The organism is Streptomyces sp. NPDC005820 (assembly GCF_040630255.1).
Classification (GTDB): domain Bacteria; phylum Actinomycetota; class Actinomycetes; order Streptomycetales; family Streptomycetaceae; genus Streptomyces.
Genome location: NZ_JBEXXE010000007.1, coordinates 56642 through 164942, shown reverse-complemented (window position 1 = coordinate 164942; position 108301 = coordinate 56642). Strand labels below are relative to the sequence as shown.

Sequence of the window (108301 nt, the reverse complement as noted above, 5' to 3'; positions counted from 1 at the left end):
TGACGACCCCGGAAAGCCAAACCACCGAGCCGTCTGCCGGGCCACTTCCCCCGGAACGGACCCTCAAAGCCACCCTGCGCCGCCTCGCCGCCGTCTTCGTCCCGCTGATTCCCGCCCTGATCGGCTGCGGCATCCTCGCGGGTCTCAACGGTCTGCTCGTCAACGCGGGCCTGCTGCCGGGCCTGACCCCGGCCCTGGCCGCCGTCGCCTCCGCCTTCATGGCGCTGATCCCCGTGTTCGTCGGCCACAACACGGCGAAGGAGTTCGGCGGCACCCCCGTCCTGGGCGGCGCGGTCGCGGCGATCGTCGTCCTTCCCGGCGTGGCGAAGGTGACGGCGTTCGGGGTGCACCTCTCCCCCGGTCAGGGCGGGGTGCTCGGCGCGCTGGCCGCGGCCCTGCTGGCGACCCGTGTCGAACGGTGGTGCCGGGGCAGGGTCCCGGACGCCCTGGACGTCCTCCTCACCCCCACCCTGACCGTCCTCGTCGCGGGCCTGGGCACGCTGTACGGGATCATGTACGCGGCCGGCGCGGTCTCCTCCGCGATCGGTACGGCGGCGAACTGGCTGCTGGCCACCACCGGCGCCGTCGCCGGCCTGGTCCTGGGCGGCCTGTTCCTCCCCCTGGTGATGCTCGGCCTCCACCAGGCCCTGATCCCGATCCACACCACCCTCATCGACCAGCAGGGCTACACGGTCCTGCTCCCGGTCCTGGCGATGGCAGGCGCGGGCCAGGTCGGCGCGGCCCTCGCGGTATACGCCCGACTACGCCACGCCCCCTCACCCGCCCCCTCAGCCGACGCCTCAGCCGACGCCTCGCCCGGCACCTCGCCCGCCCCCTCAGCCGACGCCTCGCCCGGCACCTCGCCCGGTGCCTCCCTCGGCGACTCGCCCGGCACCTCTCCCGGTGCCTCCCTCGGCGACTCGCCCGGCACCTCCCTCGGCGATTCGCCCGGTGCCTCCCTCGGCGATTCGCCCGGCACCTCCCTCGGCGATTCGCCCGGTGCCTCCCTCGGCGATTCGCCCGGCGCCTCCCTCAGCACCTCCCTCCGTACGACGATCAGATCCGCGCTCCCGGCAGGCCTGCTCGGCGTCGGGGAACCCCTCATCTACGGCGTCTCCCTCCCCCTCGGCCGCCCCTTCCTGACCGCCTGCGCGGGCGGCGCGGCGGGCGGTGCCTTCATCGGTTTCTTCGCGATGCTCGGCGACCGGGTCGGCGCGACCGCCATCGGCCCCTCGGGCTGGGCCCTGTTCCCCCTGCTCGCGGGGAACAGGGGGCTGGGCGTCACGGCGGCGATCTACGCGGGCGGTCTGCTCACGGGCTACGCGGTCGGCTTCGCGGCGACCTACGCCTTCGGCGGCGTACGGGCAGCGGCGGCGAACGCCACTACCTGTGGCGTGCCCCGTGCCCCGACACCTTCCCGATCCAGGTGATGAAGTCGCCCGGGTCCAGGTCGGCGCCATGACCGGCGTCCCAGTAGTACGACGTGTTCACGTCGTCGCCGAGGTCGGTCAGCCGGGTGGCGAGATTGGCGGCCACGGAGAGCGAGGTGTCGCTGTCCTTGGTGCCGACGCGTATCCACCAGTGCTTCGCGCGATGGGGGTTGGCCCGGCCGGCCAGGTGGTGCATCGGGTTCATCAGCCGCAGCTTGGCGGGGAGGTCGGCGTCGAGTCGGGCGCTGTCGCCGGCCTCGTGACGGAGGCCGTAGAGCGTGAAGTGGCGGGCCCTGGTGGTGCCGGTGCCGTAGAGGTTGCACTCGGGCGTGGAGAGGTCGAACGCGTCGAACGACGGGGCGTTCTTCTTGCGCGCGCCGACATGGGTGAGGAAGTCGGCCCAGGTGAAGGTGGCCTTCCCGGCGGACCAGGTGAGGAAGGGGTTCGCGGCGAGGTGGGCGGCGCGGGCCGGGTCCGAGAGGGCCGCCAGGTACCTCGTGGCGGACGGCTGGAGGAACGTCTCCAGGATGTAGGTGTCCAGGTTGCGGGTGGTGAGGGTGCCGTAGCCCCGGGCGCGCAGGTGGAGGGAGGCGATGTAGTCCGTGTACTGGGCTTTCAGGTCGGCGGAGATCGTGGCGTCCACGGTGGCGCCGGAGGCGAGGGGGTTGGCGCCCCAGTTCCACTCGTAGGCGGCGTCGGCGTGCTCCAGGTCGGTGATCGGGCACCAGTCGCCGCTGGCGAAGATGGCGTCGCCGGCGTCGGCCGCGCCGATCTCCTCCAGATAGGGCGTGCAGAGGGGGCTGTCGCCGGAGGCGCCGAGGAGGGCGGAGAGCGCGCCGCCCGCGCTGACGCCGGAGGAGACGATCCGGTCCACGTTCCCGGGGACCCGGCCCCGGTTGTACTTCAGATACCGCACCGCCGCCTTGAGGTCGACGATCGCGGCGGGCGCGGTGCCGTAGTACACGCCGTCCGCGTCGACGAGGGTACGGCCGCGCGCCCCGGGCTCGACGACGACATACCCGGCGGCCAGCGCGAGGGCCTGCCGGCTGGTGCCGCCGCCCATGCCGGACGCGCTGATCCCGGTGGCGTTCGCCACCGACGAGGGCATGTATCCGCCGATGGCGTTGGCGAGCAGCACGGGCGCGTCGGAGGCGTCCACGGCCACCCCGTCGATCGCGACCGGGACGCTGACGTTGAGGGACTGGTAGGTGGCGTTGACCGGCCGGGCCACATAGCTGGCGACCTTGAAGAACCGGTAGGTCACGCTGTGGGCGGTGCCGGTGGTGTCGGTGACGGCGATGGTCTGCTCGATGTAGGCGGACGGGTCGAAGACCAGGGAGGAGTCCCCGGCCGTCGTCGTCGCGGTGCCGCTCGCCGCCCGGGCGCCGGTGGCGAATCCCACGGTCGGCGCCGCGGCGGCGCCGGTCAGCCCCAGGACCACAGTTCTGCGTTTCACTCGCTTCACATCCGTCTCATCTGTAGGCAGCACTTACCGACGGCCTTGCTATCACCACCCGCCGCCAATCGTCATCAAAATTGTCAACAATCATAGGATGCATCGCCCAGGTTGGCCGAGAGCCGCCACCCGCCGTGCCCGCCCTACCCTGGGTGCCATGAACCACGCCCAGTCCACCGCCCTGGGCCGTGCCCTCCGACTGCTCGGGGAACACGGCGAGGCCCTGTCCGCCGACACCCCCGACGCCCGGCTGCACGAGGTCAAGGCCGATCTGCGGCGCGCCCTGGAGCTGCTCGACGAGAGCGTGACCAGCGCCGTGCCCACCACCCGGTGCGCCGAGCATCCGCACGGCCCCGTCGACGAGGCCGCCCCCGATCTGTGCCTGCTCTGCGAGACCCGGCGGCGGGCGGCCCGCCGGGCCGAGTTCAACGGACCCGCCCCGCAGGGCGCGCCCGCCTCGCACGCCGCCTCCCGCTACGGCAGCCGCGGCGACCGCCCCCAGCCCCAGCAGCGCTGGCTGCCCGAGCTGTGGAACGGGCAGGAGTGGCAGCTGTGCGGCACGCCCCGGCGCGACCGGCACGAGGCCGAGCTGTACCTCGCCGCCCTGCGCCGCGGCTCCCGGCCCGCCATGGCCTACCGCCTGGTCCACGAGTTCACCGACTACGAGGTCCTGCGCATCTGGGGCACCCCGGTGAAGGTCGACATCGAGCCCCTCGGCAACCTCTAGGCGCCCGCCCCTGGCTGCCGGGCTCTAGCCGCCCAGCAACGGCAGCGGCTGGAACTCCTGCCCCTCCCACAGGCGCCGGGCCGTCTCCTCCGGGTACCGGACGACCTTCGGCTCGACGTCCAGCACCTGCACCAACCGCTGCTCCGGGTCGTACGCCGGCCAGCCCGGGTCGCCCGAGCGGGCGAAGGAGGTCCAGGACGTCTGGAACCGTGCGGTCAGCGCGCGTGCCTCCTCGCTCACCTCCACCCCGGCGAACAGCAGATTCCCCAGGTCCGCCTGGTACGTGCCGAACAGCAGCGGGATGTCCAGGCCGTGACAGGCGCCCAGGGCGCCGCCCATGCCGGGGGCCGGCCAGGTCAGTTCGTAGACATGGGCCCGCCCGCCGCCCGCCACCTGCGCCTCGGCCAGGTGGAGGGAAGGTATGTGGAACAGCCAGTCGGACTGCACCCGCTCGAACAGCTCACCGGCGTCCGCGTCCGGATAGGCCTCCCGGTAGGCCCGCGCGCCCGCCTCGCCGCCCGGCGCGAACAGCCGCAGCACACCGGCGGCCTGCTCCTCCGTCACCTTGCCCACCAGCCCCGCCAGGGCCACGAACAGCCGGTACTCCTGGGCGTTGTGCCCCACGATCAGCTCGATGTCACGGCCCGCGCCCGCCGCCAGCGCCGCCCAGGGGGTCACCGGCAGCACCTCCCCGTCCACCACCGGGGAGAACGGGGTGACTGTGGGCGCCACCTGCCCCCAGCGGTCCACCCGCTCCCCCATCTTGGCGCTCAGCGCCGCCCCGGCCTCGGGCAGCCTGCGCGGGTCGACCGTCGCCAGGTCGGCGGCCGTCGGGCGCAGGCCCGCCTCGGCGGCGATGGCGGAGGCGAGGTCACGGGCGAGGGCGTCGGAGAAGAACGTGCCGGGCACGCTCTGCGCGATCGCCCGCCCGAACAGCCCCCGCGCGGACGGCATGGCCAGCAGCGACGCCACCGAACCGGCCCCCGCCGACTCGCCGAACACGGTCACCCGGCCCGGATCCCCGCCGAACGCCGCGATGTTGTCCCGCACCCACTCCAGCGCGGCCACCTGGTCCAGCAGCCCCCGGTTCGCGGGCGCCCCCTCGATCCGCGCGAACCCCTCTATGCCGACGCGGTAGTTGAGGGTGACGACGACCAGGTCACCCGCGCGAGCGAGCTGCTGGGCGTCGTAGCCGGGGCTGCCGGAGTGGCCGAGTTTGTACGCGCCGCCGTATATCCAGACCATGACGGGCCGGCCGCCCTGGCCGTCGGCCTCGGGCGTCCACACGTTCACCGTCAGCCAGTCGTCGCCCGTCGGCCCCTCCAGCACGCCCTCCCGTCCCTGGATGCCGGCCTCCTGCGGGGGCGGCGGGCCGAAGGCGTACGCGTCGCGCACGTCGTCCCACGGCCGGGGCGGGCGCGGGGCCCGGAAGCGGGCCTCCCCCACGGGCGGGGCGGCGAACGGGATACCGCGGAAGACCGTCAAACCGTCCTCGCGGCGGCCGCGTACAACTCCGGCGGTGGTCCGCACGACGAGGGCTGCCTCGGCTGTCGTCATCGATCGCTCCTGTATTCGCTGGCTGTTCGGAAAACGGGCGGTGCCCGGCGAAAGTGCCGAAGACGGCCGACACCCCTCGTGTGGGTGACAGCCGCCTCCGGAAGGGCCGTTGGGGACTCAGGCCTTGACCGGCGTGGCCTCCTCGGCCTCCTCCACCACCGAGAGCTGCGCGGGGGCCTTGCGCTTCGGGATGAAGCTCGCCAGGAAGAAGGCGAGGAGCGCGGCGCCCGCGCCGATCGCCATGATGATCTTGAAGCCGTTCTCCGACGGAAGGGCGTGCCCGCCGAAGTCCGTCGTCATCTGAGCGAGGATCACACCGGCGATGGCGCTGGCGAAGGACGTTCCGAGCGAGCGCATCAGGGTGTTGAGGCTGTTGGCCGCACCGGTCTGCGACGGGTCGACCGCGCCCATGATCAGGGCGGGCATCGCGCCGTAGGTGAAGCCGACGCCGGCGCCGATGATGCAGGACACCAGGACCAGGTGCCAGACCTCGCTCATCAGGACGATGTTCAGGGAGTAGCCGGCGGCCACGATCAGCGCGCCGATCATCAGCGTCACCTTGGGGCCCTTGGCCTTGGTGATCCCGGCGGAGACTGCCGACATGATCATCATCACGAAGCCCTGCGGGGCGAGCACCAGACCGACCGTCAGCATCGACTTGCCGAGGCCGTAGCCGGTCTGCTCGGGCAGCTGCAGCAGCTGGGGCAGGACCAGGGACATGGCGAACATCGAGAAGCCGAGGGCGACCGAGGCGAGGTTGGTGAACAGGACCTGGGTCTTCGCGGTGGTGCGCAGGTCGACCAGCGGCTGCTTGGCCTTCAGCTCCCACCAGCCCCAGGCGCCCAGGATCACGACGGCGGCGGCGCCGAGGCCCAGCGTGGTCCCGGAGGTCCAGCCCCAGTCGGCGCCCTTGGACACGGACAGCAGCAGCGCGACCAGACCGGCCGACAGTCCTAGCGAGCCGACGAGGTCGAAGCGTCCGCCGGAGCGGTTCTGCGACTCGGGCACGAAGACCAGCACGAGCAGGAGGGAGACGACGCCGAGGGCGGCGGAGGTCCAGAACAGGACGTGCCAGTTCCAGTTGTCGGCGATGAACGCGGCGGCGGGCAGTCCGAGCGCGCCGCCGACACCGAGCGAGGCGCTCATCACGGCGGTGGAACCGGCGAGCTTGTCGGCGGGCACGGTGTCCCGCAGGATGCTGATGCCGAGCGGCACCACGGCGGCGGCCAGGCCCTGGAGCGCACGGCCGACGATCATCGGCACGAGGGAGTCGGCGAAGGCGCAGACCAGCGAGCCGGAGATCAGCATCAGGATGCTGACCACCAGCATCCGCCGCTTGCCGATCATGTCGCCGAGCCGTCCGACGACCGGGGTGGCGACGGACGCCGCGAGCAGGGTGGCGGTGACGGCCCAGGCGGTGTCGGACGCGGGCGCGTCCAGCAGCTTCGGCAGTTCGGGAACGATCGGGATGACCAGGGTCTGCATCAGCGAGACGACGATCCCGGCGAGGGCCAGCACCGCCACCACGGCGTTCGACCTCGGCGGGGCGGATGTCCCCGCCGCGGCGGGTCGGGCAAGGGCGTCGGACATGACAGGGCCTCCGTCGGATGCGCAGGGAAAGGAGAAAGGGAAAGAAGAAGAGGAGTGCAAGCACCGAAGAACTGCTTGACTCAAGCAAGCTTATACAGATTGATTGAGTTAAGCAAGCGAAATCTGTCGACGGTGCGCCCCGCTCCACCACGCCACGGCTCAGCCGTGCCGCGCGATGATCTCCCGGGTCCGCTCCTCGTCCAGCTCATAGACCAGCTCATGAGCCCGCGGATCCCGCGCGTGAAACGTGTGGAACACCGGCCCCTCCGCCCCGCCCAGCTCCACCAGCGAAGCCGACGCACCGAGCACCGCCCGCTCCGTCCCGGGCGCGGTGGTCAGATCGATCCGGTTGACGATCCCGGGCGTCACCCACACCGGCACCGACGCCAGGAACCCGCAGAGCTGGAGGTGGTAGTGCCCGGTCAGCAGGACCCGTACGTCCCTCCCCCGGATCACCGCCGCCAGCTCGCCGGGATCACGCAGCCCGAAGACCGGCTGGGTCGCCGAGAGCGCGAGGCTGATCGGCGGATGATGAAAGGCGAGAACGGTTCCGTGCTCGGCCGGGACGGCCAGCACCTCCCTCAGCCACTCCAGCTGGGCCGCGCCGATACGGCCGTACACCTGGCCCGGGACCAGCGAGTCGAGCGTGACGAACCGCCACCCGCCGACCTCGCTGACCGCGGCCCGCTCCTCCCCCGGGAACTCGACGGCGCCCTCCGGGTGCCCGCTGCCCAGCACCTTCGCGAAGGCCGACCGCTCGTCGTGGTTGCCGGTCGTGTGGAAGACGGGCGCACCGAGGGGGCGCGCGAAATCGCCGACGAGCGTGCGGACGGTGGCATACGCCTCCGTCGCGCCCTCGTCGGCGAGGTCACCGGTGACGACGACGGCGTCCACGTCCCGCAACTGCCGGAGCTCGCCCAGCATCAGCCGCAGGGAGCCGACCGCGCCGTCCCTCCCGATGTGCGGGTCCGAGAGATGAAGGATCCTCACCCCCCGGACCTACCCACCGGTTGCCGTATGAACCGGCGCTCAGCTCAGGGTGCGCAGGGCGGCGGCGTCGTACGCCTTCAGCTCGTCCGTCCGCCCCGCGAGGACCTTGGCCGCCCACTCCGGGTCCTGGAGCAGCGCACGGCCCACGGCCACCATGTCGAACTCGTCGCGCTCCAGGCCGTCGAGGAGGTCGTCGAAGCCCTTGAGCGGGGCGCCCTCGCCCGCGAAGCCCCGCAGGAAGTCGCCGTCGAGACCGACCGAGCCGACCGTGATGGTGGTCTTGCCGGTGAGCTTCTTCGTCCAGCCCGCGAGGTTGAGGTCGGAGTCCTCGAACTCCGGGATCCAGTAGCGGCGGGTGGAGGCGTGGAAGGCGTCGACACCGGCGGCGGCCAGCGGCGTGAGGATGGCCTCCAGCTCCTCCGGCGTCTCGGCCAGCCGGGCCCGGTAGGCCTCCTGCTTCCACTGCGAGTAGCGGAAGATGATCGGGAACTCGGCCGAGACGGTCTCGCGGACGGCCGCGACGACCTCGGCGGCGAACTTCGTACGGGCCACGGCGTCACCGCCGTAGGCGTCGGTACGGCGGTTGGTGCCGGCCCACAGGAACTGGTCGACGAGGTAGCCGTGGGCGCCGTGGATCTCGACGCCGTCGAAGCCGATGCGCTCGGCGGCGGCCGCGGCCTCGGCGAACGCGCCGATCACGTCGTCCAGGTCGCGCTGGGTCATCGCCCTGCCGGTGCCCTCGGTGCCGTCGACCCGCAGCCCGGAGGGGCCCACGGCCGGGGCGTCCGCGTACGGCGGCTCACCCGCGTTGCGCACCATCCCGATGTGCCACAGCTGCGGCACGATCGTCCCGCCCGCCGCGTGCACGCCCTCGGCGACCTTCGCCCACCCCGCGAGCTGCTCCTCACCGTGGAACCGGGGCACCCGGTCGCTCTGCCCGGCCGACTCGTGCCCGACGTACGTCCCCTCGGTGACGATCAGACCGACCCCGGCGGCGGCGCGACGCGCGTAGTACGACGCCACGTCCTCGCCCGGGATGCCGTCCGGGGAGAACATCCGGGTCATCGGCGCCATGGCGATCCGGTTCGGGACGGTCAGACCGTTGATGCTCACCGGCCGGGAGAGGATCTCGGCGGCGCGGGTGGGGGTGGGCTCGGTGACGCTCACGCAGGGGGCTCCTCGTGAAGTATGCGGCCTTGAAGACCGGTCAGTATGTGCACATGCATCGAGTGACTCTGCAACGAGAACCCCCGCGCCGCCCGTCCCATTCCAGCCGCACGCCGGAACGCCTTGTGATCCCGGCCACGCGGGGGCGTTGTCAGTGGTGCCGGTTAGCGTTTTGGCATGGGAGACGCGATGTGGGTGGGGACGTGGGCGACGGGCGGTTCTCGGGGGGATCCGCGCCTGTTGCGGACGCTGACGGGGCACGAGGGCTGGGTGACGGCGGTGGCCACGACGGTCGTGGACGGCCGCCCGGTGGCGGTCACGGGCGGCAGGGACCACACGGTACGGACCTGGGACCTGACGACCGGCGGCCCCCTCCACACCCCGCTCGTCTGCCGAGCGGACGCGTGGACCTCGACGACCGCCGAGGTGGAACACATCGCCACGGCGACGGTGGACGGCCGCCCGCTCGCCCTCCTGCTGGAGCGACTCGGCCGCGAGAAGCGGGTGCTGCTGCTCGATCCGGCGACGGGACGGCCGGCCGGGGAGTGCGTGCGGGTGGTGGAGACGGCGGACGTGGACGGCCTCGGCCGGGTGCTGCTGACGGTCGAGGAGGAGCGGACGCCACGGCTGTGGAGCGTGGCCACGGGCGAGGAGATCGGCTCGGCGGTGTCGGCCCGGATAGTCGTCGGGGCCCACGACGAACCGGTCGCGGTGCGGGCCGAGGACGCGGACGGGGTGGTGCGGACCTGGGATCTGGCGGGGCGGGTGAGGGCGCAGGCCACACAGGGCGACACCCGGGGCGCGGCGGCCGTCGTGCTCGACGGGCGGCTGGTCGCCGTCGCGTTCGACGCGGTCGGCATCGACGGTTTCTTCGACGGGGAGACGGCGGTGGCCGTGGTGGGCGAGCTGGCCGCCGTGTGTGGCCGACGGTCGGGTGAGGTGGTGCCCCTCTCACAGGTCGTGGAGGTGGAGGGGCGTCCGGTGAGCGTGGTGCGGGGGCCGAGTCGCGGCGGGCTGCGGCTGTGGGAGCGGGGAGGGGCGTCCTGCCGGGCCGACGGGGACGGGTGGGTGGTGACGACCGCCGCCCTGCGCGGGCAGCCGGTCCGACGGCCCCGGCGCGTGGACGCCCAGCAGGAATGGACCTGGCAACTGGTCCACCCCGCGGCCTCCTGGGACGGGGTCGGCGCCGTCGGGACGGAGAGCGTGGCGGACCGGGCGATACGGCTCACCACGGACGCGGACCACACGGTACGGCTCTGGGACGCGGCCACGGGCGCGGCGCTGGGCGAACCCCTCGCCGGGCACACGGACCGGGTCAGGGCGGGCGCGGTGACGGAGGTCGCCGGGCGGACGGTCGCCGTGACCAGCGGGCTCGACCGGACCGTACGGCTGTGGGACGTGACCACCGGCCGACAACCGGGCGAGCCGCTGGACGGGCACACCGCGCAGGTGTGGGACGTGGCGACCGCGACCGTGGAGGGACGCCCGGTCGCCGTGACGGCAGGGGCGGACCACACCCTGCGGGTCTGGGACCTCGGCGTGAGCGACGACTCCCCGCTCTCCGCTCTCTCCGCCGGTCACGAGGGCGAGATAGCGGCGGCGGCCACGACCGTCCTCCGGGGCAGGCCCGCCGTCGTCACCGCCGGTGCCGACCGGACCGTCCGCACCTGGGACGCGGCCACCGGGGAGCCGGTCGGCGAGCCCGTCGCCGCCGAGGTCACCCTGCTGGCGACGGCGGACGCGGACGGCTCGCCGGTCGCGGTGGCGGCCGGCCCGGACGCGACACTCCACCGCTGGGACCTGGCCTCGGGCAAGGCGACGGGCGAGCCGATCGCCCTGCCCAGCGGCAGGATCCTGGCCCTGGCGACCGGCCGGGTGGCGGGGCGGCCGGTCGCGGTGACCGGCGGCTCGGACGGCGCCGTCCGCGTCTGGGACCTCACCACCGGCACCGCCGTCGGTCAGCCCCTCACCGGCCACACCAGCCGCGTCACGTGCCTCGCGACGGCCGAGGTGGACGGCAGGGCGCTGGCGGTGACGGGCAGCTGGGACAAGACCGTGCGCCTCTGGGACCTCGCGACCGGCACGGCCGTGGGCGAACCCCTCACCGGTCACACCGACTGGGTGACGTCGGTGATCACGACGGTGCTGGACGGCGAACCGGTGGCGCTGACCGCCGCGCGGGACGCCACGGTCCGAGCCTGGAGTCTGCGGGAGCGGAAGGAGTGGCGCGAGCCGCTGTCCACCGGCGCGATACGCGGCATGACGGTGGCGGGCACCCACCTGATCACGACGGACGGCACCGGGACGGTGTCGCTCCACGACCTGGAAACCGGCAGCGGTCCGGCGGGCGAACCCCTCACCTTCCCCTCCCCCGTCCACGCCCTCGCGACGACGGCGGACGGCCACCTGGTGGTGGGCCACGGCCGGGAGGTCGCCGTACTGGTCCGGGTGAGCGCATGACGGGGCCCGAACTGGTGGACACCTCCGAGCTGGAGCGGTCCTCCGTGGTCGCCAACAACACGATGAACCGCGAACGCGGCCTGGCGGGAGTGAACAGCTACACCCGCGAGCTGGGCGTGGACCTCCTGACGCATCTGGCGAGGCCCGCCCCCTCCTGGCTGGACCTGTGCAGCGGTGAGGGACGCGCCCTGCGGGAAGCGGCCTCCGCCCTCCCCGCCGACGCGGTCCTCACCGCCGTGGACCTGGTGGGACCGCTGGTCCCGCTCCCCACCCCGCCCACCATGGAAGAGATCACCGCCTCGGTCTCGACCTGGACGCCGACCCGGCCGTACGACCTGATCACCTGTGTCCACGGACTGCACTACGTGGGCGACCAGCTCGGCCTGCTCGGCCGGGCCGCCTCCTGGCTGACCGGGGACGGCCTTCTCCTCGCCCACTTCGACCCGGAGTCGATCCGGTGGGCCGACGGCGGCGGGGAGGCGGGGAGGGCGGTGGTTGCCGAGCTTCGGGCGGCGGGATTCGCGTACGACGCCCGCCGCCACCTGCTCACCCTTCGGGGCGCCCGAAGACCCGCCCTCGCCTTCACCTACATGGGCGCCGACCCGACGGCCGGCCCCAACTACACGGGCCAGCCGGCCGTCGGCTCCCACTACACCCCGACGGTCACAGATACGGCCGGGTGATCAGCTCGATGGCATGACCGGCGGGGTCCTTGAAGTAGACGCCCCGGCCGCCGTGTCCGTGGTTGATCTCACCGGGCCGCTGCATCTGCGGATCCGCCCAGTGCACGACACCGCGCTCGCACAGCCGCCGGTACGCCCGGTCGAAGAGCTCGTCGTCGATGAGAAAGGCGTAGTGCTGCATCTGGATGTCCACCGGCGGCTCGGCGAACTGGAGCAGTACGCCGTCGTCGAGCTGGATGTTGGTGAAGGGGCCCCACGAGGGTGCTTCCGCCAGTTCCAGCAGGTCCCGGAAGAACTGGGCCGACTCGTTGCGGTCCTTGGCGGCGATGATGGTGTGGTTGAAGGTGACTGCCATACGACTGACCTCGCTTTGCGCTCGACACGAAGAAGGGGTTCTCGGTGCACGAGCGCCGGGGAGGTCCGCGGGCGGTCAGCTCTCCACCGGATCGCCCATCCGTGAGTGGCGCGAGGCCGGTCCGGTGTTCATGTCAGGAACCCTACCGGTAGCGAGGCCCGCCCGGTTGAGCAAACGCACCCGCTCCCGCAGATCGTCGACGGCGGACGCGTCACCGGTTTCCTCCGGCCCCGGGCGTCCCGCCAGGGCATCGGCGAGCCGCGAGGCCACGACGAAGTTGCAACGCCCCAGGTCGATCAGGGCGAACCGCTCGTCCTGCGCGGCCGACACCGGGTCGAGCCGAACGGAGGGCAACCGAACCCCCGCGTCCCGCAGGGCGGTGTGCAGCCGCGCCAGAGCCTCGGGGGCGGTCCGGGCAGGTGTCGTGTCCATGGGCGCCACTTCCTCCACGCTGAGTATTCGGGTTCACGACACAGCGTGGCCATCACGTCCCTAACCTGACCAGAGACGGCGTCCCAACAACCCCGCCTGTGCGACAAGGGAGTTGCCATGCCCGGCCCGAAGGACCTCGACCCGTCATCGTCTCCGCGCGCGCTGCTCGGCGCGGAGTTGCGCCACGCCCGCGAGCGGGCCGGCCTCAGCCAGGCCGAACTGGGCGAACCCCTCTTCGTGAGCGGTTCGTTCATCGGCCAGTTGGAGGCCGGGACGCGGCGCCTGCACCTCGAATACGCCGTCCAGATAGACGAGATCCTGGGCACGAACGGCTTCTTCGCACGCAACTGCCGGGCGCTGGCCAAGTCGAAGTACCCGAACCACTTCGCGGAGGCGGCGGAGGCGGAGGCGGTGGCTACGGCGATCAGGCAGTACGCCCAGATCCTGATTCCGGGACTACTACAGACCAGGGCGTATGCGGAGGCCGTGTTCCGCGCCTACAAACCCACAGCTCAGGACGCCGAAATCGATGACTTGGTGGCCACTCGGCTGGAACGCGCGCATCTCCTCGACGATCCAACAACGCCGTTGTTGTGGGCGATCCTCGATGAGGCGGCGCTGCGTCGAGTGGTCGGCGGCAGGCCGGTGATGGCCGAGGCCGTCCGCCACGTACTGAGCCTTGCCCGGCAGCGGCGGATCATCGTGCAAGTGCTGCCATTCGGGGCCGGTGCACACGCCGCGATGGACGGCCCGCTGAAACTCATGGAGTTCGAGGACGCGCCACCGCTCTCCTTCGTGGAAGCGCCGGACATGGGAAAGCTGCTGGACGATCCCGCCACCGTCGCCCGCCACATCCTGATGTTCAACCTTCTCCAGGCCGCGGCGCTTTCGCCGCAGGATTCGCTGGCCCTCCTGGAGTCGGTGGCGCAGGATTACGAGCATGGAGAACAGCACCCTTGAGGTCCTGACCTGGCACAAGTCCAGCTACAGCGGCGGCCAGGGCGGCGACTGCCTCGAAGCCGCCCTCACCCGCCCCACCCTCATCCGTGACTCCAAGGCGCCGCACGGCCCGAGGCTCGCGTTCCGGCCGGAGGCCTGGGTGGCGTTCGTCCAGCACATCAGCCGGTCAACGACCCGGGACTAAAGTCCCGGGCTTGCACAGCGGGCGCCACTGGGTGTGGTGCTGCGCTTGCGTCCTGTCCCGCCCCCGGGTGTCGGGGGTGGGTCTGGGGCGGTTGACTGCGCCCCGCGTCGCCACAACTCTTCCGCACGCCGGCGGATGTTGCGGGAGCTGTTGCGGTCCGCGTGATCAACGAATCCGCAGGACCGGCACGCGAACCAGGCCTGGGAGACCCGGTTCGCTCTGTCGATGTGGCCGCACTCGGCGCAGGTGCGGGAGGTGTACGCCGGATCGACATACACCACCGGCACCCCGGCCTTCTTCGCCTTGTACGCGATGAACGCCCCCAGCTGGGCAAAGGTCCAGCTGGAGTGGGTGGCCCGTTGGGGCTTGCGAAGCCGTACCCGTTCACGGATGCCCGTCAGTTCTTCCAGGGCGATTCCGCGTCCGGTGCGTTCTGCCTCGGCCACCACATGCTTCGCGATCTTGTGGTTGATGTCCTTCGCCCGCCGCGCTTCCTTGCGCCTGCGCTTCTTCAAACGGCGCTTGGCGGACGGGGTGTTCTTCTTCTGCAGCTTGGTGCGCAGGGTGCGTTCACGCAGCCGTCCCCGGTTCAGGGCGCGCCCGGCCATGATCTGACCGTCGCTCGTGGTGGCGATGTTCACGATCCCCAGGTCGATACCGAGAAAGGCCACCGGGTCGGTGTTCAGGGGTGCTTCGGGGATCTCGCAGGTGGCCTGCAGAAACCACATGCCGTCCCGCGCGACGAGGTCGGATTCGCCCTTGCGGTACAGGGCCAGGCGGGCCAGCTGCTCCGGGGAGGCGGTGAACGCCACCCCCTTCACCCGCCCCGACAGCGTCCAGATGGAGACCGTCCGCTCGGTGATCTGCCAGGACAGCATCCGGTCGTCATAAGGCTGCGCGCCCTCCGGCCGGAAGACGACCGGCTTCTCCACCGCCCGCCGGTACCGCTTCGACCACGGCCTGCCCAGATTCCCGGCCTTCAGATTCGCCGCCAGCGTGACGTAGGCGTCGCAGGTCTTCTTGATGACGTGCTGGGCCGCCTGCGCCCCCAGCCCCCACCGCTGCCTGACCTCGGAATAGGTGTGCTCGCGCAGCGCGAAGTTGCGCTTCACATCCTCGGCGAACGCGACCCCGGAGACCCAGGACGCCGCCTCGTTGCAGGCGTGCAGGGTCGCCTCAAGTGCCGCCGCCTGTACGGGCGTCGGCAACAGCTTGACCTGCACCACCAGCTTCACGACACCCGAACCTACACACCCGCCCGGACATACAGACGGCTTCCGCACACCTGTCCCACCATCCAGCGACCCATCGACCGTACGTTCGACACCACCCCGGCTCCGCCGGACAGCCCCACGGGCGCTCCGCGCCCGAAATCCCGGACACTGCGACGCTCCGCGTCGCCACCACACGATGCGATTCCCCCCAGGCGTAAACGCCTGGGGTTCCTCGCAAGAATGTCGCTGAAACCGCTCCCGAAGCTCAAGCGCCCAGCTCCGAGCGCTCTTTGCATGGCACCGTCGCGCGTCGCGGGCACTTCAAAGGACACGGCGAATGGTCCGACGCGTCCGGCATCCTGATGGCCGTCGAGATCACGACGCGCTGTCGCGACACCAACCAGCGCTGCCGCATCGACAAACCTCTCGGCTACGCAGCCGTGGGAATCCCCGTCTATCTGCTCATCGACCGCGACAGCCTCACGCTGACCGTCTTCAGCGAACCGGAAGAGGGCCGTTACCAGCGGTCCCCCTCCTACTCCTGGGGATCGACCGTCGAACTCCCGTCGCCGCTGAACATGCCCCTCGATACCGACCTGCTCAGGCAGTACGCCGGATGAGCATCTGCCCTGACCATCGAAGGCCCAGCCGTATGCACACAACACACACCAGCAACTCTGTACAGTTTTCCCATGGAGACGTATCCGCTGGTGGAAGCCCGTAATCAGCTTGGTCAACTGGTCGGCCGGGTTCGTCACGGCCACGAGCACATCCTGATCACCGAATACGGCAAGCCCGCCGCCGCGCTCATCCCGATAAGCGAACTGGAAGAGTTGCAGCGGCTGCGCGACGAGGCGGACATCGCTGAGGCACGAGCCCGTGAGGCGACTCCGTCCGGCGCGTCCATGACACACGACGAATTCATGGCCCAGTTGGAGGAAGAAGACCGCCGCGAGGCCGCTTCGTGACCTACACGGTGGTGTGGGAAACCCATGCCATGAACGAGTTCCGACGGCTCCGCACGAGCGACCCCGTGGGTGCGAAGGCGACCGCAGCGGCGGTGCGTGCCCTCGCCGACGATCCTCGTCCGGAGGAATCCCGCGCCTTGGGCGCCTCCGGTTACTTCCGGCTGCGCGTCGGGACGTGGAGGGTGCTGTATCGGCCGGACGGCGCAGCCGTCACTGTGTATGTCCTGAAAGTCGGCCGCAGCAGCTGAAACGCCCGAGGGCGGCACCCCCAGCCGTAGCCAGGGATACCGCCCTCGGTCCGAAGGACAGGCGATCAACCGTCAGGTCGATCAGAAGTCCATGTCACCGCCCGGCATACCGCCACCGGCGGGCGCGGCGGCCTTCTCCGGCTTGTCGGCGATGACGGCCTCGGTGGTGAGGAAGAGCGCGGCGATGGAGGCGGCGTTCTGCAGGGCAGAGCGGGTCACCTTCGCCGGGTCGATGATGCCGGAGGCGATCATGTCGACGTACTCACCGGTCGCGGCGTTCAGGCCGTGGCCGACCTGGAGGTTGCGGACCTTCTCCACGACGACGCCACCCTCGAGACCACCGTTGACGGCGATCTGCTTGAGCGGGGCCTCGAGCGCGAGCTTCACGGCGTTGGCGCCGGTCGCCTCGTCACCCTCCAGGTCCAGCTTCTCGAAGACCGAGGCGGCCTGGATGAGGGCCACGCCACCACCGGCGACGATGCCCTCCTCGACGGCCGCCTTCGCGTTGCGGACGGCGTCCTCGATGCGGTGCTTGCGCTCCTTGAGCTCAACCTCGGTGGCGGCACCGGCCTTGATGACGGCCACGCCGCCGGCCAGCTTCGCCAGACGCTCCTGGAGCTTCTCGCGGTCGTAGTCCGAGTCGCTGTTCTCGATCTCGGCGCGGATCTGGTTCACACGGCCCGCGACCTGGTCCGAGGAGCCGGCACCGTCGACGATGGTGGTCTCGTCCTTGGTGATGACGACCTTGCGGGCCTTGCCCAGCAGGTCGAGGGTCGTGTTCTCGAGCTTGAGACCGACCTCCTCGGAGATGACCTCGCCGCCGGTGAGGATGGCGATGTCGTTCAGCATCGCCTTGCGGCGGTCGCCGAAGCCCGGGGCCTTGACCGCGACGGACTTGAAGGTGCCGCGGATCTTGTTGACGACCAGGGTCGACAGGGCCTCGCCCTCGACGTCCTCGGCGATGATCAGCAGCGGCTTGCCCGACTGCATGACCTTCTCCAGGAGCGGGAGCAGGTCCTTGACCGAGCCGATCTTGGAGTTGGCGATCAGGATGTACGGGTCGTCGAGAGACGCCTCCATACGCTCCATGTCGGTGGCGAAGTACGCCGAGATGTAGCCCTTGTCGAAGCGCATACCCTCGGTGAGCTCCAGCTCCAGACCGAAGGTCTGGGACTCCTCGACGGTGATGACGCCTTCCTTGCCGACCTTGTCCATGGCCTCGGCGATGAGCTCGCCGATCTGGGTGTCGGCGGCGGAGATGGAGGCCGTGGAAGCGATCTGCTCCTTGGTCTCGACATCCTTCGCCTGCTCGAGCAGCGCACCGGAGACGGCCTCGACGGCCTTCTCGATGCCGCGCTTCAGAGCCATCGGGTTGGCGCCGGCGGCCACGTTGCGCAGACCCTCGCGCACCAGGGCCTGGGCCAGGACGGTCGCGGTCGTCGTGCCGTCACCGGCTACGTCGTCCGTCTTCTTCGCGACTTCCTTGACCAGCTCGGCGCCGATCTTCTCGTACGGGTCCTCGAGCTCGATCTCCTTGGCGATGGACACACCATCGTTGGTGATCGTGGGGGCGCCCCACTTCTTCTCGAGGACGACGTTGCGACCCTTGGGGCCGAGCGTCACCTTGACGGCGTCCGCGAGCTGGTTCATGCCGCGCTCGAGGCCGCGCCGCGCCTCCTCGTCGAACGCGATGATCTTGGCCATGTGAAGTGGTCCCTCCAGGACTGGGGGTGATTCCTTCGGACCGCGCCCGCGCCCGCGACGGACGGCTCGCATGCCGCGTGGTTCCTTGCCCCACCTGGCCTGCGGGCCTCACCGACCCGGTCCTTCTTTGTCACTCTCACCTTCAGAGTGCTAACGCCAATGATTAGCACTCGGCATGGTCGAGTGCAAGCGCCTCCCGCGGACTGGGGTCCGCCGAGGCGTCTGCCGGGGCGTCTGCCGGGCCGTCTGCGCGGGGCATGCCGAAGGGCCCGTACCCCAGGAGGTACGAGCCCTTCGAAGATGAAACAGAAGAACGACGCTTCAGTCGGCGCGTGCTTCAGCCGGCCGCCAGCCGGACCATGTCCGCCTGCGGCCCCTTCTGACCCTGCGAGATCTCGAAATCGACCCGCTGGCCCTCTTCCAGGGTGCGGTACCCGTCCATCTGGATCGCGCTGTAGTGGACGAAAACATCCGCACCACCGTCGACCGCGATGAAGCCGTACCCCTTCTCCGCGTTGAACCACTTGACGGTGCCCTGAGCCATGCCTAACTCCCCTATTACTGGCCCTTGCACAGATCCACACTTCGCGGATCCGGGTCAGACCTCACCCCCCAGTTGGTTGGGGGCGTGCGCCGGAACGCGTCGACCGCGGCCGAATGTATCTGTCCAACTGCCCTCTGCAACAGGTCACTTGGACGAGAATTCTGGACGCACGCGATCCGGAATGTGGCGAGAATTCGCCAGAATTCAGGGCAAGTCGGGCCCCGCAAAAGCCACAAATGCCACGCAAGAGGTGCGCACTTTGGCTACTTCTTGTCGGGCGTCAGGCAGAAATCAAAGATTCCGGATCAGGTTTCGCGACCCGGTTCCCCAACTGTACCGCGCTCAACCACACTGAATTGCCCCCTCCGCTTCTCTCACGGAGGGGGCAATTCGATGAACAATCGGTAATCACTGTTACCGACGGTTACTACCGGTGGGTACTGACCGAAGGTCAGCCGCCGGCGACGGCCGGGATGATCGACACGCCCGCCCCGTCCGGGGTCGCCGTCTCCAGGCCCTGCTCGAACCGGACGTCGTCGTCGTTGACGTACACGTTCACGAACCGGCGCAGCTTGCCCTGGTCGTCCAGGACGCGCGCGGCGATCCCGGTGTGGTTCTTCTCCAGGTCGGCGATGACCTCGCCGAGGGTGGCGCCTTCGGCGGCGACCTCGGCGGCACCGCCGGTGTAGGTGCGCAGGATGGTGGGGATGCGGACGTTGACGCTCACGATGTGACCTCCGGTCAGGTGCATGCTTTCAAGGGCGCGGGGGAACTACGCGAGCCCAGCCTCGTGGAAGGACTCGAGGCTGGGGCGGATCGTCGCGGTGAGCCCGGTCCCGGCCACCGCGTCCAGCGTCTTCAGACCATCACCGGTGTTCAGCACGACGGTCGTCTTCGTGGGGTCCAGCAGACCGTTCTCGATCAGCTTCTTCGTGACGCCGACGGTCACCCCGCCGGCGGTCTCCGCGAAGATCCCCTCGGTCCGGGCGAGGATCCTGATCGCCTCGACGACCTGCTCGTCGGTCACGTCCTCCACCGCACCGCCCGTGCGGCGCGCGATGTCGAGGACGTACGGACCGTCCGCCGGGTTGCCGATCGCCAGCGACTTGGCGATGGTGTTCGGCTTCTGCGGGCGGACCACGTCGTGCCCGGCCTTGAAGGCCACCGACACCGGCGAGCAGCCCTCCGCCTGCGCGCCGAAGATCTTGTACGGCTTGTCCTCGACGAGCCCGAGCTTGATCAGCTCCTGCAGACCCTTGTCGATCTTCGTGAGCTGGGAGCCGGAGGCGATCGGCACGACCAGCTGGTCGGGAAGCTCCCAGCCGAGCTGCTCGGCGATCTCGTACGCCAGCGTCTTGGAGCCCTCGGCGTAGTACGGCCGCAGGTTGACGTTGACGAAGCCCCAGCCCTCGCCCGCCGGGTCGCCGATGAGCTCGGAGCAGAAGCGGTTGACGTCGTCGTAGTTGCCCTCGATGCCGACGAGCTCACCGCCGTAGATCGCGGCCATGACGACCTTGCCCTGCTCCAGGTCGTGCGGGATGAACACGCAGGAGCGGAAGCCGGCCCGGGCGGCGGCGGCGCCGACGGCACCGGCGAGGTTGCCGGTGGAGGAGCAGCTCAGGGTCGTGTAGCCGAAGGCCCGCGCGGCCTCGACGGCCTGGGCGACGACCCGGTCCTTGAAGGAGTGGGTCGGGTTGCCGGAGTCGTCCTTGACGAACAGCTTGCCGGCCTCGACGCCCAGCTCGCGCGCCAGGTTGTCGGCCTTGACGAGCTTGGTCCAGCCGGGGTTGATGTTGGGCTTGTCGGCCACGTCCGCGGGGACGGGCAGCAGCGGCGCGTAACGCCAGATGTTCGCGGGTCCCGCCTCGATGCGCTTGCGGAGCTCCTCCGGGGCATAGGAGGAGAAGTCGTATGCGATCTCGAGCGGGCCGAAACATTCCTCGCAGGCGAAGACCGGGCCGAGGGGTACGCGGTGCCCGCATTCGCGGCAGCTCAGTGCCGTGGCGGGACCCAGGTCTACGGTGGATTCGGTTGCAACAGTCTGCGCAGCCATGTGAGGCGAGGCCCTTTCTCCTCATCTTCCTCACGACGCATCTCGCCGTGAGACGGATTTGGCACCTTCCCTAGCCGGGAGCCTCGCGTGAACGAGACCGGCTGGAGGGTTGCCGGGGCTTCATCGGGCCGTATCCCTCTGCCCCTCTGGATGAGCGGTATGAAGTTGTGAACGGCGGGCCACCGAGGACATGCGATGGTCATCCGCGTTGTTCAAGACTGTAACCGACAACCTGGACAGTTGAGATAGTCGTCCGAACCGCGAGATGGATCACAGGTGAAGGAGCCGCCCACGTGCTGGAAGAAGTCGAGCGCTGGCTGACTACCCGCTCCTGGACCGCGAGCGATCGCCCGCTGCACCGGATCATGTCCGCCAAACGGTCCTCGGGACAGACGGTCAGTGTCGTCCTGCCCGCGCTCAACGAGGAGGAGACCGTCGGCGACATCGTCGCGGTCATCCGCCATGACCTCATGCAGCAGGTACCGCTCGTCGACGAGCTCGTGGTCGTCGACTCGGGCTCGACCGACCGCACGGCCGAGGTCGCCGCGGCGGCCGGCGCCCGCGTCGTCCACCGCGACGCGATCCTGCCCCGCCTCCCGGCCGTGCCCGGCAAGGGCGAGGTCCTGTGGCGCTCCCTGCTCGTCACGACCGGCGACATCGTCTGCTTCATCGACGCCGACCTGCGGGAGTTCTCCTCGGACTTCGTCTCCGGCATCGTCGGCCCCCTGCTCACCGACCCCGCGGTCGACCTCGTGAAGGGGATGTACGACCGTCCCCTGGGCGGCGCCGCCGGGCAGGGCGGCCGGGTCACCGAGCTGATGGCGCGCCCCCTGCTGAACATGCACTGGCCGCAGCTGGCCGGTTTCGTGCAGCCGCTCGGCGGCGAGTACGCGGCCCGCCGCTCGCTGCTCGAACAACTGCCGTTCCCGGTGGGGTACGGCGTCGAGCTGGGGATGCTGATCGACGCGCTGCACCTGGTGGGCCTCGACGCGCTCGCGCAGGTCGACCTGGGGGTGCGCAAGCACCGTCACCAGGACGGTCAGGCCCTCGGCCGGATGGCGGCGGCGATCTACCGCACCGCCCAGCTCCGCCTGGCCCGCGGTCACCTCGTCCGCCCCTCCCTCACCCAGTTCGAGCGGGGCGCCGACGGCTTCGAGCCGCGTACGTACTCGGTGGACACGGAGGAGCGGCCGCCGATGGCGGAGATCGCGGAGTACCAGTCCCGCAAGGTCGCCTAGCGGGGCCGTGTAACACCGTGGGCAGGTCGTATACAGGTGAATACGGCTGGATACGACCCGCCCACGGAGCGCGACCGTACGTTTGAGCGTTTCCCGACCGGGCTAGGTTGAGGCGTATGGCTTCCACGCACGACACTGCTGCTCGGGGTGCTCAGGTGCTGGTCGCGTCCAATCGCGGCCCGGTCTCCTACACGGTGGGCGAGGACGGCTCGCTGCACTCGAAACGCGGGGGTGGCGGGCTGGTCTCCGGCCTGTCGGCCATCGGCCCCGAGGCGGGCGCCCTGTGGGTGTGCTCGGCGCTGTCCGACGGCGACCGGGAGGCGGTCCGGCGCGGGGTCGGCGAGGAGGGCGTGCGGATGCTGCCCATCCCGGCCGACGTGCACGCGGACGCCTACAACGGCATCGCGAACTCGGTGCTCTGGTTCATCCACCACCTCCTCTACCAGACCCCGCTGGAACCGGCCTTCGACGCGGAGTTCCGGCGCCAGTGGGCGTCGTACGAGATGTACAACCGCGCCTTCGCGGAGGCGCTGGCGCAGGAGGCGGGGCAGGGCGCGGCGGTGCTCGTCCAGGACTACCACCTCTGCCTGGTCCCCGGCATGCTCCGCGGCCTGCGCCCCGACCTGCGCATCGGGCACTTCTCGCACACGCCGTGGGCACCGGTGGACTACTTCGGGCTGCTGCCGCAGGACATCCGTGAGCAGCTGGTCCGGGGCATGCTCGGGGCAGACCGGCTGGGGTTCCTCACCCATCGGTGGGCGGCGGCGTTCTCCGCGTGCGTGCAGGCGACGGACCTCGAGCTGGCGCCCCGGATGGGCCAGGCGGGGGTCCCCGAGTCGTTCCAGTCGGTCCCCGGCTGGAAGGGGCCCGGCCACCGGACCTGGATCGCCGTGCACTCCCTCGGCGCCGACGCCGAGTTCCTGCGCGAGCGCTCGCACCGGCCGGACGTGGAGGAGCGGATCGCCGCCCTGCGCGAGGAGATCGGCGGCGAGGGGCGGCGGACGATCGTCCGGGTCGACCGCACCGAGCTGTCGAAGAACATCGTGCGCGGGCTGCTGGCCTACCGGCAGCTGCTCGACGACCACCCCGAGTGGCACGAGCGGGTCGTCCACATCGCCTTCGCCTACCCGTCCCGCCAGGATCTCGCCGTCTACCGCGACTACACGGCGGAGGTGGCACGGCTGTCGGCGGAGATCAACGAGCGGTACGGCACGCCCGGCTGGACCCCGGTCCTGCTGAACCTCGAGGACGACTTCGCCCGCTCCCTGGCCGCCTACCGCCTCGCGGACGTGGCCCTGGTCAACCCCATCCGGGACGGGATGAACCTGGTCGCCAAGGAGGTCCCGGTGGTCTCCGACGAGGGCTGCGCGCTGGTGCTGTCGCGGGAGGCCGGGGCGTACTGGGAGCTGGGCGAGGACGCGATCGTCGTGAATCCGTACGACATCCTGGAGACGGCCCGCGCGCTGCACGAGGCCCTGACCATGAAGCCGGAGGAGCGCGCCGAGCGCGCCAAACGGCTCGCGGCGGCCGGGACCGCGCTGCCCCCGGCCCAGTGGTTCCTGGACCAGCTGACGGCCCTGCGGGACCTTCAGCCGAGCTGACCGGCCAGGTCCCGCAGCAGCCGTACGACCCCTGCCGGGCCGTCGACGACCAGGTCGGCGCGGGTCGCCAGGTCGGTGACCTCGGTGGAGCCGCTGCAGACGAGGAGGCCGGGGACGCCGTCCTGGCGGAGTTTCTCGACGGCGGCGAAGGCGGGGAGGTCGCCGAGGTCGTCGCCGGCGTAGAGGACGGACTCGGCGCCGGTGGCGCGGACCTGGTCGAGGAGGGCGACGCCCTTGTCCATGCCGGGCGGGCGCAGCTCCAGGACGTACCGGCCGGGTTCGACGATCAGGCCGTGGCGGGCGGCGAGGCCGGCGAGGGGCTCGCGGAGGGCTTCGAAGGCGGCGAGGGGGTCGATGGCGCGGCGGGTGTGCACGGCGACGGCCCGGCCGCCCTTCTCCTCCACCCAGACGCCCTGCCATCCTCCGGCGTTCTCCAGGACGGCGGGCAGTTCGGCGCGGACGGCCGCGACGCCGGGGTGGGGTGCGGGGGCGGTGATCCGCCCGGTGCGGGCCTCCCAGCGTTCGGCGCCGTAGTGGCCGAGGACGGTGAGGCCGTCCAGTCCCGTGGCGCCCGCGAAGCCGCCGTTGCGTACCGCGACCTCGGCGGGGCGGCCGGTGATGACGGCGAGCGCGGCGATCTTGGGGGCGAGGGCGGTGAGGGCGGGGAGCGCGTCGGGGTGGGCGCGGGCGTCCTCGGGGTTCTCGACGATGGGGGCGAGGGTGCCGTCGAAGTCGAGGGCGACGAGGGTGGTGGAGGGGCGGTTGATGATGGCGTCCAGAGCAGTACGGCCGGCTGCGGTGGTGGGTGCGTGAGTGCCCATACGGTGACGATAGCTGCGGGGGTGCCGTTGTGGGGCGGGGGTGGGTCGCGAAGGGGCGCGGGGAACTGCGCGACCGGCCACGACGGAGCCGCGGTCGGATTCAACGGTCGGCTCTACGACCCTCGCGCACCCTTCTCAGCCTGTTCACCGTCACCGGGTCGTGGGCCAGTGCCCTCGGGTCGTCCAGGAGGGCGTTCAGGAGCTGGTAGTAGTGGACCGGGGAGAGGTCGAGTTCCTCGCGGACGGCTCGTTCCTTGGCGCCGGGGCCGGGGAAGGTGCGGCGTTCCAGGGCGAGGATGGCCCGTTCCCTCGGCTCCAGTTGTTCCTGCATACCCCGCACCGTAACCCCGGCCGCCGACACCCGGCTCACTCCCCGGCGGCGTTCTCCGCCGTCATCGCCGTCGACTGGAGGTCGGACAGGACGGTCGCCGGGTCGCCGGAGCGGGCCACGGCCTTTCCGATGCCCTTCTTGACGGCCGCGCTGACCCGCGCCCAGGAGGTGCGCCCGACCGGGTAGACCTCGGCGAGCGGGAGTTCCTCCAGGAAGGGCCGCAGCTCGGCGTCCTGCGCGGCCGTGCTCATGATCTGGGAGGCGGAGTTGGTGACGGGCAGCAGGTCGTACTCGCGGGAGAAGCCGAGCACGTTCCGCTCGCTGTAGACGAAGTCGAGGAACCGGCCGATCTGTTCGGCGTGCCCGTTCTTCCTGAAGGCGGTCATCCAGTCGGCGACGCCCATGGCGACCTTGGAGGGGCCGTCGACGCCGGGCATCGGCACCATGCCGAACTTCACGCCGCTCTTCTGCGCCATCTTCATCAGGGAGGGGTGGCCGTTGAGCATGCCGACCTGCCCGTCGGCGAACGCCGCGAACGCGTCCGCGCGGTTGAGCGAGCCCGGTGCGACCGGCCCGGTGAGCCCCTTGCCGACCAGCTTGTTCTTCAGCCAGTCGAAGGTCTCGACGTTCTCGGTGGAGTCGATGCTGTAGCCGCCGGCGGTCCGGGCGTAGGCGCCGCCACCGCTGAGCAGCCACTGCAGGGTCTCGGCCTGCGCCTCCTCGGGCCCGAGGGGCAGCGCGTAGGGGTACTTCACGCCTTCGGCCTTCAGTTTCGCGGCGTCCTCGGCGAGTTCGGCCCAGGTGGTGGGCGGGGTGATCCCGGCCTCGGTGAAGAGGGTCTTGTTGTAGAAGAGCAGCCGGGTGGAGGAGGCGAACGGCATGCCGTACTGCACGCCCCGCACCTTGCCGGCGGCGGCGAGCTGCTGCACGAAGTCTGCCTGGACGGTGACGGAGAGCAGGTCGTCCGCCTTGTAGAGCTGGTCGGCGGCCGCGTAGTCGGCGTACGAGCCGATCTGCGCCATGTCGGGCGGGTGTCCGGCGTCGACCATGGCCTTGACCTTGGCGTCGACGTCGTTCCAGGAGGAGACGGTGACGTCGACGGTGACGTCCGGGTGCTTCTTCTCGTACGCCTCGACCAGCGCGCTCCAGTATTTCGTGGAGCTGTTGGCGGCGCTGTCGCCGTAGTCGGCGGCGACGAGTCTGAGGGTGGTGTGCTCGGAGCCGGTGGTCAGTCCGCAGCCGGACAGCACCGCCGCCACCACGATCGCCATCACTGACTTTCCTGCCCGCCGGTGCACGTGCTGTCCCTCAATCCCGATTCGATTGTTCATACCAATGGGTCCGATATCCGGAACAAGGTCTACACCATACGGGTGGACTAGACCTCTTTTGGGTCTCATGAGGCGGCACGGTACCCCCAAGACGGATAAGTGGACTAGACCTCTTACCGGTCCTCGGGCCACACTGTTCCCGTGAGACATGTCATCGCCCTCGACGTGGGCGGCACCGGGATGAAGGCGGCCCTGGTCGGCGCCGACGGCGCCCTCCTGCACCAGGACCGCCGGCCGACCGGCCGTGAGCACGGCCCCGACGCGGTGGTCGACGCCATCCTCGGCTTCGCCGCCGACCTGCGCGCGCACGGCGTCGAGCGGCTCGGCGAGCCAGCGGCCGCCGCCGGGGTCGCGGTGCCCGGCATCGTCGACGAGGCGGACGGCATCGCCGTCTACGCGGCCAACCTGGGCTGGCGGGACGTCCCCCTGCGCACGCTCCTCGCCGAACGCCTCGGCGCCCCCGTCGCCCTCGGCCACGACGTCCGCACCGGCGGGCTCGCCGAGGGCCGGGTCGGCGCGGGCCGGGGCGCGGACCGCTTCCTGTTCGTGGCGCTGGGCACCGGCATCGCGGGCGCGATCGGCGTCGACGGCCGGGTGGAGGCGGGGGCGCACGGCTTCGCGGGCGAGATCGGCCATGTCGTCGTACGGCCCGGCGGCACCCCGTGCCCGTGCGGGCAGCGCGGCTGTCTGGAGCGGTTCGCCTCGGCGGCGGCGGTGTCCGAGGCCTGGGCGGCGGCCTGCGGGGACCCCGACGCGGACGCGGCGGACTGCGCCAAGGCGGTCGCGTCCGGCGACCCGAACGCCGTCCGGGTCTGGCACCGGGCGGTGGACGCCCTCGCCGACGGCCTGGTCACCGCCCTCACCCTGCTGGACCCGCGCACCCTCATCATCGGCGGCGGCCTCGCGGAGGCGGGCGAAACCCTGTTCACCCCCCTCCGGGACGCCGTCCGCACCCGGGTCACCTTCCAGAAACTCCCGGAGATCGTCCCGGCGGCCCTCGGCGACACCGCGGGCTGCCGCGGCGCAGGCCTGCTGGCCTGGGATCTCCTCCACACCACTGACGCCACGGAGGTATCGACCTGATGGCAACCCCCCCAGGGGCGCGGGGAACTGCGCGACGAGCCACCACGCACCCGCACCCCGCGACGACCGGCACCCCCCTGCTCCTCACCGGCGCCAACGTGGTCATGCCCACCGGGACGGTCAAGGGCGGCCAGGTAGCCGTCGAGGGCCGGTACCTCACCGCCGCCACCCCGGCGAACGCCCACGTCATCGACGCGACCGGCCACTGGCTGGTCCCCGGCTTCGTCGACCTCCACAACCACGGCGGAGGCGGAGCCTCCTTCTCCGGCCCGGTGGAGGACGTACAGAAGGCGATCCACGCCCACCGCGCCCACGGCACCACGACCCTCGTCGCCTCCACCGTCACCGACGACATGGACGTCCTGGTCCGCCAGGCCGGCCTGCTGAGCGAGCTGACCGAACAGGGCGACCTGGCCGGCATCCACTTCGAGGGCCCGTTCATCTCGCCCTGCCGCAAGGGCGCCCACTCCGAGGCGCTGCTGCGCGACCCGGACCCGGCGGACGTACGCAAGTTGCTGGACGCGGCACGCGGCGCCGCGCGTATGGTCACCCTCGCCACCGAACTCCCGGGCGGGCTGGACTCCGTACGCCTCCTCGTCGAACACGGGGTGATCGCGGCCGTGGGGCACACGGACGCGACGTACGAGCAGACGGTTCAGGCCATCGAGGCGGGCGCGAGCGTTGCCACCCACCTCTTCAACGCGATGCCGCCGCTCGGCCACCGCGCCCCCGGCCCGATCGCCGCCCTCCTGGAGGACGAGCGGGTCACGGTCGAGCTCATCAACGACGGCGTCCATCTCCACCCCGCCTCGCTGGAACTGGCGTTCCGTCACGCGGGCGCGGACCGGGTCGCGTTCATCACCGACGCGATGGACGCGGCCGGCATCGGCGACGGCCGCTATCTGCTGGGCCCGCTGGAGGTCGAGGTCAGCGACGGGGTCGCCCGGCTGGTGGAGAGCGGTACGATCGCCGGCTCGACCCTGACCCAGGACCGCGCCTTCCAGCGCGCGGTGACCGTCGACCGCCTCCCGGTCGAGGACGCGGTCACCGCCCTGTCCGCGACCCCGGCCCGTGTCCTCGGCCTCTACGACACGGTGGGCTCCCTGGACCCCGGCAAGGACGCCGACCTGGTCCTCCTCGACGAGAACTTCGAGGTCAAGGGCGTGATGCGCAAGGGCGACTGGGTGGTCGATCCCCAACTGTCCTGAAACGACCCCCGTCCTGAGGACGGTGGCCGACCCGGGGTCTGGGCCGGTCGCCGTCCTTTTGGCATGATCGGGCCCCGCGGCAACCGTCGCGCACCGCTCGCAGCACTCGGGGGAGGTCGGCACAGGTGATCCTCACGGTCACACTGAACACCGCTCTCGACCTCACGTACCGCGTCCCGGTCCTGCGCCCGCACGCCGCGCACCGGGTGACTGAGGTGACGGAGCGTCCGGGCGGCAAGGGGCTGAACGTGGCGCGGGTGCTGGCCGCGCTGGGGCACGAGGTGACGGTCACCGGTTTCGCCGGCGGGGCCACCGGCGAGGTCGTACGGGATCTGCTCCCGCTGTCGGTCGGCGACGCGCTCCTGCCCGTCTCCGGCGCCACCCGCCGCACGGTCGCCGTCGTCGACATCCGCACCGGTGACACCACGCAGCTCAACGAGCCCGGCCCGCTCATCACCCCGGCGGAGTGGTCCGCGTTCCAGGAGGCGTACGAGGATCTGGTCGCCGACGCCGACGCGGTGGCCCTGTGCGGGAGTCTGCCGCCGGGGGTTCCGGTGGGGGCGTACGCGGGGCTGGTGCGGAAGGCACGGGCCGCGGGGGTGCCGGTGCTGCTGGACACGAGCGGGGAGCCGCTGCGCCGGGGGGTCGCCGCACGCCCGGACCTCGTCAAGCCGAACGCCGACGAACTGGCCGAACTCACCGGGTCGCACGAGCCGCTGAGGGCGACTCAGGACGTCCGGCGGCGCGGCGCGCAGGCCGTGGTGGCCTCACTGGGGTCCGAGGGGCTGATCGCGGCGACCGCCGAGGGCCGCTGGCGGGCGACCCCGCCCACCCGCGTCCACGGCAATCCCACGGGCGCCGGCGACTCGGTCACGGCCGGCCTGCTCTCGGCCCTCGTCGAGGGCCTGCCCTGGCCGGACCGGCTGTCCCGGGCCGTCGCCCTGTCCGCGGCGACCGTCCTGGCCCCGGCGGCCGGCGAGTTCGACCGGTCCGCCTACGAGGAGCTGCTGGGCCGCGTCGCGGTGACCGGGGAGGCCACCGCGGCCTGAGCTCAGCTCTTGACCTGGCCCGCCTTCAGATACAGCTGGTCCAGCAGGACATTGCACTTGTCGCCGCTCTCGCAGGAGATCGAGATGGTGTTCGTGCCCTTGGTGAGCGTCGGGTAGGAGTACGTCGTCGTCCAGCCCTTGGCGAAGTCGCCGTCGGCGGCGTTCGCGTAGTTCTTCATGCTGATCGGGCTGCCGAACTTCTTGCCGTTGACGGTGAGCGTCATCGACTGGTCCTCACCGGCGGCGCTGTAGTGCGCGAAGAGCGTGTAGGAGCCGTCGGACGGGATCCCGTTGACCGTCCAGGTCACCGACGCGCCCTGGTTGTTCAGGTTGTTGACGTAGATCCCGCCGTCCGACTGCGCGCCCTGGACGTCGGAGGCGAGCGAGGCGCCGCCGCCGAGCTTGAGGGTCTTGGCGTCGACCGTCGGCAGTTCCTCGGCGGCCTTGCCGGTGGACGACTCGCTGGGGGAGGCGCTCGCGGAGGCGGAGGCCGAGGGGGAGACCTGGTTGCTCGCGTTGTTGCCGTCACCGGAGTCGGAGTCGCCGTTGGCCATGGCCACCGCGATCCCGATCACGACGGCGGCGACCACGGCGACCGCGCCGATCAGCAGGCCCTTGGTGTTGGGCCCGCGGCCGCGGCCGCCCCCGCCCGGCACGGACTGCTGACGGCCGGTCGGGCCGCCCCCGCCGGGGAAGGTCTCGGGCGCGGCGTAGTTCGCGTTCGGCTGGCCGTAGGCGCCCTGCTGGGGCACCGTGGGCTGGCCTGGCTGGCCGTACTGACCGTACTGCGCGGTCTGCTGCTGCGGCGGCTGTCCGTACTGGCGCTCACCGACCGCACGCACTCTGTTGACCGAGCCCGGGTAGCCGTAGCCACCGGAGGGCGGCTGGGCGCCGTTGGCCTGGCCGTCGGCGTAGAGGTAGCCGAACGGGTCGTCGTCCTCGGGCGTACTCGCGCCGTTGTTGCCGGGCGTCATCCCTTCGTACTCCTCAACAGGTGCGGGGCTGATGCGTTGCAAGGTGCGAATGGCGAGCCTACCCGGTCCAGCTGCCCCGAACGGGTGACCCGTATCGCATCAGCTCGGCGACCTGGGGGCTGACCTGGTGGTTCGTCGGTGTTTCACCCCGCACGTCTGTGCTGTTTGGGACGAGATCGTTTCTCGACGTACATCCGCTCGTCCGCGGACTTCAGGACTTCGTCGGCGGTCATCCCGCAGTGCGCCCATCCGATGCCGAAGCTGGCGCCCACCCGGACGGCCCGGCCCTCGGCGCGGATCGGCTGGATGATCTCGTTGCGCAGGCGTACGGCGAGGTCGGCGGCGTCGGCGCGGCCGAGGCCGTCGGCGAGGATCACGAACTCGTCGCCGCCGAGCCGGGCGACGGTGTCGCCGTCGCGGACGGCCCGCGACAGGCGCCGGGCGACCTCGATGAGGACCGCGTCGCCCGCGTTGTGCCCGAATCGGTCGTTGATGGACTTGAAGCCGTCGAGGTCGCAGAAGAGGACCGCGAGCCCCTTGGTGCCGTCGTCGCGGGCGCCGTCCTCGGGGGCGGCGGTGTGGACGTGGTGGTCGTAGCCGTCGTAGGACTCGGCGCCGGCCGGGCGGTAGTCGAAGCCGTGTCCGTTGGCGTCGAAGGCGGGGTGGCCGTAGGCCTGGTCCATGGCGTCGACGGCGGCGGGGTGGGTCGACTGGGGGCGCGAACAGATCCGGGCCGAGAGCCGCGAGCGCAGTTCCGCGGAGTTCGGCAGCCCGGTGAGGGAGTCGTGGGAGGCGCGGTGGGCGAGCTGGAGCTCGCGGCGCTTGCGCTCCTCGATGTCCTCGACGTGGGTGAGGAGGAAGCGGGGCCCGTCGGCGGCGTCGGCGACGACGGAGTTGCGGAGGGAGACCCAGACGTAGGTGCCGTCGCGGCGGCCGAGGCGGAGTTCGGCGCGGCCGCCCTCGGCGGAGGTGCGCAGCAGGGTGCCTATGTCCTCGGGGTGGACGAGGTCGGAGAACGAGTAGCGGCGCATCGTGGAGGCGGGCCGGCCGAGCAGCCGGCACAGGGCGTCGTTGGTGCGCAGGATGCGCCCGTGCTGGTCACCGCCCATCTCGGCTATCGCCATGCCGGACGGGGCGTACTCGAAGGCCTGCCGGAAGGACTCCTCGCTGGCGCGCAGGGCCTGCTGCTCCCGTTCGAGACGGACCAGTGCCCGCTGCATATTCGCGCGTAGACGCGCGTTGCTGATCGCGATGGCGGCCTGGAACGCGTACATCTGGAGCGCCTCGCGCCCCCAGGCGCCGGGCCGGCGGCCGTTGCGCGGCCGGTCCACGGACAGGACGCCTATGAGCTCACCGCAGGTGCCGCCGCTGCCTGGCGGGGCGGGGGTGTACATGGGGGCGAAGAGCCGGTCGGAGGGGTGCCACTCGTCCTCGAAGCGGGGGGCGGGCCCGTCGGTGTACCACTGCGGGACGTCGTCGTCGTCGAGGATCCAGCCCTCGGTGTGGGGTATGAAGATCAGGTCGCCCCAGGTCTCGCCCATGCCCAGCCGGCGCTCCCAGGAGGTGCGCGAGCCGACCCGGCCGGTGATGAGGGCCTCGGCGGCGGGGTTCCCGGAGAAGGCGGCCACCACGAGGTCCCCGTCGGGGCGCACGAGGTTGACGCACGCGAGCTCGTAGCCCAGCGCGCTGACCACGCCGTCGGCGACGGTCTGCAGTGTTTCGGCCAGGCTGCGGGCCGCGTTCATCTCGGCCATGACCTGGTGCAGCTGTCGCAGGGACGCAAGGCGGACGTACGGCTCCGACTCGGTCTCCATGCTTCGCCCTCCCCCCGAGACTTCGCAGCGAATCAAGGGTTGTCTTCGGCGTAACGTTCGTTTCTGTCGTTCCAGTCCGTTGCGTATGTCCTAGTGACACCTCCGCCACTGAATCACAGCGCGCTGCCCACTCGGTACACAGGGTCAACAATTAATGCGTCTTGTGACTCAAGTCACAGACGAACCTGAACATTTGAGTGGAGTTTCTGCGTTTTCCCTGTGTGTTTACTGAACACAGCACGCACACAACAAATCGGTCCACAGACCTACGACCCTACTCGGACCGAGGTCCGATGCGGCGGGCCGGGCTCCGACACTAGCGTTCCGGGCGTGGCTACCGACGTACTGAAGACCCCTGCCGTCCCCGCCTTTGGGCATCCTGTGGGAGTGAGCAGCGAAGAGTTCCGCGCGGTGATGTCCCGGCTGGCCGGCGGGGTGGTCCTGGTGACCGCGCAGGAGCCGCCGCTGGACCCCGACGACCCCGGGGCACCCGAGGGCGAGTACGCCGGCATGACGGCGACGGCGTTCCTCTCGATCTCCCTGGACCCGCCTCTGGTGCTGGTCAGCCTGCGCACGGGCTCCCGGATGGACGACCTGCTGGACGAGCAGCCGCTGTGGGCGGTGTCGGTGCTCTCCGAGAGCCAGCGGCACATCGCGGGCCGGTTCGCCATGAAGGGCCGGCTCAGCGACCGGCTGCTCTTCGAGGACATCCCGTACGTCCGCGGCGAGGCGACCGGGGCACCCCTGGTCGGCGGTGCGCTGGGGACCGTGGAGTGCCGGACCGAGCAGCGGGTGGAGGCGGGCGACCACACGCTCGTGATCGGGCGGGTGCTGAAGGCGCGGATGCCGAGTGCGGAGGGCGGTCCGCTGCTGTATTTCCGGGGCCGGTACCGGCAGTTGGGCTGAACGGAATTCAGTGGCCGGGGGATGACGGGCCGTCTTACTTTCCCCGGATGACGAACACATCGGGGACTTCTCTCAGGCTCGAAGAAATCACCTCCACGAATCTCGACGCGGCTCTCGCCGTCAAGGTCGCCCCCGAGCAGGAATTCGCAGTCGCACCCGTCGTGAAGTCACTCGCCGAGGCCTATGCGCACCCCGGTGTCGCCTGGCCCCGACTGATCATGGACGGTGACCGTCCGGTCGGCTTCCTGATGGCCTATTTCGACATCGACTGGCGCCTGGACGGCACACTGTTCCGCTCCGGCCTGTGGCGCCTGAACATCGCCTCCGGAGAACAGGGTCGCGGTTACGGCCGTTTCGCGGTGCAATCGGTCGCGGACGAGATCCGCCGCCGGGGCGGCGAGGAGCTGTACGTCACCTGGCACGCGGGCGAGCACGGCCCCGAGGAGTTCTATCTGCGCCTCGGCTTCCGCCGGACGGGGGAACTGAGCGGGAGGCAGGTAGTGGGGGTGCTGGGCCTGAAAGAGCGCGGGGCTGTGTCGACATGCGGCTCCGCCGCGTGGGCGCGACCGGCCACGACGCGGCCGCACCCGAAGGACGGCCCTACTGCATCTGCCGGCGCCGCCCCCTGCACTCCTCCAAAAAGTCCAGGAGACGCAGATGATGGCGGCGAGCGGAACGCCCGAGGCTGATGTTGTGCCCGGCGTCCGGTTCGTGGTCCACGCGGACCAGGGGCGCGGTGAGGGACCGTGTCAGCTCGCGCAGGGCCGGCGGGTCCCAGGCCCACAGACGCTCGTACTCGGCGAAGGTGAACCGCACGGGCACACGGATGCGGCTGGCCACGTCGGCGTACCGGCCGGGCCAGTCGGGGATCTCCTCGGCCTCCCGCGCCGGGACGGGCGCGAGGAAGCGGCGCGCTAGGCGGAAGGTGTCCGGCGGGTAGAGGGTGAGCGGCCCCCAGTGCAGCCGGGGGTCGGGGCGGTCGCGCAGGGCCGCCAGCCGGTCGGGCGGTACGGCCCAGCGGGCGCCGACCCCGGAGACGTCCACGCCGAGGAGCCGGTCGTCCTTGCCGGCCGTGGCCGCGGCGGTGAGCGCGACCTTGCCGCCGAGCGAGTGACCGACGAGCAGGAACCCGGCCCCCGTCCCGTGGGCGTCGGCGTACGCGCGTACGGCCGCCCGCACACACCGGGCCTGCTCGGTGAGGCACAGTCCGTGCGGCAGCGAACGCGCGGAGAGGCCGTAGCCGGGTCGGTCCAGGGCGAGGGCGGCGTAGCCGGCGTCGGCGGCGAGCGCCAGGAGGGAGGTGGAGGCGTCGGCCTGGCCGTGGAAGTAGCCGGCTGCCATGCCGCTGCCGTGGAGGGCGACGAGGACGGCGCGGGGTGGTGCGCCGTCCGGGGGGAGCGCGAGCAGGCCGGACAGGGGGAAGTCCCCTGCGTCGAGCTCGACCCGCCGGACCTGCTCCGCCTGCCGTACGGCCATCACGTCGCTCCTCGCTGCCGACCCCCGCGCTCCAATGTCACATCGGCGGGGGCAGGCTGCTCGGTGGGGGGAGCTGTGAGGGTGGGTCAGGACCAGTTGCGGCCGTTTCTGCCCTGCTTGGTCTGCGAGCGGGCCTTCTTCTCCCTGAGCCGGCGTTCGTTGATGCCGCGGGGGATGCGGGTGGGGCGGCGGGGCTTGGGCGGCGGGGCGGTGGCTTCGGCGAGCAGGGCCGCGAGGCGTACGGCGGCACTCTCGCGGTTGCGCCACTGGGAGCGGTGCTCGGAGGCGCGTACGACGATCACGCCGTCGACCAGACGGCCGGCGAGCCGCTCCAGCGCACGCGCCTTCCACACCTCGGGCAGTGCCTCGGTGCGGGCCAGGTCGAAGCGGAGCTCCACCTGCGAGTCGCTGGTGTTGACGTGCTGCCCGCCCGGCCCCGAGGACCGCGAGAAACGCCACGCCAGCTCGGCCTCGGGGAGCGGGACGGAACCGCGGATGAGATGGGGACCGGACATGTCCCCCATGGTCGCCCGTCGGGCATGGCCGCGTCATCCAGATTTCCCCGGTAAAGAAAGCAAAGAGACCAGGAACCTTGCGTACCCCTCTTGGCGTTCATACCGGTAGCTGTAGCTTTCTGCCGTACCTGAACCGAGGGAAGGGTCCCAAACCATGGCTGTAAGCCTGTCCAAGGGTGGCAACGTCTCGCTCACCAAGGAGGCTCCGGGCCTGACCGCCGTCACCGTGGGCCTCGGCTGGGACGTCCGCACCACCACCGGCACGGACTTCGACCTCGACGCCTCCGCGATCGCGGTCAACACGCAGGGCAAGGTCTACTCCGACGCCCACTTCGTCTTCTTCAACAACAAGCAGACCCCGGACAGCACCATCGTCCACACCGGCGACAACCGCACCGGTGAGGGCGCGGGCGACGACGAGGCGATCAACGTCAACCTGGCCGGCCTCCCGGCCGACATCGACAAGATCGTCTTCCCGGTCTCGATCTACGACGCGGAGAACCGCTCGCAGAACTTCGGCCAGGTCCGCAACGCCTACATCCGCATCGTGAACCAGGCCGGCGGCGCCGAGATCGCCCGCTACGACCTCTCCGAAGACGCGGCCACCGAGACCGCCATGGTCTTCGGCGAGCTGTACCGCAACGGCGCTGAGTGGAAGTTCCGCGCGGTCGGCCAGGGTTACGCCTCCGGCCTGGTCGGCATCGCCCAGGACTTCGGCGTCAACGTCTGATCCAGCGACCGATCGGCACGCTGTTCACCATCTGATCAAGCCATCGAGGGGCCCCGGTTCACACCAGGGCCCCTCGTGCGTGCAGGCGACGACTAGCCTGCCCCCGTGATGCTCCAACCGCTCCCCCTCACCCCCGACCACGACATCCCCGCCCCGCTGCTCACCGAACTCACCGCGCTGTACGCCTCGAACCGCGAGTTCCAGGCGCTCAGCGGTGACTTCCCGGATCCGGACGACATCCGGCCGGAGCAGGTGGCGCGGGCGTTGGCGGAGGAGCTGGCCGAGCCGGGGGTGGAGGTGTCGCTCGCGAGGAGCGAGGGGCGGTTGGTCGGGGTCGTGATCACCCTGGCCCACCACCCCGACCCGGCCGACCCGGATCCCTGGATCGGGCTGCTGATGGTCGACGCGGGGGCGCACGGGCGGGGGTACGGTCGGCGGATCGCCGAGCGCGTGGCGGAACGCTTCCGCGCCGAGGGTCGTACGGCCGTACGCCTCGCCGTCCTCGACGCCAACCCCAAGGGCCTCGCCTTCTGGACGGCCCTCGGTTACGAGGTCATCGGCCACCGGCGGGATCTGCAACTGGGGCGCCCCTGCGCCGTCCTGCGGAGAGAACTCCGTCCCTAGCGCTCTCGGGGCAGCTCCGGTCTGCCCTCCCCGTACAGCCAGTCGTCCCAGATCTCGTCGATCTCGTCGAGGTTCTCGTCCGGGGCCTGTCGTTCGACGTACGCCGTGAAGTCGTCGGTGTCCGCCGTGCCGTGGCGGTGGGCTGCGGTCCAGCCCTGGACGATGTCGTAGAAGGCGTCGTCGCCGACGGTCCGGCGGATGCGGTGGACGACCATCGCGCCGCGCTGGTAGACGGGGTCGGAGGAGATGTCGGCGGCGGTCGGGGGCTCGCCGGGCGGGAAGTCCCACAGGTCGGGGTAGTCGTCCTCGCCGTGCTCGTAGAGGTCGGTGAAGGTCTCCTCCGCCGTGGCGCCGCCCTCGTCCTCCTCCCACAGCCATTCGGCGTAGGTCGCGAAGCTCTCGTTGAGCCACATGTCGCGCCAGGTCCTCGGGGTGACGGAGTCGCCGAACCACTGGTGGGCGATCTCGTGGACGAGGGTGGCGGTGTCGGGGGGACCGGGGAAGACGGGACGGTTCTGGGTCTCCAGGGCGTAGCCGGAGTCCCCCGGGCGGTCGACGATCGCGCCGACGGAGGAGAAGGGGTAGGGGCCGAAGTTGTACTGCGCCCAGTCCATGACCTCGGGAAGACGGGACAGCACCTTGCGGCTCGCGGACGTCTGCGTCGGGTCGACCGCGACGTACACCGGCAGGCCGTCCTTCGTCGTGGAGCGGGTGACGGTGTAGCGGCCGATCGCGAGGGTGGCCAGATAGCTCGCCATGGGTTCGGCGGTGTGCCAGGTGGAGGTGCGGCGGCCGCCGACGGTCCTCTCGCCGGTCGGCTCGCCGTTGGAGACGGCCGTCAGGTCCTTCGGGACGGTGACCGCGATGTCGTACGACGCCTTGTCCGAGGGGTGGTGGCTGCCGGGGAACCAGGCCATGGAGCCGACCGGTTCCCCGAGGGCCAGCGCGCCGTCGGCGGTGCGCAGCCAGCCCTCCTGCGAGCCGTCGGGGTCGGTGACCGGCTGCGGGGTGCCGGAGTAGGCGACCGTGACGCGGAAGGTCTCGCCCTTGTCGAGGGCGCGGGCCGGGCGGACGCTCAGCTCCTGGCCCTTACGGCTCCAGCCCGCCCGGGTGCCCTCGACCGTGACCTCCTCGACGCTCAGGCCCTTCAGGTCCAGGTGGAAGGAGTCGAGGTCCTGTGCGGCGCGGGCCGTGATCACCGCCGAGCCGGTCAGCGCCGGGCGGCCCTTCGGGTCGTAGGCGAGGGTCAGGTCGTAGTGCGTGACGTCGTACCCGCCGTTGCCGGACTTCGGGAAGTACGGGTCGCCGACGCCCGCCGCCCCGTCGGCTCCCCGCCCGCCACCGCCCGAGCAGGCGGTGAGGAGGAGCAGCACGAGGACGGAGCGCACCAGGACGGAGCGCACGAGGACGGAGCGCACGTATCGGGGCACAACCGCGATCCTACGAGGGCATGACACCATCACCCTCGTGCTCGACATCGGCTACGCCCTCTCCAACCGCTTCCCGGACCCGCCGCAGACCGACTACCGCCGCGCGGACGTCCACGCGCTGCGGCACGACCTGTTCTGCGGTGACGTCTACCTCGCCGACACCAAGGCGGACCGGGAGTTGTCCACAGCCTGGGGATGGGTGCCGGTACTGGACTTCGCGTGGGCGCTGTGCGACATCGTGGAGCGGATCGACCGGGACCCGGCGGGCTCGCGCGCCTCCCGCCCCCAGTACGCCGAGCTGGACTTCACCGAGTCCACCGACCGCATGCTCTTCGAGCGCCGCTTCGGCTGGGTGGACGTCGAGGCCGACTGGATGCCCGCCGAGGAAGCGCCGCTGACCTTCTCCCACACGGAGCTGCGCCGCGAGTCCCGCGACTTCCTGCACGACCTGCTCGCCGATCTGATCGACCTGCACGAGGACCTGGGCGAGAACCCGGCGATCTGGACCCTCCAGGCCCGCTTCCCCCGCATCGGCTGAGAAACCCTCCCCCTACCCCTCCACCCTGATCCCCAGCTGGGCCGCCAGCACCGGTGCCAGGTCCAGGAGCTGCGCCGCGCTGATCACCGCGCCGGACAGACGGTCCACGCCCGACGCGATGCCCAGTTCGGCCGCGCCGCGCAGGTCGACGTCGGTGAGGGTCGCCGCGGTGAAGTCCGCCGCCTTCAGCGCGCAGTCCACGAACTCCACCCGCTCCAGCCGGGCCCCGCCGAAGTCAGGCTCGACGAGCACACAGCCCTGGAACACGACGTCCCGCAGCCGCGCCTGCCGCAGATTCAGGAAGTCGATCTTCCCGCCGCGGATCAGCACCCGCTCCAGCACGGCGCCGTACAGCTGCGTCCCGCCCAGACGGGCCTCGGTCAGCTCGACATCGCGCAGGGTCGCCTCCGCGAGGTCGGTGCCGACGCCCCGCACGCCGGTGAGGACCGAGTCGAGAAAGCGGGCGTGTCCGAGCCGCGTGCCGTCCAGCGCGCACTCCGTCAGGGCGCAGTCCATGAAGCGGGCGCCCGCGCCGTCCTGCCCGGCGAGGTCCCGCGCACGGAACTCCACCCCGTCGTAGTCCCCGTCGGGCTCCAGCTCCCCTTCTCCGTACGGCTCCAGCGCGGGCAGCCGCACCTCCGGCCGCCGCGCGCCCCTCACCACCCTGCCGGTCCCACCGCTCGCTCGCCTCGCCATGCCCCCATCGTGCACCCCACCACTGACACACCACCTGACCTGCGACGACACCGCCGCACCCGGGCGCTCGGCCGCCCGCCCTTGACCTCGAGCAAGCTTGAGGTTCAAAGCTGGATCCCGGACACACCCCTTCCACGAGGCAACCCCGGGAGACCCCGATGCACGCCATCCGACTGCACGCCTTCGGCCCGGCCGAGAACCTCTCCCCCGAGGAGGTGGCCGACCCCGCCCCCGGCCCGGGACAGGTCCGTATCGCCGTACGGGCGGCGGGCGTCCATCTCCTGGACACCGCCCTGCGCGAGGGCGTGCAGGGACCGCCGGCCCCCGCGCCGACCCCGCTGCCGACGATCCCCGGGCGGGAGGTCGCCGGAGTCGTCGAGTCGCTCGGCGCGGACACCCCCGGCTCCTGGCTCGGCCGGCGGGTCGTCGCCCACCTCGGCTTCGCGCCGGGAGGCTACGCCGAGCTCGCCGTCACCGACGCCGGCCGACTGCACGAGATCCCGCCGGGCCTGGACTTCGCCGAAGCCGTCGCGATGATCGGCACGGGGCGTACGGCCCTGGGGATCCTGCAGTTCGCCGAGCTCGGGCCGGACGCGGTGGTCCTCGTCCCGGCGGCGGCCGGGGGCATCGGCACGCTCCTCGTGCAGTACGCCCGCGCCACCGGCGCCACGGTCGTCGGTCTCGCCGGCGGGCCCCGCAAGACGGCCCTGGTGGCGGCCAACGGCGCCGGCATCGCCGTCGACTACGACGACCCGTCCTGGCCGGCCGAGGTCCGCGCCCGCCTGGGCGGCCGGGCCGTCACCCTCGTCCTCGACGGCGTCGGCGGGGAGGTCGCCCGCGAGGCCGTCGCCCTCCTCGGCCCCGGCGGGCTCCATCTCGTCTTCGGCTGGTCCGCCGAGGGCGTCCGCGACGGACAGGGCCACTTCGTCGAGGGCGTCTCCCGGTCGGTCCTCGGGCCGGTGATGCTGGAACGGGCCGGCGGTCTGCGCGCCCTGGAGGAACGCGCCCTCGCCGAGGCCGCGGCCGGTCGGCTCACCCCGGCCGTCCAGCGCTTCCCGCTCACCGAGGCCGCCGCCGCGCACCGCGCCCTGGAGAGCCGGGGGACCGTCGGGAAGGTGGTGCTGGAGCCATGACCGTCTCCGACCCCCACAAGGGGATGCAATACATCCCGATCCATGGTCTTCTGGGCAAATGAGTGTCACCCGGACAGGTGAACCCTCGACGGCCCCCGACCCCCGCCGCTGGTGGGGTCTGGTGATCATCGCCCTCGCCCAGCTGATGGTCGTCCTGGACGCGACGATCGTGAACATCGCGCTCCCCTCCGCCCAGCGGGACCTCGGGATGTCGGACGGCAACCGCCAGTGGGTCATCACCGCCTACACCCTCGCCTTCGGCGGTCTGCTGCTGCTCGGCGGCCGCATCGCCGACCTCGTCGGCCGCAAACGCACCTTCGTCATCGGGCTGATCGGCTTCGCGGGCGCCTCCGCGCTCGGCGGCGCGGCCGTCAGCCCGGGGATGCTGTTCGGCGCCCGCGCCCTCCAGGGCGCCTTCGCCGCCCTCCTCGCGCCCTCCGCTCTGAGCCTGCTCACCACGACGTTCACCGATCCCAAGGAGCGCGGCAAGGCCTTCGGCATCTACGGCGCCCTGGCCGGCAGCGGCGCCGCGATCGGGTTCATCGTCGGCGGCGTGCTCACCGAGTACCTGGGCTGGCGCTGGTGTCTGTACGTCAACGTGCCCATCGCGATCGTCGCCGTGCTCGGCGCGACCGCCCTGCTGCACGACTCCCCCGGCCACCCCTCCCGTCTCGACGTGCCCGGCGCGGTGCTGGGCTGCGGCGGTCTGTTCGCGATCGTCTACGGCTTCAGCGAGGCCGAGTCGCGCGGCTGGAGCGATCCGTTCGTGCTGTCGCTGTTCGCGGGCGGGGCCGTCCTGCTCGCGGCCTTCGTGTGGTGGCAGACGCGCGCCCCGAGCCCGCTGCTGCCGCTGCACATCATCAAGGACCGCAACCGCGCGGGCTGCCTGCTGACCATGATGCTGGCCATCATCGGCATGTTCGGCCTGTTCCTGTTCATGACCTACTACCTCCAGGTCATCCTCGGCTACTCGCCCATGAAGACCGGCTTCGCCTTCCTGCCGCTCACCCTCGCGATCATCTTCGGCTCCACCCAGATCTCGGCCCGGCTGATGAGCCGGGTGCAGCCACGCGCGCTGATGGTCCCCGGCATGATCCTCGCCGCGAGCGGCATGGTGATCCTCACCCAGATGACGGTGGACTCCTCCTACACCAGCGAGATCCTGCCCGCGCTGCTGCTCATGGGCCTCGGCATGGGCCTGACCTTCATGCCGGTGTTCGCCACGGCCACCGCCGGGGTCGCCCCGAAGGACGCGGGCGTCACCTCGGCCACCGTCAACACCTCGCAGCAGGTGGGCGGCTCCATCGGCACGGCGCTGCTCAACACGATCGCCACCACCAGCAGCACCGCCTACATCACGGCCCACCTCACCGGCCCCGCCGAACGCAACGCGGTGACCCGCGAGGGCATCGTGCACGGCTACACGGTCGCCATCTGGTGGGCCGCCGGGATCATGCTCCTCGCGGGCCTGATCGCGGGCCTGATGGTGACGGCGAAACCCCCGAAGCACGAGGTCCCGTCCCAGGAGGCGGTCCCGGAGTCGGTGGGCTGAGTCGGCGGGTGAAAACCCCGGGGGCGGGTGAAAACCCCGGGTCAGGGCCTCAGTGCCGCCCCGCCACCCGGTCCGCGATCCGCGCCAGCCGTGAGGAGCCGGCGCGGTGGGTCCGCGTCTCGCGCCGGTCGGCGGTGCGGTAGGTGGCGTACATGCCCTGGACGCCCAGCCAGCGCAGCGGCTCCGGCTCCCAGCGGCGCACCTGGTGGCCGACCCAGGGCAGCACCGTCAGCTCGGTGTTGCCGCCCTGCCGGGAGTCCAGCAGCACCAGGTCGCGCAGGGTGCGGCCGGCGAGGTTGGTGGTGGCGACGCCCGAACCGACGTAACCGCCCGCCCAGCCGAGACCGGAGGCCCGGTCGAGGGTGACCGTGGCGCACCAGTCGCGCGGCACGCCGAGCACCCCGGACCAGGCGTGCTCGATCCGCACCCCGGCGAGCGCCGGGAAGAAGGCGAGGAGGATCTCCCGCAGCGCCTCGACCGTCGCGGGCTGGGTGCGGCCGTCGTGGTCGGTGCGCGAGCCGAAGCGGTACGGCACTCCGCGCCCGCCGAGCGCGATCCGGCCGTCGGCGGTGCGCTGGGCGTACATGTAGGCGTGCGCCATGTCGCCGAGCGCCTCCCGGCCCTCCCAGCCGACCGCCGCCCACTGCTCGTCGGTGAGCGGCTCAGTGGCGATCATCGAGGAGTTCATGGGCAGCCAGGTCCGCTTCTCGCCCTTCAGCGCGGCGGTGAAGCCCTCGGTGCAGCGCAGCACGTACGGCGCGCGCACGGTGCCGTACGGGGTCACGGCCCGCCCGGCGTGGATCTCGGTGACCGGCGTCGACTCGTACACCTCGACGCCCAGCGCCTCGACGGCCGCCGCGAGCCCCTTGACCAGCTTCACCGGGTGCACGCGCGCCCCGTGCGGGGTCCACGTCGAGCCGACGGCGCCCGCGATCCGCAGCCGCTCGGCGGTCTCCCGGGCGCCGTACAGCTCGCGGTCCTGTTCGCCGTACGCCAGTTCGTGCGCGTGGAAGTCCTTCAGGCGGGCCAGTTGGGCGGGGGTGCGGGCGACCTCCAGGACGCCGCCGACATGGACGTCCGCGTCGACGTTCTCCTCTTCCAGCGCCCGGACCACCTCGGCGACGGTGTCGTTCATGGCGCGCTGGAGCCGTACGGCGGCCTCGTGGCCGTGCAGGGCGGCGTAGCGGTCGCGGCCCGCGATGCCGTTGTAGAGCCAGCCGCCGTTGCGGCCGGAGGCGCCGTAGCCGCAGAACCGCTGCTCCAGGACGGTGATCCGCAGGTCGGGGGCGGCCTTCTTCAGGTAGTACGCCGTCCACAGTCCGGTGTAGCCGCCGCCGACGATCACGACGTCGGCGGACCGGTCGCCGCCGAGCGGCTCGCGCACGGCCGGGAGTCCGTCGTCCGCGTACCAGTAGGAGATCCCGCCGTTCACGACATCGCTTGCCGAGGTACTCATGGCCGGACGTTATCCGGTGAAACGGGCCCTGTCTCCTTCGGATTCCGCACTTTTCCGCGCCCTCTGACCAGCGGGTAGCAGCCGAGACCGATGACGACGGCGACGAAGTGGCCGAAGTCGGTGAAGGTCGGCCCGGCGGTCAGCGGCACCGCGAAGAAGGCGAGGACGACCGCCAGATACGCGTACCGCCATGGCCCGCGGATCCGGTAGCCGAGCACCGCCACCACCCCCGCCAGCGCGTAGCTCACGCCCACGTCCAGGGTGTTGACCGAGGACGCCGGGGCCATCCCGTCCCGGATCGCCTTCAGCAGCGCGCCCTCGCTGACCAGAGTGGCCAGGACGTGCGCCGCCACGCACACCGTCAGCCAGCGCCAGGTCCCGAGCCAGCGCTCGGCCTGGGCGTGGAGGACGGAGTACAGCACCGCGTACGGCAGCCAGTACCCGCCGTCGATCCACATCGCACTCGCGATCAGCACCCGCACGGGGTGCCGGGACAGCTCATGGAGGTTGGTCGACCGCTGCCGCAGGAACTCCTGCTCGAACCCGGGGGACATGTGATGCAGGGCGACCGTGGTGAAGAACAGGACCGTCAGCCACACGTAGGTGCCGGGCGCGCTGCGGACGTACGACCACACCACCCGCCGCACACCGGAAAACCGCGGGAGCAGATTCACCTGGTGTCCTGTGAGGAGGCCCCGGCGTTCACGCCGGGGAGGTGTCGCATCCCGTGACAGCGACGCGAAAGGTCGCCGTATCCGGCCCGTGCGCGCAGACCGCCACCCCGCTCGCCCTGCAGATCGGGTGAGGGCGAACGTGTGTTTCCGTTTTCGCTGACGGGGGTGACCCCGGCGGGAGATGGGTGCGGGTGTGCGGATCTCGCTCGTATGGTCGTGTCAGCGCAGGGGCGGGCGACGGGAACGAGAGCGGGGATATCGGCATGGCGGAAGCGGCGGGGCCCGATGATGTGGGTCATGCCCGGTACACCTACCAGCTACGTGTGTCGTCCGCCGCCCGCACTGCTCTGACGGCGGAGTGGGACCGGTGCCGGTGGACGTGGAACGAGTGTGTCGCCAAATCCAGCGCCGTGCACCGGCACAACAAGGCCACCGGGCAGAACGCCACGTGCGGCCCGGCACAGCTCGACAGGATGCTGACCGAGGCCCGTGCTCGCACACCGTGGCTACGGGAAGGCTCGTCGGTTCCCCAGCAGCAGATCATCCGTGACTTCGGCCGCTCCCGCGCCAAGGCGCGCAAGGACATCCGAGAGCGGTTGCCGATGGCCCGCCGGGCCGGGATGCCCGGGCACAAGAAGAAACGCGAGGCGCTAGCTACTCTCAACTACACACGGCGCGGCTTCCGGTTGAGGCACGGCAGGCTACATCTCGCGGGCGGCATCGTCCTGACGGTCGTGTGGTCGAGGAAACTTCCGGCCGAGCCGTCCTCGGTGCGCGTGTACCAGGACAACCTCGGGCACTGGTACGCCAGCTTCGTCGTCCCCTCTCAGGCCGAACCCCTGCCGGAGACCGGTCGGGTGGTCGGCGTGGACTGGGGCATGAAGGAGACCGCCACCACCACGTCCGACGACCACGACCTGCCGCACGCCGGACTCGGCAGGAAGGCTCAAGCGAAGCTGACCCGCTACGACCGGATGATGGCCCGCCGCAGACCGCAGAAGGGTCAGCCCGCCTCGAAGGGCTACCGCAAGGCGCAGAGACTGCGGGCGAAGTCGTACAAGAAGGTCGCCCGGCAGCGAGAGGACACCGGCCGTAAGTGGGCCAAGAAAGTTGTCCGCGACCATGACGCTGTCGCTGTCGCTGTCGCTGTCGAGGACTTCAAGCCGAAATTCCTGGCCAGGACCACTATGGCCCGCAAGGCCGCCGACGCCGCCATCGGCGCCACCAAACAGGCCCTGATCGAGATGGGCCGCAAGCACAGGCGGGACATCCGCCTCATCCACCCCGCGTACACCACGATGGACTGCGCGCACTGCGGAGCGAGAGCCAAGCACGCACTGCCGCTGGGTGAGCGCACCTACACCTGCACCGCGTGCAAGACCGCGTCCCCACGGGACAAGAACTCCGCACGCGTGATGCTCGTCCGGGCTGGTCTCAACCCGGCTGGTGCCGATGGTGCAAGACCTCCTGGAGCGCTGCTCCAGGAGGCGGCCTGAGCCAGGAATCCCCTCCACTTCAAGGGAGGGGAGGATTCAAATCCGCAAGTATCGTCCGGAAGGTGATCGAGATTCCGGGCGCGCTGGTGACAGAACAGGTAAAGATCAACGGCGCGGCGGGGCGGGCGTTCGTCGCGAGGCTGCCGGACCTGGTGGCGGTCTTCCTGGAGCGCTGGGAGCTGCGGATCGACGGTCCGCCGATGCACGGCGTGTGCGCGCTGGTCCTGCCGGTGACCGGCGCCGACGGCACCCGGGCCGTGCTCAAGCTCCAGCTCCTCGACGAGGAGACGGCGGGCGAGCCGGTCGCGCTCCGCACCTGGAACGGCGATCACGCGGTACGGCTGCTGCGCCACGACGGGCCGACCGGCACCTTGCTCCTGGAACGCCTCGACCCGCACCGCACGCTGACCCACGTCGAGGACGTCCACGCGGCCGTGCCGGTCGTCGGGGTCCTGCTGTCCCGGCTGACGTCCGTCCGGGCGCCGCGGGGCCTGCGGAAGCTGGGCGACCTCGCGCGGGGCATGCTGGAGCGGACCCCGGAGGCGCTCGTCCGGACGCCCGACCGCCGGGACCGCCGGCTGCTCGCCGACTGCGCGGCCGCCGTACGGGAGGTCGCGGCCGAGCCGGGCGACCGGCTCCTGCACTACGCCAACGTCCTCGGCGCCGACCGCGCCCCCTGGCTCGCGATCGACCCCAAGCCGCTCGCGGGCGACCCGGGCTTCGAACTCTGGCCGGCCCTGACCAACCGCTTCGACGCCGAGGACGTCCTCCGGCGCTTCGACGCGCTGAGCGAGGCACTGGGTCTCGACCGGGGGCGGGCCCGCGCCTGGACCCTGGGAAGGTTGCTCCAGAACAGCCTGTGGCGGATCGAGGCCGGCAAACGGCCGACGGCGGCCGACGTGGAGATCGGCCACTGGCTGCTGGGCCGGTGACGCGCACGTCACCTGGTCCGACTTTCGCCAGGAAGGAGCGCCAAGGGCGCGGCGACCGGATCCAGGTCACCACGATTGGCACCGCTCACCGCTGGAGACAACCCCTGGTACAGAGTCCGTCCCGGGGGGTCGACATGCCTGGTCCCAGCTCTCGATTTTCGACGGTTTCCCGCAGTGCCATGCGAAGCCTCGATCTTTACGTAACCCTGATCGCAGCGATCATGTTCGCCGTCCTGGGAATAACCGGAAAGGCCTCGCAAGAGGTGGTGACATCCGGAATTCTGGCGGTGCTGGCTCTTGTGGGATTTTCGCTTCTAAGAATTCGAGCGCAGAGCGACAAGATCAACACATCCCTCGGCGACATGGGCGCCAGACCGAGCGCAGATCGCTTCTTCGCCGAGGTCGACGACGGCGAGGAGATCAAAAGAATGATCTCGTCTTCGCGCGAGGTGTGGTTGCACGGCTGGACACTTGAGCTGCATCTGGTTTCCTACGCCGGCGAGATCAGGAAAGCCGTCGCCAAGGGCGTCCACATCAAGATCCTCGTGATGGAGCCGGGCAGCACGGCCATGACTGTCGCGGCCACTGAGGCGGAGAACCGCAGCGCCGGTGATCTCAGCTCCAACCTGGAGGCCAACCTGAGAAGGCTACTGACGCCACCGTCCGGCCCGGTTTCTGGAAAGCTGGAAATCAAGACACTCACCCACGTTCCCCATTGCACCGTGATCGCATCCGATCCATCGTCGGATCAAGGCAAAATCATCATGCGCATCGCCACCTTCCAAGCCGATCATTGGCAGCGACCCACCTTTGCCGTAACTCGGCAGAACGACGCGAGATGGTACGAGTTTTTCAAGAACCAGTTCGAAAAGAAGTGGGAGTCCGCAACGCCTTACGGCTCCGTGCCCTAGGAGACCGACATCCCACTCGGGCGCCTCCGGCGGGAACCGCCGTCAGGATGTGCCGTCGACGCCCCCACGGCCGGAAGGTCGCGGGGACGTTGTCCCGGCTAGATCAAAGAGCCCCCTGTCGGACTCGAACCGACGACCTTCGCTTTACAAGAGCGGTGCTCTACCAACTGAGCTAAGGAGGCGTGCCCGTGCAGTGTACCCAGGTCGGCGGGGCGGCCCGTCGAAAATTTCCGCGAAGTTCACATGCCTCCAGGTACTGACAGATCCGCCGGAGCCGAGGTAGCGTCCTGAGCCAGTTCACCCGTGTGGACTACACCAACCACCTTCCTACAACGGATCGTCCGGCACGTTCCTGCCGGTAGAAGGGGGCCTCTGAGCCATGGCCACTGTCACGTTCGACAAGGCGACCCGGATCTACCCCGGTTCCACCAAGCCCGCCGTCGACGGCCTCGACATCGAGATCGCGGACGGCGAGTTCCTCGTCCTGGTCGGCCCGTCCGGCTGCGGCAAGTCCACCTCGCTCCGCATGCTCGCGGGGCTCGAGGACGTCAACGGCGGTGCGATCCGCATCGGCGACCGCGACGTCACCCACCTGCCGCCGAAGGACCGGGACATCGCCATGGTGTTCCAGAACTACGCGCTCTACCCGCACATGACCGTCGCCGACAACATGGGCTTCGCGCTCAAGATCGCCGGCGTCAACAAGGCGGAGATCCGGCAGAAGGTCGAGGAGGCCGCGAAGATCCTCGACCTCACCGAGTACCTCGACCGCAAGCCGAAGGCCCTCTCCGGCGGTCAGCGCCAGCGTGTCGCGATGGGCCGCGCCATCGTGCGTGAGCCGCAGGTCTTCCTCATGGACGAGCCGCTGTCGAACCTCGACGCCAAGCTCCGTGTCTCGACCCGTACGCAGATCGCGTCGCTCCAGCGCCGCCTCGGCATCACCACCGTCTACGTCACCCACGACCAGGTCGAGGCCCTGACGATGGGCGACCGCGTGGCGGTCCTCAAGGACGGTCTGCTCCAGCAGGTCGACACCCCGCGCAACATGTACGACAAGCCCGCCAACCTGTTCGTGGCCGGCTTCATCGGCTCCCCCGCGATGAACCTCGTCGAGGTGCCGGTCGCCGACGGCGGCGTGAAGTTCGGCAACTCGGTCGTGCCGGTGCAGCGTGACGCGCTCTCCTCCACGTCCGACAAGAAGGTCACCGTGGGCGTCCGCCCCGAGCACTTCGACGTCACCACCGACTCCGACACCGGTCTCGGCGTCGTCGTGAACGTGGTCGAGGAGCTCGGCTCCGACGCCTTCGTCTACGGCACCGCCCAGGTCGGCGGCGAGGCCAAGGACCTCGTGGTCCGCGTCGGCGGCCGTGACGTCCCGGAGAAGGGCAGCACGCTGCACGTCGTCCCGCGCGCCGGCGAGACCCACGTGTTCTCCACCTCCACGGGCGAGCGCCTCTCCGACTGACGCCGCTCCGACCGACCCGGACATCCCTCCTGATTCACCCAGGTTGACGAGAAGGGCCCCGCAGACCGCTGCGGGGCCCTTCTCGCGTCCCGCGAAACACCTCGACACGCCGGACATTTCCGCCCGATCGGACCAGCGACCGTCAACCCACTACCCCACCGGAGACACCACTTCATCCCCCGTCCGAGTGACGAAATGTCGCTGAATGATTACGGGGCGCTACCCTCTCACGCGTGAAGCACTCCGCGAACCACTCCACCCAGCGCACGCAACGCGGCCAGGGCGGCCCAGCCCGCCGGATCGGCCGCTCGCTCGCCCTCGTCCTGCCCGTCGTCATGGTGCTCTCGGGAACCCTCGCGGTCACCCGGGTCAACTGGTCGGGAGACCCCTCGGACTCGGTGCTCACCGCCTCCGACGTCTCCACCGCCCACCGCACCTCCCACGGCGCCCCCCAAGCCCCGCAGGACGTCCTGCGCGACCAGCTGCTGACCGAGCTCCAGGAGAAGGACCCGGGCACCGCCCTGACCCACCTCCAGGCCGCCGTGAACGGCAAGCCGTCGCTGGCGAAGCACTGCACCTCCATCGCCCGCGCCCTCGGCCGCGCCGCGGTCCGTCTGTACGGCCCCTCACGCGCGCAGTCCTACGCCCGCCCGGTCTGCGACACCTCCTTCGCCTCGGGCGTCCTCATGGCCCACAGCTGAGGCCCCCACGCCCCTTACGCCCCTCACGCCCCCCACGCCCTCGGCGCGGCTTCCCTCCCGTATCGGGCGGGGGCCGCCCGGGCTCCCACGGGCACCTCCCGGGTCCTCCAAGGCGCCTCCCGGGTCCTCCAAGGCGCCTCTCGGGCACCTCTTACGGCACGTACACCCGCGCCGCGTACAGTGCGCCCATGACTCACCCGCACGCCGCGTCCCGCCCCACGCAAGCCGTCGTCCTGGCCGGTGGCCAGGGGTCCCGGCTGCGTCCGTACACCGACGACCGGCCCAAGCCCATGGTCGAGATCCCCGGCACGGGGACGCCGATCATCGGCCACCAGCTCACCTGGCTCGCCGAGGAGGGCGTCACCGACGTCGTCGTCTCCTGCGGCCATCTCGCCGAGGTCCTCCAGGACTGGCTGAAGACCGCCGACCTGCCGGTGAACGTCATGACGGTCGTCGAGACCGAGCCCCTCGGCCGCGGCGGCGGCCTCAAGTACGCGGCCGCCCGGCTCCCCCACCCGGACCGGCCCTGGTACGCCACCAACGGCGACATCTGGACGCGTTTCTCGCTCCGCGAGATGGCCGACTTCCACACCGAGCGCGACGCCGTCGCGACCCTCGCGCTGGCGCGGCCGCGCATCCCGTGGGGAGCGGTGAAGACCGACGGCTTCGGACACATCACCGACTTCATCGAGGCGCCGCCGACGACGTACGAGATCAACGCGGGCGTGTACGTCTTCTCCCCCGAGTTCGCCGGGCTGCTCCCCGAGCGGGGGGACCACGAGCGGACGACGTTCCCCCACCTCGCGCGGGAGCGGAGGCTGGCCGGGTTCCCGATTCCGCAGGGGGCCTACTGGCGGGCCATCGACACGGCGAAGGATCTGACGGAGGCGGCGAAGGAGTTGGCGGCGCTGGGTCGCTGACGGTTCGGCCGTGGTTCGGCTGCGGGCCGGTGGGGGCGTTCGCGCCGTTCCCCGCGCACCTAAAGGCAGAACAGCAGGTGCCGTGCGCTGATTGAGCACACGGCACCTGTACGAACCTCAGGGGCGCGGGGAACTGCGCGACCAGCCCCAGCCGGCCCGCAGATCGTGATCTCCCCGAAACCGCTACCCCAGAAGCCCCCCCACCAGCCCGGGCTGACCGGAAGACGAAGAGCCACCCGACGTACCCCCGGTCGAACCACCGGAGGAACTCGTCGAGCCACCGGACGCGGGCCCGGAGCTGGTGCTCGGCGCCTCGCCACCCCCCGTGGGAGCGGACTGCTGCGGCGGGGCCTGGCCCGCGGTCCCCTGGGTCTGGCTCGGCGCGCCCGCGGTCGCCGTACCGCTGTCGCGGGCCGTCGGCGCGCTGTCCGTGCCGGCCGTCGGTGCCGCCGAGGTCGCGCCCTGGGTGGGCGAGGTGGACGCCTCGGGGCTGCGGGACGACTCGCGGGTGTCGGACTCCGCCGGGAGCGGGGAGCCGGGCAGCTCGTTGCGCGGGGCCTCACCGGGGCCGGGGACGACGATTCGGTCGGCGTCGCGGACCGCGCCGCCCAGCAGGGAGCCGATCAGCAGCGTGAGACCGACGGCGATCGCGGTGACCAGGGCGCCGCGGCGCAGGACGTACCGGCGCAACTCCCAGATGTCGGAGCGGGGACCGAGCCGGCGCCAGGCCCCGGCGGCGAGGCGGCCGTCGACGGAGTAGACCGGGGCGCCCGCGATGATCAGCGGCGACCAGGCGGCGAGGCAGATGATGTCGGGGGTGTCGTAGACCGGGGCGGTCTTCCAGCTGACGGTGACGAGGATCGCCGCCGACAGCCCCGCGCCGACCACCGCCGCGACCCGCTGCCAGCAGCCCAGGACCGTGAGGACGCCCACGACGACCTGGAGGAAGGCGATGACGAGCCCGGAGCCGACGGGGTGGTGCAGGGCGAACTGGCGCAGCGGCTCGGCGACTTCCCAGGGGTGCAGGGTGTTGAGCCACTTCACCATGGAGCCGCGCTTGCCGCCGTCGAAGTAGACGGGGTCGCACAGCTTGCCCATGCCGGCGTAGAGGGAGATGAAGCCGAGGAAGATCCGCAGCGGGAGCAGCACCACGCCCAGGTTCATCCGGCGGCCGGGGTAGTAGGCGTGCCGGGAGGCGTCCGGGTCGCCGGCGTGGCGCCTGCCGCGCGGCTCGACCGCCTCCGCGAGCGCCTCCCCGAAGTCCTCGAACTCGGCGTCGTCGTAGGGAGGTTCGTCGTAGGCGCTGCCGACCGTGCGCATCTGCGGCAGCAGCCGGTGCTCGCCGGGCACCGGGGCGCGCTGGGCGCCGACGATGGGGGTCTCCAGGGTCTGCGCGGTGAGGTCGCCGTCGTAGCCGTCGCCCACGCGGGGGATGACCTGGGTGGCTCCGGCGTCGGCCCCGGGCGGTCCGCCGTGGCCCACGCTGCCCGCCCGCACCGCCTGCAGCAGCCGGTGGGCGCCGGTGTCGTCCGGGGCGGTCTGGCCGCTCCAGACGACGGGCCGGCGGCGAGCACCGGAGGCGGCGCCCGCTCTGCCCGCCGCCCCGACGACGGGGATGCGCGTGGTGTCCTGGCTGGCGCTCACATGCCGGGCGATCCGCGGGGATTGGTTACGCCGCGCCGACACGCCCAGCTGCACGCGGAAGCTCGCGTGGTTGACGATGATCTGCGCCGGATCGCTCGGCACCTTCACCATGCTCAGCGCGGGAGCGTCGTCGAAACCGGATTCGAATCCCGACGAGCGGCCCCCCGTGGGTGTGCGGGGTGTTCTGGTGTCCACACTCATCTAACCGAGTGACGTGTGGTTAGGACACTGCTTTGACCCGCCGGATCTGTCCGGACTCCGTCAAGGTTGCACTACCCGCCGGATTTACCCCGTCGGAGTGAACACACGGACGCGCGTTCAGCTCCGGCACCGAGCCTGCCGGGCCCCGTTCAGGCCCGTCGCCGCGCCGCCTCGTACAGCACGATCCCCGCCGCCACACCGGCGTTGAGGGACTCCGCGCCGCCCGGCATGGGGATGCGGACGCGGAAGTCGCAGGTCTCGCCGACCAGCCGGGACAGGCCCTTGCCCTCGCTGCCGACGACGATGACGACCGGGCCGTCCAGCGCCGCCAGCTCGCCGATCTCCGCCTCGCCGTCGGCGGCCAGACCGACGATCGCGATGCCGGCCTTCTTGTACGCCTCCAGGGCGCGGGTGAGGTTCGTGGCACGGGCGACGGGCGTACGGGCCGCCGTACCCGCGGACGTCTTCCAGGCACCCGCGGTCATCCCGGCCGCGCGGCGCTCGGGTACGACCACGCCGTGGCCGCCGAACGCGGAGACCGAGCGGACCACGGCGCCCAGGTTGCGCGGGTCGGTCACCCCGTCGAGGGCGACGATCAGCGGGTCCTCGCCCTCGTCGTGCGCGGCGTCGACCAGGTCCTCGGGGTGGGCGTACTCGTACGGCGGGACCTGCAGGACGAGGCCCTGGTGGTTGAGGCCGTTCGTCATACGGTCCAGTTCGGGGCGCGGCGCCTCCATGAGGTTGATGCCGCCGCGCTCGGCCGCGAGCTGGAGCGCCTCGCGCACCCGCTCGTCGTTGTCGATGAACTGCTGGACGTAGAGGGTGGAGGCGGGGACGCCCTCGCGGAGCGCCTCGACGACCGGGTTGCGGCCGACGACCAGCTCGGAGGCGCTCTTGCCGCCCCGCCCGCGCGCCACGGGACGCCGCTGGACCTGCTTGGCCTTGGCGCCGGCGATCCGGTTCTTCTTGTGCCCCTTGCGCATCTCGGCGGGCGGGGTCGGGCCCTTGCCCTCCAGGCCCCGGCGCCGCTGGCCGCCACTGCCGACCTGCGCGCCCTTCTTGCCGGACATGCGGCGGTTGTTGGCTGCCATGACCTACCTGATTCTGTGCGGAGGAGTGCGTACGTCTATGCAGTGTGCCGCCCGGGGAGCCGGGCGGCACAATCGATCAAGGGAACGGGCTGTCCGCGACTAGCGCGAACCGATGGTCCAGCGTGGTCCCTGCGGGCTGTCCTCGATGGTCAGACCGGACTGGTTGAGCTGGTCGCGGATGGCGTCCGCGGTCCCCCAGTCCTTGCGCGCCCGGGCCGCCTCCCGCTGGTCCAGGACCAGGCGTACGAGGCTGTCGACCACGCCGTGCAGATCCTCGCCCTTCTCGGCCTCGCCGGCCCAGTGCGCGTCGAGCGGGTCCAGCCCGAGGACGCCGAGCATGGCGCGGACCTCGGCGAGCCGGGCCACGGCCGCTTCCTTGTCGTCGGCGGCGAGCGCGCTGTTGCCCTGCCGGACGGTGGTGTGCACGACGGCGAGGGCCTGCGGGACGCCCAGGTCGTCGTCCATCGCCTCGGCGAAGGCCGGCGGCACCTCGGCGGAGGGCTCGACGACGCCGCCCGCCTTCTCCACGACGCGCTGCACGAACCCCTCGATCCGTGCGAACGCCGACTCGGCCTCGCGCAGCGACTCCTCGCTGTACTCGATCATCGAGCGGTAGTGCGGGGTGCCGAGGTAGTAGCGCAGCACGACCGGGCGCCAGTTCTTGACCATCTCGCTGACCAACACGCTGTTGCCGAGCGACTTCGACATCTTCTCGCCGCTCATGGTGACCCAGGCGTTGTGCACCCAGTACTGCGCGAAATCGTCGCCGTAGGCCTTGGCCTGGGCGATCTCGTTCTCGTGGTGCGGGAAGATCAGGTCGAGGCCGCCGCCGTGGATGTCGAAGGCGGAGCCGAGGTACTTGTGGGCCATCGCCGAGCACTCCAGGTGCCAGCCGGGACGGCCACGGCCCCACGGGGTCTCCCAGTCGGGCTCGCCCGGCTTGGTCGCCTTCCACATCGCGAAGTCGCGCGGGTCGCGCTTGCCGGTGATGCCCTCCTCGGTGGGCTGGCGCAGATCGTCGATGTCCTGGTTGGACAGCGCCAGGTAGCCGGGGTAGGAGCGCACGTCGAAGTAGACGCTGCCGTCGGCCTCGTACGCGTGACCGCGTTCGATGAGGCCGCGCATCATCTCGATCATCTCGGGGACGTGCCCCGTCGCCCGCGGCTCGTACGTGGGCGGCAGGCAACCGAGGGCGTGGTAGCCGTCGTTGAACGCGCGCTCGTTGTCGTAGCCGATGGACCACCAGGGGCGGCCCTGCTCGTGCGACTTGGTGATGATCTTGTCGTCGATGTCGGTGACGTTGCGGATGAAGGTGACGTCGTAGCCGCGGTACTCGAACCAGCGGCGCATGATGTCGAAGTTCAGGCCGGAGCGGATGTGGCCGATGTGAGGGGCCGCCTGCACGGTGGCGCCACAGAGGTAGATCGAGACACAGCCCGGCTGGAGCGGGGTGAAGTCACGGATCTGCCGGGCACTGGTGTCGTACAGGCGAATAGTCACGATGCCTAGGGTAGTGGGCGGTGGGCCCTGCCCTCACCCCTGTCCGGCGACTCCTCTGACGACCAGCGCCGTCGCCACCGCCAGCAGGCCCTGGTCCCGGCCGGGGAAGCCCAGACCGTCCGTCGTCGCGCCCGATACGGACACCGGCGCTCCCGCCGCCTCGGACAGCAGCTTCTGCGCCTCTTCCCGGCGCTTTCCGATCTTCGGACGCGGGCCCACGACCTGTACGGCGATGTTGCCGATGACGAAACCGGCGTCCCGCACGATCCGGGCCGCCTCCGTGAGCAGGGTGACCCCCGAGGCTCCCGACCACTCGGGGCGGCCCGTGCCGAAGTGCTGTCCGAGGTCGCCGAGGCCCGCCGCCGAGAAGAGGGCGTTGCAGGCGGCGTGGGCGACGACGTCGGCGTCGGAGTGGCCGGCCAGTCCCGGGCCCTCGTTCTCCCACTTCAGGCCCGCGCACCACAGCTCGCGGCCCTCCTCGAAGGCGTGGATGTCGGTGCCGATGCCGACCTGGGGCAGCAGAGGCATCTCAGAAGCCATCGTTGAGCCTCCTGCGGGCCAGGACCGCCTCGGCGAGGACGAGGTCGAGGGGGCGGGTGACCTTGAAGGCCTCCTCGTGGCCGGGGACGACCACGACGGTCGGGCCGAGCCGCTCGACCATGCCCGCGTCGTCGGTGACGTCCTCGGTGACCGTCTCGTGGGCGCGGACCAGGGTGGCCCGGTCGAAGCCCTGCGGGGTCTGTACGGCGCGCAGCCGGGCGCGGACCGGGGTGGCGACGACCGGCTCGGGGTCGCCGGGGGCGGCGGCCGGTTCGACCTCCTTGACGGTGTCGGCGAGCGGCAGCGCCGGGACGACGGCGAGGGCGCCCTCGCGTACGGCCTCGATGACCGCGTCGACGGTGTCCACGGGGACCAGGGGCCGGGCGGCGTCGTGGACGAGGACGATGTCATAGTCGGGCGGCAGCGCGTCCAGGCCGAGGCGCACGGACTCCTGGCGGGTGTCGCCGCCGGGGACGACGACGAAGTCGGTGCGGTCGGGCAGCGCGTGCGCGTCGAGCAGCGACTTGACCTCGGCGGCGCCGTCCGGCGGGGCCACGACGACCACCAGGGAGACGGCACGGGAGGCGGCGAGGGCGCGCACCGCGTGGATCAGCATGGGCGTGCCGTTCAGCGCGCGGAGCGCCTTGGGGGCGCCCGGGCCGAGGCGTACGCCCCGGCCGGCGGCCGGAATCACCGCGGCCGTACGGGCGGACGCGGGCGAGGGACGCGAATCGTCAGACATCGGTTCCTGTCAGGTTTGTGTGCTCGGCCTAGTTGGGTACGGAGACAGCGTGCCGGGCGCGACGCCTTGACCGGACCCTTCCGTGACGCGCCGGTCGAGCCGCTGCCCGGGCCCGGCACGCAAAGTATCGGGGTTTCCCCGAAGTGGACGATCCACTGTGGGGCGACCCCGAGTGGGACGACCCGTAGGTGGGCGCACGGCTTCCGGACGCGAACATGCCGCAGCGCCCGGCGACGGGAAATACGTCATCGGGCACCGCGGCATTTTTCGGTGTTCAACGGTGTGCGTCGGCGTCGGCCTTCGCCGGCGTCAGGACGCGAGAACCTCGTCGAGCAGGGCTTCGGCCTTGTCCTCGTTGGTGTTCTCCGCGAGGGCGAGCTCGCTCACCAGGATCTGGCGTGCCTTGGCGAGCATGCGCTTCTCACCGGCGGAGAGTCCGCGCTCGCGCTCACGACGCCACAGGTCACGCACGACTTCCGCGACCTTGATGACATCGCCGGAGGCGAGCTTCTCCAGATTTGCCTTGTAGCGACGCGACCAGTTCGTGGGCTCCTCGGCGTACGGCGCGCGCAGCACCTCGAAGACCCGGTCCAGCCCGTCCTGACCGACCACATCACGCACGCCGACGAACTCCGCATTGTCCGCTGGCACACGTACCGTCAGGTCACCCTGGGCGACCTTCAGCACCAAGTAGGTCTTGTCCACGCCTTTGATCTGGCGAGTTTCGATGGCCTCGATCAGCGCGGCCCCGTGATGGGGATAGACCACGGTGTCGCCAACCTTGAACGTCATGTGACAGGTACCCCTTCCGTGGCTATCCAGGGTAACACGGAAACTGCGGTTCCTGAATGGCGTTTTCGCAGGTCAGGGCATATCTCGGGGCTTGACAACTGCGACAGGAACGTGCTTCGGGCGGCTCCCGGAAGCAGGTATTCGCAGGTCGGAGCCGCTCTCCGAGGGGGGTGAAACCCGCACGTTACACGCGTCCGGAGCCCGCCCCAGGCGGTCGAACGTCCACATATGTCCGCTTCCAGATGTGCGACTTGCGCTACTCCGTTCGGTGTCCGTGGCCGGATACGAGTCGTTTCCGGAATTGATCACCGGAGCTTCGAGCAGACCCGTGATCAATTTCCCGGACGGTCGTGCATTCCTTCACGGAAAATCCGCGAGCGGAGCGTGACGGCGCTTAACCGGAGTCCGTGCGCGGATATGTGAATGACGTACGAGCAGGAAGAGCAAGGATGAAGTCGGAGTGACCGGTGGGTCGCGCGGGAGTGTCGTGACGGGTGTGATGACCAGGGAGATCACGGCGCGCGACGGCCCCCGGACGCGTTAGAGGCGGGTCGGGTGCGGCGGCGCGGGAACGGCTCGGTAACCTAAGGCCGCTGACAGACCCTTAGGGCGGCTTTATCACCAGGTGAGCTGCCCGTGTGCGTTCAAGGAGTTGCCGCCGCCGTGAGCAGCAGCCTTCGACGCGGCGCCCTCGCCGCATCCGCCCTCGCGTTCTCGATCGCCACGCTCGCCGCCTGCGGCGCCGGCAACAACAGCCAGACGCTGGAGATCAAGCCGGACAACGCCGCCACCAGTGTGGGCGACATCAAGATCCAGAACGCTGTCGTCATCACCCAGCCAGACCCCGCCGGGGGTGGCCCGGTGGCCGTCTCCGCGACCATCTTCAACTCCGGCAAGGAGGCCCAGACCGTCGAGTCGATCGACGTCGAGGGCCTCGGCACGGCGAAGCTCTCGCCCGCCAAGGGGGAGAAGGAGCTGACGGTCCCGGCCGGCGGCCTCGTCGTGATCGGCGGCGAGGGCAACGCCTCCGCCGTCCTGGAGCACCCGGACGAGGAATCGATCGACGGCAACGCCCAGAAGACCACCTTCACGCTCAGCGACACCGGTGCGGTGAGCCTGGCGGCCTTCGTCGTCCCGGCCGACGGCTACTTCTCCAGCTGGGGCCCCAGCGACATCCCGAGCACCCCGTCGGAGTCCCCCTCGGAGACGGCCACCGAGACGGCCACGTCCACCGAGTCCCCGGCGGCGGGCGCCTCCGGCTCGGAGTCCCCCTCGGCCTCCGCCACGTCCTCGGAGTCGGCAGCCGGCCACTGAGCCCCCGTACACATGCGCCAAGGGCGGCACCCCCGGTGAGGGTGCCGCCCTTGGCGTGTGTACGGGGCTTTCAGGCCACGCACCCGCAGGAACCGGCTTACGGCTCGAACTTGTAGCCCAGCCCACGGACCGTCACCAGATACCGCGGGGCGCCCGGGTCCGGCTCGATCTTGGCGCGGAGGCGCTTGACGTGGACGTCGAGGGTCTTGGTGTCGCCGACGTAGTCGGCGCCCCAGACCCGGTCGATGAGCTGCATACGGGTGAGGACGCGGCCTGCGTTGCGCAGCAGCATCTCCAGGAGGTCGAACTCCTTGAGCGGCAGGTCGACCTTGGAGCCGGAGACGGTGACGACGTGGCGGTCGACGTCCATGCGGACCGGGCCCGCCTCCAGGGCGGCCGGGGTGACCTCCTCCGGCTCGCCGCGGCGGCGCAGGACGGCCCGGATCCGGGCGACCAGCTCGCGCGAGGAGAACGGCTTGGTGACGTAGTCGTCGGCTCCTATTTCCAGGCCGACGACCTTGTCGATCTCGCTGTCCTTGGCGGTCACCATGATCACGGGGACGTTGGAGCGGCCGCGCAGCTGACGGCACACCTCCGTACCGGGCAGACCCGGCAGCATCAGGTCGAGGAGGACGAGGTCGGCGCCGTTGCGCTCGAACTCGTCGAGTCCGTCGGGCCCGGTGGTCGCGACGGCGACCTCGAAGCCCTCCTTGCGGAGCATGTACGACAGGGCGTCGGAGAAGGACTCCTCGTCCTCGACGACGAGCACTCGGGTCACGGAAGGACCTCCGGGGCGGAAAGCGTCTGGTACGCGGTCGAATCGGGGGATGAGCGGCGGGACGGTGTGCGGGAGGGGGTGGGAGAGATGCCGCCGGCCTGCCGGTCCTCGTCATTGAGGTCGTCCAGGTCGTCGAAGGTGTCAAGCCCTTCGAGGCCTTCCGGGTCGTCGGGATCCGGATGCTGGAGGGCACGATCGCGGTCGCGGGCGGCCGCGGCCGCCTCGGGAAGCCGCAGCGTGAACGTGGAGCCCTGTCCCTCGGCGCTCCACACCGTGACCTCCCCGCCGTGCGAGGCGGCCACATGCTTGACGATCGCGAGCCCGAGACCCGTACCGCCCGTCTGGCGGGAGCGGGCCGGGTCGACTCGGTAGAAGCGCTCGAAGATGCGCTCCTTGTCCTTGTCGGAGATCCCGATGCCCTGGTCGGTCACCGAGATCTCGATCAGGTCCCCGCCGGTCGAGGTCACCCGGCGGGCGGCTATGCCGACACGGGTGCGGGCGGGTGAGTAGTTGACGGCGTTCTCGACCAGGTTGCCGAGGGCGGCGGCCAGCTGGCCGCGGTTGCCCCAGACACGCAGGTCGGCGGTGCCGCCCGCCCGTCGCCCACCACCACCCTGCTCGAGTCCTTCGGACGCCGACACACTCGTGGCCATGGTGATCTGCTTGGTGCCGGCCTGGTGGCGGCAGCGGTCGACGGCCTCGGCGACCAGCTCGTCCACGCCGACCGGTTCCGCGTCCTCCAGCGGGTCGTCGTTCTGCACCCGCGAGAGATCGATCAGCTCCTGCACCAGGTTCGTCAGCCGGGTGGCCTCGATCTGCATCCGCCCGGCGAACCGCTCCACCGCCTCCGGGTCGTCCGCGGCGTCCATGACCGCCTCGGAGAGCAGGGAGAGGGCGCCGACCGGGGTCTTCAGCTCATGGCTGACGTTGGCGACGAAGTCCCGTCGTACCGCCTCGATCCGGCGGGCCTCGGTGAGGTCCTCGACGAGGAGCAGCACGAGCCGGGAGCCCAGCGGCGCCACCCGCGCGGAGACCGCGAGGGCCTCGCCGCGTCCGGTGCCGCGCCGGGGCAGGTCCAGCTCGACCTGGCGTATCTCCCCGTCGCGCCGGGTGTCCCGGGCCATCTTGAGCATCGGCTCGACCGCAAGTTTTCCGCCACGCACGAGTCCTAGGGCGTACGCCGCGGAGCTCGCCTTGACGACGGCGTCGGCCTCGTCCAGGACGACGGCCGACGAACGCAGCACCGACAGGACCGTGTCCACGCCGGGCGGGAGCACGGGGTCGGTGTGCAGGGAGCTGCGGGTGGGGCGTGCCTGGTCGCGCTCGCTCCAGCGGAACGCCAGCATGGCGATGACACCGGTGAGCACCCCGGCGATCGCTGCCGCTGCGGCGACCGCCGCGTTCACGTCCATGCGTCCAGGTTAGGCACGGGATCCGGCGTGGCTACAGCCATGCAGGTGCGACCTCGAACACTCGTCGCCCAGAGTTCACCTTGGAGCCAGAAGTGGTTCATTTGACGTGACTGAATCCGACGCGTAGCGGGCGGACCGTGGCACCGTGGGGTTCGCCCCGGAGCATACGTACGTACGAGAGGGAATCCTGATGCGGGACGCGTACCACGAGGAACTTGACTCGATAGGCGACAGCCTGGTGGAGATGGCCCGGCTGGTCGGGTCGGCGATCGGGCGCGCCACGACCGCCATCCTCGACTCCGACCTGAAGCTCGCCGAGAGCGTCATCGAGAACGACCAGAAGGTCGACGACCTGCAGCACGACCTGGAGGCGAAGGCCATCGCGCTGCTCGCCCGTCAGCAGCCCGTCGCCACCGACCTGCGGATCGTCGTCACCTCGCTGCGCATGTCGGCCGACCTGGAGCGCTCCGGCGACCTCGCCCAGCATGTGGCGAAGCTCGCCCGGCTGCGCTTCCCGAACCGGGCGGTGCCGCACGACCTGCACGCCACGATCCTGGAGATGGGCCAGCTCGCGCAGCGCCTGATGGCGAAGGCGGCGGAGTGCATCATCACCAAGGACGTCGACCTCGCGCTCCAGCTGGAGTCCGACGACGACGCCATGGACCTGCTGCACCGCACGCTGTTCCAGCACCTGATCGACGACCGCTGGAAGCACGGCATCGAGACGGCCGTCGACGTGACCCTGCTGGGCCGCTACTACGAGCGGTTCGCCGACCACGCGGTGGCGGTCGCCAAGCGTGTGGTGTTCCTGGTGACGGGTGAGCACGCGGACGAGCTGCAGCCCGACATCCAGCCGGACATCCAGCCGACCGCGGGGACCGAGGGGGCGTAGGTCCGCCGGGGAGGCGGACGGTGGGCTCCCGGACGGCGTGCGGTCGCCACTGTGCGCCGTTGATGCGCCCGGCACAACGGGCATGCAATGGGCACAGGCCCTAGCGGAACACGTGCGCCTCCGGGAGGAACCCATGGCAGAGTCCCCCAGCACCCCCCAGTCCGACCCCGCTCAGGAACGCCCCACCGAGCAGCCCGCCGAGATCAGGAACCTGATGCTGATCGGCGCGTGCGGCTGCGGTTCGGGGTGCGGCTGCGGGTGCCAGTCGGGCAGCCCGTGCCAGTGCGGCTGAGCACAGCCGTCGTACGTACGACAGGGCGGGGCCCGGTGACCACACCGGGCCCCGCCCTCTTGTCGCGCCTCTTGTCGCGCCTCTTGTCGCGAGAGGGCAGGGCCGGGCGCAGCATGGAAGGGACGGACATCGACGGGGGCGGGCACAGGACGAAAGGGGGTGGACACCATGCCCAAGTTCATGGACGTCCACCACAACATGAAGGGCATCACCCGCGAGCAGCTCCTCCAGGCGCACCAGGACGACCTCGCCATAGAAGGGGAAGAGGGCGTCCACTTCGAGTCGGCCTGGGCCGACCCCGACTCCGGCGTCGTCTACTGCCTCTCGGAGGCCCCGTCGGCGGAGGCGGTGCAGCGCATCCACGAACGCACGGGCCACAAGGCCGACGAGGTCCACCCGGTCCCGCTCCAGGTGTGAGCGGCGCATTGTGCGCCAGGGGGAAACCTGCATGATGGAGGTCCGGCAGGTGGAGGGGGAGACACCATGGACAGGCCGACGTCCGATGCGCAGGTGATGGTCGCGGAGGCGCGGAAGGCGTTCTTCGTGATGTTCGGGTTCCTGGCGCTGGTCTGGCTGGTGCAGCTGGCGAACTTCGCCGACGACTACGCGCCGGCCCGCGAGTACGGTGTGGTCTCCGGCGACCTCGGCACCCTGCCGCACCTCCTCACCGCGCCCTTCCTGCACTGGAGCTGGGCGCACATCGAGAGCAACTCCGGTCCCCTGTTCATCTTCGGCTTCCTGGCCGCGTACCGCGGGGTGCTGCGGTTCGTCGGGCTGAGCCTGCTGGTGGCGGTGACCAGCGGCCTCGCGGTCTGGTTCTTCGAGGGCGGGAACGTGGAGACGGTCGGCGCGAGCGGCCTGATCTTCGGCTACTTCGGATACGTCGTCGTCCGCGGCCTCTTCGACCGCCATCTCATCGACACGCTCATCGGGATCGTGATGGCGGCGTCCTTCGCCTACATGCTGACGGTGGCCGTGCCGGGCACCCCGGGCGTCAGCTGGCTGGCCCACCTCGGGGGGCTCGCCGGCGGCCTGCTGGGGGCCTGGCTCTTCCGCGACCGCCGCAAGCGCCCCGCGGGCAAGACCCCGGCCCGGACCGGCTCGTCCGGCGCTTCCGGCCCTTCCGGCGCTTCCGGCTCGTCCGCTCCCGCCGGCCATCCGCGGGCCGACCTGCACAAGGAACTCGGGGATCTGGGGCTGCTGTAGAGACAGGGGGGTGGGGCGGGGTGAGGCTGCCCCCACCTGGTTTCCGGGGCGGATCGCAGTCCATACGACAACCTGGGCAGCCCAGGGCCCCAGCCTCCACCACCTCCAGTCGGCAGCGGACACAGCCCTCTGCACCGAGGCCCCCTGACTCCGCCTCACCTTGGATCCTGCGCCGGCGCTCGACTCAGCTCGAGGTCGCGATCGCTGTCGCCGCGGTCATGCGGCGTACGGCTTCCGTGAGGAGTTCGGGTGAGGTGGCCAGGTTCAGGCGGGCGTGGCCGGTGCCGCCGGTTCCAAAGGTCGGGCCGGAGTTGAGGGCCACCCTGCCGTGTTCGAGGAAGACGGTTGCGGGGTCGTGGCCCAGGTCCAGGGCCCGGCAGTCGAGCCAGGCGAGGTAGGTGCCCTCGCCGGGGCGGTAGCGGATGTCGGGCAGGTGTTCGGTGAGGAGCCGCCGGTTCGCGGCGAGGCCGTTCAGCAGTTCGTCGAGCCAGGGGGTGCCGTCGCGCAGGGCCGCGGTGTGGGCGATGACGCCCAGGTGGCTGGGGCCTTCCTGGACCCATGCGGGGATGCGGGCGAGATCGTCGGCCGCGCTGGGGCCCGCGAGGGCGACGGCGGCCTTGAGGCCGGCGAGGTTCCACGCCTTCGACGCCGACATCAGCGCCATACCGCTCTCCGCGCCCGGGACGCTCAGGTAGGGCACGAACTCGGCGCCGGGCAGGACGAGAGGGGCGTGGATCTCGTCGGAGACGACGCGGACGCCGTGCCGGGCGGCCAGGGCGGCGACCGCGGCCAGCTCGTCGGCGGTGTGCACGGTCCCCGTGGGGTTGTGGGGGCTGCACAGCAGGTGGACCGGCCGCGGTCCGTGCTGGGCGGCCCGCTCGAACGCCTCCTCCAGGGCGGTGAAGTCGATGCGGTGGTCGTCGCCCAGCGGGGCCTCGACGATGCGCCGCCCCGTGTGCTCCACGAAGTGGTAGAAGGGCGCGTAGACCGGGCAGTTGATCACCACGGCGTCGGCCGGGGAGGAGATGACGTCGAGGATCTCGACGATGCCGGCCGACGGCACGGCGGCGAGGGCGGCGAGGGCGGCGGAGCTCAGCCGCAGGCGCACCCCGCCGTCGCAGGCGCCCCCTCGGTGGCCCCGCCGGTGCAGCAACCGTCGCCGGTGGCATGGGGGTCGGCGCTCTTGCCGAGGGTGTCGGCGTCGGCCTTGACCACGTAGACCTCCCACGGCTCCTTGCCGGGGCCGTGCACCCACACCTTGTCCTGGAGGGCGTAACAGCAGGAGGTGTCGCTCTCCTCGAAGGTGGCGAGGCCGGCGACCTTCAGGCGGCCGGCGGCGGCGTCGACCTGCTCGGTGGACCCGACCTCGACGCCGAGATGGTCCAGCCGGGTCTCCTCGCCGGGCTCGCCCTCGATCAGGACGAGCTTGAGCGGGGGCTCGGCGATGGCGAAGTTCGCGTAGCCCGCGCGCCGCTTGGCCGGTTCGGTGCCGAAGAGCTTCGCGTAGAAGGCGATCGACGCTTCGAGGTCGCTGACGCGCAGGGCGAGCTGGACACGGGACATGACGTGACTCCCATCCACTTGTATCGGCGTCTTGTATTGACGCCTATCGATATAGAGCTTGCGCCTTGGATCGAAAAACGTCAACATAGAAGAATGTCGAAGCAAGAACTCGTGGTGATCGGCCAGGACGACGAGTCCACCGGCTGCTGCCCCGGACTGGTGACCGCGCCGCTGGACGAGGCCCGGGCGGCCGACCTGGCGAAGATCTTCAAGGCGCTCGGCGACCCCGTCCGACTGCGCCTGCTGTCGATGATCGCCTCACGGTCGGGCGGTGAGGTCTGCGTCTGCGACCTGACCCCCGCCTTCGACCTCTCACAGCCGACGATCTCCCATCACCTCAAGCTGCTTCGGCAGGCGGGACTGATCGACTGCGAGCGGCGCGGCACATGGGTCTACTACTGGGTGCTGCCCGGCACCCTGGACCGGCTGTCAGCATTCCTGACGACCACGCAGAAGGCCGAGGCGACCACGTGAACGCATCGCTCGGCCGCCGGGCCCTGGCCGAGGCCGTGGGGTCGGCGGCTCTGGTGGCGGTGGTGGTCGGCTCCGGCATCCAGGCCACCGAACTGACGGACGACGTCGGCCTCCAACTGCTGGCCAACTCACTGGCCACCGTGTTCGGACTCGGCGTGCTCATCGCACTGTTCGGGCCCGTCTCCGGCGCGCACTTCAACCCCGTGGTGACGCTCGCGGCCTGGTACACCGGCCGCCGCACCCCCGACGGGCCGGCTCTCCGCGACCTGGCCGCGTACCTCCCGGCCCAGACGGCCGGAGCGATCGGGGGCGCCGTCCTGGCCGACGCCATGTTCGCCGAGCCGCTGGTGCGCTGGTCCACGCACGACCGCTCCGCCGGTCACCTCTGGCTGGGCGAACTGATCGCGACCGCCGGGCTCGTCCTGCTGGTCTTCGGCCTCCCCCGCACCGGCCGGGCCCACCTCGCTCCCCTCGCCGTGGCCTCCTACATCGGCGCGGCGTACTGGTTCACGTCCTCGACGTCCTTCGCCAACCCGGCCGTCACCATCGGGCGCGCCTTCACCGACACGTTCGCCGGCATTGCACCCGCCTCGGTCGCCCCCTTCATCGCGGCCCAGACCGTCGGTGCCGTACTCGGCCTCGGCCTGCTGACCGCCGTGTTCGCCCACCCCGCACCGGCACGGACCGACCCCGCCCACACCGACGACAATCCCGAACTCGCCACCCACTGACCGCCCCGCGCCGCCCTGCCCCCGTCCCCGCCCTGCCCCACCCGGAAAGAACCCGCCATGCCCACTCCCGCCGCACGCCCGTCCGTCCTGTTCGTCTGCGTCCACAACGCCGGACGCTCGCAGATGGCCGCCGCCTTCCTCACCCACCTGGCAGGCGACCGCGTCGAGGTGCGCTCCGCAGGCTCCGCCCCCGCCGACACCGTGAACCCCGCCGTGGTGGAGGCCCTGTCGGAGGTGGGCATCGACATCTCGGCCGAGGTCCCCAAGGTGCTCACCGTGGAGGCCGTCCAGGCGTCCGACGTCGTCATCACGATGGGCTGCGGCGACACCTGCCCGGTCTTCCCCGGCAAGCGCTACCTCGACTGGCAACTCCCCGACCCGGCCGGCCAGGGAGTCGAAGCCGTCCGCCCGATCCGCGACGAGATCGAACAGCGCATCAGCACCTTGATCGAAGAGATCGCCCCGGCCGTCCGCCACTGAGCACGGGCGATGGGCCCCGCAGTGCCAAGATGACACCCGAGCACACGGCCCCGCACCACCAAAAAGCCCCCGGCCCGCGAGTAAAGCGCAGGTCGGGGGCTCAAAGGCAGGTGCTTACTTCGTCTTGCCCTGGTTCTTGACCGCCTCGATCGCTGCTGCGGCCGCCTCGGGGTCGAGGTAGGTGCCGCCCGGGGTCAGGGGCTTGAAGTCGGCGTCCAGTTCGTAGGACAGGGGGATGCCCGTCGGGATGTTCAGGCCCGCGATGTCGGCGTCGGAGATGCCGTCGAGGTGCTTGACCAGGGCGCGGAGGCTGTTGCCGTGGGCCGCGACCAGGACCGTGCGGCCGGCCAGGAGGTCGGGGACGATGCCGTCGTACCAGTAGGGAAGCATGCGGACGACGACGTCCTTCAGGCACTCCGTGCGGGGCCGCAGCTCCGGGGGGATGGAGGCGTAGCGGGCGTCGGAGGCCTGGGAGAACTCCGAGTCGTCCGCGAGCGGCGGGGGCGGGGTGTCGTAGGAGCGGCGCCAGAGCATGAACTGCTCCTCGCCGAACTCGGCCAACGTCTGCGCCTTGTCCTTGCCCTGGAGGGCGCCGTAGTGGCGCTCGTTCAGGCGCCAGGAGCGGTGGACCGGGATCCAGTGGCGGTCCGCCGACTCGAGGGCGAGCTGCGCGGTGCGGATGGCGCGCTTCTGGAGGGACGTGTGGACCACGTCGGGGAGGAGATCGGCGTCCTTCAGGAGTTCGCCACCGCGGACCGCCTCCTTCTCGCCCTTCTCGTTGAGGTTGACGTCCACCCAGCCGGTGAACAGGTTCTTCGCGTTCCATTCGCTCTCGCCGTGGCGGAGGAGGATCAGCTTGTACGGTGCGTCGGCCATGGCTATGAGCGTAATCCACCGTCCTGATGCGGTGCGCCCCTGCTCGTTCCTCGGACGCTTGACTGGTTCTGTTAATCGGGTCGCTTCCGGGGGCTCCGGCTTCGTAAGTTCTGAGCATCGCTTACGACACTTACCGGTACTGACCTACGGGGGCTCTGCCATGTCCGTCACCGCGCTCAGACGCGCCGCCCGCGAAACCCTCTCCGGGCTGCCCCGCGAGTTCTGGTGGCTGTGGACCAGCACGCTCGTCAACCGGCTCGGGGGGTTCGTCGCCACCTTCATGGCGCTGTATCTCACCCTCGACCGGGGCTACTCCGCCTCCTACGCCGGTCTCGTCGCCTCGCTGCACGGGCTGGGCGGGGTCGTCTCCTCGCTGGGCGGCGGGGTGATGGCGGACCGGATCGGACGGCGGCCCACCCTGCTTCTCTCCCAGGTCGCCACGGCCGGGTCGGTCGCCGTCCTCGGGTTCGTCACCGATCCCGTCGCCATCGCCGGCGTCGCGTTCGTCGTCGGTGCCGCCTCGAACGCCTCGCGGCCCGCCGTGCAGGCGATGATGGCCGACATCGTGCGGCCCGAGGACCGGGTGCGGGCGTTCTCCCTCAACTACTGGGCGATCAACCTAGGGTTCGCCGTCTCCTCCATGGCCGCCGGGTTCATCGCCGAGGTCAGCTACCGCGCCGGGTTCCTGCTCGAGGCCGGGATGACCTTCGTGTGCGCCGTCGTCATCTTCCTCAAGCTGCCCGAGTCCCGGCCGGAGCGGGAGAGCAAGGCGGTGCGGGAGGAGACGGTCGGGCTCGGCAGTGTGGTGCGCGATCTGCGGTTCATGAGCGTCGTCGGGCTGTCCTTCCTCGTCGCGCTCGTCTTCCAGCAGGGGTCCGTGGGGCTGCCGGTGGCCATGGGGGCTGCCGGGTTCACGCCCTCCGACTACGGCCTCGCCATCGCGGTCAACGGCGTGCTGATCGTCGTCCTGCAGATTCCGGTCACCCGCTTCATCGAGCACCGGGATCCGCGGCGGCTGCTCGTGATCTCCTCCGTCCTCGCCGGGTACGGGTTCGGGCTCACCGCCTTCGCCGGGTCGGTCGGCGTCTTCGCGCTCACCGTCTGCGTGTGGACCCTCGCCGAGATCGTCAACGCGCCCACGCAGACCGGCCTCGTCGTCGCCCTCTCCCCCACCCACGGACGCGGGCGCTACCAGGGCATGTACACCCTGTCCTGGGCCGTCGCCTCACTCGTCGCGCCCGTGATGTCCGGGTTCGTCATCGACCGGTTCGGGGCGGAGTGGCTGTGGGGCATGTGCGCGGTCGTGGGGACGGTCGCCGGGGCCGGGTACGCCGTGCTGATGCGGCGTCTGCCGGCCGAGGAGCCGGTCGCCGACGGCGGTGACAGGGGGGCCGAGGGGCGTACGGCGACGGTTCCGGCCGCTCCCGCTACCGCCACCGCCACCGCCATGGGTTCCGGCACCACCACCGGCACCACCACCGGCTCCGGCTCCGGCACCAGCACCAGCACCAGCACCAGCACCAGCACCAGCACCTGAGTGTCGACCGGCCCGATCCGCGATCCCGTGCCGAGGGACCGCGTCGGCCGGTTGCACACCGCGCTCGCGCACCGGGCGCGGACGTCCTCACCTGCTCGGAAGTCCTCCGTCCGCTGATCGCCCCCGGCTAGCGTCCCGGCATGGACGAGACACAGAACGCAGAGAGAGCCTTCAGCCGGCGTACCCCTCGCGGCAGCCGTCGCGTCGGGCGTCTCACGGCCGCCGTCGCGGGGGCGGCGGCCCTGGTGGCGGTGAGCGTCGGCGCCGCCCTCGCGGCCGGAACGGACGACGGCGACGGCCTTGTGCCGACGGTGAGCGAGACCACCCAGCCCGCCGACACCGGGGGCGGCACCGCGGGCGGCACCGGGGGCGACTCCGGCTCCAGCGGCGACATCACCATCGGCGGCAGCACCGACGGCGGATCCGTCGGACTCAGCGAAGGCACCGACGGCGGTTCCGTCGTGGGCCCCGACGGCGGCACCGATCCCGACGCCAGCGAGACCCCCGACCCGCAACCCAGCACCGGCTCCCCGGTGGATCTGGAGGAACTGAACCGGCGCATCGACGAACTCGACGCCAAGGTCGACCGGCTGCCGACCAAGAAGGAGCTGGCCGACGCCCTGCGCGCGTTCGCCGATCAGCTCGACCAGCCGCAACCCTGAGAAGCGCGCTCCCGGGTCAGTCGGCCGGCCGCTGGGTGAGGTGCGCGAAGGCGTCCAGATTGCGGGTCGGCTCGCCCCGGGAGACCCGCCACGCGTACTCCCTGCGGATCGCGGAGGCGAAACCCAGCTCCAGCAGGGTGTTGAAGGCGCCGTCCGCCGCCTCCAGGACCTGCCCGAGGAGGCGGTCCACCTCGTCCGGCGTCACCGACGACAGGGGCAGCCGGGCCGTGACGTACACGTCACCGAGCCGGTCGACGGCGTAACTCACGCCGTACAGCTTGAGGTTGCGCTCCAGCAGCCAGCGGTGGACGCCCGACTCGTTCTCGTCGGGGTGGCGGATGACGAAGGCGTTGAGGGAGAGGGAGTGGCGGCCGACCAGGAAGGAGACCGTCGTCTTCAGCTTGGCGGTGCCGGGGAGCTGGACGACGTAGGAGCCGGGGCGGGGGCTCTCCCACTCCAGCTCCGCGTCCGCCAGGTAGGCCTCGATGACCTGCGCCGCACTCTTCTCCGCGTCACCCATGAGGGGAGCGTACGGGACGGCGGTGGGCCTGGGTCGCCGCCGTGTAGACGTCGGCGGTGGCTGCCGCCGCCGTGTCCCAGCCGAAGGACTGGGCGTGGGCGGCGGCGGCCGTGCCCATACGGGTGGGCAGCTCCGGGGTGTCGGCGAAACGTTCCAGTACGCGCGCGTACATCACCGGGTCGTGGCCCTGCACCAGGAAGCCCGTCTCGCCGTCGCGCACGGCCACCGGGAGGCCGCCGACCGCCGCCGCGAGCACCGGGGTGCCCGCCGCCTGGGCCTCTATGGCGACCAGGCCGAAGGACTCGCTGTAGGAGGGGACGACGAGGACGGAGGCGGCGCGGAACCAGTCCGCGAGCTGCTCCTGGCCGACGGGCGGGCGGAACCGTACGACGTCCGCGACGCCGAGCCGGGCGGCGAGCTTCTGCAGGCCCTCCGGCCTGGCGAGGCCGCTGCCGCTGGGGCCGCCGACGACCGGCACGACGAGCCGGGTGCGCAGTTCGGGGCGTACGTCGAGGAGGGCGGCGACGGCGCGCAGGAGGACGTCGGGTGCCTTCAGGGGCTGGATGCGGCCCGCGAAGAGGGGGATCAGCGCGTCCTGCGGGAGGCCCAGGCGGGCCCGGGCGGCGGCGCGGCCGTCGGCCGGGGAGAAGCGGTCGAGGTTGACGCCCGGGTGGACGATCGCGACCTTGCCGGGGTCGGCGCTGTAGTGCCGTACGAGTTCGTCGGCCTCCTCCGCCGTGTTGGCGATGAGCCGGTCGGCGGCGTCGACGATCTGGGTCTCGCCGATGACCCGGGCGGCGGGTTCCGGGGTGTCGCCGTCGGCGAGGTTGGCGTTCTTGACCTTGGCCATGGTGTGCATGGCGTGCACGAGGGGGGCGCCCCAGCGCTGGGCGGCGAGCCAGCCGACGTGGCCGGAGAGCCAGTAGTGGGAGTGGACGAGGTCGTAGTAGCCGGGGCGGTGGCCGGCCCAGGCCTGCATCACGCCGTGGGTGAAGGCGCACAGCTGGGCGGGGAGGTCCTCCTTGTTGAGTCCCTCGTAGGGGCCGGCGTCGATGTGGCGGACCAGGACGCCGGGGGCCATCTCCACCTTCGGGGGGAGCGCGGCGGCGGTCGCGCGCGTGAAGATCTCCACCTCGATGTTGATCGCGGCGAGGCGCTGGGCGAGCTCCACGATGTAGACGTTCATGCCGCCGGCGTCGCCGGTGCCGGGCTGGTGGAGCGGCGAGGTGTGCACGGAGAGCATCGCGACTCGGCGGGGGCGGCGGTGGAGCCTGAGCCGCTGGGGTACCGCCGGAGAGCGACGCCCGAGCCGGCTGGCGTGGTGGCTCACGTGGCGTTCCTCCTTGCTGCGGGCATGCCGGACGGAGGGGGCGAAAGCCTCCCAGGGGGCTGGAACGCCGGAGGGAGGCGTTCCCATTCCGGCCGGGGTCGACGGGGAGGGGATTTTTGCCTGAGCGTTACCCGACTCGCTCAACCGTTCGAGCCTTGGGGGCGTCCACCGGGCGGATCCTCGGGGGTCCCGCGTACCGCATACCCTCGTATGCCATGACCCCCCGCGCGACCCTCCCCGTGGGCACCGTCACGCGCGGGACCACCAACCCCAACCGGCTGCGCCGCATGGACCGCTGGATCGCCGCGACGCACGGCGCCGAGCTGCGGCGGGCCGCCGATCCCGTGGCCGTGGACCTCGGATACGGGGCGGCGCCCTGGACGGCCGTCGAACTGCTCGGCCGGCTGCGTTCCGTCGCACCACGCGCGCGTGTCGTGGGCGTCGAGATCGAACCCGCGCGGGTCGCCGCCGCGAAGCCGTACGAGCGGGAGGGGCTGGCCTTCCGGCACGGCGGGTTCGAACTGCCGGTGGCGGGCCGACCGCAGCTGGTGCGCGCCGCCAATGTGCTGCGGCAGTACGACGAGGAGCAGGTCGCCGGGGTCTGGGAGCGGCTGTGCGCGCGGCTCGCGCCGGCCGACGGGGCCTCGGCGGGCGGGCTGCTCGTGGAGGGGACCTGCGACGAGATCGGACGCCGGCACGTCTGGGTGGCGCTCGGGCCCGAGGGGCCGCGCACGGTCACCTTCGCGGCCCGGCTGGGGTCCCTGGAGCGGCCGTCGGACCTGGCGGAGCGGCTGCCCAAGGCGCTGATCCACCGCAATGTGCCGGGCGAGCCGGTGCACGCGTTCCTGCGCGACTTCGACCGCGCCTGGGCCGCCGCGGCGCCCTACGCGTCGTACGGCGCCCGCCAGCGCTGGATCCGCGCCGCGCGCGACCTCACGGCGGACTGGCCGCTGACGGACGGCCCGGTGCGGTGGCGGCAGGGGGAAGTGACGGTGCGGTGGGGGGCGTTGGCGCCGCTTCGCTGACCGTTAACCCTTTCGTCGCCCCCGGGAACGATCCCCGTGCGTCGTTCGTCACATCGGCGGGGCGATCATCATTCCGGGGAGTGCGGAAGGGTGACGGGGGAAGGGCTCCACCTGTCGGCTGGAAGGGCATAGCTGTTCGGTACCTGTCGGTTCCGGGCCTGACTCTGTCACTTTCGGCCGTGACGTGGCACGATCCCCCGAGCACCGTAAGTTACTGACGGGAAATCAGTTTGGGGGACGAGGTATGGGTCCGGGCAAGCGCGGCCTGTTCGCGGTCGCGGTGGCGGTCGTCTGCGCGGTGACCGTACTGGGGGCACCCGGCGCGGCGTTCGCGAGCCCGAGCAGCCCCACGCCGTCCCCGACGGCGACGACCGCGCCCGATCTGACCCTCCCGCCCAGCAAGGACCTGGAAGAGGTCCGCGAGAAGCTGGACACGCTCTACCACGCCGCCGCGGTCGCCACCGACGCGTACAACGCGGCCGAGGAGGCGGCGAAGAAGCAGTCCGCGGAGATCGTCGCCCTCGCCCAGAAGATCGTCGAGGGCCAGGAGCGGCTCGCGAAGCTGAAGGACCGGGCCGGCGCCGCCGCCCGCTCCCAGTACCGCACGGGCGGGCTGCCCGACGAGGCCCAGCTGATGCTGAGCGACGACCCGAGCGAGTTCCTCGACGGGGCCGGCCGGGTGCTCCAGGGGCAGCGCGCGACCAAGGGCCTCATCGCGGAACTGACCCGCATCCAGGAGGACTTGGAGCAGTACTCCGCGGACGCCTCCGCGCAGTGGACCAAGCTGGAGGCCAACCGCAAGGCCAAGGCGACGGCCCAGAAGAAGATCGAGAAGCAGATCACGGCGGCCGAGAAGCTGGAGTCCCAGCTGGAGGAGGCGGATAAGGAGCGCCTCGCCAAGCTCCAGGAGCAGGCGGACCAGAAGGCGCAGACCGCCTGGCTGGACACCGGCATCCTCGACGAGATCGACGGCAAGGCGAGCGCGGCCGGCAAGAAGGCCATCGCCTACGCGACCGCGCAGATAGGGAAGCCGTATGTGTGGGGCGCCGAGGGCCCGGACTCCTTCGACTGCTCCGGACTGACCTCCGAAGCCTGGAAGAGCGCCGGGCAGACGATCCCGCGCACCTCGCAGGAGCAGTGGAAGCAGCTCCGGCGCGTCGCCATCGAGGACATGCGGCCCGGCGACCTCATCATCTACTTCGGCGACGCCAGCCATGTGGCGCTCTACGTCGGCGACGGCGCGATCATCCACGCCCCGCGCCCGGGCCGTACGGTCACCCTCGCCGGGGCCGGCACCATGCCGATCCTCGCGGTGGTGCGACCGGACGCATGAGGCGAAAGGCCCAAATCGGCTTAATCGCCGCCCTCATGACCCCGGACACGTGACGCACGGCACCCGTCCGAGCGCCCCAAACCCCGTACGGACGTGACCTTCGTCATCCATCCCCGTACCGGCCTGCCCAACTGCGGTATGGAACGCGGCATATGACAGTGGCCTGAGATCAAGCAGCGTGCCGCACACCATTCCGTTGCGGCGCCTTCTGCCGCTATGGTCCCCGTCGGTGGGTCGAGGTCCCTCGTCCCCGCCGTGCCCTCGGGGGGAGGGAAGGAACCCGACACATGCCCGCACCCGTACCGCGGCAGAGAGCGATCCCGGCCGTGGAGTGTGGTCAGGCGCAGGCCGTGCCCGCAAGCGGCGGCCCCTCCGGCCCCTCCGGCGACGCGCACCCGCCCCGCCGGGAAGCCGCCCGCACGGACGAGACCGTCCGCGACGCCGCGACGGCCGACAACGACACCGCGCACCCCACGCTCACCCTGCTGCTGATCGAGGACGACCCCACGGCCGCGCCGATCGTGCCCGATCTGCTCGACTCGGACGGCAGGCCGATCCGCGTCCGCACCGCCCGCAACCTCACCGAGGCCGAGCGGCTGCTCACCGACGACGTGCACTGCATCCTGCTCGACCTGGCGCTGCCCGCGCCGGGCCGGGCCGCGAAGGCCGGCGAGACCGACGAGGAACTCGCCGTCCTGCGGCATGTGCTGCGGCTCGCGCCCCGGCACGCCGTGCTCGCGCTCACCGCCTCGGGCGATGCCGAGCGCGGGGCCGAGGCCGTGCGCGTCGGCGCCCAGGACTATCTCTTCCGGGACGAGCTGGACGGGCGGCTGCTGAGCCGCGCGATCCGCTACGCCGTTGAGAGGAAACGTTCCGACACGGCTGAGCGGAGGCTCGCCGAGGGCAAGCTGCGCGCCCAGGAGAACGCCCGGCTGGAGCGCGGGCTGCTGCCCACGCCCCTCCTCGAGGGCTCCCCGCTGCGCTTCGCCGCCCGCTACCGCCCCGGCCGCTCGCGCGCGCTGCTCGGCGGTGACTTCTACGACACCGTCCGCACCCCCGACGGCACGGTCCACGCGATGATCGGCGACGTCTGCGGGCACGGCCCGGACGAGGCGGCGCTCGGCGTGGAGCTGCGCATCGCCTGGCGGGCGCTGACCCTGGCGGGGCTGTGCGGCGACGAACTGCTGGGCACGTTGCAGCAGGTGCTGGAGCACGAGCGGGACGACCACGAGATCTTCGCGACGCTGTGCACGGTGGACATCGCGCCGGACGGCCGGCGGGCCGGGCTGTGCCTGGCCGGGCACCCGGCGCCGCTGATCGCCGGTCCCGGACGGCCGGCGCGGCTGCTCCCGCAGGAGAACAACGGGCCCGCGCTCGGGCTGCTGCCGGGCGCCCGCTGGCCCCGGATGCAGGTGGAACTGGGGGCGGAGTGGAGCCTGATGCTCTACACCGACGGGCTGATCGAGGGGCGGGTCGGCGCGGGGCGCAAGGAGCGGCTCGGGCAGGACGGGATGGTGGAGATGATCCGGCGGCAGTTCTCCGAGGGGTTGAGCGGGGAGGAGTTGCTGCGGGCCGCGGTGAGTGAGGTGCGGGAGTTGAATGGGGGGGAGCTGACGGACGACGTGGCGGTTGTTCTGTTGGACCGGGTGCCGTAGGGCTTCGCCGGGGCCCCGTTGTCGGGTGCGGGTGCGCGGTGGCTGGTCGCGCCCACGCGGCGGAGCCGCATATCAGTACAGCCCCGCGCCCCTAGGGGGTTGCTGTTACCGTCCGCCGTTATAAGGGCCGTACGGGCCGTCGCTGCTGGAGCCGCCGCCTCGGTGGCTGCGGCCGCCGCCGGGGAGGGCGCGGAGGGCCGGGCGGACGTCGACCATGTAGACGATCGTCGCGACCAGGCCGATGACCGGCAGGAACGCCAGGATCGGGAAGATCAGGTTCACCACGAAGGCGATCCCGAGGATGATCATCCAGAAGGGCTTGGTCTGCTTGCCGGCGGCTCGGTAGCCGTCCTCACGGCGGATGGCCGCGTCGATCAGAGCGAAGCCGCTGAACACGATCAGGGCCAGGCTCAGCAGCGACATGAACCCTGCGAACCCCTGCATCAGCACTACGTCCACCACCCGACTCGGCACGATCCGGTTCGTCCTTACGCGGTCACCGTACCCGCAACCGCGCTCTCGTTACCCGTACAACGGGCCGGGCACCGTTTCCGTGCCCGGCCCGTGACCGTATGTCCGTGTCGGCGTCGCTGCCGGCGTCGTGTCTCACTTGGTGGGAGGCGTCGTCTTCTTCGCGGTGGTGGTCCTGCGGGCGGCCGGGGCCTTCTTGGCGGCCGGCTTCTTCGCGGGCGCCGGGGCGGGCTCGGCCTTGACCGCGGCGACCGGGGCGGACTTCGACTCGGCCTTCGGCTCGGCCTTGGGCTCGGTGGCGGCAGTGGCGGGCTCGTCCTTGCCCTCGACCACGATCGCCAGCTCCTCGATCTCCTCCGCGGCCTCGCCGCGCCAGGTCTTCACGGCCTGCTCGCCGTGCTCGGCGACCTTCTCGTAGGTCTCACGGGCCTTGACGGCGTACTCGGCGGCGACGCCGACGCTGCGCAGCGCGAGGTCCTGGGCGGACTCACCGAGCTTCTTCAGGTCGGCGTCGAGCGTGGTGCCGAGCTTCTTGATGTCGCCGTCGATGGTGGAGATGAACTCGTTGACCCTCGTCTGGAAGGTCTCCTGCGCCTCCTTGGCCTTGACGCCGGCCTCCTTGGCACGGGCGGCGGCCTTCTCCTGCACGGCCTTGGGGTCGGTGTTGCGCACGGCGTCGATCCGGGCCGGGGCCTCGGCGCGCAGCTGCTCCACCAGGGCCGGCACCTTCTTCGCCTGCTGGAGGGCCAGGTCGGCGGTGCCCGCGGCGAAGTAGAGCGGGGTCGGGTCGCTGAAGGTCTTGCGCAGGTCGTCGGTGATGGCCATGGTTGTAGGTCCTCCCGGATTCACGTTCGTCGTCGTTCGTCGTTCGTCGTTCGCCGTCTTCGGCTGAGGGTCGTACGAGTCCGCAGTCGGCGGCCGGTCCCCTGGTCCGGTCAACTGGCCGTCTGCTGCGGGTCGGCGTCGCCCTCGTCCCCGGGCCGGCTCTCCTGACCGCTCTCGAATCCGTTCTCCTTGCGGAAGGACTCGTAGATCTGCAGCAGTGCCTGCTTCTGGGCCTCCGTCAGCGTGGGATCGGCGAGGATGACCGCACGGGTCTCGACCTCGTCCCGGTCCCGCTCCGCGTCGAGGATGCCGGCGCGCACGTACAGCGTCTCGGCGGAGATCCGCAGGGCCTTGGCGACCTGCTGCAGCACCTCCGCGCTCGGCTTGCGCAGCCCGCGCTCGATCTGGCTCAGATAGGGATTGGACACGCCGGCGGCGTCGGCGAGCTGCCGGAGCGAGAGCTTGGCGTTGCGCCGCTGCTCGCGCAGGTAGTCACCGAGATTGCCGACGTTGAGCGATGCCATGCCTCCACTGTGCATCACCTCCGCTAACTATTGCAAGCACCTGCTTGCAATAGTGTGTCGCGCCACCCGGAGCCCACCGAAAGATCCATCGTTACCGTCTCGTGACAGTTTGAGCTCGGTGCCATCACTTGAAATGACCAGCTTGTGCTGCCATGCATTCGGTACGAGAGAGGGAATCCGCACCGCCCACCGGCGCCCGCCACCGGTCTTCCCACCGCCGGGTACGTCCGCGCCGCCGCGGCCGGACCTACCTGGTCGCCGGGCTGGTGACGATCGGCCTGCTGGGCTCCGCGGCGTTCTTCCTGGACGGCGGACGAGGCGACACGACGAGCGCCGCGCCGCGCCCGCGCGACACCGTGCGCACCAGCCCGACGCCCACCCCCACACCGACACGGACACCGACACGCACTCCACCCCCGAGCCCGACGCCGCCCCCCACGCCGAGCAGCCCGACCCCGACCTCCACCAGGATCGACGTTCCCGCGACGGGCCCCGGCACGTTCGTCACCGCGCGGGCCGGTGGCGCCAAGGTCGGTCGGGGGACCCGTCTGCTCCGCTATGTGGTGCAGGTCGAGACCGGGCTCGACATCTCGCCGGCCCAGGCGGCGAACGAGATAGCCGACATCCTCGCCGCTCCCCGGGGCTGGACCCGGAACGGGGTTTCCTCGTTCCAGCTGGTGAGCGCGGGGCAGCCGTATGACCTCATGGTGAAGATCGCGACACCGGGGACGGCCGACGCCCTGTGCTGGGCGGGCATCCACCAGGACACGCGGGGCGAGTACAACTGCGAGATCCCCGACGGGGTGGTGGTGAACCTCAAGCGCTGGGTGGAGGGCTCGCCCACGTTCGACGGTCCGATCCACGAGTACCGGGCGCTGATCGTGAACCACGAGATGGGTCACTTCCTGGACTACACGCACCAGACCTGTGCGGGTCCCGGGCAGCTCGCTCCCGTGATGATGCAGCAGATCAAGGGCCTGCACGGATGCGTCGCCAATGCCTGGCCGTACGACAAGAACGGTGACCTCGTCACCGGGCCGCCCGCGTAGCAGGCGCGCAGTTACAGCTTGGTCATGATCCGCGCCCATGGTCATCAACTACGGACACCACAGTGGCGCTCGGTCCCCACGATTCCTCTCGATCGGATGGATACATGTCTGGATCCCGCACTGTTCGGAAACTGGCCGTGGCCGTGAGCCTGTTGCCGCTGCTGGCGGCTTGCGGCGGCGGCGAGTCGACCTCGTCCTCCTCCGCGGGCGACGGGAGCGCCGCCACGACCGGCGGGAAGACCTCTGCCGGGTCGTCGGGGCAACTCGACATTCCCGCGGACGCCAGCGCCGACCTCAAGAAGCAGTACCTCGTGGAGAACGCGATCGCGGCCTGCATGAAGAAGCAGGGATTCACCTATACCCCCGAAGCCCCCGAGGACTTCAGGACCGGCTGGGCCACCGACGGGGCGGACTACGGACTCACCAAGAAGTTCCGGCAGAAGTACGGCTTCGGCTACACCGCGGTCGCGGTCTACCCCGACGATCCCCAGGTGTCGCGCAAGGCGGCGAACGAGCCCTCGGCCAACGCGAAGTACATGGCCACGCTCACTCCCGCGCAGAAGACCGCCTACGAGAAGGCGCTGGGCGGACCCCCGGACCCGAAGGTCGGCCAGAAGGACTGGACCGGGTGCATGGGAACGGCCGACAAGGAGGTCTACGGCGGCGAGTCGGTCGCAGACCGCAGCGCCGCGTCCGCCTCCGAGAACCAGGCGAACGCGCAGGCGCTCAACGGCGACCAGGAGCTGGTCGGCCTGGCGCAGTCGTACGCCTCGTGCCTGAGGAAGGACGGCATCACCGTCACGACCACCCAGCCGACCAGCATCGGGGAGATGGTGAAGCTCCAGGCGTCCGCCTCCGCTCCCGCCGGTGCCGGTGGCGCCGTATCGGTGGAGGCCGGCGCGAACGGGGAGAAGCCGGAGGGCGGGCCTTCCACGGAAACCATGAGCAAGGCCGAGGCGCTGCCGCTGCTCACCAAGGAAATCGAGCTGGCGATGAAGGACCTGGCGTGCGGCAAGGACTTCCGGGCCGCCTACTTCCCGAAGTTCTTCAAGGCCCCGGGGTCCACCGGTGCCGGATGATCCGGCGCCCGAACCGACCGGGCAGCGCCCTCTCTCGCGATCGAAGGAAGAGCATGCAGCGTCAAAAGGGTGAGAGCAGCCGCCCCAGACAGCTGGGGATCATCGTCACCGCGGTGGCGCTGGTGGGAGCGGGCGGGTGGTTCGCCGGATCGCAGATGCAGTCGCCGGCGGACGCGGCCGCCGCCCGCAAGCCCCCGAAGGCCGGACCGGTCACCGTCGCGGTCGAGCGGCGGTCGCTGACCGCGAGCGTGGTGGCCCAGGGCTCGGTGGAGTTCGACTCACCGCAGAGTCTCGCCCTCGCCGGGGCCGTGGGCACCCCGGACTCCGGGTCCACCGACCCCGTCGCCCAGCGCGTCACCAAGGCACCGGTCGCCGGGTCGGAGGTCAAGGAGGGCGACGTACTGATGCAGCTGAGCGGCCGACCGGTGCTGGTGCTGCGCGGATCCGTCCCGATGTACCGCACCCTGGGTCCCGGCACGTCCGGAGACGATGTCAAGCAGCTCCAGCGGGCGCTGACCCGGCTCGGCTTCACCTCCGGCGCGGCCACCGGGCAGTACGGGCAGGGGGTCGCCACGGCGGTGAGCCGCTGGTACAAGAGCAAGGGTTTCCAGGCGCAGGAGCCCAGCATCGCGGACAAGCAGCAGCTCGGAACGCTCGAAGCGGCTGTGACCGCCGCGCAGCAGGGCCTCCTCTCGGCCCAGAACCCGAGCGGCGGCACGGGCAGCAGCGGCACGAAGACCAGCGGTACGGAGAGCAGCGGTACGGGCACCAGCAGCCCGGACACCAGCGGCACGGGCACCGGCACCGGGACCGGCTCGGGCTCGGGCACCAGTGGCCAGGCGGAGAAACTCCAGCTCAAGGCGGCACAGCAGCAGTTGAACGCGGCCAACACCGCGCTCTCCGCCTTCAAAACCGGCTACGGAACCAAGATCCCCGCGGGTGAGGTGGTCTTCCTGCCGGATCTGCCGGCCCGGTTGGACAAGGTGTCGGTGAAGGTCGGTGACACCCCGACCGGACCGATCGGCACGGTGACCAGCTCCAAGGTCGTGGTGCAGGCCGTGGTGCAGGGCAGCGACGCCAAGTTGCTCCACAAGGGCATGACGGCGGAGGTGGAGACCACCGACGGCAAGAAGGTGGCGGGGGAACTGGTGGCACTCGGTGACGATGTGCCGAAGACGGGTTCGGCGGACGGCACGACCGCGCAGGGGGCGTCGGCCGGCGGGAGTGATGACGCGTCGGCTCCCGTGCCGGTGCAGATCTCCATCCCCGCAGGGAAGTTGACCAAGAACGCGGGCGGTTCCGCGAAGGTGACCATCAAGGTGGGATCGTCGGCCGGCAAGGCGTTGACGGTACCCATCGCCGCACTCCACACGGCGGCCGACGGGCAGGCCACGGTGAAGGTCCAGCGCGACGGCACCGTGGTGGACGTCTCCGTCAAGGCGGGACTCTCCGCGGAGGGGCAGGTGGAGGTCACACCGTCCGGTGACGCCCTGAAGGCGGGTGACCAAGTGGTGATCGGACAATGACCCGTGACGATCGGGCGACGACCGGCCTGCCGACGTCCCCCGTGCCCGGCCCGGACACGGTCATCCAACTGGTCTCCGTCGACCGGACCTTCGACTCCGAACCGCCGGTGCATGCCCTTCGGGACGTGAATCTGGCCGTCCGGCGCGGCGAGCACCTGTCGGTCGTCGGCCCGTCCGGTTCCGGCAAGTCGACGCTCCTCAACACCCTGGGGCTGCTGGACCGCCCCACCTCGGGCTCCTACTGGCTCGACGGGGTGGAGACCAACACGCTCGACGACCTGGAACGCACGGCGCTGCGCGGCAGCCGGATCGGGTTCGTCTTCCAGTCCTTCCATCTGCTGCCCTACCGGACGGTGGACGAGAACGTCATGCTGGCCGAGGCGTACCGTAGGCCGCGCCCCGGCCGCGGCCGGGCCGGCCGGCGCACCAGGGCCGAGGAGGCGCTGGAACGGGTGGGCCTGGCGCACCGGTTCGGCTTCCGTCCGGACCGGCTCTCCGGTGGTGAGAGACAGCGGGTGGCCATCGCCCGGGCGCTGATGAGCGAACCTGCCCTGCTGCTCTGCGACGAGCCCACCGGCAACCTCGACAGCGAGAACACCGAGTCGGTTCTGGACCTCTTCGACCAGTTGTCCGCGCAGGGCATGACCCTGGTCGTGATCACCCATGAGGAGGCGGTCAGCAGGCGTGCCGACCGGCGGGTGAGGATCAGCGACGGACGGCTCACCGAGGAGGGCCGATGAGGGCTGTGGAAGCGGCGGAGCTGACAGAACCGGCAGAACCGGCAGAAGAGGCAGAAGAGGGAAGGCTGTCGGCCGGGGGAACCGAGCGTCCCTGGATGGATTTCCGGGACCTGTGGACCGAGGCGCTGGCGGGGGTGCTCGCCCGTCCGATGCGCTCCGCCCTGACCACGCTGGGCACGGTTCTGGGCATCACCACCCTGGTCATCACCATCGGGGTCTCGGCCACGGCGGGCAATCAGATCGTCGGCCGGTTCGACGCCCTCACCGCCACCTCGGTCACGGTGGTGGTGCCCCCGTCGGCCGACTCGGTCCCGCTCGTCGACTGGTCGGGGGTCGACGCGGTCCGGCGGCTGGCCGGGGTCGATTCGGCGGCGGCGCTCGCCGCCTCCACCGACACCGCGAGCGTCCAGGTCCGTGCGAACGACGTGGTGGCCCCCGGAGACGTCAGCGGCCAGACCGTGGCCGTTTTCGCCGCGTCCCCCACGCTGCCCGCCGCGGTGCGCGGCCGGATGACCGTCGGGCGTTTCTTCGACGTCGGCAACATCGCCCGGCACGACCGGGTGGCGGTGCTCGGCGACCAGGCCGCACGGCTCCTCGGCATCAGCTCGGTACAGGGCTCCCCCGCGGTCTTCCTGAAGGGCCAGTCCTACACCGTGATCGGGATTCTCGGCGAGGCCGAGCGGGAGCAGCAGCTCTCCACCGCGGTGATCCTGCCGCCCACGACGGCCGAGGACCAGCTCGGTCTGGGCGAGGTGACCCGGGTGCTGATCAACACCGCGCTCGGTGCGGCGAAGCAGGTGGCCCACCAGGCGCCGATCGCGCTGGCTCCCGGTGCCGAGAGCGCCCTCGCCGTCACGGCACCGTCCGACCCGGTCAAGGCACGCACGGGAGTGCAGGGTGACGTCAACGGCCTGTTCCTGGTCCTCGGACTGGTCTCGCTGGTGGTCGGAGCCATCGGTATCGCCAACGTGACGCTGGTGACGGTCATGGAACGGATCGGGGAGATAGGACTGCGCCGCGCCCTCGGCGCCTCCCGGCGGCAGATCGCCGGCCAGTTCCTGGTGGAGTCGACGACCATCGGACTGCTCGGCGGCGTCATCGGCGCCGCCCTGGGCATGGTCGTCGTGGTGGCCGTGTCGGCCGTCAGGGACTGGACTCCGGTCCTGGACGTCCGTCTCGCCTTCGGAGCCCCGGTCGTCGGAGCGCTGGTCGGACTCCTGGCGGGTCTCTACCCGTCGCTGCGGGCCTCCCGTATGGAGCCCGTCGACGCCCTGCGCTCCTAGGGCCTGTCATGCTCAGCCCCAGACGTTCCGCCCCGGCCGTGAGGGCGGAACGCCCGGAAGGAGCACGCCCAGGTGACCCCGTCGAAGTCCCCTTCCCCGCCCTCCTCCGTGGGGTTGGTCCTGTCCAGCGGGGCGGCTCTCGGGGCCGCGCACGTGGGGGTGCTGCGGGCCGTGGAGGAGGCGGGGATCGAGGTGACGGCGGTGGCCGGGGCGAGCGCGGGGGCGCTGATCGGCGGGGCCTGGGCGGCCGGGGTGGACAGCGAGCGCCTCACCCGGCGGCTGCTGCGCGCCCAGTGGGCGGACTTCGGGACCGCCGCGATCAGCCCGCGGCTGGGGCTGCTGGACACCTCGCCGCTGGCCCGGAACATCGAGGACATGGTCGGCGACCTGCGGATAGAGAACCTGCCGATCCGGTTCGGCGCGGTGGTCACCGAACTCGGCTCCACCACTCCCCGGCTGGTGACCTCGGGCTCCTTCACGGCCGCGCTGTGCGCGAGCAGCGCGGTCCCCGGGCTGTTCCCTCCGGTCCGGCTGGAGGACGGCGGGGCGCTGTGCGTGGACGGGGCCGTGGTCTCTCCGCTGCCGGTGTGGGCCGCGCACCGGCTCGGCGCCGGCCGGGTCATCGCCGTCGGCTTCGGCCGCGGCGCCACCCGCTGGCGCCGCTGGTTCGAGTCCCGCCCGGCCCACCCCGCCCAGGGCCGGCTCCCCGACCTCTCCATCACCATCGACACCACCGGCCACTCCTCCTGGTCCCCCGCGGGGGTCCCGGCCCTCATAGAGAGGGGGTACGAGGCGACACGGGAGGCACTGGGGGCATGGCCCGCGGAACCGACGGACTGACTCCTACGGCACTCCTACGGCACTCCCCCGGCCCACGCCGCCACGGCCGCGAGGTCCCCGTCCCGGAGCCCGTACCGGTGGTCGATGCGACGCAGCAGCGCCGGGCCCGGATGATGACCACCCACCCAGGCCCGATCGACCTCGGTGATCTCGTCATCGAGCCAGACGAAGGGCCGCCCCGCGGCCCACGCCACCAACGGCCGCGTCTTCCAGTGCAGACCGGCGGCGGAGGGCGCATCCTCGTCCTCCGGCCACTCGACCACGGACAGCGCAGGCAGTCCCAGCCAGGGCGAGAGCAGTGCGTTGGCGTCGTCCGACCAGGTAGTCGCCCACACCGGCGTGCAGCCGAGCGCGAGCAGTCGGGGCCCCAGGGCCGGGTCCAGACGCGGCAGCAGAGGGTGGGACGAGGGGCCGTACTCCCGATGGGGATCGGGCCCCCCGAAGGGGATCAGCGTCCCGTCGACGTCGAGGAAGAGCAGCATCACCCCAGGATGCGCCCTGTCAGTCCCAGGGCAACTCCCGTGTGTGGACCACGTCCAGGCGGGACACCGCGCGGGTCAGGACGACGTACAGCCGGTTGAGGCCGCGGTGCTCGGCCTCGGCGATCGCGGTCGGTTCGACGGCGACGACATGGTCGTATTCGAGGCCCTTGACGAGGGTGGCGCCGATGACCGTCACCCGGCCGGTCGCCGGGGCGAGGCCGGCGGTGGTGAGTGCCTCCCGGACGCGGGCCGTGTCGGCGTCGGGGGTGATCACGCCCACCGACCCCTCGTGGGTGAGGGCGTCGTGTACGGCGGCGACGATCTCGGAGGTGAGGTCGCCGGCGGGGGCGCGGCGGACGCGCAGTGCGCCGTCGTGGCGCAGGGAACGGGCCGGGGGTACGTCCGTGTCGAGCCGGGCGAGGAGGCGGCCCGCGAGGGCGAGGACCGCGCCGGGGACGCGGAAGCCGGTGGTGAGGGGGACGGTCGTCGCGTCGGGTTTGCCCAGGTGGGTGAGCTGGACCCGCCAGGAGCGGGCCGCCCACGGGGTGGTGCCCTGGGCGAGGTCGCCGAGGACGGTGAGGGAGCCGAAGGGGACCCGGCGGGCGATGGCCCGGCATTCCATCGGGGAGAGGTCCTGGGCCTCGTCGACGACGACATGGCCGTAGCCCTGGGGGTGTTCGAGGAGTCCGGCGATCTCGTCGAGGAGGACGAGGTCGGCGGCCGACCAGCGCGCGGACTTCGGTGAGCGCGGCGGCCGGGTCCACAGCAGTGCCTCCTGCTCCGCCCGGTCCAGCAGCCCGTCGGCCGCCGCGGTCAGCGCCTCCCGGTCGCCCAGCAGCCCGGCCAGCACCTCGGTCGGCCGCAGTCTGGGCCACAGCGCTTCCACGCAGGCGCTCACCGCCCGCGCCCGTTCGATCCGCCGCAGCCAGGCGGCCGGGGGCGGCCCGCCGCGGCGTTCCGCCTGTGTCAGGATCCGGCGCACGATCCGGCTGCGGACCCGTTCGCGTCCGACCTCGTACGGCGGCTCCTCGGCGAGCACCGCGCTCACGATCTCGACGAGTTGCCGCCCCGCGATCCGCCAGCGGTAGGACCCGTCCGGTACGGCCAGGTCCTCTGCGTGCGCGGCCGTCACCCGCCCGTACACGGCCCGGCGCAGCACCTCGGCCATCCGGGGGTCGTGCTTGAGGGCGGCGGCCCGGTCGGTGTCGGTCCCGGTGACCGGGTGCCGGGCGATCTCGTCCTCGAGGGTGGACTGCCGTACGCCGGTCTCGCCGAGGGAGGGCAGCACCTCGGCGATGTAGGAGAGGAAGGTGCGGTTGGGGCCGAGGATCAGCAGACCGCCGCGCTTGATGCGCTGCGGGTGGGTGTAGAGGAGGTAGGCGGCCCGGTGCAGGCCGACGGCGGTCTTGCCGGTGCCGGGGGCGCCCTGCACACAGACCGAGTCGGCGAGTCCTCCTCGTACGAGGTCGTCCTGTTCGGGCTGGATGGTGGCGGCGATGTCCCGCATGGGTCCGACGCGGGGGCGTTCGAGCTCGCGCAGCAGCAGCCCGCCGGGGCCGGCGGCCGTCGGCTCGCCGCCTCTCAGGTGCTCGTCCTCCAGTCCGGTCAGATCGGCGGAGTCGCCGCGGCTGCCGGGCGCCCAGCCGAACCGCCGCCGTACGGTCACGCCCTGCGGATCGCGGGCACTGGCCTGGTAGAAGGCGCGGGAGACGGGGGCGCGCCAGTCGACGACGAGGGGCGGGGCGGCGGGGTGCTCGCTGATCCGCAGCCGGCCGATGTGGTGCCCGCCGCCCTGTACGAGGTCCAGGCGGCCGAAGAACAGCGGGCCGTCGGGGAGCTCGTGCAGGGCCTTGGCGCGGCTGCGGAGGCCGTGGCCGAGGACTTCGGCGTCGGCGCCGGACGCGGAGACGTCCTCGCCGATGACGACCTGGAGGTCGGCGCCGTCGACCATGGCGGCGAGGGCGGCCCGGCAGGTGTCGTGGTGGGCGCGTTCATGACGGAGGGCGGTGTCGAGGTCGTGGTCGGGGCCCTTTGCGGCGGTCTCGGCAGACGTCATACGCCGAGGATAGCGAATAACGTAACCGAGTTAAATATTTTACCGAGTAATGTTCGACTGGGTGAGATACGGAAGCCCCGCCTCCAGCGTCGCGAAGGCCCGCTCCGCCGCCCCGACCGCGTCCTGACGTACGTCCTCCACCGCCTCCCCCGCCGAGATCCGCCGCCAGTTCTCCTCGGCGAGGATCCGCCGTACGGCGATGATCTGGCCAGCGGCCAGCCGGGCCTCCAGGCCACCGCCGAGGACCTCGGCGAGGGCGGCCTCGGAACGCTCCAGGTGGGCGTGGAGCCGGGCGACGAGGGACGGGGTGCCGTAGAGGAGGTCGTAGAAGGCGCGGACGGCGGGGTGGTCGTTGAGCCCGGTGATGGGGTCGTGGGCGGCGATCCCCTCCAGGAAGTGGCGGCGCAGGGCGGGCAGCGGCGCGACCCCCTCGGCCCGCCCGCCCTCCACCACCCGCGCGGCCTCCCGCTCGTGGTCGGCGATCCGGTACAGGACCAGATCCTCCTTGGCCGGGAAGTACCGGAAGAGGGTCGGCTTGGAGATCCCGGCCGCCGCGGCGACCTCGGCCACGGACACCGCGTCGAAGCCCCGCTCCAGGAACATCCGCACGGCGATGTCCGACACGGCCTGATACATGCGCTGCTTCTTCCGCTCACGCAGCCCGGGGTCGCTCATGGGGGGAGCCTACGGCGGGTTCAGGACGCGGGACCTCGCCAGGGCGGGGACGCGGCCAGACTCCAGAGGTTGTCGAGATGCCGGTTCCAGGTGGCGATGAGCGCCTTGTCCTCGGCGCCCTCCAGGGACCACACGTTGAGGTCCGTGCGGTAGCCCTTGGGGTCGTAGTACTCGGGGGCCGCGCCACGCAGCACCGTACGCGCCGTGACGTCGTAGAGGCCGTGGAGGACGAGCTCGCGATTGAAGATGCAGATCTTGTCCCGGGGGATGCCGGGGTAGACGCGGTATTCGCAGTGGGCGGAGACCCGGCCGACGGCGGTGAGCCGCTCCGCGAGCGTCGAGAGCGTCTCGTCGTATTCCTGGCACTTGCCTTCGAGTCGCTTGCGGAAGTCCGGGTCGTCCAGCGGGGCACCGGTGTCGCCGACCCGTGAGGGGACGGTCATCGGCTGCCCGAAGTCGGGGATCAGCACCTGGATGGTGACGTGCCGCGTGGGGCCGGGGTCCTCGATGAGACCTTCGAGGCGGTGGTACAGCTCGTTGTAGAGGGTCTCGCCGGTGTAGCCGAGGAATCGTATGTCCACGGTCCGCGCCCGGAAGGCCTCGCTGACGAAGGCGCCCAGCTCCCGTGACTTCACCTGGCCGCGCGTGGGCAGGCGACGCAGCGTCGTGGACAGGTCCTTCACCGCGTCGTAGAGCACGTAGCCGACCAGGCTGAGCAGGGCGCCGCCCAGATAGGCCTTGCCCTCCATGGCGTCGCCGACGGGTTTGACGAACTGCGCGGTCAGTCCGGTGACGAAGATCCCGATCAGCAGGACTCTGGTGACCAGTGGCTCGAAGCGGTCCTGATAGCGCCGGAGCAGCTGCCCCACGCCTTCCTCACCCGTCGTTCGGCTCCCCCGCGCGGACATGGCCGTCCCCCTCGCGCCGCACGCCCCCATGGGGCGTCATATGTCCTTGGACAGAACGGAGTTCAGTGGGAGCCATGGTCTCCCTAGGCCAGAGCTCGGGCAAGATAGGGGTTCGCCGTGGCCGGAAGGGGAAGGCCGAGGGAGGCGGTGGCGGCGGCAAGGGTTCCCGCGTAGGAGTCCACCGCACGTCGGACGTTGGGCGCGTCCAGGCTCGCCCCGGTCACGAGGCGGTCCAGGTCGATGTAGGCGGAGCGGACGATCTCGATCCAGCGGTAGACCAGCCAGTCCTGGCGCCAGTTCTGGGTGTGCCGTGGGGCCAGGCGCTGTTCCCATCTGACGAACATGCGTTCCCTGATCTCCGGCCGGGTCGGGGTCAGATGGATGTGCCGGACCAGGTCGTAGAGAGGGTCGCCGACCAGGGCCATCTCCCAGTCGATGATGGTCAGGGCCAGCGAGTCCTTGCGGCGCACCAGGTTCCACGGGTTGAGGTCGCCGTGCAGCAGGGCGGGGGCCCGGCGGCTGAGCGTGTGCCGGGACAGGATCTGCCGAAGTCTCCAGTCGTCGGGCAGCCCGAGCGTGCGGGCCAATTGCAGGGACTCCTTGGGAAGATTCCGGACCAGTTCGACGAGCTGCGCCTTCAGCCACTCGTAGAAATCGACATCCCCGGCGTCCGGAGCGACCCGAGTGTGGTCCACGCGGGTCAGCTCGCACAATTGGTCGACGAGCGCGTCCGCCTCGTGCGGAAGGAGACCGTTCACGGGATGCTCGGGCGGCTGGTCGATACGCGTGCCGACATAGGTGTGCACCGCGAACGCGTCGTCGGGATAACTCATTCCCAGCGCGAGTACCCGGGGCGCCGCCACCCGGACGTTCGACGCCTGGATCGCCCGCAGTACGGCGTGCTCACTCAGGTAGCTCGGCTCTCGCCGGGAGACATTCGCCAGCTTGCGCCGCACCACGACGGGGGTGGGATTCCCACGGACCCAGACGACCGAATTGAGATGTGCGGTGCCTTTGAACACCCGGTTCGCCGGCGCGGCTCCCTCCGCGAGAAGAGCGTCCCGGACGGCCGCAGGGGGAAATCCGGGGTGCACGGGAAATCGCGGATCGGGATTCCAGTCGCAGGCCTTGGCGATCCAGTCCCGGCCGCTGACATCGCCACGTGACGCCAGCCATCGGAACAGGGCCCGCTCGATCTCGTCCGTCGTCGGCACGTTCCTGAGCCGCAACGGCTCCTCGGCCGTCCGCAGCGCCCGGTGGACCTCCACCGTCGCTTCGTCCAGCCGCTTCTGTGTGAACGACTCCTGCAACGACCGCGCCGCCCGCATGACGTCCGGATAAACCGACTGCGCCCGCTCGAAGTCCAGGTAGTGGCGCAGGTCCCGGGTCATCCCGTTGACCGCGCTCGGCCGGTATTCCCGCATCGCCTCGGCCCAGGCGTCGATCGCCTCGGACCACTGGTGATTCGGGTACTGCATGCGAACCAGGTGCGTGGCCAGATCGTGCAGCGGATCGCCGTAGGTCGCGAGTTCCCAGTCCACACAGATGAGGGGCGGATCACCGTCGTACGTCACGATCAGGTTGTCCCGGTGCAGATCCGCGTGCAGGAGGCTGTACGGCCTGCGGGACATCGCGGGAACCCGCTCGGCCAGTCCGAGCAGGGCATCGTCGGAGATGCCCAGGGCCTTGAAGAGTCCGCCGAACTCCCGCCAGTTGGGCTGGCGGATCTGCTCGTCGGCGAGGTGGGCCAGGGTCTTCAGGAAGGCCTGGCTGTCGCGGTTCGCGGGCCAGAACGAGGGCAGGGAGGGCAGCGCCGCCCGGCGCACCTGCGTCATCTGGGCCAGCAGACGGGCCAGCGCCTTCAACAGCAGGGTGTCGACCGGCTTGCCGTTTCCGCAGATGGTGGAGAGCGGTACCCCCTCCACATAGCTGTGGATGGCGTACCCGCGCCCGGGGACCAGGCACTCGGGTGCGTGCGGCAGGGCACTCCGGACGGCGCGGAGGATCGCCGCCTCGTCCCGCCAGGTCCGGATCACCACGGGCAGGGCGTCCTTCCGCCGGATGCGCACCGTGACGGACGTGCCGGCTTCGCGGCCGATCCGGTGAGCGACGTCCGCTGCCACCGGCAGCACGTAGTTGCGATTGTGGTGACCGCTGGAGACCTGCTCCGATTCCGCGGCCTTGACGAATGCCCTAAGAGCGACGGCGTCGGGCTCCTCGTCAGCGGCTCGTTCCCCAGGGTGCCGAGGGGGAACAAGGGGGTCGACCACTGGCCGCTCCGGATACTTGCGCAGGGATAGGTAGGGCAAACGGTAAATGCGCCGCAGGCCGAAGTGATGATCGAGTGAGCACAACGGGTGGTGCGCCACTCATCCGCTTCAGGCTGTTCGAGACTGGCTTGTTCGCCATCTCATACGTATGGACGGGAGCGATTGCTCGCGCGATTGGGAGATGCTAGCGCACGCTCCTGGCCTATTCGGCGAGAAGATTCCAGACCGAGTCGAACCACGACTGCCAGGTGTCGACGAAGACCGTGCCCGGCGCATTCGGGTCGGAGTCCTTCACGTGGTGGGTGAGCGTCGCACCGAGTCCCAGCACGTCAAGGGCGGTGACTTCCTCCCCCGAGTCCAGTTCGATCTGCCGCTGGATCACCTCGTACGGACCGTGCAACGCCTCGGTGCCGTTGAAGAGGTAGAGCTTGAAGGTCGGGGTCAGGGCGGCGTGGCGGATCTGGACGTCGACGGAGGGCACGAGTTTCTCCGTCCTCAGGTCCTTGAGCACGCCCCGCAGCGAGGCCGTGTGACGGTGGGTGATGTCGTACAGACGGCTTTTCAGCCGGTCGTCGCCCTTGTCGTCCTTGACCCTCGGATAGGGAAGGTTCAGCTCCTCGGAGGGAAGGATCATCCGCAGGCCGATGTGCTGGGGGGCTATGGAGCCGCCGTGGATCCGCTCGGCCTGGAGCCGGATGTGCGCGTCCAGCGACTCCGACGTCAGCGTGTAGACGTCCAGGGTCACCTCGGGCTGCTCGAAGGCCTCGCTGAGCAGCGGACCCAGCCTGGCCCCGTGGCTCTGCCGGGTGGCCCTCGGCGTGGAGGACTGGATCCGCTGTGTCTTGACCACCCGCGAGCCGCTGCCCTGCCGGGACTCGATCCAGCCCTCGTTGGCCAGTTCCCGCAGCACCCGCTGGACCGTGTCACGGGAGACCCCGTACTCCTCGGCCAGGTCCCGCTGGGACGGCAGGAAGGACCGCAGCGGATACGTCCCGTTCGCCATCCGGGCGCGCAGGTCGTCGGCGACTCGATGGAACTCCCGGCCGCCGACATCACCACTCTGCTGCGCGTCCACACCGCGACCGTACCGCCATCCGTCCAGTACCAAACCACGGTCAGTCAAGTATCGGTCAGGCATGACCGATTAAGGATCAATCGGGCAGGGGAAACCCACCTAGAAACGTCAAGCAGTCCAACTGGACCGAGACTTGAAAGCTTCACCGATACTGGCAGGTAGGTGGAAGGGGGGTGGCGCTGATGCTCACGGTGATGGTGGGCGTCCGGGCCCGGCACGACATGCTCGCCGTCACGGCGGTCTGTGTGCTGGTGGCGCTGATGCTCAGGACCGTTCCCTGACCACCCCCAGCACCCTCTCCAGCGAGTTCACCACCATCGTCGCCCCCGCCCCCCGCAGCAGCTTCTCCTTGCGTTCGTTACGCGCGTAGCCCAGGAAGGGGACGCCGGCCGCGCGGGCGGAGAGGAAGTCGGAGGGGGTGTCGCCGATCATCAGGGCGGTGTCGGGGGCGGAGCCCGCCGCGGAGAGGGCGCGGTGCAGGCAGTGCGGGTGGGGCTTGAGGAGGTGGAGGTCCTGGGTTCGGCCGTAGATGTGGGGGGTGAAGCAGGAGGTCAGGCCGCGGCCGGTGAGGTATTTGGCGACCACGCGGGGGGAGTTGTTGGTGGTGATGGCCAGGCGGAGTCCCAGGGCGGTCCAGGTGCGTATGAGGGGGTCCGCCCACGCCGTGGGCATCGCCGAGGAGGCGGCCCGCAGCTCCTCCTGGGTGAGGCGTTCCTCCAGCTCCGCGACCAGGTCGCTGCCGGGCCGCAGGCGGTCCACGGCGCGCAGGACGACGTGCGGGTCCAGCGACTCCCGCTCGGACTCCGTCAGCAGATGGTGCAGGCCCCGCCCTTCGAGCCACTCCACCAGTCCGTCGGCCACGTCCTCCGCCGAATGGCCGGCGAAGAGCCGGCAGATGGGGCCGTCGAAGTCCCACAGGACGACCCTCGTACGCGCGATCAGCTCCCGCAGATCCGCGGTTCCGTTTCCCTGGGTGTTGTCGGTGTCGGCTGCCACCTGTTCAGTCTGCGTCGTATCAGAAGTCACTAGGAGAGTGTCAGGTCCGTCGTGATGGTTTCCCAGAGGGCGTTGAACCACTTCTGGGATTCCGCGACGAACGAGGCGTCGCGCTGACCGTCCGAGGCCACGAAGGAGAAGAGGAGGGACTCGGTGCCCATGACGTCGTACATGTCGAGCGTTCCGCTGTCCGTGTCCTCCGCCCGCCGCTCGACCATGTAGTACGCCATCAGCGCCTCGGTGCCGTTGAGCAGGTACAGCTTCACGGGCGGGGTGAACGGCAGCGCGCGGAAGGTGATGTCGACGTCGATGCCGTGGGAGCGCAGGGTCTGCAGGTTGTGGCGCAGGACGTGGCCCTGGGCGTTGCGCATGGCCAGCCAGCGCTGGTGGACCGGGTCGTCGTCGCCGCGTCCCTCGACCGGGACGGGGAAGGCGAGATTGATGCGGCGGGAGGGCAGGAGGATCCGGACGTCGATCCTCTGGGGGTGGATCACCCCCGCGTGGATGAGGCGCAGGGGCTCGCCCAGGGCGGGGATCAGGCTCTCGGCGGTGAGGCAGGCCGCGTCGATGCGGACGTGCGGGGCGGAGAACGCCTCGGTGAGGCGGGGGGCGAGGCCCACCATGGTGGGCTGGGGCTCGTCGTGGCCGGGCGAGGGCGGTTCGGCGATGCGCGGGGGGCTGCCCTTGCTGACGTTGGTGAGGAGTCCGTCGAGCTGGAGTTCCCGCAGGGCCTGGCGTACGGCGCCGCGCTCCACCCCGAACTCGTCGGCGAGTTCTGCCTGGGTGGGCAGGCGGTCGCCCGCCTTGAGGTCACCGACCCGGATGCGTTGCCGCAGGACGTCGGCGATCTCCTGGGGCGTCCTTCTGCTGCCGTTCACTGCCACGTTCTCCGCCACGTTCTCCTGGGTCACGACCAAACGCTACAACTTAGATCCATCTATGGGGAGTTGCTTGAAAGTTGTTTAGGGGTTGGTACCAAGTGGGGACAACATAATTAGAGTTGGTTGCCAACTTGATTGAGTTGGTGCCCGAAGGGGGGAACACCATGCCTGTCCTCACCCTCCTCTCCGCCGCCATCGTCGTCGGCGTGGAGCAGACCATCCAGTGGAAGTACGGCACCACCGGCGCCGTGGGACTGCTGCTGCTCAGCATCGGGATCAAGGTCAAGAGCCCGGCCCTCAGCTCGGTCGGCGCCGTGGTCCTCGCCCTCGTGGCCACCGGACCCGCCGTCAGCTCGTGAGCAGCAGCTCCGAGCTGATCGTCTCCCAGAGTGCGTCGAACCACAGCTGGGACTGTTCCACGAACGCCGAGTCGCGCGGCCCGGCCCCCTGTTCGAAGGCGAACAGCACCGACCGCGTGCCCTCGGCGTCGTACATCTCCAGGTGTTCCTGATCGATCGTCTGTTCGCGCAGCCGCACGGTGTAGTACGCGAACAGCGCCTCCGTGCCGTTGAGCAGATACAGCTTCACCGGCGGGGTGAACGGCAGCGCGCGAAAGGTGACGGTGACATCGATGCCGTGCGTCGAGCGCAGGGTCAGCAGATTGTGCCGCAGCACCTGGCCCTGGGCGTTGCGGTGGGCGAGCCAGTGACGCTGGAGCCGTTCGGTGGCCGAGGTGTCCACCGCCGCCGGGAAGGCCAGATCGATGTTCCGGGAGGGCAGCAGGACCCGGACCTCGATCTTGGCCGGTTTCAGCTGTCCGGCGTGGATCCGGCGCAGCGGTTCGCCGATCGCGGCCGTGAGGGAGACCGCGGTGAGGCAGAGGGCGTCGACCTGTACGTGCTCGGCCGCGAAGGCCTCGGTCATCCGCGGGGGGAGGCCCACCATGGAGGGCTGCGGGGTCGCCCCCGGACCGATCGGCGGGCCGGCCGCACCCGGCGGCGGGGCGACCGTGGCCGGGCTTCCCTTCGAGACGTTGGTGAGCAGGTGCTCCGACTGCAGAATGCGCAGCGCCTGGCGTACGGCTCCCCGCTCCACCCCGAACTCGTCCGCGAGCTTGGCCTGCGTGGGCATGCGTTCGCCCGGCCGCAGCACTCCGGTTCTGATCCGGGTGCGCAGCTCGTCGGCCACCTCGCGGTGCGAGGGCTGGGGCCGCCCCGCTCTCCCCCGTCCGTTGACGGGGGCATGTTCCGGCTCCACGGTGGAACAGTACAACTTCCCGCCATCTTGCGGCAGTTCAAAGAGAGATGGTTATAAGACGCTTCCAAGCGGACATAAGTACAGTGAAGTTGGCTGCCAACTTCAACAACATGGTCAAACTTCCGGACGGTTGGCCGGTCGGACTCCCTTCCGGAGGGGAGCCGGGAGCCCGAGAGGCCGACACCTGAGCACAGCCACAACTGCAGATCGCCGCACAGCCACAACCGAACATCGCGCGCACAGCCACAACTGAACAGCTACGGATGCACCGTCACTTCCCCGAACCGCCGCGAGGCGGAAGTCGAGAACCGAGAGGCGAAAGGAGTCTCAGAACAGGTCCGGGCACCACGGTCGCCCGGGCGTACGCAGCAGGGCGTCGGCCCCCCGGGCGGCGCCCGCTCGTTCTTCCCGGAGCCGGCCCAGCGCCGCGAGCCGTACCGCCGACTCGTCGCCCAGCCACAGGGACGCCAGCTCGGACACGTCCAGGGTGAGATCGGCGTCGCGGGTCGTCGGCGTACAGGAGGCGCCGTCGGGGGTCGCGTCCAGCAGGAAGCGGCCCCCGGCCAGGCCGGCCCCGTCGACCACCTCCAGGACCAGGGCGCCCGCCGTGTCGTACGTCCGCGCCTCCAGGGCCCGTACGACGTCCAGCAGCCGCACCCACAGCCAGTCGGCCTGGGTCGTGATGCTCGCCGCCCTCGGGTCGGGCAGCAGGAGGGGGAGCAGGTCGTCCGGGGAGCGCCAGCCCGACTTCACGCGGGTGATCCAGTCGATGGAGCACAGGTAGTGCCACAGGGCGCGGGACGCGGCCGGGGTCACCGAGAGCAGCCAGTCCACCGAGGCCGTGTTCCGCGGCTGCTTGGCGTCGGTCCACTCGTCGTCCGCCTGGTACGAGACCAGCCCCTCGACCGCGCCCGCCGCCGACCGGTACACCGCGTAGAACGGCTCGGTCCAGCTCGCCTCTCCGTGCAGGTGGATCACACCGGTGTTCATGTCCCACCAGTGCTCGTGGCGGCTGACGGCGCCCGGCTGGCTGCGGCGCAGGCGCTCGTGCAGGGCGGGGCCGAGCTTGCGGACCTCCGGGCCGTCGATCAGGTCGACCCGGCCGCCGGCCAGGGGGACCGGATGGCGGGGGTCGAAGCCGGCCCTCGGTATGTCGATCGTCCACTCGGTCATGGTGGTGGCGGGGCCGAAGCCGTGGCGGCCGTAGATGCGGTACTCGGCGGCGATCAGGGTGGCCACGACGTCGCCGCGGTCCTTCGCGGCCGTGAGGTCGTCGGCCATCAGCCGGGTGAGGAGGCCCTGGCGGCGGTGGGTGGGGAGGACGGTGACGTTGGAGATGGCGTCGGCGGGGACGGGGGTGCCGCCCGGGGTGGTGAGTTCCTGGGGGAAGGAGCGGTAGGTGGCGGCGCAGGTGTCGGCGTCGAAGGCGCCGTAGAGGCGGGAGTCGGCGAGGGTGGCTCGGCGGGCGGCGACGGATTCCTCGGTGACGGCCGGGGGGCGCAGGAAGCCTGTGTTCAGGGTGCGCATCCAGGTGGGGAGTTCGTCGTCGGTGATGGGGCGGACGTCCATGGGGCCACGGTAGGCAGGGTGGGGGCGGGTGTCGCCGGGTTTTCGCCCCCGCCCCCCTACCCGTCCCGTCGCAGCGACCGGCGCTCGTCGACTGAGTCTTCTCACACCAGCAGGTCGTCGACCTGGGCCTCGCCTTCTCGGTAGCGGCGGGTGATTTCCGCTCCGCAGTCGTCGGCCGTGCGCTGGAGGTGTTGGCGGCGGCGGGAGACCTGCTGCTCGTAGCCGACCAGGCGGGCCATCGCCGCGTGGAGTTCCGGGTCGGTGCGGGCGTCGAGGTCGGAGAGTTCGACGTCGGCGAGCATGTCGGCGGCGAGACGGCCGTACTCCTCGCTGTGCGGGGTGCCCAGCGTGACGTGGCGCGCCGAGGAGCGGTGGCGGGCCGGGGCGTCGGTGAGGATCTCCGGGAGGCGTTCGACGACCGACGCGGCGCCCGACGGGGAGCGGCGGGCCAGCTCCGCGCGGAGGATGTCGATCCGGCCTTGCAGCAGTCGTCGTACGTAGCTCAGGTCCGCCTCGTCGCGTTGGGCGCCCTGGCGCAGGGTGCGCAGCTCGGGCAGGCTCAGCCGGGCCGGCTCGTGCTCCGGCGGATCGGCGGGCGGCGCAGGGCTGTCGCCGCGCTGGAAGGGCGGCCGGTGTGCCTCCAGCCGCCCGGTACTCGGTGTGCTCATGTCCCTCGACCGTCCCCTCGACCGGCGTGTGGTGGAAAGCATCGTGCCACCCCAAGTCGCCGCGATGTGACCGAGTCCCCCCGAACGGCCCCAGACAGGGCCTAAAGGATCAAAAATGGGCCCTTCGCGAGTCCGTGCGGGGCACCCGGCATGATGGTCCGCATGCGAGCTGTGGTGCAGAGGGTGGACGGCGCGAGTGTGGTCGTGGACGGCGAGACGGTCGGGGAGATCGTCGGCGAGGGGCTGTGCGTGCTGGTGGGGGTGACGCACGAGGACACCGAGGAGAAGGCCGCCCAGCTCGCCCGCAAACTGTGGTCGGTGCGGATGCTGCACGAGGAGAAGTCGTGCAGTGACATCGACGCCCCGTTGCTGGTGATCAGTCAGTTCACCCTGTACGGGGACGCGCGCAAAGGGCGGCGGCCCACCTGGAACGCCGCCGCCCCGGGGCCCGTCGCCGAGCCGCTCGTGGAGGAGGTCGTGGCGCAGCTGCGGAAGCTGGGGGCCACCGTCGCGACGGGGCGGTTCGGGGCGCGGATGCGGGTGTCCCTGACGAACGACGGCCCCTTCACCGTCCTCCTCGAGATCTAGGGCCCACAGATCCAGGGCTCGGAGATCTAGGGCTCGACCACCGTCTCCTGGGCCGCAGCCGTCGTGTCCGCCATCAGTGGGGCGTCCACCGGGACGTTCCGCTTCACCAGGGCCAGGGCCACCGGGCCCAGTTCGTGGTGGCGTACCGAGGTCGTGATGAAGCCGATCTTGCGGCCGTCGGGGGCCTCGTCGGCGACCCGGAGTTCGGTGCCGTGGGGCGGGAGGTGGACCTCGCTGCCGTCGAGGTGCAGGAAGACCAGGCGGCGAGGCGGCTTGCCCAGGTTCTGGACGCGGGCGACCGTCTCCTGGCCGCGGTAGCAGCCCTTCTGGAGGTGGACCGCGGTGCCGATCCAGCCCAGCTCGTGCGGGATGGTGCGGTGGTCGGTCTCGAAGCCGACGCGGGGGCGGTGCTGCTCGACGCGCAGGGCCTCATGGGCGAGGATCCCGGCCGGGGGGCCCGCCTTCCCGGCGTACGACTCCAGGTCCGCGCGCGGGAGGAAGAGGTCGCGGCCGTACGGGGTCTCGCGGACGACGACGCCCTCCGGCACCTCGGCGATGGAGCCGGCGGGCAGGTGGACGACGGCGGTGTCGGCGGTGCGGTCGGCGACCTCGACCCGGTAGAAGAACTTCATCGACTCCAGGTAGGCGAGAAGATCCTCCCGGGTGCCGGGTTCGATGTGGGCCCAGACCGTGGTGCCGTCGTCGACGAGGTAGAGCGCGTGTTCGATGTGGCCGTGCGCGGAGAGGATCAGGGCCTCGGCCGCCTGGCCCACGGGGAGGTCGCTGACGTGCTGGGTGAGCAGCAGGTGCAGCCAGCTCAGACGGTCCTCGCCGGTGACGGTGACGACTCCGCGGTGCGAGAGGTCGACGAAACCGGTGCCGTCGGCGAGGGCACGCTGCTCGCGGAACAGGTCGCCGTAGTGGGCGGCGACGCCTTCGTCCACGCCCTCAGCGGGGACGGCGCCGGGCAGGGACAGCAGAGGGCTCTTCATGCCCTAAGCCTACGACTCGGTAATTGAACTCTTGGCAGTCGAACGCCCGTCCGCCACGGCCTTCGACGTGCAGTCCCGGCACCTGCCGAAGATCGCGAAGTGCTTCATGTCCGTCTCGAAGCCGAACGTCTCCCGCAGTTTCGCCGTGAACTCGGCGGCCACCTGCACATCCGCCTCGATGACGTTCTCGCAGTCGCGGCAGACCAGATGGATGTGGTGGTGCCGGTCGGCGAGATGGTACGTCGGCGCGCCGTGCCCCAGATGGGCATGGCTGACCAGGCCCAGCTCCTCCAGGAGCTCCAGGGTCCGGTAGACGGTCGAAATGTTGACCCCCGACGCCGTCCTCTTCACTTCCGTGAGGATGTCGTCGGGGGTCGCGTGCTCAAGGGTGTCCACGGCTTCCAGCACAAGTTGCCGTTGCGGCGTCAGCCGGTAGCCGCGCTGCCTGAGGTCGCTCTTCCAGTCGGTGCTCACCACACGCCCAAGTCTAGGGGGGAGGCGAGCGGATCACTGGTCGGCCGACAGGACGCCGTTCATCAGGGCGTCCGCGAGCGCGCTGCGGTAGGCACGGGTCGCGCGAACAATCTCGGTGTGTGCCTGGATCTTGTCGTCGAGGGCGGCGAGGGTGGCGCCGATTCGTGCCTGCTCGACGATCGGCGGCAGGAGGACCGGCAGCTCACTCAGGGTGCGGATGCTCAGCGACGGGATGACCGCGCCGGCCGTCCGTGACGCGATCCAGTCCTGTGCGGAAGTCGCGCTCAGATACGCGACCAGATACGCGGCCTCGATCCGCCTCACCTCGGGCAGCCTGAGCCGTACCAGGTTGGGATGGAACAGCCAGCCCACGTGCTCTCGGGTGACCAGTGCACAGCGACCAACGGTCCCGGTCCTGGTGAGGAGGATGTCCCCTCTTGCCAGCTCGTACTTCGCCAACGCCTGCGCCCGCCCCCAGGGGATCGCGGGCACGTCCGCGGCACCCTCGGTGACGATCCGCTGACCACGTAGATCGCGCGGGAGTACCAGGGGGGTCCCGCCATCAGCTTGGGTACGGCCGTTGTCCTCGGCACGCCGACCCGGTCCCACCTGGATGGACGCGCACAGTTCCCGGAGGTGATGTCGCGACCAGCCTGCGGGGAGCGTGAGTTCGTCGGTCGCCATCACAGTCCGTACCTCCTGAGCCACCGGGCCGCTTCGGCGTCGGCCGCCGCCGCCCGCGTGTGTAGGCTCTCGATCTGCTCGGCCAGCCTCGCCAGCCGGTTCCGAGTCGCGGCGGTGCCGAGCGTGGCGGCCGCCTGGACTTGGTCCGACGGCCGGACGTACCGCGCGGGATCCAGACTGTGGCCCTGGTCCGCGATGTCCGACACCAGTACGGCACGGCTCAATCCGGGGGTGCCCGAGAAGGAGCGCCCGCCCGCACGAGCCGTGTGCCATGACATGTACTCGCCCACCAGTAGGGCGATGTCTTCGTCGGTCAGTGCCCACTGGGTGCGGGCGATCCGGTGCCCGAGATGCTCACCAGCCACGAGCAGCACCTCAGGATCTGTTGCGCCCCTGGAGCCGGGCGCGCGCAGGAACCAGATCTGCGTCTTGACGGCCGTGAGGGTGAAGACCCTGGCGGGAAGCCCGATCACACACTCCACGACCCCGGCCTCGACCAGCCCGGCCCGCACGGTCTCGGCGGCGCCACGGTTGAACGAGGCGCCCGCCGGCAGGAGTACAGCGGCCCGGCCCTCGGGTGCGAGGCGCGAGACGATGTACTGCAGCCAGTCGAACTCGGTACGGCGGGCAGGGCCGTAGGTCCAGTACGACGGCGGGTCCACGTTCTCCAGGCGGCGGCCGAAGGGCGGGTTGGTCAGCAGTACGTCAAAGGCGCCGGGAGGGTCGGCGGGCGGATCGAGCGCCGGGGTGAACGGTCCTTCACCGAGTCGCACGCTCCGCCCGTGATGGACACGCAGGTTCATTTGCGCCACCTGCCGTTCCAGGCCGTCGGGTACCCGGCCGCCAACCACGGCCGCTGCGCCGTCGCCGTGCGCGGCGACCGCGTCCAGGTAGGCGACGAGCAGTTCGCCGGTACGGCCGTATGGATCGTGCACCCGGACCGCCCCGGGGCGTACGGCGGCCAGCGCCTCGGCCATGACCCGGCTCACGGATGGCGGGGTGTGGAACGCGCCCCCCTCGCGCGCGTGCGCGGCCCGCCACAGAACCAGGACATGGTCGAACGCGGCCCGGCTCTCCTGTCCGGAGCCCGCGCCGGCAGGGCGGAGCGTGTCCGCGAGGTCGGCCAGCAGATGGCGCGGGACTGTCTCTTCCGGCAGGTTGAGCTCCCGGACGCTCTCGCGGAAAACGTCCACGGCCTTGGCCAGGCCGTCGTCCGGTTCCGCGATCTGATTCAGGACGAGGTACAGCAGCCAGAAGAGGTAGCGGTCCAGCGGCATGGGGCCCCGCAGCCGGTCCGCCTCCGCCCCTGCGAGCCGCTCGACCATGCGCAGGAGCCCGCCAGACTTGCCGCCGGAGAGCCCCGCACGGAACCGATCGCCGTAGGTCGTACCTGCCGGTTCGCCCGGCCCCAGGACGTTGGCGGGGACGGTCCGGCCGGAGAGCCAGGTCAGCACCTCATCGGCACGGAACCGCTCGACCTCGGCATCGGCGGTCACTGGCGTCGGGAAGTCCGCGTGCCGCCGCTCCCAGTTGCTGACTGCGGGGCGCCTCACGCCGGCGAGGCGCGCGATGTCGGGTCGGGAGACGAGTACGCTGGCGAACTCCGTGTCGCCCTCTGCCACGGAACGTCGTGCTGCGGAGTCGGTCACAGTGCCTTCCCTCAGAACTGCGGCGGTCTGGCGCCGCCCAGGACATCCGCCCGGCCTGCGAGCACGGTTGAGAAACGGTCCATGGCCGGTGCCTCCTTGGCCAGCTCCAGACTGAGGTAGCCGAGCACGCGGTAGATGGTGTCATGGTCGGCGGCGAGGTGCCGGTGATGGACCGGCTCATGGTGCATCACCCGGTTGCGCAGCAGAACCAGCGAGGTCAGATCGCGGTAGAGACGGTCGCGACGCCCTCGGTAGTGCGGAAACGCCGTGTGCAGGACGGGCACCCAGAAGTCGCGGTCGTAGCCCGAGCTGAGCAACGACGTCCAGAAGCCGAAGGTCAGCTCCGCCACCATGTCGTCCGGCGTCGTGCGCCGCAGGCGGCGTCCGCATGAGCGGCGGGCGTCCTCGACAAGCCTGCGACCTCGCTCATTCAAGGGCGCCACCGTCCACCAGTCCGGTCTGCCGTGATGTCGAACGAGCGCGCTGTGCACGGCGTTGCGCAGGGCCAGTTCCAGGCAGTGCAGCGACCCCAGCAGAGCGGCCGACACCTCGATGTTCCACCAGTACAGCCGCTCCGCGGTGCGGGCGTCGCCGTGCGCGGCACGGATGTACCGCCGCAGGCGCGGCAGGGACAGGTCGCGCAGCATCCATGCGGGCAGGCGATTGGTCACGGTTCCCCCTACACGCATCCATGGATGCGCTGTGCTAGCGTGGTAAGCGAATGTTCTGGGTCCGCCTCTGCTTCGCATGCCGCCCAGGGCACAGCCTCCGGAGCCCCGGTCGCAGGCATGATGCGACCGGGGCTCCGCGCATTCGCGAGGCCTGTCATTGCTCTACGAAGACGTCATCAAGGTAACGCGTAGCGTCGGCGCCTGCAAACGCATTGCCATGCAGCTTTAATTGTTAACCCCAGCGGGAGCAGAACAGAGCCCCCGCGCCAACGGCTGCGGGGGCTCTGCGGAAGTCCAGGTGAAAAAGAACGGGGGGCCTACTTGAAGAACGCGATGCCGTCGTCCGGCATGTCGTCGGGCAGGGCCTTGGCCCAGCGCTCGACGTCCTCGGGCGTGACGACCTTCTTCAGATGGGCCGACATGTAGGGGCGCAGCTCGACCTCGGGGGTCTGCTTCTCCCCGACCCACATCAGGTCGCTCTTGACATAGCCGTAGAGCCGCTTGCCGCCGGTGTAGGGGCGGGAGGCGGCCGTGCGGGCGACGGCGTCCGTGAACAGGTCGATCTGCGGCTTCTTGTCGGCCATCTCGCCGTACCAGATCTCGATGACGCCGTCGTCGCGGGTCATCGTCACCTCGACCTTGCGCGAGCCGTCGATCCGCCAGAAGCCGGACTCGGACTCCAGGGGACGGACCTTGTTGCCGTCGTTGTCCAGGACCCAGGTGTGGGACCGGTACTCCAGGAAGTCACGGCCGTCGTGGCTGAAGGTGACCTCCTGCCCGAAGTTGCACTTCTCCGCACCGGGGAAGTCGTGCACACCGGCGCCCGCCCAGGTGCCCAGCAGGAAGGCGAGGGGGACGAGGTCCTTGTGGAGGTCGGACGGAATCTCGATCATGGTTGACAGTTCCTGGATCGGTCGGTCAGCGCTGGCCCTGGTACAGCTTCTTCACGGTCAGGGCGGCGAAGGCGAGGACACCGACGCAGACCAGGACCAGCAGGGTTTCGAAGAAGATCTCCACGGGGTGCTCCTCGGATGAGCGTGGTTGGTTCCGTACGTACACAAGGCCGGTCCCCAGCTTACGCGGCCGGGGACCGGCCCTCCGTGTGAGGTGGGCCCTCACGGGCGCCCGGGGGTCACTCGAGCAGCTGGCTCTGCAGGACCACCGTCTGCTGGAAGGGGATCGCCGGCATGCCGCCCTTCCCGGCCTGCACGATCATCGCCAGGACGTCACCGGCGCTCAGGTACGCGAGGCGGACCTGCTCGCTGCCGTACGGCTTCATCTCGGCGTACGGCGTCAGTGCGACGTTCTTGGAGCGGGGTTCCGTCGGGAAGTCCTCGTCCCGCTCATACGCGTCGGCACCGCGGACCGGGTACACCGGGGCGTCGTAGCGCGTGAGGGTGTCGGCGACGACCTGGTCGGTGACGGCCACCGAGCCGAATCTCAGCAGGTAGACCCGGGTGATGATGCCGTCCGGGGTGGTCCAGCCGCGGGCCGCGATGTGGCGCAGGCCGGCGTCCACGAGCTTGTCCTGGATGTCACCCCGGCGGGTCGCCTCGAACTCCTTCAGGAAGTCCTTCGTCGCCAGCCAGCCGTCGGAGCCGGCCAGCGCCTTGTCCTGCGTCGCGCCCTCGGGGGCGGGCAGGACGAGGGCACGCAGGTCGGCGTAGTGGGCGCCGGAGGGGTTCGCCGTGGCGAAGGGGCCGGGGCTGCCGGAGGGGAGGGGCGGCCTGGTGAGCGTCGGGTACGCCCACCGGCCGTCCGACTTCGTCGCCAGACCCGGTACGTCGGTGCGGTCCATCCTCGTGATGCCGTACGCGGTGGACGCGCCGACCGCCGCGAAGACGGTCACCGCGGCTGCCCAGCGCAGGAGGCCGCGCGCCATGCGGTTACGCCGCCGAACCGCCTCGGCTCCGCCCTCGCCCCCCGTGTTCCCACCCGCACCACCTGTGCGGGTCTCGTCGTCGGGCGCGGGTGGCCCCAGCGGTCCGTCCCCACCGTCGGCGGCTGCGGCCACGCACGACTCCGCCACCTGCGAGCCGGCCGGTTCCGGAGTGGCCGGTTCCGGGGTCGTGGGTGTGTCGGGGGTCGGTGTTGTTGTCTGTTCGTCGGTCATACCGTCTCCCCCGGTTCCGCGATGCGGTCGAGTTGTTCGCGGAGGAGCAGGGCGACTCCCTTGGTGTCGAGTGGCTTGACGGCCTCCGCGGTCAGGCTGACCAGCACCTCGCCCACGTACGCGGAGCAGAACATGCCCTCGAGGTCGGAGTCGGCGTCCTTGGGCGGCAGGAAGCACTTCGCGTTCTTGTGGCCCTTGATCTCCGGCCCCTTGCGGAAGACGTCCAGGGCGTCGAGGAACTCGCCCTGGAAGGTCGCGATGTCACGCACCGCCGCCTTGTTGTCCATCTGGGACAGCGTGATGCCGACGGAGTACACCCCCTCGTTCACATCGAGCGCGCTGGTCTCCTCGCTGAGGTAGCTCCGCATCGCCATGCCCGTGATGCGCTGCTTGTCGATCCGCTGCTCCAGCCGCTTGCGCTGCGACCGCGGCAGATCCTTCAGCGCCTCCTTGCGCAGGGCGGCGGCCCGCTCCCCGCTGAGCTGGGCGTCGGCGCCGAACTCACCGATGTCCGGCCCCCGGACGAACCCCTCCGTGCCGTACGGGACGAGCATCGCGGCGAGGCCCGTACGGCTCGTCTCCCCGTGCTCCGGCCGGCCGGTCGCCGGCGTCTCCTTCGGGAACGTCCAGACCGGCGCCCCGGGGTCCCGGTCGGCGTCGCGCACGGTGACGACCGTGAGACCGACCCCGGCGACCAGGACCCCGGCCAGCACCAGGGATCCCCCGACGGCCGCGGCCCGCCGCAGGCGCCCGCGCCGCGCGGCAGGGTCGACCGGCTCCACCGGCGCCACGACCAGCTCGGGGCCGACCGGTTCCACCGGGCCCACCGAGCCGACCGGTCCGGCCCCCGCGGCGGCCTCGTACTCCTGCTCGCTCACAGCCGCTCCATCTGCCGCTCGGCCAGGTCCATGATCTTCTTCTTGGAGATCGTCCTGGACCCGTAGACCCAGATCTCCAGGGAGACGTCACCGCGCCAGGCGTGCGCCTCCGCGCTGTAGAGCGGCAGGTAGCCGGCCTCGGTCTTCGGCTTGTGGTGGACATACGCCATGCCCGTGCCGGTACCGGCGATCGGCCAGCTGTCGGTGGAGCTCTCCTTCTCCGCCCAGTACTGGTTGTTGTCGCAGTAGTCGGCGGCCGCGACCGTCTCCTCCTGCCGGAACTGCACCAGCCGCAGCTCCACGGTGTACGAGCTGCCCTCCGCCCAGCCGACGACGGCGGCCCGGCGGAACTCGTTGCCGACGAGGTCGCCGAAGATCTCCTCCGGCTTCTCGTAGGAGTCGGCGTAGGCGGCCAGGTCCAGCCAGCCGTCCTGGCCCTCCAGCCAGTCGGCGTCCTTGGCGCCCTTCGGCTTCGTCAGCAGCAGCTTGCGCAGGTCGCCGTCGGTCTTCACCCGACGGTCCCGCGCCGCCGACAGCGGCTCGGGGGCGGGGCCCTTCGCCTGCGGCATCGTCGGCTGCGAGAGCGAGGGCAGTTTCGTCGGCTCCCGGTCGGCCTGGACCAGGTAGCCGGCGCACGCCCCGACCACCAGACCGAGCACCACGGCACCGGCGATCAGCAGGGTCGTACGGCCTCTGCGTCGTACGACATGTCCCGGCGCATCTTCGGGCAGCCCCACGGCGCCCTCCACGCGTTCTTCCACGACGTCCCCCTCAGAACGTGCAGCGCGCCATCCGTATCGCGCTCCACGGGAGACCCATGGTCAACACAAGGAGTTGTAAGGGAGTTGATTACGATTCGGCCATGGCGAAGAAGCTCGTGATCAAGGTGACCGCCGGGGCCGACGCCCCCGAGCGGTGCTCGCAGGCGTTCACGGTCGCGGCGGTGGCCGTGGCCAGCGGGGTCGAGGTGTCGCTGTGGCTGACCGGGGAGTCCGCGTGGTTCGCGCTGCCCGGCCGGGCGGCCGAGTTCGAGCTGCCGCACTCCGCCCCGCTGCCCGATCTCATCGAGGCCGTCCTGGCCGGCGGGCGGCTGACGCTCTGCACGCAGTGCGCGGCCCGGCGGGACATCACGGAGAAGGACGTCATCGACGGCGTACGGATCGCGGGTGCGCAGGTGTTCGTCCAGGAGGCCCTGGCCGACGGCGCCCAGGCCCTCGTCTACTGACGGCTAGGGCCGGCGCTTCTTGCCGTCCAGTTCGTCCCACCACTCGTCGGACTTCGGGTCGCCGGAGGGGTCGTCCCACCAGCGGTCCTCCGGGCCTCGCCGGTTGGCGACCATCGCCGCGAGCGGCGGGATGACCATGGCGACCACGCACATGCCGACCGCCACCGGCACCGACCAGATGCGCACGACTCCCCAGGCCAGGACGAACAGGCCGATGCACGTGCCCATCATGGCGAAGTAGAGGTGACGCCGGCGTGCGTACATGCTTCCAGCGTAGGTCCGGGCAGCCGGAAGGGCCGTACCCCGCGGGGGATACGGCCCTTCCGTCGTCAGCACCTGTCGGCGTCCGTCACAGACCGCCCGAGCCCTGCGGTCCTCAGACCGCGATCGCGACCTCCGCGAGTCCGCCCTTCTGGGCGACGACCGTGCGGTCGGCGGTGGCGCCGGGGACGAGGGCACGGACGGTCCAGGTGCCCTCGGCCGCGTAGAAGCGGAACTGTCCCGTGGCGGAGGTGGGGACCTCCGCGGTGAACTCACCGGTCGAGTCCAGCAGGCGGACGTATCCGACCACCGGCTCGCCGTCGCGGGTCACCTGGCCCTGGATCGTGGTCTCACCGGGCTTGATCGTCGAGGCGTCCGGGCCGCCGGCCTTCGCTCCACACATGTCTTTCTCCATCGGGGTCTGACCGGACGGAAGGAAGGCCGGTCGGTCGGGTTTGCGGGCTGGGTGGGTTACTTGTTGGCGCCGAGCTCGATCGGCACGCCGACCAGGGAGCCGTACTCGGTCCAGGAGCCGTCGTAGTTCTTGACGTTCTCGACACCGAGCAGCTCGTGCAGGACGAACCAGGTCAGGGCCGAGCGCTCGCCGATGCGGCAGTAGGCGATGGTGTCCTTGGCGAGGTCCACCTGCTCGTCGGCGTAGAGCTCCTTGAGCTCGTCGTCCGACTTGAAGGTGCCGTCGTCGTTGGCGTTCTTCGACCACGGGATGTTGCGGGCGGTCGGGACGTGGCCCGGGCGCTGCGACTGCTCCTGCGGCAGGTGGGCCGGGGCGAGCAGCTTGCCGGAGAACTCGTCGGGCGAGCGGACGTCGACCAGGTTCTGCGAGCCGATCGCGGCGACGACGTCGTCACGGAAGGCGCGGATGGCGGTGTTCTGCGGCTTGGCGGTGTAGGTGGTCCCGGCGCGCGCCGGGACCTCCTCGACCAGCTCGCGGGCGTCCAGCTCCCACTTCTTGCGGCCGCCGTCGAGAAGCTTGACGTTCTCGTGGCCGTACAGCTTGAAGTACCAGTACGCGTACGACGCGAACCAGTTGTTGTTGCCGCCGTAGAGGATCACCAGGGTGTCGTTGCCGATGCCCTTCGCCGACAGGAGCTTCTCGAAGCCCTCCTGGTCGATGAAGTCACGACGGACCGGGTCCTGGAGGTCCTGGGTCCAGTCGATCCGGATGGCGTTGCGGATGTGGTTCTTCTCGTAGGCCGACGTGTCCTCGTCGACCTCGACGATGGCGATGTCGGCGTTGTCGAGGTTGGCCTCGACCCAGTCGGCGTCGACCAGGACTTCGCTGCGGCTCATGCTCGTTCTCCTCCGGGGCAGTTGCGGCGGGGGTGTGCAAGAAAGAGGGGGTGCGCGGCCGGGTCTCGCCGGCGGCCGGCGCACGGATGCCCTCGGCTCGAGGGCGCCGGGAGGCGCGGAAGGCCGGCGGCGCTTCCGCTGTCAGACAGTGCGACAGAGCATGGCGGCGACGCGGCACAGGTCTACTGCCCGCCGCTTCGTGAGATCCGCCTGTCGCTGCATCATGCGGTCGATCGTAGGGACGGACAGGCGGGCGTGTCACCAGCTGGCCGGATGGTGAGATGCGATCGTCCGCATCCTGGGACGACTATGGGCGCGCGCTGTCCGCGCAGGGCCTCCGGGTGGGTGTATCCGTCGTCACATCTACGGTTCGGACGGCGGCGTCTCGCCTGTCGGACATCAGAGGGTCTTACCCGGCGAGCCGGACGTTCGAACCCTTCACCGTGATCTCCACGCCGTTCTTCCCCGCCTGCACCTTGTCGAGCTGGATGCCGCCGGGCAGCCCCTCGATCTTCTGCTGGAAGTCGGTGACGGTGCGGACCTCGTTCTCGGCGGCCGTCACCCCGCGGAAGTCGGGAAGCGAGTCGGCGTGCACACGGACCGTGTCGCCCTGGACGCTGACCGTGCTCAGCACGGAGACGGGCTCCTTCAGCTTCACGCCCAGCACGGTCGCCTCGACGGTGACCTTGATCTTGCCGTTGCCGCCGTCGGAGAGGCCGACGACCTTGGCGGTGAGCCCGGGCGCGACCCGGGTCTCCTCGGACTTGGCGGTCTTCAGCAGCTCGTCGTAGGCGACGGTCGCCGTACCGGAGGCCGACGCGGCGGTGGCCGAGCTGTAGTCGCCGGAGAACTCGACGCCCTTCATGTCGGCCTCGAGGTCGTCGATGCGGAGGGTCTGCCCGTTGATGCCGGTGTCGGCCTCGTAGTCCTTGATGCCGACCTCGACGTCGTCCAGCGAACCGCCGGCCAACTGGGTGAGGAAGGGGAAGCCCTTGATGGACACGTCGGGCGTGCCGGCGAGGCCCTCGGTGGTCCTCAGCTTGTCCGCGGCCTCGCCCTCCGCGAAGTGGACGGCGAGACGGTCCGCGAGGACGAAGAGGCCGCCCAGGACGACCACGACGATCAGGAGTGTTCGCAGCGCGCGCATGAAGGTGTCCCCCGGGTTCAGGTCGCTTTACCGCCCACGCTAGCCCCGGCGCCGAGGGACACCCCGAAATTGTCGATCAGCTGTGACACGCCGGCCGGCTAACCCAGCGCCCGCCCCAGCACGTACACCGCCGGCGCGGAGGCCGCGAGCGGCAGGGCGACACCCGCCGTGAAGTGGACGAAACGGGAGGGGTAGTCGTAGCTCGCGACCCGGTGGC

General features: G+C 70.9%; 113 protein-coding genes, 1 tRNA gene, 1 pseudogene and 1 riboswitch (2 of these 116 cut by a window edge). Of the genes and pseudogenes, 49 read left to right on the top strand and 66 right to left on the bottom strand.

Features of this window, described 5'->3' with window-relative positions:
• On the top strand, positions 1-1430 hold the 3' portion of the coding sequence (locus ABZ464_RS11015; protein ID WP_359274092.1) for a PTS transporter subunit EIIC. 253 nt of this gene lie to the left of the window's left edge; the window shows 1430 of its 1683 coding nt (coding positions 254-1683); the start codon falls outside the window, past its left edge; it ends in the stop codon at positions 1428-1430.
• Here ABZ464_RS11015 and ABZ464_RS11010 read toward each other — a convergent pair.
• Positions 1384-2886, bottom strand: a complete 1503-nt coding sequence (locus ABZ464_RS11010; protein ID WP_359274089.1) for a subtype B tannase — start codon at positions 2884-2886, stop codon at positions 1384-1386. The genes ABZ464_RS11015 and ABZ464_RS11010 overlap by 47 nt on opposite strands.
• Positions 2887-3043: 157 nt before the next feature.
• On the opposite strand from ABZ464_RS11010, the gene ABZ464_RS11005 reads away from it, so the two are divergent.
• Positions 3044-3613, top strand: a complete 570-nt coding sequence (locus ABZ464_RS11005; protein ID WP_359274086.1) for a hypothetical protein — start codon at positions 3044-3046, stop codon at positions 3611-3613.
• 24 nt (positions 3614-3637) lie between these two features.
• On the opposite strand, the gene ABZ464_RS11000 is transcribed toward ABZ464_RS11005, so the two are convergent.
• From ABZ464_RS11000 to ABZ464_RS10985, 4 genes are all read right to left on the bottom strand, one after another.
• Positions 3638-5170, bottom strand: a complete 1533-nt coding sequence (locus tag ABZ464_RS11000) for a carboxylesterase family protein (protein WP_359274083.1) — start codon at positions 5168-5170, stop codon at positions 3638-3640.
• Between the two features lie 117 nt (positions 5171-5287).
• Entirely contained in the window at positions 5288-6760 is a 1473-nt protein-coding gene (locus ABZ464_RS10995) for an MFS transporter (protein WP_359274080.1), read from the bottom strand.
• A 159-nt stretch (positions 6761-6919) separates the two neighbouring features.
• Positions 6920-7750: a metallophosphoesterase gene (locus tag ABZ464_RS10990; protein WP_359274078.1), complete on the bottom strand. Its 831-nt coding sequence runs from the start codon at positions 7748-7750 to the stop codon at positions 6920-6922.
• A gap of 39 nt (positions 7751-7789) precedes the next feature.
• Positions 7790-8917 (bottom strand): NADH:flavin oxidoreductase, encoded by a 1128-nt coding sequence (locus ABZ464_RS10985; protein WP_359274075.1) that lies wholly within the window; start codon positions 8915-8917, stop codon positions 7790-7792.
• Between the two features lie 177 nt (positions 8918-9094).
• Here ABZ464_RS10985 and ABZ464_RS10980 point away from each other — a divergent pair, with 177 nt between their 5' ends.
• Entirely contained in the window at positions 9095-11377 is a 2283-nt protein-coding gene (locus ABZ464_RS10980; RefSeq protein WP_359274073.1) for a WD40 repeat domain-containing protein, read from the top strand.
• Complete coding sequence (locus tag ABZ464_RS10975) at positions 11374-12060, top strand: methyltransferase domain-containing protein (protein ID WP_359274071.1); 687 nt, start codon at positions 11374-11376, stop codon at positions 12058-12060. Before ABZ464_RS10980 ends, ABZ464_RS10975 begins: the two co-directional genes overlap by 4 nt.
• On the opposite strand, the gene ABZ464_RS10970 is transcribed toward ABZ464_RS10975, so the two are convergent.
• Positions 12041-12415, bottom strand: coding sequence for a VOC family protein (locus ABZ464_RS10970; protein WP_359274069.1), 375 nt, complete (start codon positions 12413-12415; stop codon positions 12041-12043). The two genes, ABZ464_RS10975 and ABZ464_RS10970, sit on opposite strands and share 20 nt — an antisense overlap.
• Positions 12416-12490: 75 nt before the next feature.
• Positions 12491-12847 (bottom strand): hypothetical protein, encoded by a 357-nt coding sequence (locus ABZ464_RS10965; protein WP_359274067.1) that lies wholly within the window; start codon positions 12845-12847, stop codon positions 12491-12493.
• Positions 12848-12964: 117 nt separating this feature from the next.
• On the opposite strand from ABZ464_RS10965, the gene ABZ464_RS10960 reads away from it, so the two are divergent.
• Positions 12965-13807 (top strand): helix-turn-helix transcriptional regulator, encoded by an 843-nt coding sequence (locus ABZ464_RS10960; RefSeq protein WP_359274064.1) that lies wholly within the window; start codon positions 12965-12967, stop codon positions 13805-13807.
• Entirely contained in the window at positions 13788-13991 is a 204-nt protein-coding gene (locus ABZ464_RS10955) for a DUF397 domain-containing protein (protein ID WP_359274061.1), read from the top strand. Before ABZ464_RS10960 ends, ABZ464_RS10955 begins: the two co-directional genes overlap by 20 nt.
• Here the strand turns inward: ABZ464_RS10955 and ABZ464_RS10950 are convergent.
• On the bottom strand, positions 13988-15226 hold the full coding sequence (locus tag ABZ464_RS10950; RefSeq protein ID WP_359274058.1) for a transposase: 1239 nt from the start codon (positions 15224-15226) through the stop codon (positions 13988-13990). The two genes, ABZ464_RS10955 and ABZ464_RS10950, sit on opposite strands and share 4 nt — an antisense overlap.
• Before the next feature lie 269 nt (positions 15227-15495).
• Here ABZ464_RS10950 and ABZ464_RS10945 point away from each other — a divergent pair, with 269 nt between their 5' ends.
• From ABZ464_RS10945 to ABZ464_RS10935, 3 genes are all read left to right on the top strand, one after another.
• Positions 15496-15825 (top strand): Uma2 family endonuclease, encoded by a 330-nt coding sequence (locus tag ABZ464_RS10945; RefSeq protein WP_359274055.1) that lies wholly within the window; start codon positions 15496-15498, stop codon positions 15823-15825.
• 72 nt (positions 15826-15897) lie between these two features.
• On the top strand, positions 15898-16173 hold the full coding sequence (locus ABZ464_RS10940) for a type II toxin-antitoxin system Phd/YefM family antitoxin (protein ID WP_358985353.1): 276 nt from the start codon (positions 15898-15900) through the stop codon (positions 16171-16173).
• On the top strand, positions 16170-16421 hold the full coding sequence (locus ABZ464_RS10935) for a type II toxin-antitoxin system RelE/ParE family toxin (RefSeq protein WP_359274052.1): 252 nt from the start codon (positions 16170-16172) through the stop codon (positions 16419-16421). The genes ABZ464_RS10940 and ABZ464_RS10935 overlap by 4 nt, the downstream gene beginning before the upstream one ends.
• 81 nt (positions 16422-16502) lie before the next feature.
• Here ABZ464_RS10935 and groL read toward each other — a convergent pair whose 3' ends face one another.
• The 4 genes from groL to thrC form a co-directional block, all read right to left on the bottom strand.
• A complete protein-coding gene (gene groL / locus ABZ464_RS10930) occupies positions 16503-18125 on the bottom strand; it encodes a chaperonin GroEL (RefSeq protein WP_359274049.1) in 1623 nt (540 codons plus the stop codon).
• 337 nt (positions 18126-18462) lie between these two features.
• Positions 18463-18669 carry a cold-shock protein gene (locus ABZ464_RS10925; protein WP_016436693.1) on the bottom strand — a complete coding sequence of 69 codons (207 nt, stop codon included), beginning with the start codon at positions 18667-18669 and terminating at the stop codon, positions 18463-18465.
• Between the two features lie 451 nt (positions 18670-19120).
• Positions 19121-19396, bottom strand: a complete 276-nt coding sequence (locus ABZ464_RS10920) for a MoaD/ThiS family protein (protein WP_359274046.1) — start codon at positions 19394-19396, stop codon at positions 19121-19123.
• A 45-nt stretch (positions 19397-19441) separates the two neighbouring features.
• Complete coding sequence (gene thrC / locus ABZ464_RS10915) at positions 19442-20722, bottom strand: threonine synthase (protein WP_359274043.1); 1281 nt, start codon at positions 20720-20722, stop codon at positions 19442-19444.
• Between the two features lie 18 nt (positions 20723-20740).
• Positions 20741-20879, bottom strand: a riboswitch (SAM riboswitch).
• A gap of 136 nt (positions 20880-21015) precedes the next feature.
• Here thrC and ABZ464_RS10910 point away from each other — a divergent pair.
• On the top strand, positions 21016-21960 hold the full coding sequence (locus tag ABZ464_RS10910) for a glucosyl-3-phosphoglycerate synthase (protein ID WP_359274039.1): 945 nt from the start codon (positions 21016-21018) through the stop codon (positions 21958-21960).
• 116 nt (positions 21961-22076) lie between these two features.
• Entirely contained in the window at positions 22077-23561 is a 1485-nt protein-coding gene (locus ABZ464_RS10905; protein WP_359274036.1) for a trehalose-6-phosphate synthase, read from the top strand.
• On the opposite strand, the gene otsB is transcribed toward ABZ464_RS10905, so the two are convergent.
• The 3 genes from otsB to ABZ464_RS10890 form a co-directional block, all read right to left on the bottom strand.
• Positions 23549-24382 carry a trehalose-phosphatase gene (gene otsB, locus ABZ464_RS10900; RefSeq protein ID WP_359274033.1) on the bottom strand — a complete coding sequence of 278 codons (834 nt, stop codon included), beginning with the start codon at positions 24380-24382 and terminating at the stop codon, positions 23549-23551. The genes ABZ464_RS10905 and otsB overlap by 13 nt on opposite strands.
• Positions 24383-24482: 100 nt before the next feature.
• Complete coding sequence (locus ABZ464_RS10895; protein ID WP_359274030.1) at positions 24483-24713, bottom strand: DUF3263 domain-containing protein; 231 nt, start codon at positions 24711-24713, stop codon at positions 24483-24485.
• A gap of 35 nt (positions 24714-24748) precedes the next feature.
• Positions 24749-25984, bottom strand: a complete 1236-nt coding sequence (locus ABZ464_RS10890) for an extracellular solute-binding protein (RefSeq protein WP_359274027.1) — start codon at positions 25982-25984, stop codon at positions 24749-24751.
• Positions 25985-26185: 201 nt separating this feature from the next.
• Between ABZ464_RS10890 and ABZ464_RS10885 the strand changes: the two genes are divergently transcribed.
• The 3 genes from ABZ464_RS10885 (at position 26186) to ABZ464_RS10875 (ending at position 29384) form a co-directional block, all read left to right on the top strand.
• Positions 26186-27127, top strand: a complete 942-nt coding sequence (locus ABZ464_RS10885; protein ID WP_359274024.1) for an ROK family protein — start codon at positions 26186-26188, stop codon at positions 27125-27127.
• Between the two features lie 104 nt (positions 27128-27231).
• The gene (gene nagA, locus ABZ464_RS10880; RefSeq protein ID WP_359274382.1) at positions 27232-28335 is read left to right on the top strand and encodes an N-acetylglucosamine-6-phosphate deacetylase; all 1104 of its coding nucleotides are present in this window, start codon (positions 27232-27234) and stop codon (positions 28333-28335) included.
• A gap of 125 nt (positions 28336-28460) precedes the next feature.
• Positions 28461-29384, top strand: a complete 924-nt coding sequence (locus tag ABZ464_RS10875) for a 1-phosphofructokinase family hexose kinase (protein ID WP_359274021.1) — start codon at positions 28461-28463, stop codon at positions 29382-29384.
• A gap of 2 nt (positions 29385-29386) precedes the next feature.
• Here the strand turns inward: ABZ464_RS10875 and ABZ464_RS10870 are convergent, their stop codons facing one another.
• Both ABZ464_RS10870 and cdgB read right to left on the bottom strand, forming a co-directional pair.
• Entirely contained in the window at positions 29387-30358 is a 972-nt protein-coding gene (locus tag ABZ464_RS10870) for a carbohydrate-binding protein (RefSeq protein WP_359274018.1), read from the bottom strand.
• A 143-nt stretch (positions 30359-30501) separates the two neighbouring features.
• The gene (cdgB, locus tag ABZ464_RS10865) at positions 30502-32172 is read right to left on the bottom strand and encodes a diguanylate cyclase CdgB (protein WP_359274016.1); all 1671 of its coding nucleotides are present in this window, start codon (positions 32170-32172) and stop codon (positions 30502-30504) included.
• Positions 32173-32502: 330 nt separating this feature from the next.
• Between cdgB and ABZ464_RS10860 the strand changes: the two genes are divergently transcribed.
• Both ABZ464_RS10860 and ABZ464_RS10855 read left to right on the top strand, forming a co-directional pair.
• Positions 32503-33078, top strand: coding sequence for a flavin reductase family protein (locus ABZ464_RS10860; RefSeq protein ID WP_359274013.1), 576 nt, complete (start codon positions 32503-32505; stop codon positions 33076-33078).
• Positions 33079-33125: 47 nt separating this feature from the next.
• Positions 33126-33596: pseudogene (locus ABZ464_RS10855) on the top strand (GNAT family N-acetyltransferase); the annotation flags it as partial.
• An 82-nt stretch (positions 33597-33678) separates the two neighbouring features.
• Here ABZ464_RS10855 and ABZ464_RS10850 read toward each other — a convergent pair.
• On the bottom strand, positions 33679-34554 hold the full coding sequence (locus tag ABZ464_RS10850; protein ID WP_359274010.1) for an alpha/beta hydrolase: 876 nt from the start codon (positions 34552-34554) through the stop codon (positions 33679-33681).
• An 86-nt stretch (positions 34555-34640) separates the two neighbouring features.
• Positions 34641-35078: an alternative ribosome rescue aminoacyl-tRNA hydrolase ArfB gene (gene arfB / locus ABZ464_RS10845; RefSeq protein WP_359274007.1), complete on the bottom strand. Its 438-nt coding sequence runs from the start codon at positions 35076-35078 to the stop codon at positions 34641-34643.
• Positions 35079-35223: 145 nt separating this feature from the next.
• On the opposite strand from arfB, the gene ABZ464_RS10840 reads away from it, so the two are divergent.
• Both ABZ464_RS10840 and ABZ464_RS10835 read left to right on the top strand, forming a co-directional pair.
• Complete coding sequence (locus tag ABZ464_RS10840; RefSeq protein WP_037709701.1) at positions 35224-35799, top strand: TerD family protein; 576 nt, start codon at positions 35224-35226, stop codon at positions 35797-35799.
• 108 nt (positions 35800-35907) lie between these two features.
• On the top strand, positions 35908-36423 hold the full coding sequence (locus tag ABZ464_RS10835) for a GNAT family N-acetyltransferase (RefSeq protein WP_359274379.1): 516 nt from the start codon (positions 35908-35910) through the stop codon (positions 36421-36423).
• Here ABZ464_RS10835 and ABZ464_RS10830 read toward each other — a convergent pair.
• Complete coding sequence (locus ABZ464_RS10830; protein ID WP_359274376.1) at positions 36420-37883, bottom strand: M1 family metallopeptidase; 1464 nt, start codon at positions 37881-37883, stop codon at positions 36420-36422. The genes ABZ464_RS10835 and ABZ464_RS10830 overlap by 4 nt on opposite strands.
• Positions 37884-37890: 7 nt before the next feature.
• Here ABZ464_RS10830 and ABZ464_RS10825 point away from each other — a divergent pair, with 7 nt between their 5' ends.
• Positions 37891-38391: a hypothetical protein gene (locus tag ABZ464_RS10825; protein WP_359274004.1), complete on the top strand. Its 501-nt coding sequence runs from the start codon at positions 37891-37893 to the stop codon at positions 38389-38391.
• Between the two features lie 12 nt (positions 38392-38403).
• Here ABZ464_RS10825 and ABZ464_RS10820 read toward each other — a convergent pair whose 3' ends face one another.
• Positions 38404-39087 (bottom strand): pentapeptide repeat-containing protein, encoded by a 684-nt coding sequence (locus ABZ464_RS10820; RefSeq protein ID WP_359274001.1) that lies wholly within the window; start codon positions 39085-39087, stop codon positions 38404-38406.
• 158 nt (positions 39088-39245) lie between these two features.
• Between ABZ464_RS10820 and ABZ464_RS10815 the strand changes: the two genes are divergently transcribed.
• Positions 39246-40220: a zinc-binding dehydrogenase gene (locus tag ABZ464_RS10815; protein WP_359273998.1), complete on the top strand. Its 975-nt coding sequence runs from the start codon at positions 39246-39248 to the stop codon at positions 40218-40220.
• A gap of 58 nt (positions 40221-40278) precedes the next feature.
• Positions 40279-41772 (top strand): MFS transporter, encoded by a 1494-nt coding sequence (locus ABZ464_RS10810; protein WP_359273995.1) that lies wholly within the window; start codon positions 40279-40281, stop codon positions 41770-41772.
• A gap of 49 nt (positions 41773-41821) precedes the next feature.
• Here ABZ464_RS10810 and ABZ464_RS10805 read toward each other — a convergent pair whose 3' ends face one another.
• On the bottom strand, positions 41822-43228 hold the full coding sequence (locus ABZ464_RS10805; protein ID WP_359273992.1) for an FAD-dependent oxidoreductase: 1407 nt from the start codon (positions 43226-43228) through the stop codon (positions 41822-41824).
• A complete protein-coding gene (locus ABZ464_RS10800) occupies positions 43225-43902 on the bottom strand; it encodes a rhomboid-like protein (protein WP_359273989.1) in 678 nt (225 codons plus the stop codon). Before ABZ464_RS10800 ends, ABZ464_RS10805 begins: the two co-directional genes overlap by 4 nt.
• A gap of 263 nt (positions 43903-44165) precedes the next feature.
• Between ABZ464_RS10800 and ABZ464_RS10795 the strand changes: the two genes are divergently transcribed.
• The 3 genes from ABZ464_RS10795 to ABZ464_RS10785 all read left to right on the top strand — a co-directional run bounded on the left by ABZ464_RS10795 (position 44166) and on the right by ABZ464_RS10785 (position 47241).
• Positions 44166-45398 carry a transposase gene (locus tag ABZ464_RS10795; RefSeq protein WP_359273986.1) on the top strand — a complete coding sequence of 411 codons (1233 nt, stop codon included), beginning with the start codon at positions 44166-44168 and terminating at the stop codon, positions 45396-45398.
• A 62-nt stretch (positions 45399-45460) separates the two neighbouring features.
• Positions 45461-46330: an aminoglycoside phosphotransferase family protein gene (locus ABZ464_RS10790; protein WP_359273983.1), complete on the top strand. Its 870-nt coding sequence runs from the start codon at positions 45461-45463 to the stop codon at positions 46328-46330.
• A 179-nt stretch (positions 46331-46509) separates the two neighbouring features.
• On the top strand, positions 46510-47241 hold the full coding sequence (locus tag ABZ464_RS10785) for a hypothetical protein (RefSeq protein ID WP_359273981.1): 732 nt from the start codon (positions 46510-46512) through the stop codon (positions 47239-47241).
• A gap of 109 nt (positions 47242-47350) precedes the next feature.
• Here ABZ464_RS10785 and ABZ464_RS10780 read toward each other — a convergent pair.
• Positions 47351-47423, bottom strand: a tRNA-Thr gene (locus tag ABZ464_RS10780).
• 197 nt (positions 47424-47620) lie between these two features.
• On the opposite strand from ABZ464_RS10780, the gene ugpC reads away from it, so the two are divergent.
• The 3 genes from ugpC to ABZ464_RS10765 all read left to right on the top strand — a co-directional run bounded on the left by ugpC (position 47621) and on the right by ABZ464_RS10765 (position 50327).
• Positions 47621-48706, top strand: coding sequence for a sn-glycerol-3-phosphate ABC transporter ATP-binding protein UgpC (gene ugpC / locus ABZ464_RS10775; protein WP_359273979.1), 1086 nt, complete (start codon positions 47621-47623; stop codon positions 48704-48706).
• Positions 48707-48939: 233 nt separating this feature from the next.
• Positions 48940-49407 carry a hypothetical protein gene (locus ABZ464_RS10770; RefSeq protein WP_359273976.1) on the top strand — a complete coding sequence of 156 codons (468 nt, stop codon included), beginning with the start codon at positions 48940-48942 and terminating at the stop codon, positions 49405-49407.
• Positions 49408-49595: 188 nt separating this feature from the next.
• Positions 49596-50327, top strand: a complete 732-nt coding sequence (locus ABZ464_RS10765) for a nucleotidyltransferase family protein (protein ID WP_055633195.1) — start codon at positions 49596-49598, stop codon at positions 50325-50327.
• Positions 50328-50510: 183 nt separating this feature from the next.
• On the opposite strand, the gene ABZ464_RS10760 is transcribed toward ABZ464_RS10765, so the two are convergent.
• The 6 genes from ABZ464_RS10760 to ABZ464_RS10735 form a co-directional block, all read right to left on the bottom strand.
• Positions 50511-52172, bottom strand: a complete 1662-nt coding sequence (locus ABZ464_RS10760; RefSeq protein WP_359273972.1) for a DoxX family membrane protein — start codon at positions 52170-52172, stop codon at positions 50511-50513.
• Between the two features lie 149 nt (positions 52173-52321).
• Positions 52322-53263: a 23S rRNA (guanosine(2251)-2'-O)-methyltransferase RlmB gene (rlmB, locus tag ABZ464_RS10755; protein WP_359273969.1), complete on the bottom strand. Its 942-nt coding sequence runs from the start codon at positions 53261-53263 to the stop codon at positions 52322-52324.
• Positions 53264-53362: 99 nt separating this feature from the next.
• Entirely contained in the window at positions 53363-54763 is a 1401-nt protein-coding gene (gene cysS, locus ABZ464_RS10750) for a cysteine--tRNA ligase (protein WP_359273966.1), read from the bottom strand.
• Between the two features lie 33 nt (positions 54764-54796).
• The gene (ispF, locus tag ABZ464_RS10745; protein WP_359273963.1) at positions 54797-55303 is read right to left on the bottom strand and encodes a 2-C-methyl-D-erythritol 2,4-cyclodiphosphate synthase; all 507 of its coding nucleotides are present in this window, start codon (positions 55301-55303) and stop codon (positions 54797-54799) included.
• Positions 55293-56045: a 2-C-methyl-D-erythritol 4-phosphate cytidylyltransferase gene (gene ispD, locus ABZ464_RS10740; RefSeq protein WP_359273961.1), complete on the bottom strand. Its 753-nt coding sequence runs from the start codon at positions 56043-56045 to the stop codon at positions 55293-55295. Before ispD ends, ispF begins: the two co-directional genes overlap by 11 nt.
• 309 nt (positions 56046-56354) lie before the next feature.
• A complete protein-coding gene (locus ABZ464_RS10735; RefSeq protein WP_003953493.1) occupies positions 56355-56837 on the bottom strand; it encodes a CarD family transcriptional regulator in 483 nt (160 codons plus the stop codon).
• A 663-nt stretch (positions 56838-57500) separates the two neighbouring features.
• Here ABZ464_RS10735 and ABZ464_RS10730 point away from each other — a divergent pair.
• Positions 57501-58151, top strand: a complete 651-nt coding sequence (locus ABZ464_RS10730; RefSeq protein ID WP_359273958.1) for a DUF461 domain-containing protein — start codon at positions 57501-57503, stop codon at positions 58149-58151.
• Between the two features lie 97 nt (positions 58152-58248).
• Here the strand turns inward: ABZ464_RS10730 and ABZ464_RS10725 are convergent, their stop codons facing one another.
• A complete protein-coding gene (locus ABZ464_RS10725) occupies positions 58249-58929 on the bottom strand; it encodes a response regulator transcription factor (RefSeq protein WP_015659563.1) in 681 nt (226 codons plus the stop codon).
• Positions 58926-60341, bottom strand: coding sequence for an ATP-binding protein (locus ABZ464_RS10720; RefSeq protein ID WP_359273955.1), 1416 nt, complete (start codon positions 60339-60341; stop codon positions 58926-58928). The genes ABZ464_RS10725 and ABZ464_RS10720 overlap by 4 nt, the downstream gene beginning before the upstream one ends.
• A 190-nt stretch (positions 60342-60531) precedes the next feature.
• On the opposite strand from ABZ464_RS10720, the gene phoU reads away from it, so the two are divergent.
• From phoU to ABZ464_RS10700, 4 genes are all read left to right on the top strand, one after another.
• Positions 60532-61233, top strand: a complete 702-nt coding sequence (gene phoU / locus ABZ464_RS10715; RefSeq protein ID WP_359273953.1) for a phosphate signaling complex protein PhoU — start codon at positions 60532-60534, stop codon at positions 61231-61233.
• 133 nt (positions 61234-61366) lie between these two features.
• Positions 61367-61525 carry a hypothetical protein gene (locus ABZ464_RS10710; RefSeq protein WP_359273951.1) on the top strand — a complete coding sequence of 53 codons (159 nt, stop codon included), beginning with the start codon at positions 61367-61369 and terminating at the stop codon, positions 61523-61525.
• A 168-nt stretch (positions 61526-61693) separates the two neighbouring features.
• Entirely contained in the window at positions 61694-61942 is a 249-nt protein-coding gene (locus ABZ464_RS10705; RefSeq protein WP_358985935.1) for an SCO4226 family nickel-binding protein, read from the top strand.
• Positions 61943-62008: 66 nt separating this feature from the next.
• A complete protein-coding gene (locus ABZ464_RS10700) occupies positions 62009-62731 on the top strand; it encodes a rhomboid family intramembrane serine protease (protein WP_359273948.1) in 723 nt (240 codons plus the stop codon).
• Positions 62732-62915: 184 nt separating this feature from the next.
• Here ABZ464_RS10700 and ABZ464_RS10695 read toward each other — a convergent pair whose 3' ends face one another.
• Positions 62916-63839 (bottom strand): aminotransferase class I/II-fold pyridoxal phosphate-dependent enzyme, encoded by a 924-nt coding sequence (locus tag ABZ464_RS10695; RefSeq protein ID WP_359273945.1) that lies wholly within the window; start codon positions 63837-63839, stop codon positions 62916-62918.
• Positions 63824-64294 carry an ArsI/CadI family heavy metal resistance metalloenzyme gene (locus ABZ464_RS10690; protein WP_359273942.1) on the bottom strand — a complete coding sequence of 157 codons (471 nt, stop codon included), beginning with the start codon at positions 64292-64294 and terminating at the stop codon, positions 63824-63826. The genes ABZ464_RS10695 and ABZ464_RS10690 overlap by 16 nt, the downstream gene beginning before the upstream one ends.
• A gap of 93 nt (positions 64295-64387) precedes the next feature.
• Here ABZ464_RS10690 and ABZ464_RS10685 point away from each other — a divergent pair, with 93 nt between their 5' ends.
• Genes ABZ464_RS10685 through ABZ464_RS10675 form a run of 3 tightly spaced genes read left to right on the top strand, consistent with a single transcriptional unit; the run spans position 64388 to position 65979 of the window.
• The gene (locus ABZ464_RS10685; RefSeq protein WP_359273939.1) at positions 64388-64768 is read left to right on the top strand and encodes a metalloregulator ArsR/SmtB family transcription factor; all 381 of its coding nucleotides are present in this window, start codon (positions 64388-64390) and stop codon (positions 64766-64768) included.
• On the top strand, positions 64765-65499 hold the full coding sequence (locus tag ABZ464_RS10680; RefSeq protein WP_359273936.1) for an MIP/aquaporin family protein: 735 nt from the start codon (positions 64765-64767) through the stop codon (positions 65497-65499). Before ABZ464_RS10685 ends, ABZ464_RS10680 begins: the two co-directional genes overlap by 4 nt.
• A gap of 57 nt (positions 65500-65556) precedes the next feature.
• The gene (locus ABZ464_RS10675; protein ID WP_359273933.1) at positions 65557-65979 is read left to right on the top strand and encodes an arsenate reductase ArsC; all 423 of its coding nucleotides are present in this window, start codon (positions 65557-65559) and stop codon (positions 65977-65979) included.
• A 114-nt stretch (positions 65980-66093) separates the two neighbouring features.
• Here ABZ464_RS10675 and ABZ464_RS10670 read toward each other — a convergent pair whose 3' ends face one another.
• On the bottom strand, positions 66094-66855 hold the full coding sequence (locus tag ABZ464_RS10670; RefSeq protein WP_359273931.1) for a phosphoglyceromutase: 762 nt from the start codon (positions 66853-66855) through the stop codon (positions 66094-66096).
• A 160-nt stretch (positions 66856-67015) separates the two neighbouring features.
• Here ABZ464_RS10670 and ABZ464_RS10665 point away from each other — a divergent pair, with 160 nt between their 5' ends.
• The gene (locus ABZ464_RS10665) at positions 67016-68392 is read left to right on the top strand and encodes an MFS transporter (protein WP_359273928.1); all 1377 of its coding nucleotides are present in this window, start codon (positions 67016-67018) and stop codon (positions 68390-68392) included.
• A 140-nt stretch (positions 68393-68532) separates the two neighbouring features.
• Positions 68533-69054, top strand: a complete 522-nt coding sequence (locus tag ABZ464_RS10660; protein ID WP_359273925.1) for a hypothetical protein — start codon at positions 68533-68535, stop codon at positions 69052-69054.
• 16 nt (positions 69055-69070) lie between these two features.
• On the opposite strand, the gene ABZ464_RS10655 is transcribed toward ABZ464_RS10660, so the two are convergent.
• Together ABZ464_RS10655 and mshA are read right to left on the bottom strand one after the other, a co-directional pair.
• Positions 69071-69574, bottom strand: a complete 504-nt coding sequence (locus ABZ464_RS10655; protein ID WP_359273924.1) for a YbjN domain-containing protein — start codon at positions 69572-69574, stop codon at positions 69071-69073.
• Complete coding sequence (gene mshA / locus ABZ464_RS10650; RefSeq protein ID WP_359273922.1) at positions 69567-70904, bottom strand: D-inositol-3-phosphate glycosyltransferase; 1338 nt, start codon at positions 70902-70904, stop codon at positions 69567-69569. The genes ABZ464_RS10655 and mshA overlap by 8 nt, the downstream gene beginning before the upstream one ends.
• A gap of 215 nt (positions 70905-71119) precedes the next feature.
• Between mshA and ABZ464_RS10645 the strand changes: the two genes are divergently transcribed.
• The 3 genes from ABZ464_RS10645 (at position 71120) to ABZ464_RS10635 (ending at position 74917) form a co-directional block, all read left to right on the top strand.
• Entirely contained in the window at positions 71120-71929 is an 810-nt protein-coding gene (locus ABZ464_RS10645) for a class I SAM-dependent methyltransferase (protein WP_359273919.1), read from the top strand.
• 244 nt (positions 71930-72173) lie between these two features.
• Positions 72174-73262: an NlpC/P60 family protein gene (locus ABZ464_RS10640; protein WP_359273917.1), complete on the top strand. Its 1089-nt coding sequence runs from the start codon at positions 72174-72176 to the stop codon at positions 73260-73262.
• A gap of 287 nt (positions 73263-73549) precedes the next feature.
• Complete coding sequence (locus tag ABZ464_RS10635; protein ID WP_359273914.1) at positions 73550-74917, top strand: fused response regulator/phosphatase; 1368 nt, start codon at positions 73550-73552, stop codon at positions 74915-74917.
• Positions 74918-75022: 105 nt separating this feature from the next.
• Here the strand turns inward: ABZ464_RS10635 and ABZ464_RS10630 are convergent, their stop codons facing one another.
• The 3 genes from ABZ464_RS10630 to ABZ464_RS10620 all read right to left on the bottom strand — a co-directional run bounded on the left by ABZ464_RS10630 (position 75023) and on the right by ABZ464_RS10620 (position 76737).
• Positions 75023-75367: a DUF2516 family protein gene (locus tag ABZ464_RS10630; protein WP_359274373.1), complete on the bottom strand. Its 345-nt coding sequence runs from the start codon at positions 75365-75367 to the stop codon at positions 75023-75025.
• 156 nt (positions 75368-75523) lie between these two features.
• The gene (locus tag ABZ464_RS10625) at positions 75524-76213 is read right to left on the bottom strand and encodes a hypothetical protein (RefSeq protein WP_359273911.1); all 690 of its coding nucleotides are present in this window, start codon (positions 76211-76213) and stop codon (positions 75524-75526) included.
• A 110-nt stretch (positions 76214-76323) separates the two neighbouring features.
• Positions 76324-76737, bottom strand: coding sequence for a helix-turn-helix transcriptional regulator (locus ABZ464_RS10620; protein WP_055638318.1), 414 nt, complete (start codon positions 76735-76737; stop codon positions 76324-76326).
• A 152-nt stretch (positions 76738-76889) separates the two neighbouring features.
• Here ABZ464_RS10620 and ABZ464_RS10615 point away from each other — a divergent pair, with 152 nt between their 5' ends.
• The 6 genes from ABZ464_RS10615 (at position 76890) to ABZ464_RS10590 (ending at position 83254) form a co-directional block, all read left to right on the top strand.
• A complete protein-coding gene (locus ABZ464_RS10615) occupies positions 76890-77786 on the top strand; it encodes a DUF3152 domain-containing protein (protein WP_359273907.1) in 897 nt (298 codons plus the stop codon).
• 143 nt (positions 77787-77929) lie between these two features.
• Entirely contained in the window at positions 77930-78865 is a 936-nt protein-coding gene (locus tag ABZ464_RS10610; protein WP_359273904.1) for a hypothetical protein, read from the top strand.
• Between the two features lie 53 nt (positions 78866-78918).
• Complete coding sequence (locus tag ABZ464_RS10605) at positions 78919-80391, top strand: peptidoglycan-binding protein (RefSeq protein ID WP_359273901.1); 1473 nt, start codon at positions 78919-78921, stop codon at positions 80389-80391.
• Positions 80388-81131 (top strand): ABC transporter ATP-binding protein, encoded by a 744-nt coding sequence (locus tag ABZ464_RS10600; protein ID WP_359273898.1) that lies wholly within the window; start codon positions 80388-80390, stop codon positions 81129-81131. Before ABZ464_RS10605 ends, ABZ464_RS10600 begins: the two co-directional genes overlap by 4 nt.
• 95 nt (positions 81132-81226) lie before the next feature.
• Positions 81227-82414, top strand: a complete 1188-nt coding sequence (locus ABZ464_RS10595) for an ABC transporter permease (protein WP_359273895.1) — start codon at positions 81227-81229, stop codon at positions 82412-82414.
• A 72-nt stretch (positions 82415-82486) separates the two neighbouring features.
• Positions 82487-83254 carry a patatin-like phospholipase family protein gene (locus ABZ464_RS10590; RefSeq protein WP_359273892.1) on the top strand — a complete coding sequence of 256 codons (768 nt, stop codon included), beginning with the start codon at positions 82487-82489 and terminating at the stop codon, positions 83252-83254.
• A 14-nt stretch (positions 83255-83268) separates the two neighbouring features.
• On the opposite strand, the gene ABZ464_RS10585 is transcribed toward ABZ464_RS10590, so the two are convergent.
• The 8 genes from ABZ464_RS10585 to ABZ464_RS10550 form a co-directional block, all read right to left on the bottom strand.
• The gene (locus ABZ464_RS10585) at positions 83269-83736 is read right to left on the bottom strand and encodes an HAD domain-containing protein (protein ID WP_359273889.1); all 468 of its coding nucleotides are present in this window, start codon (positions 83734-83736) and stop codon (positions 83269-83271) included.
• Positions 83737-83755: 19 nt separating this feature from the next.
• The gene (locus tag ABZ464_RS10580; protein WP_359273886.1) at positions 83756-85792 is read right to left on the bottom strand and encodes an AAA family ATPase; all 2037 of its coding nucleotides are present in this window, start codon (positions 85790-85792) and stop codon (positions 83756-83758) included.
• 39 nt (positions 85793-85831) lie between these two features.
• Positions 85832-86467: a TetR family transcriptional regulator gene (locus ABZ464_RS10575; RefSeq protein ID WP_359273883.1), complete on the bottom strand. Its 636-nt coding sequence runs from the start codon at positions 86465-86467 to the stop codon at positions 85832-85834.
• A 20-nt stretch (positions 86468-86487) separates the two neighbouring features.
• On the bottom strand, positions 86488-87336 hold the full coding sequence (locus ABZ464_RS10570; protein ID WP_359273880.1) for a hypothetical protein: 849 nt from the start codon (positions 87334-87336) through the stop codon (positions 86488-86490).
• 122 nt (positions 87337-87458) lie between these two features.
• Positions 87459-89645, bottom strand: coding sequence for an aminoglycoside phosphotransferase family protein (locus ABZ464_RS10565; protein ID WP_359274370.1), 2187 nt, complete (start codon positions 89643-89645; stop codon positions 87459-87461).
• Positions 89646-89847: 202 nt separating this feature from the next.
• Entirely contained in the window at positions 89848-90720 is an 873-nt protein-coding gene (locus ABZ464_RS10560; protein ID WP_359273877.1) for a winged helix-turn-helix domain-containing protein, read from the bottom strand.
• Positions 90721-90984: 264 nt separating this feature from the next.
• Positions 90985-91716 carry an HAD family hydrolase gene (locus tag ABZ464_RS10555; protein WP_359273874.1) on the bottom strand — a complete coding sequence of 244 codons (732 nt, stop codon included), beginning with the start codon at positions 91714-91716 and terminating at the stop codon, positions 90985-90987.
• Between the two features lie 29 nt (positions 91717-91745).
• Positions 91746-92633 (bottom strand): GntR family transcriptional regulator, encoded by an 888-nt coding sequence (locus tag ABZ464_RS10550; RefSeq protein WP_359273871.1) that lies wholly within the window; start codon positions 92631-92633, stop codon positions 91746-91748.
• Positions 92634-92761: 128 nt separating this feature from the next.
• Here ABZ464_RS10550 and ABZ464_RS10545 point away from each other — a divergent pair, with 128 nt between their 5' ends.
• Positions 92762-92956 carry a hypothetical protein gene (locus tag ABZ464_RS10545; protein ID WP_359273869.1) on the top strand — a complete coding sequence of 65 codons (195 nt, stop codon included), beginning with the start codon at positions 92762-92764 and terminating at the stop codon, positions 92954-92956.
• Here the strand turns inward: ABZ464_RS10545 and ABZ464_RS10540 are convergent.
• The 3 genes from ABZ464_RS10540 to ABZ464_RS10530 all read right to left on the bottom strand — a co-directional run bounded on the left by ABZ464_RS10540 (position 92946) and on the right by ABZ464_RS10530 (position 96091).
• A complete protein-coding gene (locus ABZ464_RS10540; protein WP_359273866.1) occupies positions 92946-93854 on the bottom strand; it encodes a winged helix-turn-helix domain-containing protein in 909 nt (302 codons plus the stop codon). The genes ABZ464_RS10545 and ABZ464_RS10540 overlap by 11 nt on opposite strands.
• Before the next feature lie 327 nt (positions 93855-94181).
• Positions 94182-95423, bottom strand: coding sequence for a GNAT family N-acetyltransferase (locus ABZ464_RS10535; RefSeq protein WP_359273863.1), 1242 nt, complete (start codon positions 95421-95423; stop codon positions 94182-94184).
• A 101-nt stretch (positions 95424-95524) separates the two neighbouring features.
• Positions 95525-96091 carry an aerial mycelium formation protein gene (locus ABZ464_RS10530; protein ID WP_359273861.1) on the bottom strand — a complete coding sequence of 189 codons (567 nt, stop codon included), beginning with the start codon at positions 96089-96091 and terminating at the stop codon, positions 95525-95527.
• Positions 96092-96253: 162 nt separating this feature from the next.
• On the opposite strand from ABZ464_RS10530, the gene dtd reads away from it, so the two are divergent.
• Positions 96254-96679, top strand: a complete 426-nt coding sequence (gene dtd, locus ABZ464_RS10525; RefSeq protein ID WP_359273859.1) for a D-aminoacyl-tRNA deacylase — start codon at positions 96254-96256, stop codon at positions 96677-96679.
• A gap of 26 nt (positions 96680-96705) precedes the next feature.
• Here the strand turns inward: dtd and ABZ464_RS10520 are convergent, their stop codons facing one another.
• The 9 genes from ABZ464_RS10520 to ABZ464_RS10480 form a co-directional block, all read right to left on the bottom strand.
• Entirely contained in the window at positions 96706-97671 is a 966-nt protein-coding gene (locus tag ABZ464_RS10520; protein WP_359273857.1) for a folate-binding protein, read from the bottom strand.
• Positions 97672-97680: 9 nt separating this feature from the next.
• Positions 97681-98148, bottom strand: a complete 468-nt coding sequence (locus ABZ464_RS10515; protein WP_359273855.1) for a transcriptional repressor — start codon at positions 98146-98148, stop codon at positions 97681-97683.
• 30 nt (positions 98149-98178) lie between these two features.
• Entirely contained in the window at positions 98179-98829 is a 651-nt protein-coding gene (locus ABZ464_RS10510) for a restriction endonuclease subunit S (RefSeq protein ID WP_359273852.1), read from the bottom strand.
• Positions 98829-100478, bottom strand: a complete 1650-nt coding sequence (locus ABZ464_RS10505; RefSeq protein WP_359273848.1) for an N-6 DNA methylase — start codon at positions 100476-100478, stop codon at positions 98829-98831. Before ABZ464_RS10505 ends, ABZ464_RS10510 begins: the two co-directional genes overlap by 1 nt.
• Positions 100479-100489: 11 nt before the next feature.
• Positions 100490-101149 carry a hypothetical protein gene (locus tag ABZ464_RS10500; RefSeq protein WP_359273846.1) on the bottom strand — a complete coding sequence of 220 codons (660 nt, stop codon included), beginning with the start codon at positions 101147-101149 and terminating at the stop codon, positions 100490-100492.
• Between the two features lie 317 nt (positions 101150-101466).
• Positions 101467-102042, bottom strand: a complete 576-nt coding sequence (locus tag ABZ464_RS10495; protein WP_359273843.1) for an FABP family protein — start codon at positions 102040-102042, stop codon at positions 101467-101469.
• Positions 102043-102281: 239 nt separating this feature from the next.
• Positions 102282-103262, bottom strand: a complete 981-nt coding sequence (locus ABZ464_RS10490; protein ID WP_359273842.1) for a hypothetical protein — start codon at positions 103260-103262, stop codon at positions 102282-102284.
• Positions 103259-104140: a hypothetical protein gene (locus ABZ464_RS10485; RefSeq protein ID WP_359273839.1), complete on the bottom strand. Its 882-nt coding sequence runs from the start codon at positions 104138-104140 to the stop codon at positions 103259-103261. The genes ABZ464_RS10490 and ABZ464_RS10485 overlap by 4 nt, the downstream gene beginning before the upstream one ends.
• A complete protein-coding gene (locus ABZ464_RS10480; protein ID WP_359273836.1) occupies positions 104137-104901 on the bottom strand; it encodes a hypothetical protein in 765 nt (254 codons plus the stop codon). Before ABZ464_RS10480 ends, ABZ464_RS10485 begins: the two co-directional genes overlap by 4 nt.
• A gap of 101 nt (positions 104902-105002) precedes the next feature.
• Between ABZ464_RS10480 and ABZ464_RS10475 the strand changes: the two genes are divergently transcribed.
• Positions 105003-105365: a DsrE family protein gene (locus ABZ464_RS10475; RefSeq protein ID WP_359273834.1), complete on the top strand. Its 363-nt coding sequence runs from the start codon at positions 105003-105005 to the stop codon at positions 105363-105365.
• 3 nt (positions 105366-105368) lie between these two features.
• On the opposite strand, the gene ABZ464_RS10470 is transcribed toward ABZ464_RS10475, so the two are convergent.
• The 6 genes from ABZ464_RS10470 to ABZ464_RS10445 all read right to left on the bottom strand — a co-directional run.
• The gene (locus ABZ464_RS10470; RefSeq protein WP_359273832.1) at positions 105369-105629 is read right to left on the bottom strand and encodes a DUF3099 domain-containing protein; all 261 of its coding nucleotides are present in this window, start codon (positions 105627-105629) and stop codon (positions 105369-105371) included.
• A gap of 112 nt (positions 105630-105741) precedes the next feature.
• Entirely contained in the window at positions 105742-106029 is a 288-nt protein-coding gene (locus ABZ464_RS10465) for a DUF1416 domain-containing protein (RefSeq protein ID WP_358640276.1), read from the bottom strand.
• A gap of 68 nt (positions 106030-106097) precedes the next feature.
• Positions 106098-106937, bottom strand: coding sequence for a sulfurtransferase (locus ABZ464_RS10460; RefSeq protein ID WP_359273829.1), 840 nt, complete (start codon positions 106935-106937; stop codon positions 106098-106100).
• A 141-nt stretch (positions 106938-107078) separates the two neighbouring features.
• Positions 107079-107159 (bottom strand): putative leader peptide, encoded by an 81-nt coding sequence (locus ABZ464_RS10455; protein ID WP_359274367.1) that lies wholly within the window; start codon positions 107157-107159, stop codon positions 107079-107081.
• A gap of 187 nt (positions 107160-107346) precedes the next feature.
• Positions 107347-108084 carry a DUF2993 domain-containing protein gene (locus ABZ464_RS10450; RefSeq protein ID WP_359273827.1) on the bottom strand — a complete coding sequence of 246 codons (738 nt, stop codon included), beginning with the start codon at positions 108082-108084 and terminating at the stop codon, positions 107347-107349.
• A gap of 98 nt (positions 108085-108182) precedes the next feature.
• Positions 108183-108301 carry the end of a hypothetical protein gene (locus ABZ464_RS10445; RefSeq protein ID WP_359273825.1) on the bottom strand. Its footprint extends 1003 nt past the window's final position, so only the last 119 of its 1122 coding nucleotides appear in the window; its start codon lies beyond the right edge, outside the window; its stop codon occupies positions 108183-108185.

Excerpts from the sequence above, each read along its gene's own strand:
- ABZ464_RS11005 (WP_359274086.1), top strand. The coding sequence starts at position 3,044 with ATGAACCACGCCCAGTCCACCGCCCTGGGCCGTGCCCTCCGACTGCTC.
- ABZ464_RS11000 (WP_359274083.1), bottom strand. The coding sequence starts at position 5,170 with ATGACGACAGCCGAGGCAGCCCTCGTCGTGCGGACCACCGCCGGAGTT.
- ABZ464_RS10995 (WP_359274080.1), bottom strand. The coding sequence starts at position 6,760 with ATGTCCGACGCCCTTGCCCGACCCGCCGCGGCGGGGACATCCGCCCCG.
- ABZ464_RS10980 (WP_359274073.1), top strand. The coding sequence starts at position 9,095 with ATGGGAGACGCGATGTGGGTGGGGACGTGGGCGACGGGCGGTTCTCGG.
- ABZ464_RS10975 (WP_359274071.1), top strand. The coding sequence starts at position 11,374 with ATGACGGGGCCCGAACTGGTGGACACCTCCGAGCTGGAGCGGTCCTCC.
- ABZ464_RS10970 (WP_359274069.1), bottom strand. The coding sequence starts at position 12,415 with ATGGCAGTCACCTTCAACCACACCATCATCGCCGCCAAGGACCGCAAC.
- ABZ464_RS10965 (WP_359274067.1), bottom strand. The coding sequence starts at position 12,847 with ATGGACACGACACCTGCCCGGACCGCCCCCGAGGCTCTGGCGCGGCTG.
- ABZ464_RS10960 (WP_359274064.1), top strand. The coding sequence starts at position 12,965 with ATGCCCGGCCCGAAGGACCTCGACCCGTCATCGTCTCCGCGCGCGCTG.
- ABZ464_RS10955 (WP_359274061.1), top strand. The coding sequence starts at position 13,788 with ATGGAGAACAGCACCCTTGAGGTCCTGACCTGGCACAAGTCCAGCTAC.
- ABZ464_RS10940 (WP_358985353.1), top strand. The coding sequence starts at position 15,898 with ATGGAGACGTATCCGCTGGTGGAAGCCCGTAATCAGCTTGGTCAACTG.
- groL (WP_359274049.1), bottom strand. The coding sequence starts at position 18,125 with ATGGCCAAGATCATCGCGTTCGACGAGGAGGCGCGGCGCGGCCTCGAG.
- ABZ464_RS10925 (WP_016436693.1), bottom strand. The coding sequence starts at position 18,669 with ATGGCTCAGGGCACCGTCAAGTGGTTCAACGCGGAGAAGGGGTACGGC.
- thrC (WP_359274043.1), bottom strand. The coding sequence starts at position 20,722 with ATGGCTGCGCAGACTGTTGCAACCGAATCCACCGTAGACCTGGGTCCC.
- ABZ464_RS10905 (WP_359274036.1), top strand. The coding sequence starts at position 22,077 with ATGGCTTCCACGCACGACACTGCTGCTCGGGGTGCTCAGGTGCTGGTC.
- otsB (WP_359274033.1), bottom strand. The coding sequence starts at position 24,382 with ATGGGCACTCACGCACCCACCACCGCAGCCGGCCGTACTGCTCTGGAC.
- ABZ464_RS10895 (WP_359274030.1), bottom strand. The coding sequence starts at position 24,713 with ATGCAGGAACAACTGGAGCCGAGGGAACGGGCCATCCTCGCCCTGGAA.
- ABZ464_RS10890 (WP_359274027.1), bottom strand. The coding sequence starts at position 25,984 with ATGGCGATCGTGGTGGCGGCGGTGCTGTCCGGCTGCGGACTGACCACC.
- nagA (WP_359274382.1), top strand. The coding sequence starts at position 27,232 with ATGCCCACCGGGACGGTCAAGGGCGGCCAGGTAGCCGTCGAGGGCCGG.
- ABZ464_RS10870 (WP_359274018.1), bottom strand. The coding sequence starts at position 30,358 with ATGACGCCCGGCAACAACGGCGCGAGTACGCCCGAGGACGACGACCCG.
- cdgB (WP_359274016.1), bottom strand. The coding sequence starts at position 32,172 with ATGGAGACCGAGTCGGAGCCGTACGTCCGCCTTGCGTCCCTGCGACAG.
- ABZ464_RS10850 (WP_359274010.1), bottom strand. The coding sequence starts at position 34,554 with ATGGCCGTACGGCAGGCGGAGCAGGTCCGGCGGGTCGAGCTCGACGCA.
- arfB (WP_359274007.1), bottom strand. The coding sequence starts at position 35,078 with ATGGGGGACATGTCCGGTCCCCATCTCATCCGCGGTTCCGTCCCGCTC.
- ABZ464_RS10840 (WP_037709701.1), top strand. The coding sequence starts at position 35,224 with ATGGCTGTAAGCCTGTCCAAGGGTGGCAACGTCTCGCTCACCAAGGAG.
- ABZ464_RS10835 (WP_359274379.1), top strand. The coding sequence starts at position 35,908 with ATGCTCCAACCGCTCCCCCTCACCCCCGACCACGACATCCCCGCCCCG.
- ABZ464_RS10830 (WP_359274376.1), bottom strand. The coding sequence starts at position 37,883 with ATGGTGTCATGCCCTCGTAGGATCGCGGTTGTGCCCCGATACGTGCGC.
- ABZ464_RS10820 (WP_359274001.1), bottom strand. The coding sequence starts at position 39,087 with ATGGCGAGGCGAGCGAGCGGTGGGACCGGCAGGGTGGTGAGGGGCGCG.
- ABZ464_RS10815 (WP_359273998.1), top strand. The coding sequence starts at position 39,246 with ATGCACGCCATCCGACTGCACGCCTTCGGCCCGGCCGAGAACCTCTCC.
- ABZ464_RS10810 (WP_359273995.1), top strand. The coding sequence starts at position 40,279 with ATGAGTGTCACCCGGACAGGTGAACCCTCGACGGCCCCCGACCCCCGC.
- ABZ464_RS10805 (WP_359273992.1), bottom strand. The coding sequence starts at position 43,228 with ATGAGTACCTCGGCAAGCGATGTCGTGAACGGCGGGATCTCCTACTGG.
- ABZ464_RS10795 (WP_359273986.1), top strand. The coding sequence starts at position 44,166 with ATGGCGGAAGCGGCGGGGCCCGATGATGTGGGTCATGCCCGGTACACC.
- ABZ464_RS10785 (WP_359273981.1), top strand. The coding sequence starts at position 46,510 with ATGCGAAGCCTCGATCTTTACGTAACCCTGATCGCAGCGATCATGTTC.
- ugpC (WP_359273979.1), top strand. The coding sequence starts at position 47,621 with ATGGCCACTGTCACGTTCGACAAGGCGACCCGGATCTACCCCGGTTCC.
- ABZ464_RS10765 (WP_055633195.1), top strand. The coding sequence starts at position 49,596 with ATGACTCACCCGCACGCCGCGTCCCGCCCCACGCAAGCCGTCGTCCTG.
- ABZ464_RS10760 (WP_359273972.1), bottom strand. The coding sequence starts at position 52,172 with ATGAGTGTGGACACCAGAACACCCCGCACACCCACGGGGGGCCGCTCG.
- rlmB (WP_359273969.1), bottom strand. The coding sequence starts at position 53,263 with ATGGCAGCCAACAACCGCCGCATGTCCGGCAAGAAGGGCGCGCAGGTC.
- ispF (WP_359273963.1), bottom strand. The coding sequence starts at position 55,303 with ATGGCTTCTGAGATGCCTCTGCTGCCCCAGGTCGGCATCGGCACCGAC.
- ispD (WP_359273961.1), bottom strand. The coding sequence starts at position 56,045 with ATGTCTGACGATTCGCGTCCCTCGCCCGCGTCCGCCCGTACGGCCGCG.
- ABZ464_RS10735 (WP_003953493.1), bottom strand. The coding sequence starts at position 56,837 with ATGACGTTCAAGGTTGGCGACACCGTGGTCTATCCCCATCACGGGGCC.
- ABZ464_RS10720 (WP_359273955.1), bottom strand. The coding sequence starts at position 60,341 with ATGGACGTGAACGCGGCGGTCGCCGCAGCGGCAGCGATCGCCGGGGTG.
- phoU (WP_359273953.1), top strand. The coding sequence starts at position 60,532 with ATGCGGGACGCGTACCACGAGGAACTTGACTCGATAGGCGACAGCCTG.
- ABZ464_RS10710 (WP_359273951.1), top strand. The coding sequence starts at position 61,367 with ATGGCAGAGTCCCCCAGCACCCCCCAGTCCGACCCCGCTCAGGAACGC.
- ABZ464_RS10705 (WP_358985935.1), top strand. The coding sequence starts at position 61,694 with ATGCCCAAGTTCATGGACGTCCACCACAACATGAAGGGCATCACCCGC.
- ABZ464_RS10700 (WP_359273948.1), top strand. The coding sequence starts at position 62,009 with ATGGACAGGCCGACGTCCGATGCGCAGGTGATGGTCGCGGAGGCGCGG.
- ABZ464_RS10690 (WP_359273942.1), bottom strand. The coding sequence starts at position 64,294 with ATGTCCCGTGTCCAGCTCGCCCTGCGCGTCAGCGACCTCGAAGCGTCG.
- ABZ464_RS10685 (WP_359273939.1), top strand. The coding sequence starts at position 64,388 with ATGTCGAAGCAAGAACTCGTGGTGATCGGCCAGGACGACGAGTCCACC.
- ABZ464_RS10675 (WP_359273933.1), top strand. The coding sequence starts at position 65,557 with ATGCCCACTCCCGCCGCACGCCCGTCCGTCCTGTTCGTCTGCGTCCAC.
- ABZ464_RS10670 (WP_359273931.1), bottom strand. The coding sequence starts at position 66,855 with ATGGCCGACGCACCGTACAAGCTGATCCTCCTCCGCCACGGCGAGAGC.
- ABZ464_RS10665 (WP_359273928.1), top strand. The coding sequence starts at position 67,016 with ATGTCCGTCACCGCGCTCAGACGCGCCGCCCGCGAAACCCTCTCCGGG.
- ABZ464_RS10660 (WP_359273925.1), top strand. The coding sequence starts at position 68,533 with ATGGACGAGACACAGAACGCAGAGAGAGCCTTCAGCCGGCGTACCCCT.
- ABZ464_RS10655 (WP_359273924.1), bottom strand. The coding sequence starts at position 69,574 with ATGGGTGACGCGGAGAAGAGTGCGGCGCAGGTCATCGAGGCCTACCTG.
- ABZ464_RS10645 (WP_359273919.1), top strand. The coding sequence starts at position 71,120 with ATGACCCCCCGCGCGACCCTCCCCGTGGGCACCGTCACGCGCGGGACC.
- ABZ464_RS10640 (WP_359273917.1), top strand. The coding sequence starts at position 72,174 with ATGGGTCCGGGCAAGCGCGGCCTGTTCGCGGTCGCGGTGGCGGTCGTC.
- ABZ464_RS10635 (WP_359273914.1), top strand. The coding sequence starts at position 73,550 with ATGCCCGCACCCGTACCGCGGCAGAGAGCGATCCCGGCCGTGGAGTGT.
- ABZ464_RS10625 (WP_359273911.1), bottom strand. The coding sequence starts at position 76,213 with ATGGCCATCACCGACGACCTGCGCAAGACCTTCAGCGACCCGACCCCG.
- ABZ464_RS10620 (WP_055638318.1), bottom strand. The coding sequence starts at position 76,737 with ATGGCATCGCTCAACGTCGGCAATCTCGGTGACTACCTGCGCGAGCAG.
- ABZ464_RS10615 (WP_359273907.1), top strand. The coding sequence starts at position 76,890 with ATGCATTCGGTACGAGAGAGGGAATCCGCACCGCCCACCGGCGCCCGC.
- ABZ464_RS10605 (WP_359273901.1), top strand. The coding sequence starts at position 78,919 with ATGCAGCGTCAAAAGGGTGAGAGCAGCCGCCCCAGACAGCTGGGGATC.
- ABZ464_RS10600 (WP_359273898.1), top strand. The coding sequence starts at position 80,388 with ATGACCCGTGACGATCGGGCGACGACCGGCCTGCCGACGTCCCCCGTG.
- ABZ464_RS10595 (WP_359273895.1), top strand. The coding sequence starts at position 81,227 with ATGGATTTCCGGGACCTGTGGACCGAGGCGCTGGCGGGGGTGCTCGCC.
- ABZ464_RS10585 (WP_359273889.1), bottom strand. The coding sequence starts at position 83,736 with ATGCTGCTCTTCCTCGACGTCGACGGGACGCTGATCCCCTTCGGGGGG.
- ABZ464_RS10580 (WP_359273886.1), bottom strand. The coding sequence starts at position 85,792 with ATGACGTCTGCCGAGACCGCCGCAAAGGGCCCCGACCACGACCTCGAC.
- ABZ464_RS10575 (WP_359273883.1), bottom strand. The coding sequence starts at position 86,467 with ATGAGCGACCCCGGGCTGCGTGAGCGGAAGAAGCAGCGCATGTATCAG.
- ABZ464_RS10545 (WP_359273869.1), top strand. The coding sequence starts at position 92,762 with ATGCCTGTCCTCACCCTCCTCTCCGCCGCCATCGTCGTCGGCGTGGAG.
- ABZ464_RS10535 (WP_359273863.1), bottom strand. The coding sequence starts at position 95,423 with ATGGACGTCCGCCCCATCACCGACGACGAACTCCCCACCTGGATGCGC.
- ABZ464_RS10530 (WP_359273861.1), bottom strand. The coding sequence starts at position 96,091 with ATGAGCACACCGAGTACCGGGCGGCTGGAGGCACACCGGCCGCCCTTC.
- dtd (WP_359273859.1), top strand. The coding sequence starts at position 96,254 with ATGCGAGCTGTGGTGCAGAGGGTGGACGGCGCGAGTGTGGTCGTGGAC.
- ABZ464_RS10520 (WP_359273857.1), bottom strand. The coding sequence starts at position 97,671 with ATGAAGAGCCCTCTGCTGTCCCTGCCCGGCGCCGTCCCCGCTGAGGGC.
- ABZ464_RS10510 (WP_359273852.1), bottom strand. The coding sequence starts at position 98,829 with ATGGCGACCGACGAACTCACGCTCCCCGCAGGCTGGTCGCGACATCAC.
- ABZ464_RS10495 (WP_359273843.1), bottom strand. The coding sequence starts at position 102,042 with ATGATCGAGATTCCGTCCGACCTCCACAAGGACCTCGTCCCCCTCGCC.
- ABZ464_RS10490 (WP_359273842.1), bottom strand. The coding sequence starts at position 103,262 with ATGACCGACGAACAGACAACAACACCGACCCCCGACACACCCACGACC.
- ABZ464_RS10475 (WP_359273834.1), top strand. The coding sequence starts at position 105,003 with ATGGCGAAGAAGCTCGTGATCAAGGTGACCGCCGGGGCCGACGCCCCC.
- ABZ464_RS10470 (WP_359273832.1), bottom strand. The coding sequence starts at position 105,629 with ATGTACGCACGCCGGCGTCACCTCTACTTCGCCATGATGGGCACGTGC.
- ABZ464_RS10465 (WP_358640276.1), bottom strand. The coding sequence starts at position 106,029 with ATGTGTGGAGCGAAGGCCGGCGGCCCGGACGCCTCGACGATCAAGCCC.
- ABZ464_RS10460 (WP_359273829.1), bottom strand. The coding sequence starts at position 106,937 with ATGAGCCGCAGCGAAGTCCTGGTCGACGCCGACTGGGTCGAGGCCAAC.
- ABZ464_RS10455 (WP_359274367.1), bottom strand. The coding sequence starts at position 107,159 with ATGCAGCGACAGGCGGATCTCACGAAGCGGCGGGCAGTAGACCTGTGC.
- ABZ464_RS10450 (WP_359273827.1), bottom strand. The coding sequence starts at position 108,084 with ATGCGCGCGCTGCGAACACTCCTGATCGTCGTGGTCGTCCTGGGCGGC.